Annotated in this window: 109 protein-coding genes, 3 pseudogenes and 1 riboswitch (2 of these 113 cut by a window edge); of the genes and pseudogenes, 52 read left to right on the forward strand and 60 right to left on the reverse strand. The window is 72.4% G+C overall.

Annotated elements, in window-relative coordinates:
• The 7 genes from BLW14_RS13525 to BLW14_RS13555 all read right to left on the reverse strand — a co-directional run.
• Window positions 1-683: the 5' portion of an acyl-CoA dehydrogenase family protein gene (locus tag BLW14_RS13525; protein WP_093707454.1), read on the reverse strand. The gene continues 478 nt to the left of window position 1, outside the view; 683 of the gene's 1,161 nt are visible here — the first part of the coding sequence; the start codon lies at window positions 681-683; the stop codon falls past the left edge of the window.
• A complete protein-coding gene (locus BLW14_RS13530; protein WP_093707456.1) occupies window positions 680-2,647 on the reverse strand; it encodes an ATP-binding protein in 1,968 nt (655 codons plus the stop codon). Before BLW14_RS13530 ends, BLW14_RS13525 begins: the two co-directional genes overlap by 4 nt.
• Before the next feature lie 8 nt (window positions 2,648-2,655).
• Window positions 2,656-4,254 carry an acyl-CoA carboxylase subunit beta gene (locus BLW14_RS13535; RefSeq protein ID WP_093707458.1) on the reverse strand — a complete coding sequence of 533 codons (1,599 nt, stop codon included), beginning with the start codon at window positions 4,252-4,254 and terminating at the stop codon, window positions 2,656-2,658.
• A complete protein-coding gene (locus tag BLW14_RS13540; RefSeq protein WP_093710718.1) occupies window positions 4,251-5,945 on the reverse strand; it encodes an acyclic terpene utilization AtuA family protein in 1,695 nt (564 codons plus the stop codon). The genes BLW14_RS13535 and BLW14_RS13540 overlap by 4 nt, the downstream gene beginning before the upstream one ends.
• Window positions 5,946-5,959: 14 nt before the next feature.
• Window positions 5,960-6,754 (reverse strand): TIGR03084 family metal-binding protein, encoded by a 795-nt coding sequence (locus BLW14_RS13545; protein WP_093707460.1) that lies wholly within the window; start codon window positions 6,752-6,754, stop codon window positions 5,960-5,962.
• A gap of 121 nt (window positions 6,755-6,875) precedes the next feature.
• On the reverse strand, window positions 6,876-7,832 hold the full coding sequence (locus tag BLW14_RS13550) for an EamA family transporter (RefSeq protein ID WP_093707462.1): 957 nt from the start codon (window positions 7,830-7,832) through the stop codon (window positions 6,876-6,878).
• Window positions 7,833-7,975: 143 nt separating this feature from the next.
• Window positions 7,976-10,816 carry an FAD-binding and (Fe-S)-binding domain-containing protein gene (locus tag BLW14_RS13555; RefSeq protein ID WP_093707464.1) on the reverse strand — a complete coding sequence of 947 codons (2,841 nt, stop codon included), beginning with the start codon at window positions 10,814-10,816 and terminating at the stop codon, window positions 7,976-7,978.
• Window positions 10,817-11,061: 245 nt separating this feature from the next.
• Here BLW14_RS13555 and BLW14_RS13560 point away from each other — a divergent pair, with 245 nt between their 5' ends.
• The 7 genes from BLW14_RS13560 (at window position 11,062) to serC (ending at window position 17,599) form a co-directional block, all read left to right on the forward strand.
• Window positions 11,062-12,528: a sensor histidine kinase gene (locus BLW14_RS13560; RefSeq protein ID WP_093707466.1), complete on the forward strand. Its 1,467-nt coding sequence runs from the start codon at window positions 11,062-11,064 to the stop codon at window positions 12,526-12,528.
• Window positions 12,525-12,956, forward strand: coding sequence for a roadblock/LC7 domain-containing protein (locus BLW14_RS13565; RefSeq protein WP_018519492.1), 432 nt, complete (start codon window positions 12,525-12,527; stop codon window positions 12,954-12,956). Before BLW14_RS13560 ends, BLW14_RS13565 begins: the two co-directional genes overlap by 4 nt.
• Window positions 12,953-13,318: a DUF742 domain-containing protein gene (locus BLW14_RS13570; RefSeq protein WP_018519493.1), complete on the forward strand. Its 366-nt coding sequence runs from the start codon at window positions 12,953-12,955 to the stop codon at window positions 13,316-13,318. Before BLW14_RS13565 ends, BLW14_RS13570 begins: the two co-directional genes overlap by 4 nt.
• The gene (locus tag BLW14_RS13575; RefSeq protein WP_093707468.1) at window positions 13,299-13,946 is read left to right on the forward strand and encodes a GTP-binding protein; all 648 of its coding nucleotides are present in this window, start codon (window positions 13,299-13,301) and stop codon (window positions 13,944-13,946) included. Before BLW14_RS13570 ends, BLW14_RS13575 begins: the two co-directional genes overlap by 20 nt.
• Window positions 13,943-15,181: a cytochrome P450 gene (locus BLW14_RS13580; protein WP_093707470.1), complete on the forward strand. Its 1,239-nt coding sequence runs from the start codon at window positions 13,943-13,945 to the stop codon at window positions 15,179-15,181. The genes BLW14_RS13575 and BLW14_RS13580 overlap by 4 nt, the downstream gene beginning before the upstream one ends.
• On the forward strand, window positions 15,178-16,386 hold the full coding sequence (locus BLW14_RS13585; RefSeq protein WP_093707472.1) for a cytochrome P450 family protein: 1,209 nt from the start codon (window positions 15,178-15,180) through the stop codon (window positions 16,384-16,386). The genes BLW14_RS13580 and BLW14_RS13585 overlap by 4 nt, the downstream gene beginning before the upstream one ends.
• A 94-nt stretch (window positions 16,387-16,480) precedes the next feature.
• The gene (gene serC, locus BLW14_RS13590) at window positions 16,481-17,599 is read left to right on the forward strand and encodes a phosphoserine transaminase (RefSeq protein ID WP_093707474.1); all 1,119 of its coding nucleotides are present in this window, start codon (window positions 16,481-16,483) and stop codon (window positions 17,597-17,599) included.
• Window positions 17,600-17,654: 55 nt separating this feature from the next.
• On the opposite strand, the gene BLW14_RS13595 is transcribed toward serC, so the two are convergent.
• Complete coding sequence (locus tag BLW14_RS13595) at window positions 17,655-18,155, reverse strand: GNAT family N-acetyltransferase (protein ID WP_093707476.1); 501 nt, start codon at window positions 18,153-18,155, stop codon at window positions 17,655-17,657.
• A gap of 81 nt (window positions 18,156-18,236) precedes the next feature.
• Between BLW14_RS13595 and BLW14_RS13600 the strand changes: the two genes are divergently transcribed.
• Entirely contained in the window at window positions 18,237-18,632 is a 396-nt protein-coding gene (locus tag BLW14_RS13600; protein WP_093707478.1) for a PPOX class F420-dependent oxidoreductase, read from the forward strand.
• A gap of 4 nt (window positions 18,633-18,636) precedes the next feature.
• Here BLW14_RS13600 and BLW14_RS13605 read toward each other — a convergent pair whose 3' ends face one another.
• A complete protein-coding gene (locus tag BLW14_RS13605; RefSeq protein ID WP_093707480.1) occupies window positions 18,637-19,626 on the reverse strand; it encodes an esterase-like activity of phytase family protein in 990 nt (329 codons plus the stop codon).
• Window positions 19,627-19,684: 58 nt separating this feature from the next.
• Between BLW14_RS13605 and BLW14_RS13610 the strand changes: the two genes are divergently transcribed.
• Window positions 19,685-20,386, forward strand: coding sequence for a GDSL-type esterase/lipase family protein (locus BLW14_RS13610; RefSeq protein ID WP_093707482.1), 702 nt, complete (start codon window positions 19,685-19,687; stop codon window positions 20,384-20,386).
• Between the two features lie 19 nt (window positions 20,387-20,405).
• Here the strand turns inward: BLW14_RS13610 and BLW14_RS13615 are convergent, their stop codons facing one another.
• From BLW14_RS13615 to BLW14_RS13630, 4 genes are all read right to left on the reverse strand, one after another.
• Window positions 20,406-20,999, reverse strand: a complete 594-nt coding sequence (locus BLW14_RS13615) for a helix-turn-helix domain-containing protein (protein ID WP_093707484.1) — start codon at window positions 20,997-20,999, stop codon at window positions 20,406-20,408.
• Between the two features lie 44 nt (window positions 21,000-21,043).
• Window positions 21,044-21,706, reverse strand: a complete 663-nt coding sequence (locus tag BLW14_RS13620) for a TetR/AcrR family transcriptional regulator (protein ID WP_093707486.1) — start codon at window positions 21,704-21,706, stop codon at window positions 21,044-21,046.
• Window positions 21,707-22,078: 372 nt separating this feature from the next.
• Complete coding sequence (locus BLW14_RS34475) at window positions 22,079-22,234, reverse strand: hypothetical protein (protein WP_177153845.1); 156 nt, start codon at window positions 22,232-22,234, stop codon at window positions 22,079-22,081.
• Window positions 22,235-22,460: 226 nt separating this feature from the next.
• Window positions 22,461-22,886 (reverse strand): hypothetical protein, encoded by a 426-nt coding sequence (locus tag BLW14_RS13630; protein ID WP_256332767.1) that lies wholly within the window; start codon window positions 22,884-22,886, stop codon window positions 22,461-22,463.
• Between the two features lie 81 nt (window positions 22,887-22,967).
• Between BLW14_RS13630 and BLW14_RS13635 the strand changes: the two genes are divergently transcribed.
• From BLW14_RS13635 to BLW14_RS13645, 3 genes are read left to right on the forward strand one after another with little or no spacing between them, the layout of a single operon-like run.
• On the forward strand, window positions 22,968-23,780 hold the full coding sequence (locus BLW14_RS13635) for a helix-turn-helix domain-containing protein (protein WP_371128069.1): 813 nt from the start codon (window positions 22,968-22,970) through the stop codon (window positions 23,778-23,780).
• On the forward strand, window positions 23,777-23,956 hold the full coding sequence (locus BLW14_RS13640; protein WP_093707492.1) for a DUF397 domain-containing protein: 180 nt from the start codon (window positions 23,777-23,779) through the stop codon (window positions 23,954-23,956). Before BLW14_RS13635 ends, BLW14_RS13640 begins: the two co-directional genes overlap by 4 nt.
• A gap of 39 nt (window positions 23,957-23,995) precedes the next feature.
• A complete protein-coding gene (locus BLW14_RS13645; protein WP_093707494.1) occupies window positions 23,996-24,454 on the forward strand; it encodes a hypothetical protein in 459 nt (152 codons plus the stop codon).
• A gap of 24 nt (window positions 24,455-24,478) precedes the next feature.
• Here BLW14_RS13645 and BLW14_RS13650 read toward each other — a convergent pair whose 3' ends face one another.
• Window positions 24,479-25,279 carry a carboxymuconolactone decarboxylase family protein gene (locus BLW14_RS13650; RefSeq protein WP_093707496.1) on the reverse strand — a complete coding sequence of 267 codons (801 nt, stop codon included), beginning with the start codon at window positions 25,277-25,279 and terminating at the stop codon, window positions 24,479-24,481.
• Window positions 25,280-25,373: 94 nt separating this feature from the next.
• On the opposite strand from BLW14_RS13650, the gene catA reads away from it, so the two are divergent.
• From catA to BLW14_RS13670, 4 genes and pseudogenes are all read left to right on the forward strand, one after another.
• Window positions 25,374-26,042, forward strand: a complete 669-nt coding sequence (gene catA, locus BLW14_RS13655) for a type A chloramphenicol O-acetyltransferase (RefSeq protein ID WP_093707498.1) — start codon at window positions 25,374-25,376, stop codon at window positions 26,040-26,042.
• Between the two features lie 46 nt (window positions 26,043-26,088).
• Window positions 26,089-26,557: pseudogene (locus tag BLW14_RS13660) on the forward strand (DinB family protein).
• Between the two features lie 80 nt (window positions 26,558-26,637).
• Window positions 26,638-27,876, forward strand: coding sequence for an AAA family ATPase (locus BLW14_RS13665; protein ID WP_093707500.1), 1,239 nt, complete (start codon window positions 26,638-26,640; stop codon window positions 27,874-27,876).
• 59 nt (window positions 27,877-27,935) lie between these two features.
• Window positions 27,936-28,544, forward strand: coding sequence for a hypothetical protein (locus BLW14_RS13670; RefSeq protein ID WP_093707502.1), 609 nt, complete (start codon window positions 27,936-27,938; stop codon window positions 28,542-28,544).
• Between the two features lie 4 nt (window positions 28,545-28,548).
• On the opposite strand, the gene BLW14_RS13675 is transcribed toward BLW14_RS13670, so the two are convergent.
• Together BLW14_RS13675 and BLW14_RS13680 are read right to left on the reverse strand one after the other, a co-directional pair.
• Window positions 28,549-29,544 carry a hypothetical protein gene (locus tag BLW14_RS13675; RefSeq protein ID WP_143052008.1) on the reverse strand — a complete coding sequence of 332 codons (996 nt, stop codon included), beginning with the start codon at window positions 29,542-29,544 and terminating at the stop codon, window positions 28,549-28,551.
• A 76-nt stretch (window positions 29,545-29,620) separates the two neighbouring features.
• A complete protein-coding gene (locus BLW14_RS13680) occupies window positions 29,621-30,463 on the reverse strand; it encodes an oxidoreductase (RefSeq protein WP_018519525.1) in 843 nt (280 codons plus the stop codon).
• A gap of 92 nt (window positions 30,464-30,555) precedes the next feature.
• On the opposite strand from BLW14_RS13680, the gene BLW14_RS13685 reads away from it, so the two are divergent.
• On the forward strand, window positions 30,556-31,200 hold the full coding sequence (locus BLW14_RS13685; RefSeq protein ID WP_093707506.1) for a helix-turn-helix domain-containing protein: 645 nt from the start codon (window positions 30,556-30,558) through the stop codon (window positions 31,198-31,200).
• A 44-nt stretch (window positions 31,201-31,244) separates the two neighbouring features.
• Here BLW14_RS13685 and BLW14_RS13690 read toward each other — a convergent pair whose 3' ends face one another.
• A complete protein-coding gene (locus BLW14_RS13690) occupies window positions 31,245-31,613 on the reverse strand; it encodes a VOC family protein (RefSeq protein ID WP_093707508.1) in 369 nt (122 codons plus the stop codon).
• 140 nt (window positions 31,614-31,753) lie between these two features.
• Between BLW14_RS13690 and BLW14_RS13695 the strand changes: the two genes are divergently transcribed.
• Window positions 31,754-32,851 carry a protein kinase family protein gene (locus BLW14_RS13695; RefSeq protein WP_256332768.1) on the forward strand — a complete coding sequence of 366 codons (1,098 nt, stop codon included), beginning with the start codon at window positions 31,754-31,756 and terminating at the stop codon, window positions 32,849-32,851.
• 4 nt (window positions 32,852-32,855) lie between these two features.
• The gene (locus BLW14_RS13700; RefSeq protein ID WP_093707512.1) at window positions 32,856-33,608 is read left to right on the forward strand and encodes a class I SAM-dependent methyltransferase; all 753 of its coding nucleotides are present in this window, start codon (window positions 32,856-32,858) and stop codon (window positions 33,606-33,608) included.
• A 78-nt stretch (window positions 33,609-33,686) separates the two neighbouring features.
• Here BLW14_RS13700 and BLW14_RS13705 read toward each other — a convergent pair whose 3' ends face one another.
• Window positions 33,687-33,860, reverse strand: coding sequence for a CsbD family protein (locus tag BLW14_RS13705; RefSeq protein WP_093707514.1), 174 nt, complete (start codon window positions 33,858-33,860; stop codon window positions 33,687-33,689).
• A 151-nt stretch (window positions 33,861-34,011) separates the two neighbouring features.
• On the opposite strand from BLW14_RS13705, the gene BLW14_RS13710 reads away from it, so the two are divergent.
• Window positions 34,012-34,182: a DUF5670 family protein gene (locus tag BLW14_RS13710; protein ID WP_018519530.1), complete on the forward strand. Its 171-nt coding sequence runs from the start codon at window positions 34,012-34,014 to the stop codon at window positions 34,180-34,182.
• A 235-nt stretch (window positions 34,183-34,417) separates the two neighbouring features.
• Here the strand turns inward: BLW14_RS13710 and BLW14_RS13715 are convergent, their stop codons facing one another.
• Window positions 34,418-35,113, reverse strand: coding sequence for a VOC family protein (locus tag BLW14_RS13715; protein ID WP_093707516.1), 696 nt, complete (start codon window positions 35,111-35,113; stop codon window positions 34,418-34,420).
• A gap of 175 nt (window positions 35,114-35,288) precedes the next feature.
• Here BLW14_RS13715 and BLW14_RS13720 point away from each other — a divergent pair, with 175 nt between their 5' ends.
• Window positions 35,289-35,576: a DUF1905 domain-containing protein gene (locus tag BLW14_RS13720; RefSeq protein WP_177153967.1), complete on the forward strand. Its 288-nt coding sequence runs from the start codon at window positions 35,289-35,291 to the stop codon at window positions 35,574-35,576.
• 12 nt (window positions 35,577-35,588) lie between these two features.
• Here the strand turns inward: BLW14_RS13720 and BLW14_RS13725 are convergent, their stop codons facing one another.
• Genes BLW14_RS13725 through BLW14_RS13740 form a run of 4 tightly spaced genes read right to left on the reverse strand, consistent with a single transcriptional unit; the run spans window position 35,589 to window position 38,630 of the window.
• Window positions 35,589-36,545: an endonuclease/exonuclease/phosphatase family protein gene (locus tag BLW14_RS13725; RefSeq protein WP_177154216.1), complete on the reverse strand. Its 957-nt coding sequence runs from the start codon at window positions 36,543-36,545 to the stop codon at window positions 35,589-35,591.
• Window positions 36,546-36,574: 29 nt separating this feature from the next.
• Complete coding sequence (locus BLW14_RS13730) at window positions 36,575-37,285, reverse strand: TetR/AcrR family transcriptional regulator (RefSeq protein WP_093707520.1); 711 nt, start codon at window positions 37,283-37,285, stop codon at window positions 36,575-36,577.
• Window positions 37,282-37,956 (reverse strand): DUF4166 domain-containing protein, encoded by a 675-nt coding sequence (locus BLW14_RS13735; RefSeq protein WP_093707522.1) that lies wholly within the window; start codon window positions 37,954-37,956, stop codon window positions 37,282-37,284. Before BLW14_RS13735 ends, BLW14_RS13730 begins: the two co-directional genes overlap by 4 nt.
• Window positions 37,953-38,630, reverse strand: coding sequence for a hypothetical protein (locus BLW14_RS13740; protein ID WP_093710720.1), 678 nt, complete (start codon window positions 38,628-38,630; stop codon window positions 37,953-37,955). Before BLW14_RS13740 ends, BLW14_RS13735 begins: the two co-directional genes overlap by 4 nt.
• A gap of 224 nt (window positions 38,631-38,854) precedes the next feature.
• On the opposite strand from BLW14_RS13740, the gene BLW14_RS13745 reads away from it, so the two are divergent.
• On the forward strand, window positions 38,855-40,309 hold the full coding sequence (locus BLW14_RS13745; protein ID WP_093707524.1) for a choice-of-anchor A family protein: 1,455 nt from the start codon (window positions 38,855-38,857) through the stop codon (window positions 40,307-40,309).
• Window positions 40,310-40,340: 31 nt separating this feature from the next.
• Here BLW14_RS13745 and BLW14_RS13750 read toward each other — a convergent pair whose 3' ends face one another.
• Window positions 40,341-40,832 carry a hypothetical protein gene (locus BLW14_RS13750; RefSeq protein WP_093707526.1) on the reverse strand — a complete coding sequence of 164 codons (492 nt, stop codon included), beginning with the start codon at window positions 40,830-40,832 and terminating at the stop codon, window positions 40,341-40,343.
• 43 nt (window positions 40,833-40,875) lie between these two features.
• Window positions 40,876-41,907 (reverse strand): ArsR/SmtB family transcription factor, encoded by a 1,032-nt coding sequence (locus BLW14_RS13755; protein ID WP_177153968.1) that lies wholly within the window; start codon window positions 41,905-41,907, stop codon window positions 40,876-40,878.
• Between the two features lie 36 nt (window positions 41,908-41,943).
• On the opposite strand from BLW14_RS13755, the gene BLW14_RS13760 reads away from it, so the two are divergent.
• The 3 genes from BLW14_RS13760 to BLW14_RS13770 all read left to right on the forward strand — a co-directional run bounded on the left by BLW14_RS13760 (window position 41,944) and on the right by BLW14_RS13770 (window position 44,974).
• On the forward strand, window positions 41,944-42,840 hold the full coding sequence (locus BLW14_RS13760; protein ID WP_093707528.1) for an aldo/keto reductase: 897 nt from the start codon (window positions 41,944-41,946) through the stop codon (window positions 42,838-42,840).
• Window positions 42,841-42,946: 106 nt separating this feature from the next.
• Window positions 42,947-43,915 (forward strand): prolyl aminopeptidase, encoded by a 969-nt coding sequence (gene pip, locus BLW14_RS13765; RefSeq protein WP_093707529.1) that lies wholly within the window; start codon window positions 42,947-42,949, stop codon window positions 43,913-43,915.
• Between the two features lie 63 nt (window positions 43,916-43,978).
• Window positions 43,979-44,974 (forward strand): aldo/keto reductase, encoded by a 996-nt coding sequence (locus BLW14_RS13770; protein ID WP_093707531.1) that lies wholly within the window; start codon window positions 43,979-43,981, stop codon window positions 44,972-44,974.
• Between the two features lie 202 nt (window positions 44,975-45,176).
• Here the strand turns inward: BLW14_RS13770 and BLW14_RS13775 are convergent, their stop codons facing one another.
• Both BLW14_RS13775 and BLW14_RS13780 read right to left on the reverse strand, forming a co-directional pair.
• Window positions 45,177-46,511 (reverse strand): MFS transporter, encoded by a 1,335-nt coding sequence (locus BLW14_RS13775; RefSeq protein ID WP_093707533.1) that lies wholly within the window; start codon window positions 46,509-46,511, stop codon window positions 45,177-45,179.
• 59 nt (window positions 46,512-46,570) lie between these two features.
• Window positions 46,571-47,011 (reverse strand): MarR family winged helix-turn-helix transcriptional regulator, encoded by a 441-nt coding sequence (locus BLW14_RS13780; protein WP_018519548.1) that lies wholly within the window; start codon window positions 47,009-47,011, stop codon window positions 46,571-46,573.
• Window positions 47,012-47,178: 167 nt separating this feature from the next.
• Between BLW14_RS13780 and BLW14_RS13785 the strand changes: the two genes are divergently transcribed.
• The gene (locus tag BLW14_RS13785; RefSeq protein WP_177153969.1) at window positions 47,179-47,403 is read left to right on the forward strand and encodes a hypothetical protein; all 225 of its coding nucleotides are present in this window, start codon (window positions 47,179-47,181) and stop codon (window positions 47,401-47,403) included.
• Between the two features lie 27 nt (window positions 47,404-47,430).
• Here the strand turns inward: BLW14_RS13785 and BLW14_RS13790 are convergent, their stop codons facing one another.
• The gene (locus BLW14_RS13790) at window positions 47,431-48,876 is read right to left on the reverse strand and encodes an NCS2 family permease (protein WP_093707536.1); all 1,446 of its coding nucleotides are present in this window, start codon (window positions 48,874-48,876) and stop codon (window positions 47,431-47,433) included.
• A 186-nt stretch (window positions 48,877-49,062) separates the two neighbouring features.
• On the opposite strand from BLW14_RS13790, the gene BLW14_RS13795 reads away from it, so the two are divergent.
• Entirely contained in the window at window positions 49,063-49,329 is a 267-nt protein-coding gene (locus tag BLW14_RS13795) for a DUF2530 domain-containing protein (RefSeq protein WP_093707538.1), read from the forward strand.
• Window positions 49,330-49,426: 97 nt separating this feature from the next.
• Window positions 49,427-51,820 carry an HAD-IC family P-type ATPase gene (locus BLW14_RS13800; RefSeq protein WP_093707540.1) on the forward strand — a complete coding sequence of 798 codons (2,394 nt, stop codon included), beginning with the start codon at window positions 49,427-49,429 and terminating at the stop codon, window positions 51,818-51,820.
• Window positions 51,821-51,854: 34 nt separating this feature from the next.
• Here BLW14_RS13800 and BLW14_RS13805 read toward each other — a convergent pair whose 3' ends face one another.
• From BLW14_RS13805 to BLW14_RS13820, 4 genes are all read right to left on the reverse strand, one after another.
• Window positions 51,855-52,793 (reverse strand): hypothetical protein, encoded by a 939-nt coding sequence (locus BLW14_RS13805; protein WP_093707542.1) that lies wholly within the window; start codon window positions 52,791-52,793, stop codon window positions 51,855-51,857.
• Between the two features lie 371 nt (window positions 52,794-53,164).
• Window positions 53,165-53,905 (reverse strand): calcium-binding protein, encoded by a 741-nt coding sequence (locus BLW14_RS13810; protein ID WP_093707544.1) that lies wholly within the window; start codon window positions 53,903-53,905, stop codon window positions 53,165-53,167.
• Window positions 53,906-54,131: 226 nt separating this feature from the next.
• Window positions 54,132-57,434 (reverse strand): sacsin N-terminal ATP-binding-like domain-containing protein, encoded by a 3,303-nt coding sequence (locus BLW14_RS13815; RefSeq protein ID WP_093707546.1) that lies wholly within the window; start codon window positions 57,432-57,434, stop codon window positions 54,132-54,134.
• Between the two features lie 341 nt (window positions 57,435-57,775).
• Entirely contained in the window at window positions 57,776-58,678 is a 903-nt protein-coding gene (locus BLW14_RS13820) for a DUF3027 domain-containing protein (protein WP_177153970.1), read from the reverse strand.
• Window positions 58,679-59,089: 411 nt separating this feature from the next.
• Here BLW14_RS13820 and BLW14_RS13830 point away from each other — a divergent pair, with 411 nt between their 5' ends.
• From BLW14_RS13830 to BLW14_RS13845, 4 genes are read left to right on the forward strand one after another with little or no spacing between them, the layout of a single operon-like run.
• A complete protein-coding gene (locus tag BLW14_RS13830; RefSeq protein ID WP_093707548.1) occupies window positions 59,090-60,529 on the forward strand; it encodes an MFS transporter in 1,440 nt (479 codons plus the stop codon).
• Between the two features lie 27 nt (window positions 60,530-60,556).
• A complete protein-coding gene (locus BLW14_RS13835) occupies window positions 60,557-61,039 on the forward strand; it encodes a DUF2771 domain-containing protein (RefSeq protein ID WP_093707550.1) in 483 nt (160 codons plus the stop codon).
• Window position 61,040: 1 nt separating this feature from the next.
• Window positions 61,041-61,745: a futalosine hydrolase gene (locus BLW14_RS13840; protein ID WP_093707552.1), complete on the forward strand. Its 705-nt coding sequence runs from the start codon at window positions 61,041-61,043 to the stop codon at window positions 61,743-61,745.
• Window positions 61,720-62,583, forward strand: coding sequence for a 1,4-dihydroxy-6-naphtoate synthase (locus BLW14_RS13845; protein ID WP_093707554.1), 864 nt, complete (start codon window positions 61,720-61,722; stop codon window positions 62,581-62,583). Before BLW14_RS13840 ends, BLW14_RS13845 begins: the two co-directional genes overlap by 26 nt.
• A gap of 53 nt (window positions 62,584-62,636) precedes the next feature.
• On the opposite strand, the gene BLW14_RS35625 is transcribed toward BLW14_RS13845, so the two are convergent.
• The gene (locus tag BLW14_RS35625; protein WP_018101528.1) at window positions 62,637-63,020 is read right to left on the reverse strand and encodes a cold-shock protein; all 384 of its coding nucleotides are present in this window, start codon (window positions 63,018-63,020) and stop codon (window positions 62,637-62,639) included.
• 201 nt (window positions 63,021-63,221) lie between these two features.
• On the opposite strand from BLW14_RS35625, the gene BLW14_RS13855 reads away from it, so the two are divergent.
• On the forward strand, window positions 63,222-63,446 hold the full coding sequence (locus BLW14_RS13855; RefSeq protein ID WP_093707556.1) for a hypothetical protein: 225 nt from the start codon (window positions 63,222-63,224) through the stop codon (window positions 63,444-63,446).
• On the opposite strand, the gene BLW14_RS13860 is transcribed toward BLW14_RS13855, so the two are convergent.
• Together BLW14_RS13860 and BLW14_RS13865 are read right to left on the reverse strand one after the other, a co-directional pair.
• Complete coding sequence (locus BLW14_RS13860) at window positions 63,443-64,066, reverse strand: HAD family hydrolase (protein ID WP_177153971.1); 624 nt, start codon at window positions 64,064-64,066, stop codon at window positions 63,443-63,445. The two genes, BLW14_RS13855 and BLW14_RS13860, sit on opposite strands and share 4 nt — an antisense overlap.
• Before the next feature lie 43 nt (window positions 64,067-64,109).
• The gene (locus BLW14_RS13865; protein ID WP_093707560.1) at window positions 64,110-65,126 is read right to left on the reverse strand and encodes a hypothetical protein; all 1,017 of its coding nucleotides are present in this window, start codon (window positions 65,124-65,126) and stop codon (window positions 64,110-64,112) included.
• Between the two features lie 84 nt (window positions 65,127-65,210).
• Between BLW14_RS13865 and BLW14_RS13870 the strand changes: the two genes are divergently transcribed.
• Together BLW14_RS13870 and BLW14_RS13875 are read left to right on the forward strand one after the other, a co-directional pair.
• On the forward strand, window positions 65,211-67,652 hold the full coding sequence (locus BLW14_RS13870; RefSeq protein ID WP_093707562.1) for a helicase C-terminal domain-containing protein: 2,442 nt from the start codon (window positions 65,211-65,213) through the stop codon (window positions 67,650-67,652).
• A 94-nt stretch (window positions 67,653-67,746) separates the two neighbouring features.
• Window positions 67,747-69,390 carry a DNA repair helicase XPB gene (locus BLW14_RS13875; protein WP_093707564.1) on the forward strand — a complete coding sequence of 548 codons (1,644 nt, stop codon included), beginning with the start codon at window positions 67,747-67,749 and terminating at the stop codon, window positions 69,388-69,390.
• 19 nt (window positions 69,391-69,409) lie between these two features.
• Here the strand turns inward: BLW14_RS13875 and BLW14_RS34480 are convergent, their stop codons facing one another.
• Window positions 69,410-69,580: a hypothetical protein gene (locus BLW14_RS34480; protein ID WP_177153972.1), complete on the reverse strand. Its 171-nt coding sequence runs from the start codon at window positions 69,578-69,580 to the stop codon at window positions 69,410-69,412.
• 357 nt (window positions 69,581-69,937) lie between these two features.
• On the opposite strand from BLW14_RS34480, the gene BLW14_RS13880 reads away from it, so the two are divergent.
• On the forward strand, window positions 69,938-72,001 hold the full coding sequence (locus tag BLW14_RS13880; protein WP_093707566.1) for a HelD family protein: 2,064 nt from the start codon (window positions 69,938-69,940) through the stop codon (window positions 71,999-72,001).
• Between the two features lie 53 nt (window positions 72,002-72,054).
• Here BLW14_RS13880 and BLW14_RS13885 read toward each other — a convergent pair whose 3' ends face one another.
• Both BLW14_RS13885 and BLW14_RS13890 read right to left on the reverse strand, forming a co-directional pair.
• The gene (locus BLW14_RS13885; RefSeq protein WP_093707568.1) at window positions 72,055-74,691 is read right to left on the reverse strand and encodes a glycoside hydrolase family 9 protein; all 2,637 of its coding nucleotides are present in this window, start codon (window positions 74,689-74,691) and stop codon (window positions 72,055-72,057) included.
• Window positions 74,692-74,998: 307 nt separating this feature from the next.
• Entirely contained in the window at window positions 74,999-75,688 is a 690-nt protein-coding gene (locus BLW14_RS13890; protein ID WP_093707570.1) for a copper homeostasis protein CutC, read from the reverse strand.
• A gap of 253 nt (window positions 75,689-75,941) precedes the next feature.
• On the opposite strand from BLW14_RS13890, the gene BLW14_RS13895 reads away from it, so the two are divergent.
• The gene (locus BLW14_RS13895; RefSeq protein ID WP_093707573.1) at window positions 75,942-78,203 is read left to right on the forward strand and encodes a heavy metal translocating P-type ATPase; all 2,262 of its coding nucleotides are present in this window, start codon (window positions 75,942-75,944) and stop codon (window positions 78,201-78,203) included.
• A gap of 161 nt (window positions 78,204-78,364) precedes the next feature.
• Here the strand turns inward: BLW14_RS13895 and BLW14_RS13900 are convergent, their stop codons facing one another.
• The 6 genes from BLW14_RS13900 to BLW14_RS13925 all read right to left on the reverse strand — a co-directional run bounded on the left by BLW14_RS13900 (window position 78,365) and on the right by BLW14_RS13925 (window position 82,398).
• Window positions 78,365-78,916, reverse strand: a complete 552-nt coding sequence (locus tag BLW14_RS13900) for a GNAT family N-acetyltransferase (RefSeq protein ID WP_093707575.1) — start codon at window positions 78,914-78,916, stop codon at window positions 78,365-78,367.
• 42 nt (window positions 78,917-78,958) lie between these two features.
• On the reverse strand, window positions 78,959-79,573 hold the full coding sequence (locus BLW14_RS13905; RefSeq protein WP_093707577.1) for a GNAT family N-acetyltransferase: 615 nt from the start codon (window positions 79,571-79,573) through the stop codon (window positions 78,959-78,961).
• A 106-nt stretch (window positions 79,574-79,679) separates the two neighbouring features.
• Entirely contained in the window at window positions 79,680-79,907 is a 228-nt protein-coding gene (locus BLW14_RS13910; protein ID WP_256332770.1) for a hypothetical protein, read from the reverse strand.
• A 96-nt stretch (window positions 79,908-80,003) separates the two neighbouring features.
• Window positions 80,004-80,870, reverse strand: coding sequence for a 5-oxoprolinase subunit C family protein (locus BLW14_RS13915; protein ID WP_093707579.1), 867 nt, complete (start codon window positions 80,868-80,870; stop codon window positions 80,004-80,006).
• On the reverse strand, window positions 80,867-81,505 hold the full coding sequence (locus tag BLW14_RS13920) for a 5-oxoprolinase subunit B family protein (protein WP_093710723.1): 639 nt from the start codon (window positions 81,503-81,505) through the stop codon (window positions 80,867-80,869). The genes BLW14_RS13915 and BLW14_RS13920 overlap by 4 nt, the downstream gene beginning before the upstream one ends.
• Before the next feature lie 143 nt (window positions 81,506-81,648).
• The gene (locus BLW14_RS13925) at window positions 81,649-82,398 is read right to left on the reverse strand and encodes a LamB/YcsF family protein (protein WP_093710724.1); all 750 of its coding nucleotides are present in this window, start codon (window positions 82,396-82,398) and stop codon (window positions 81,649-81,651) included.
• Between the two features lie 174 nt (window positions 82,399-82,572).
• On the opposite strand from BLW14_RS13925, the gene BLW14_RS13930 reads away from it, so the two are divergent.
• From BLW14_RS13930 to BLW14_RS13955, 6 genes are all read left to right on the forward strand, one after another.
• Window positions 82,573-83,322 (forward strand): GntR family transcriptional regulator, encoded by a 750-nt coding sequence (locus tag BLW14_RS13930; RefSeq protein ID WP_093707581.1) that lies wholly within the window; start codon window positions 82,573-82,575, stop codon window positions 83,320-83,322.
• A gap of 259 nt (window positions 83,323-83,581) precedes the next feature.
• The gene (locus BLW14_RS13935) at window positions 83,582-84,313 is read left to right on the forward strand and encodes a DUF969 domain-containing protein (RefSeq protein ID WP_093707583.1); all 732 of its coding nucleotides are present in this window, start codon (window positions 83,582-83,584) and stop codon (window positions 84,311-84,313) included.
• Complete coding sequence (locus BLW14_RS13940; protein WP_093707586.1) at window positions 84,310-85,278, forward strand: DUF979 domain-containing protein; 969 nt, start codon at window positions 84,310-84,312, stop codon at window positions 85,276-85,278. Before BLW14_RS13935 ends, BLW14_RS13940 begins: the two co-directional genes overlap by 4 nt.
• Before the next feature lie 65 nt (window positions 85,279-85,343).
• Window positions 85,344-86,372, forward strand: coding sequence for a DUF2891 domain-containing protein (locus tag BLW14_RS13945; RefSeq protein WP_093707588.1), 1,029 nt, complete (start codon window positions 85,344-85,346; stop codon window positions 86,370-86,372).
• 29 nt (window positions 86,373-86,401) lie between these two features.
• Window positions 86,402-87,049 carry an HD domain-containing protein gene (locus BLW14_RS13950; protein WP_093707589.1) on the forward strand — a complete coding sequence of 216 codons (648 nt, stop codon included), beginning with the start codon at window positions 86,402-86,404 and terminating at the stop codon, window positions 87,047-87,049.
• A 73-nt stretch (window positions 87,050-87,122) separates the two neighbouring features.
• Window positions 87,123-88,349: a Cmx/CmrA family chloramphenicol efflux MFS transporter gene (locus tag BLW14_RS13955; RefSeq protein ID WP_093707591.1), complete on the forward strand. Its 1,227-nt coding sequence runs from the start codon at window positions 87,123-87,125 to the stop codon at window positions 88,347-88,349.
• A gap of 73 nt (window positions 88,350-88,422) precedes the next feature.
• Here BLW14_RS13955 and BLW14_RS13960 read toward each other — a convergent pair whose 3' ends face one another.
• Both BLW14_RS13960 and BLW14_RS13965 read right to left on the reverse strand, forming a co-directional pair.
• A complete protein-coding gene (locus tag BLW14_RS13960; protein ID WP_093707593.1) occupies window positions 88,423-88,722 on the reverse strand; it encodes a DUF4031 domain-containing protein in 300 nt (99 codons plus the stop codon).
• Between the two features lie 12 nt (window positions 88,723-88,734).
• Window positions 88,735-89,118 carry a hypothetical protein gene (locus BLW14_RS13965; RefSeq protein ID WP_093707595.1) on the reverse strand — a complete coding sequence of 128 codons (384 nt, stop codon included), beginning with the start codon at window positions 89,116-89,118 and terminating at the stop codon, window positions 88,735-88,737.
• A 115-nt stretch (window positions 89,119-89,233) separates the two neighbouring features.
• Between BLW14_RS13965 and BLW14_RS13970 the strand changes: the two genes are divergently transcribed.
• From BLW14_RS13970 to BLW14_RS13980, 3 genes are all read left to right on the forward strand, one after another.
• Window positions 89,234-90,151, forward strand: a complete 918-nt coding sequence (locus tag BLW14_RS13970; protein ID WP_018519584.1) for a MurR/RpiR family transcriptional regulator — start codon at window positions 89,234-89,236, stop codon at window positions 90,149-90,151.
• Between the two features lie 82 nt (window positions 90,152-90,233).
• A complete protein-coding gene (murQ, locus tag BLW14_RS13975; RefSeq protein ID WP_093707597.1) occupies window positions 90,234-91,196 on the forward strand; it encodes an N-acetylmuramic acid 6-phosphate etherase in 963 nt (320 codons plus the stop codon).
• Between the two features lie 45 nt (window positions 91,197-91,241).
• On the forward strand, window positions 91,242-92,762 hold the full coding sequence (locus tag BLW14_RS13980) for a PTS transporter subunit EIIC (protein ID WP_093707598.1): 1,521 nt from the start codon (window positions 91,242-91,244) through the stop codon (window positions 92,760-92,762).
• Window positions 92,763-92,833: 71 nt separating this feature from the next.
• Here BLW14_RS13980 and BLW14_RS13985 read toward each other — a convergent pair.
• The 4 genes and pseudogenes from BLW14_RS13985 to BLW14_RS14000 all read right to left on the reverse strand — a co-directional run.
• Window positions 92,834-93,433, reverse strand: a pseudogene (locus tag BLW14_RS13985) (Uma2 family endonuclease); the annotation flags it as partial.
• A 119-nt stretch (window positions 93,434-93,552) separates the two neighbouring features.
• A complete protein-coding gene (locus BLW14_RS13990) occupies window positions 93,553-94,380 on the reverse strand; it encodes an inositol monophosphatase family protein (protein WP_093707600.1) in 828 nt (275 codons plus the stop codon).
• Between the two features lie 46 nt (window positions 94,381-94,426).
• Complete coding sequence (locus BLW14_RS13995; RefSeq protein ID WP_093707602.1) at window positions 94,427-94,672, reverse strand: hypothetical protein; 246 nt, start codon at window positions 94,670-94,672, stop codon at window positions 94,427-94,429.
• Entirely contained in the window at window positions 94,669-94,905 is a 237-nt protein-coding gene (locus tag BLW14_RS14000) for a hypothetical protein (RefSeq protein ID WP_093707604.1), read from the reverse strand. The genes BLW14_RS13995 and BLW14_RS14000 overlap by 4 nt, the downstream gene beginning before the upstream one ends.
• A 113-nt stretch (window positions 94,906-95,018) precedes the next feature.
• Here BLW14_RS14000 and BLW14_RS14005 point away from each other — a divergent pair, with 113 nt between their 5' ends.
• The 4 genes from BLW14_RS14005 to BLW14_RS14020 all read left to right on the forward strand — a co-directional run bounded on the left by BLW14_RS14005 (window position 95,019) and on the right by BLW14_RS14020 (window position 98,317).
• The gene (locus BLW14_RS14005) at window positions 95,019-95,861 is read left to right on the forward strand and encodes a helix-turn-helix domain-containing protein (RefSeq protein ID WP_093707606.1); all 843 of its coding nucleotides are present in this window, start codon (window positions 95,019-95,021) and stop codon (window positions 95,859-95,861) included.
• Window positions 95,842-96,108, forward strand: a complete 267-nt coding sequence (locus BLW14_RS14010) for a DUF397 domain-containing protein (RefSeq protein WP_093707608.1) — start codon at window positions 95,842-95,844, stop codon at window positions 96,106-96,108. Before BLW14_RS14005 ends, BLW14_RS14010 begins: the two co-directional genes overlap by 20 nt.
• Before the next feature lie 147 nt (window positions 96,109-96,255).
• On the forward strand, window positions 96,256-97,206 hold the full coding sequence (locus BLW14_RS14015) for an erythromycin esterase family protein (RefSeq protein WP_093707610.1): 951 nt from the start codon (window positions 96,256-96,258) through the stop codon (window positions 97,204-97,206).
• A gap of 271 nt (window positions 97,207-97,477) precedes the next feature.
• Complete coding sequence (locus tag BLW14_RS14020; RefSeq protein ID WP_256332772.1) at window positions 97,478-98,317, forward strand: hypothetical protein; 840 nt, start codon at window positions 97,478-97,480, stop codon at window positions 98,315-98,317.
• Between the two features lie 6 nt (window positions 98,318-98,323).
• Here BLW14_RS14020 and BLW14_RS14025 read toward each other — a convergent pair whose 3' ends face one another.
• Window positions 98,324-98,908, reverse strand: a complete 585-nt coding sequence (locus BLW14_RS14025) for a DinB family protein (RefSeq protein ID WP_093707614.1) — start codon at window positions 98,906-98,908, stop codon at window positions 98,324-98,326.
• A 122-nt stretch (window positions 98,909-99,030) separates the two neighbouring features.
• Here BLW14_RS14025 and BLW14_RS14030 point away from each other — a divergent pair.
• Window positions 99,031-99,243: pseudogene (locus BLW14_RS14030) on the forward strand (PIN domain-containing protein); the annotation flags it as partial.
• Window positions 99,244-99,261: 18 nt separating this feature from the next.
• Here the strand turns inward: BLW14_RS14030 and BLW14_RS14035 are convergent.
• The 9 genes from BLW14_RS14035 to thrC all read right to left on the reverse strand — a co-directional run bounded on the left by BLW14_RS14035 (window position 99,262) and on the right by thrC (window position 111,364).
• Window positions 99,262-99,903 carry a maltokinase N-terminal cap-like domain-containing protein gene (locus tag BLW14_RS14035; RefSeq protein WP_093707615.1) on the reverse strand — a complete coding sequence of 214 codons (642 nt, stop codon included), beginning with the start codon at window positions 99,901-99,903 and terminating at the stop codon, window positions 99,262-99,264.
• A gap of 104 nt (window positions 99,904-100,007) precedes the next feature.
• Window positions 100,008-102,059 (reverse strand): glycosyl hydrolase family 28-related protein, encoded by a 2,052-nt coding sequence (locus BLW14_RS14040; protein WP_093707617.1) that lies wholly within the window; start codon window positions 102,057-102,059, stop codon window positions 100,008-100,010.
• A gap of 288 nt (window positions 102,060-102,347) precedes the next feature.
• Window positions 102,348-104,654, reverse strand: coding sequence for a hypothetical protein (locus BLW14_RS14045; RefSeq protein ID WP_093707619.1), 2,307 nt, complete (start codon window positions 104,652-104,654; stop codon window positions 102,348-102,350).
• Between the two features lie 220 nt (window positions 104,655-104,874).
• Window positions 104,875-105,603: a DUF6333 family protein gene (locus BLW14_RS14050; protein ID WP_093707621.1), complete on the reverse strand. Its 729-nt coding sequence runs from the start codon at window positions 105,601-105,603 to the stop codon at window positions 104,875-104,877.
• Between the two features lie 95 nt (window positions 105,604-105,698).
• On the reverse strand, window positions 105,699-107,063 hold the full coding sequence (locus tag BLW14_RS14055; protein ID WP_093707623.1) for a hypothetical protein: 1,365 nt from the start codon (window positions 107,061-107,063) through the stop codon (window positions 105,699-105,701).
• Window positions 107,064-107,248: 185 nt separating this feature from the next.
• Entirely contained in the window at window positions 107,249-108,874 is a 1,626-nt protein-coding gene (groL, locus tag BLW14_RS14060) for a chaperonin GroEL (RefSeq protein WP_093707625.1), read from the reverse strand.
• 316 nt (window positions 108,875-109,190) lie between these two features.
• Entirely contained in the window at window positions 109,191-109,397 is a 207-nt protein-coding gene (locus BLW14_RS14065) for a cold-shock protein (RefSeq protein ID WP_003967346.1), read from the reverse strand.
• A 354-nt stretch (window positions 109,398-109,751) separates the two neighbouring features.
• Entirely contained in the window at window positions 109,752-110,030 is a 279-nt protein-coding gene (locus BLW14_RS14070; protein ID WP_018101573.1) for a MoaD/ThiS family protein, read from the reverse strand.
• 41 nt (window positions 110,031-110,071) lie between these two features.
• Window positions 110,072-111,364 (reverse strand): threonine synthase, encoded by a 1,293-nt coding sequence (gene thrC / locus BLW14_RS14075; protein ID WP_093707627.1) that lies wholly within the window; start codon window positions 111,362-111,364, stop codon window positions 110,072-110,074.
• A 17-nt stretch (window positions 111,365-111,381) separates the two neighbouring features.
• Window positions 111,382-111,508, reverse strand: a riboswitch (SAM riboswitch).
• A 154-nt stretch (window positions 111,509-111,662) separates the two neighbouring features.
• Here thrC and BLW14_RS14080 point away from each other — a divergent pair.
• Window positions 111,663-111,672, forward strand: partial view of a glucosyl-3-phosphoglycerate synthase gene (locus BLW14_RS14080; RefSeq protein ID WP_093707629.1) — the beginning only. It continues 938 nt past the right edge of the window; 10 of the gene's 948 nt are visible here — the first part of the coding sequence; its start codon is at window positions 111,663-111,665; the stop codon falls past the right edge of the window.

Genomic DNA, 111,672 nt, shown 5'->3' on the forward strand with positions numbered 1-111,672 from the left:
TCATCGCCCACCAGCGCATCAGCGGGCAGCCGCACGTCGTCCAGCACGAGTTCGAACTGCTTCTCCGGGGCGTGGACCTCCATGTCGATCCGGTTCCGCCGGAAGCCGGGCGTCTCGCGCGGGACGATGAACAGGCAGGCCTTGAGCTTGCCGGTCCTCGCGTCCTCCGTGCGGCCGACGATAAGCGTGGCGTCCGCGATGTCGACGCCGGAGACGAAGACCTTGCGGCCGGTGAGCAGCCAGTCCCCGCCGTCGCGGCGAGCCGTGGTCGTGATGCGGTGCGAGTTGGAGCCGGCGTCCGGCTCGGTGATGCCGAACGCCATGGTGAGGGAGCCGTCGGCGAGGCCCGGGAGCCACTGCCGCTTCTGCTCCTGAGTGCCGAAGCGGGCGATCACCGTGCCGCAGATCGCAGGCGACACGATCATCATGAGGAGCGGGGAGCCGGACGCGCCCAACTCCTCAAGGACGATGGAGAGTTCCGCCATCCCGGCGCCCCCGCCGCCGTACTCCTCGGGGAGGTTGACGCCGAGGAAGCCCGCCTTCGCGGCCTCCGCCCACAGCTCGCGGGGGTGGGCGCCCTCGCTGACGAGGGACTGCATGTACTCGCGTCCGTACCGCTTCCCGAGGGCGGCGACGGCGGCGCGCAGGGCCTGGTGCTCTTCGGTTTCGAGGACGGTGCTCATGCGGGCTGCTCCTCAGAAGGGTCCGTGGTGGGTTCGGTGACTACGGCGAGCAGGGCGCCGACCTCCACCTGGAGGCCGGGCGCGACGTGCAGGGCGGTGAGCGTGCCGGAGGCGGGGGCGAGGATGCGGTGCTCCATCTTCATCGCCTCCAGCCAGATCAGCGGCTGTCCGGCCTCGACGGCGGCCCCCTCCGCGAGGCCGTCCGCGAGGCGGACGACCGTGCCGGGCATGGGGGCGAGCAGGGAGCCGGGTTCGGTGCGGTCGGCGGGGTCGGTGAAGCGGGGCAGGGCGGTGAAGGTGTACGCGCCGGAGGCGGTGTCCACGTACGCCTTGCCGTCGTGGACGGCCACGTGGAAGGGGGCCGTCACGCCCTCGGTGTCGAGGGTGGCGCGGACGCGCCCGGCGGAGACCACGCGGACACCCTCCGTGCCGACCACCAGGCCGTCGCGGGTGGGGCGGTAGCTGATCTCGTACTCGCGGCCGTCCGGTTCGCTGCGGTACCGGCGGATCTGGGGCTGCGAGGGCAGGTTGCGCCAGGCGCCGAAGCGGGCGAACCCGCCGGCGGTCTTCCCGACGGTGTTACGGGCCGCCTCCACGACGGCCGCCGCGGTGGCCGCGATCCGGACCGCCGCTTCGTCCGCCGGGGCCGTCAGCTCCGCCAGGTGCCGCTCGTAGAACCCGGTGTCCAGGCGGGCGCCCAAGAAGTCCGGGTGCCGCAACGACCGGACGAGGAGGTCCCGGTTGGTCACCGGGCCGTGGACGCGCGCCCGCTCCAGGGCGCGGGCGAGGAGCCGCACCGCCTCGGTCCGGGTCGGGGCGTGGGCGATGACCTTGGCGAGCATCGGGTCGTAGTGGACGCCGATCGTGTCCCCGCCCGTGTACCCGGTGTCCAGGCGGACGCCCGGCTCGTCCGGCACCTCCAGCGAGAGCAGTGCTCCGGTCTGCGGCTGCCAGTCACGCGCCGGGTCCTCCGCGTACAGCCGGGCCTCCACGGCGTGCCCGGCCGGGGCCGGGGGCTCGGCGGACGGCAGTGGCTCGCCCTCCGCGGTCCGGAGCTGGAGCGCGACCAAATCGAGCCCGAACACCGCCTCGGTGACGGGGTGTTCGACCTGGAGGCGGGTGTTCATCTCCAGGAAGTACGGCCGCCCGTCGGCCGCGACCAGGAACTCGACGGTCCCCGCGCCCCGGTAGCCCACGGCGCGCGCGGCGGCCACCGCCGCCTCGTGCAGCCGCTCCCGCAGCCCGTCGGGCAGGCCGGGCGCGGGCGCCTCCTCGATGACCTTCTGGTGGCGCCGCTGGAGCGAGCAGTCGCGGGTCCCGAGCGCCCAGACCCCGTCGTGCTCGTCGGCCATGATCTGGACCTCGACGTGCCGGCCGCGCTCCACGTACGGCTCGGCGAACACCTCGCCGTCCCCGAACGCGGACAGCGCCTCGGCCGCGGCGGCGGTCAACTCACCGGCCAGGTCGCCTAGTTCCCGTACGATCCGCATCCCGCGCCCGCCGCCCCCGGCCGCCGCCTTCAGGAGCAGCGGCAGGTCGTCGGCGGTCGCGGCGGCCGGGTCCACGGGCGCGAGGAGCGGCACCCCGGCGGCGGCCATCAGCTCCTTGGCGCGGGTCTTGGACGCCATCAGCTCGATGGCCTTGACCGGCGGCCCGATCCACCGCAGCCCGGCGTCCTGCACGGCTGTGGCGAAGTCCGCGTTCTCGGAGAGGAAGCCGTAACCGGGGTGCACGGCGTCCGCCCCGGCCGCTAGCGCGGCGGCCACGACGCGGTCGCCGCGCAGATACGTGTCGGCGGGGGCCGCGCCCGGCAGCCGGACGGCGGTGTCGGCCTCCCGGACGTGCAGCGCGCCGGCGTCCGCGTCCGAGTACACGGCGACGGTGGCGATGCCGAGGGCCCGGCAGGTGCGGAAGATCCGGCAGGCGATCTCGCCCCGGTTGGCGACGAGCAGGCTGGTGATCACTTCACTCCTCACATCCGGAAGACGCCGAAGCCGCCGCGGGCGCCCTCGACCGGTGCGGTGTGGATGGCGGACAGGCACATGCCGAGGACGGTCCGGGTGTCGCGCGGGTCGATGACCCCGTCGTCGTACAGCCGCCCGGACAGGAACATCGGCAGGGACTCGGATTCGATCTGCTGCTCGACCATGGCGCGCAGGGCGGCGTCCGCCTCGTCGTCGTACGGGCGCCCCTTCGCGGCGGCGGAGGCGCGGGCGACGATGGAGAGCACCCCTGCGAGCTGCTGCGGGCCCATGACGGCGGACTTGCTGCCGGGCCAGGCGAAGAGGAAGCGCGGGTCGTACGCCCTGCCGCACATCCCGTAGTGCCCGGCCCCGTACGAGGCGCCCATCAGGACCGAGAGGTGCGGGACCCTGGAGTTCGACACCGCGTTGATCATCATCGCGCCGTGCTTGATGATTCCGCCCTGCTCGTACTCCTTGCCGACCATGTAACCGGTGGTGTTGTGGAGGAAGAGCAGCGGGATGTCGCGCTGGTTGGCGAGCTGGATGAACTGGGCGGCCTTCTGCGACTCCTCGCTGAACAGCACGCCCTGCGCGTTGGCGAGGATGCCGACCGGGTAGCCGTGCAGCCGCGCCCAGCCGGTGACCAGACTCGTCCCGTACAGCGGTTTGAAGGCGTCGAAGTCCGAGCCGTCGACCAGCCGTGCGATCACCTCGCGCGGGTCGAAGGGGACCTTGAGGTCGCCGGGCACGATCCCGATCAGCTCGTCCTCGTCGTACTTCGGCGGCTCGGCGGGGGCCGGATCGGCGTGCGCCTTGCGCCAGTTGAGGCGGGCGACGATGCGGCGGGCCTGACGCAGGGCGTCGTGCTCGTCGACGGCGAAGTGGTCGGCGAGCCCGGACGTACGGGCGTGCATCGCGGCGCCGCCGAGCGATTCGTCGTCGCTCTCCTCGCCGGTCGCCATCTTCACCAGCGGCGGTCCGCCGAGGAAGACCTTGGACCGTTCCTGGATCATGACCGTGTGGTCGGACATGCCGGGGACGTACGCGCCTCCGGCGGTCGAGTTGCCGAAGACCACGGCCACGGTCGGGATGCCGGCGGCGGAGAGCCGGGTGATGTCCCGGAAGAGCGCCCCGCCCGGGATGAAGATCTCCTTCTGGGACGGCAGGTCGGCGCCCCCGGACTCCACGAGGCTGATGCACGGCAGCCGGTTGGCGAAGGCGATCTCGTTGGCCCGCAGCGCCTTCTTCAGCGTCCACGGGTTGGAGGCGCCGCCGCGCACGGTCGGGTCGTTGGCGGTGATCAGGCACTCGACGCCCTCCACCACCCCGATTCCGGTGACGAGCGAAGCGCCGACCGCGTACTCGCTGCCCCAGGCGGCCAGCGGCGACAGCTCCAGGAACGGCGTGTCCGGGTCGACCAGCAGCTCGATGCGCTCGCGGGCGAGCAGCTTGCCGCGCCCCCGGTGCCGCTCGGTGTACTTCTCGCCGCCGCCCTCCAGCGCCTTGGCGTGCGCGGCCTCCAGCTCGGCGAGCTTGTCCAGCATGGCGGTCCGGTTGGCCGCGTAGTCGGGGCTCGCGGTGTCGAGCCCGGTGGGCAGGACGGTCATGCGGGCACCTCCAGAAGGGTGACGGGTATCTCCAGGTGGCGGGAGCGCAGCCACTCCCCCAGCGCCTTGGCCTGCGGGTCGAAGCGGTGCTGCGCGGCGACGCCCTCGCCGAGCAGCCCGTGGACGATGAAGTTCAACGCCCGCAGGTTCGGCAGGACATGGCGTACGACGGTGAGGTCGGCGGTCTCCGGGAGGAGTGCGCGCAACCGCTCGACGGTCAGCTCGTGCGCCAGCCACCGCCACGCGTCCTCGTCCCGGACCCAGACGCCGACGTTGGCGTCCCCACCCTTGTCGCCGCTGCGTGCGCCGGCGATACGGCCGAGGGGGGCGCGGCGGGTCGGTCCCGGCTCCAACGGCTGGGGCAAGGGCGGCTGTTCGACGTCGTGCAGCTCCTGTGTCCGTGCGGGGTGCGCGACGGGCTGCCGCGTCCCGTCGGGGAGTACGGCCACGTGCTCCACGTCCCGCGCCGGTACGTACCGCGCCTCGAACACCCCGTAGGGGGCGCCCTTTCCGGGCGGGGCGGTGACGTGGAAGCCGGGGTAGCTGCCGAGCGCCAGCTCGATCGCCGCACCGGACAACGCCCGTCCCACGGCGTCCTGTTCGCGGTCGCGTACAACCAGACGGAGCAGCGCGCTCGCGGTCTCCTCGGTCTCGGCGTCGGGTTTGTCCGTACGGGCCAGCTCCCAGCGGACCTCCTCCGGCCGGCGCCCGGCGCGCTCGAAGGCGTCCGCGAACTGGTCCCGGACGAGAGCCGCCTTGGCCTCGACGTCGAGCCCGGTGAGGACGAAGACGACCTCGTTGCGCCAGCCGCCGAGCCGGGTGAGCCCGGCCTTGAGGGCGGGCGGCGGGGCCTCGCCGCGTACGCCGGAGATCCGGACCCGGTCCGGCCCGTCCTGCGTCAGCGTCGCGGTGTCGAGCCGGGCGGTGACGTCGGGGCCCGCGTACCGGGCGCCGCCGGTCTCGTACAGGAGCTGGGCGGTGACCGTGCCGAGGTCGACGACGCCGCCGGTGCCGTCGTGCTTGGTGATGACGGAGCTGCCGTCGGCGTGGATCTCCGCCACCGGGAAGCCGGGGCGGCGGACGTCGTGGTCGCGGAAGAAGGCGTAGTTGCCGCCGGTGGCCTGTGTCCCGCACTCCAGGACGTGCCCGGCGACCACGGCCCCGGCGAGCGCGTCGCGGTCATCGGGGCCCCAGCCGAAGTGGGCGGCGGCTGGGCCGGTGACGAGGGCGGCGTCCGTCACCCGGCCGGTGACGACGACCCCGGCACCGGCCCGCAGGCACGCCGCGATGCCTGCTCCGCCAAGATACGCGTTTGCCGTGAGGAAACCCTCCGGTACGGAAATGCTGTCGCCCTCCACATGGGCGACCCGTACGGGAACCCCGACCTTCGCGGCCAGTTCGCGTATCGCGTCGGCGAGCCCTGCGGGGTTGAGGCCGCCCGCGTTGGCGACGATCCTCACCCCCCGCTCGTGGGCAAGCCCGAGGCCCTCCTCCAGCTGCCTCAGGAACGTGGAGGCGTACCCGCGCGCCGGGTCCTTGAGGCGGCTGCGGCCGAGGATGAGCATGGTCAGCTCGGCGAGGTAGTCCCCGGTGAGGACGTCGAGCGGGCCGCCGGTGAGCATCTCGCGCAGGGCGTCGAAACGGTCGCCGTAGAAACCGGAGGCGTTGCCGATCCGCAGGGGCGCGGGCACCCCGGCCGCCCCCGTCACCGCTGCCCCTTCGGCGCCCGCCCCGCCCCCGCCGGACCGGCGAAGGCCTGCGCGATGTCGAGCCAGACCTCCGCGTCCGCCCCCTCCGCGCGGACCGCCAGGTCGTCGCGGTGGGCGCGCTGCGTGACCAGCAGGCAGAAGTCGTGCAGCGGCCCGGTGACCCGCTGCGCCGCGCCCTCGGGGCCGTACGTGATCAGTTCGCCGCCCGGCGCCTCCAGTTCCACCCGGAACTCCTCGGCGGGCGCCTGCTTCCCCCGTACGAGGAAGGCGTAGTCGCGGGCCCGGACACCGATGCGGGCGACGTGCCGGAGGCGGGCGGTGGGGGTGCGGGCGGCCCCGAGGGCGTCGGCGACGTCCTGGCCGTGGGCCCAGGTCTCCATGAGCCGCCCGGTCGCCATGGAGGCCACGCTCATCGGCGGCCCGTACCAGGGGAACTTCGTCCCGGCCGGGGCCGCGCGCAGGGCCTCCTGCAACCGCTCGCGCCCCTCGCGCCAGCGGACGAGCAGCGCGTCCGGCGGATACGCGGTGACGATCTCGTCGGCGGCCCGGTCCACGAAGCCCTCGGGGTCCTCCATCGCCTTCGCGACCTCGCCGCCGAAGCGCTCCGGGTCGGTGACGGAGATCAGCGCGACGTCGTCGGTCCAGCTCAGATGGGCGATCTGGTGGGCGAGGGTCCACCCCTCGGCGGGGGTCGGCCCCGCCCACTGTCTCGCGGTCGCCCCGGCGACGAGCAGGTCGAGCTCCAGGCTCTCGCTGCGCAGGTCGTCGAGCACGGCTGAGGCATCGGACACGGTGCGCTCCCCTCGGGGCGTGACGGCGTGCCCGGGAGCCTGCCAGCGGAACTCAAAACAATCAAGCATGCTTGCATGATTTTTATCCCCGCCGGCGCCGTGACGGGCGACGGCCTGCCCCTCAGCGCTTCGAGACGCCCCGCACCTGGCTGCGCACCGCGCCCATGCTCGCGCCGATGACCAGCGCGATGGCCAGGGCGTCCGTCGTGGACAGCGCCTGGTCGAGGACGAGGAAGCCGGCCATGGCGGCGATCGCGGGCTCCAGGCTCATCAGGATCGCGAAGGTCGGCGCCGGCAGGCGGCGCAGGGCGATGAGTTCGAGGGTGTACGGGAGGACGGAGCTGAGCAGCGCGACGGCCGCGCCGAGCCCGAGCGTGCTGGGGACGAGGAGCTTGGAGCCGGCGTCCACGATGCCGAGCGGCAGCGAGAGGAGGGCGGCGACGACCATGGCCAGGGCGAGGCCGTCGGCCTGTGGGAAGCGGCGGCCGGTGCGGGCGCTGAAGACGATGTACGCCGCCCACATCGCCCCGGCGCCCAGGGCGTAGGCGGCGCCCACGGGGTCGAGCCGGTCGAAGCCCCCGCCGCTGAGCAGGACGACGCCGCCGAGCGCGAGGGCCGCCCAGACCAGGTTGACCAGGCGGCGCGAGGCGATCACGGACAGGGCGAGCGGGCCGAGCACCTCCAGGGTGACGGCGGCGCCGAGCGGGATGCGGTCGGCGGCCTGGTAGAACAGCGTGTTCATGCCGCCCATGGCGATGCCGAAGGCGACCACGGTGCCCCAGTCGGCGCGCGAGTGGCCGCGCAGCTTCGGCCGGCAGACCACGAGCAGGACGAGCGCGGCTGCGGCCAGTCGCAACGTGACGACGCCGAGCGCCCCGGCCCGGGGCATCAGCAGCACCGCGATGGCGGCGCCGAACTGCACGGAGAGCCCGCCCGCGACGACCAGTGCGACCGGGGCGAGCGCGGCCCGCCGCGCGCCGGACCGGGCGCCGGGTTCACCGAGGGCAGGGGTGGCGACCGCCTCCGGCACGGTGACGGCGGCTGCGGCCGGTTCTGCGGCGGTGGTCTGGTCGTTCACCCGGGGCCTGTCTCTCCTGGATCCATGAACAGCGGCAGTCCATCACACTGAACTACCCGATATACGGTACTGCACTTCTGTGAGGCGGCCCGTCCCTCCACGGTAAGGACTCGCGCAAACGTCGTGAAACGCCGGGACACCTGCTAGGGCGCGCCCTCCGCCAGTCCCTCCGCCAGCAGCTCCGCCAGGTGCCGGGCCCGTACGCCGCCCAGCTGGGCCAGCTGGGTGCGGCAGGAGAAGCCGTCGGCCAGGATCTCCGTGCCGGGGGCCGCGTCCCGGACCGCCGGGAGCAGCTGGTCCCCCGCGCAGGCCACCGAGACGTCCCAGTGGCCCCGCTCGTAGCCGAAGTTCCCGGCCAGCCCGCAGCAGCCGCCCGCCAGCTCACCGGTCAGGCCCGCCCGTTCGCGCAGCCGGCGCTCCGCCGCGTCGCCGAGGACCGCGTGCTGGTGGCAGTGGGTCTGGCCGGCGACCGGGCGGTCCAGGCGCGGGGGCGCCCAGTCGGGGGCGTACGCCTCCAGGTACTGGGCGAGGGTGTGGACGGAGGCGGCGAGGCGGGCGGCGCGCGGGTCGTCCGGGAGGAGCTCGGGCAGGTCGGTGCGCAGGGTCGCCGCGCAGCTCGGCTCCAGCACGACCACCGGGTCGCCCGGCGCGCCGCCCAGCCGGTCCAGCGTGCGTCGCATCACCCCGCGCGCCCGGTCGAGCTGTCCGGTGGAGACGTACGTGAGGCCGCAGCACAGCCCCCGCCCGGCGGGGAGCACCTGGCGGCCCGCCGCCTCCAGCACCGTCACCGCCGCCCGCCCCACCTCGGGCGTCAGGTACTCGGTGAAGGTGTCGGGCCACAGGAGGGCCGGCCCCTCGCCGGAGAGCGGCCGGGCGCCGCGGTGCCGGTCGAACCACCGCGTGAACGTCTCCCGCGCCAGCGGCGGAATCCCGCGTTCCGGTGCGATGCCCGCCAGCCGCTTGGCGAGGGCGGCGAGCGGGCGGACCCGGGCGAGGGCGTTCAGCGGGCCCGCGAGGGGCGCGGCGAGGCGGAGCCACAGCGGCAGCCGGCCCAGCGCGTAGTGGGAGGCGGGGCGCGGCCGCCGGCGGTAGTGGTGGTGCAGGAACTCCGCCTTGTACGTGGCCATGTCGACGCCCACCGGGCAGTCGCTGCGGCAGCCCTTGCAGGACAGGCACAGGTCGAGCGCGTCCCGTACCTCCGTGGAGCGCCAGCCGTCCGTGATCAGGCCGCCCGCGTCCCCGGCGAGCATCTCGTGCAGCAGCCGGGCCCGGCCGCGCGTGGAGTGGGCCTCCTCGCCGGTCGCCCGGAAGGAGGGGCACATCACGGACGGTCCTGCGGCCTTCTCCGTACGGCACTTGGCGACGCCGACGCAGCGGCGGACGGCGGCGGAGAAGTCGCCGCCGTCGTGCGGGTAGCCGAAGGCCACGTCGACGGGTTCGCGGGGCAGGACGTCGAAGCGGAGGTTCTCGTCGAGGCGGGCCGGGCGGGCGAGGATGCCCGGGTTCATGGCGCCGTCGGGGTCCCAGAGGTCCTTGTAGCGGGTGAAGAGCGCGACGAGTTCGTCCCCGTACATCTTCGGGAGCAGTTCGGCGCGGGCCTGGCCGTCGCCGTGCTCGCCGGAGAGCGAGCCGCCGTGCGCGACGACGAGCGCGGCCAGGTCCTCGGAGAAGCGGCGGAAGCGGGCGACGCCGTCGCCGGTCAGCAGGTCGAAGTCGATCCGGACGTGGATGCAGCCGTCGCCGAAGTGCCCGTACGGGGTGCCGCGCAGCCCGTGCTCGGCGAGCAGGGCGCGGAAGTCGCGGAGGTAGCCGCCGAGCCGGGCGGGCGGCACCGCGCAGTCCTCCCAGCCGGGCCACGCCTCACCGCCGCCCGGCATCCGGGTCGCCGTGCCGGCCGCGTCCTCGCGGATGCGCCACAGGGCCCGCTGCCCGGCCGGGTCGGTGACGACGGCGGTGTCCACGGCGTCGGCGGACGCGGCCCGCACGAGGCGTTCGGCGTGCGCCCGGGCCTCCGCCGGGGTGGCCCCGCCCGTCTCGGCGAACAGCCAGGCCGCGCCGCGCGGCAGCCCGGCCGGTTCGCGTACGAGGTCGGCGGCCATGCCCTCCACGGTCAGCGGGTGGTACGGCAGCAGGCCGGGGGCCGCGTCGGCGGCGGCGGACTCGTCGGCGTATCCGAGGACGGCGAGGGCGCGGGCGGCGGGCACCTCGACGAGCCGCACGGTCGCCTCCGTGATCACGCCGAGGGTGCCCTCGCTGCCGCAGAACGCGCGCACGGGGTCGGGGCCGTTCTCGGGCAGCAGGGCGTCCAGCGCGTAGCCGGAGATGCGGCGCGGGAGGGCGGGGAAGCCGGTACGCAGGAGGGCGAGGTGGCCGGCGGCCAGGTCGCGGACGCCGGGCGGGCCGGGTGCGCCGGGCTCCAGGCGCAGGGTGTCGCCGCCGTAGCGGGCGACGGTCAGGGCGTGGACGTTGTCGGCAGTGGTGCCCCAGGCGACGGAGTGGGAGCCGCAGGAGTTGTTGCCGATCATGCCGCCGAGGGTGCAGCGGCTGTGGGTGGAGGGGTCGGGGCCGAAGGTGAGGCCGTGCGGGGCGGCGGCCGCCCGGAGGTCGTCGAGGACGAGTCCGGGCTGCACGACGGCCGTGCGGGAGGCGGGGTCGAGTGCGAGGACGGACCGCAGGTGGCGGGTGAGGTCGAGCACGACGCCGGTGCCGGTGGCCTGCCCGGCGATGGACGTACCGCCGCCGCGCGGCACGACGGGCACCCCGTGCGCGCGGCACACGGCGAGCGCGGCGGTGATGTCGGCGGCGTCGCGCGGGGCGACGACGGCGAGCGGCACCCGCCGGTAGTTGGACGCGTCCATCGTCGTCAGCGCCCGTGCGGTGGCGTCGGACGCCACCTCGCCGCGCACGGCCGCCCGCAGGTCGCGGACCAGGGCGGCGGGGGCGGTGGACGCGCTGCTGCCGCTCTGGGCGGTGCCGGATGCCATCGGTCCAGGATGCCGCCGAAGATCGCCGCACGCCGGTCAACACGACATTATTCAGTCGTAAATTGACAGGTTGAAAACACAAACAGAACAGAGGCCACCACAAGTTCTTCCCAAAGGGATCGTCAATTCTCATATAGTGACGGGGACTTACCTGGGAACCTCCTGTTCCAGTTGTCACGCTTGTCTCCCGTGTCACCCTCGCCCGAATCGCCCCGTCCGCCGCCGTCCGCCCCAAGGACTCCGCTTTGCGCCCCTCAACCCGGCCGACCGCACTGGCCCTCCTGGTCACGGTGGCCCTCACCGCACCTCTGTGCGCGTGGGCGACCCTCGCCGCTCCCGAATCGGCAAGGACCGCGGTGGCCTGGGGCTCCGGCGCCGCCGCCCTGCTGCTCGCCACCGCCGTCGCCACGGCCGTCCACGCCCGCGCCACCGTGCGCCGGCTCCGCGATGCGCACGCCGCCGAGAGCGGGCGGTTCACCGCGGAGGTCTCCCGCCTGGTGTCCGCCTCCGCCGCCGACGCCCAGCGGTTCACCGCCGAGAGCGCCCGCGTGAAGGCCGCCGCCGCGGCCGAGGCCGCGAAGGCCAAGGAGGAGGCCGAGGCCGGGACCGCCCGCCTCACCGCCGAGAACGCCCGGCTGAAGGTCCGCGCCTCGCGCGCCGAGACCGAGCGCTCCGCCGCCCTCACCGCCTGTGCCAACGCGGCCGGCCGGATGCAGGCCCTGGCCACGAGCATGCTCGCCGACCTGCGCGAGATGGAGCACCGGCACACCTCCGAGGACGTCCTCGCCGACCTCCTCCACCTGGACCACCGCACCGCCCAGGCCGGCCGCCTCGCCGACTCCATCGCCGTGCTCACCGGCGCCCGCTCCGGCCGGCGCTGGGCCAAGCCCATCGTCATGGAGTCCGTGCTGCGCGGCGCGATGGGCCGGATCAGCGGCTACCAGCGCGTCCGGCTCCACTCCACCAGCGACGTCGCCGTCGCGGGCCACGCCGCCGAGGGCGTCATGCACGCCCTCGCCGAACTCCTCGACAACGCGGCGAACTTCTCGCCGCCCACCGCCGAGGTCCACGTGTACGTGGAGGAGGTCCCGGCCGGGATCGTCGTCACCGTCGAGGACAGCGGCCTCGTCATGAGCGAGGTGCAGCAGCGCCGGGCGGAGCGCGCGGTCGCCGCCGAGGACGCCGACCTCACCGGCCTGTCCGGCACCCGGCTCGGGCTCGCCGTCGTCGGCCGGCTGGCCCGCAAGCACGGGCTGACCGTCTCCTTCCGGCCCTCCGCGCGCGGCGGCACGGGCGCCCTGATCATGCTCCCGCAGGAGATCATCACCCGCACCCCGGCCCGCACCGCCCCGGACACCACGCCCGACGAGCCGGAGCCCCAGCACACCTCGGTCGCCGAACCGGCGGACCAGAGCGCCCCGGCCGGCCGGCCCGCCGCCCCCGAGCCCATGCGCTCCGACTCCGCGTCGGACACCACCGGCAGCCTCCCGAAGTTCGGCGACAGCGGCCTGCCCAGGCGTTCGCGCGGCCGCACCCTCGCCGCCGCCGAGGCCAGGGCACGGTCCACCGCCGAAGCCGCACGCGACACCGACGCCGCGTCGGACAGCTCTCCCGACACCGCATCCGACCCCAAGGCCCGTGCGGCCCGCTTCAGCAGCTTCCGCAACGCCGTACGGCCCGACTCCCCACACCCGGAAGGCAACTCCCGATGACCGCGACCACCGACGAGAAGCTCAACTGGCTGCTGGAGGGGCTCCTCGAACGGACCCCCGGCGCCCGTCACGCCCTCGTGCTGTCCAGGGACGGCCTCAAGCTGTGCCGCACCCCCGAGCTCTCCGTCGACCAGGCGGACCAGCTGGCCGCGATCTCCGCCGGCATCCAGAGCCTGTCCCACGGCGCGTCCGTGGAGTTCGGCAACGGAACCGGCGGTGTCCGCTCCGCCATGGCCGAGTTCTACGGCGGCATCCTGTTCATCGTCGAGGCGGGCGCGGGCGCCCACCTCGCGGTCGTCGCCGCCGAGAGCGCGGACGTGGGCCTCGTCGGCCACAACATGAGCGAGCTCGTCGAACAGCTCGGCGAGCACCTGGTGGCCCCGCCCCGCGAACCGGCGGAGGCGGCCGCCGGGGGCACGGCAGTATGACGCCGCGCCCCCGCCCCGGCAGGGACGACGACCCCGACCGGCTCTACACCCTCACAGGTGGCCGCACCCGGTCCGACTCCGCCGCCTTCGACCTGGTCACGCTGGTGGTCTCCGAGTGCGAGCCGTCCGTCGGCATGCAGTCGGAGCACGTGGCGATCCTGCGGATGTGCGAACGGCCCACCGCCGTCGTCGAGATCGCCGCCACCCTGGACCTGCCCGTCAGCATCGTGCGCATCCTGCTCTGCGACCTGCTCGACACCGGCCGGATCAGCGCCCGCCACCCGCGTACCGCACGTGTATCGGACCGGCTTCCGGCCCCCGACATCCTGGAACAGGTGCTCGTTGGACTCCGCAACCTCTGACCGTGCCGCCCTGCAGGCCACGGCCGACAACGGACTGAAGATAGTCGTCGTCGGCGGCTTCGGGGTCGGCAAGACCACCATGGTCCGATCCGTGAGCGAGATCCGTCCGCTCAACACGGAGGAGACGATGACCCGCGCGGGCGAGGCGGTCGACCGCCTCGACGGCGTGCGGTCCAAGAACTCCACCACGGTCGCCTTCGACTTCGGGCGGATCAGCCTCGACGAACGCTCGGTGCTGTACCTGTTCGGCGCGCCCGGCCAGGAGCGCTTCTGGTTCCTGTGGGACCGGCTGTTCTCCGGCACCCTGGGCGCCGTCGTCCTCGTCGACACCCGCCGGCTCGCCGACTCCTGGTACGCCATCGACCGGCTGGAGCACCACGGCACGCCGTTCATCGTCGCCTGCAACGACTTCGGCGGCCCGCTCCACACCGAGCAGCAGATCCGGGAGGCGCTCGACATCTCCGCGGACGTCCCGCTCGTGGAGTGCGACGCGCGCGACCGGTCCTCCAGCAAATACGTGCTGATCACCCTGGTCGAGCACCTGCACCGCCTGTCGGCAGCCCGTACGGAGGACGCCCCCGCGCCCGCCGGAGGCGCCCCCGCCCTGACCCCGGAGCCCACCCCGTGACCCAGTGCCCCCACGCGGCGGGCGGTTCCGTACCGCTGTCCGGCCCCCGGTTCCAGACCGAACCGGCGCAGCTGTACCGGGAGATCCGGCGCGACCACGGCGCCGTGGCACCCGTCGTCCTGGACGGCGGCCTGCCCGCCTGGCTGGTCCTCGACTACCGCGAACTGCACCAGGTCACCAGCGACCCCCTGCTGTTCAGCCGCGACTCGGACCTCTGGAACCAGTGGGAGAACGTCCCCGCCGACTGGCCCCTGCTGCCCATGATCGGCCGGAAGCAGCCGTCGATCCTCTACACCGTCGGCCCCCGGCACGCCGAGCGCGCCGCGATGATCGGGAACGCCCTGGAGGCGATCGACCCGTTCGCCCTCAGGCGCTTCGCCGAGGAGTTCGCCGACGAACTGATCGACCGGTTCTGCTCCAAGGGCTCGACCGACATCATCGCCGACTACGCCATGCTGCTCCCGGCCCGCGTACTGGCCAGGATGTACGGCGTGAGCGACGAGGACGGCGACGCGCTCGTCGGCTCCATCAACGACATGATCGACGGCCGGGAACGCGCCCTGGCCGGTCAGCAGCACCTCGGCGCGACGATGCTGAAGCTGCTGGCGGACAAGCACGCCGAGCCGGGCGACGACGTCGCGACCAGGATGCTGGCCGACCCCGGCGGCTTCACGGACGAGGAGGTCATGCAGGACCTCATGGTCATGATGGCGGCGGGGCACCAGCCGACCGCGGACTGGATGGGCAACTCCCTGCGGCTGATGCTCACCGACGACCGCTTCGCCGCCTCGCTCTCCGGTGGTCGGCACAGCGTCGCCGAGGCCATGAACGAGGTGCTGTGGGAGGACACCCCGACGCAGAACGTCGCCGGCCGCTGGGCCGCGCGCGACACGCACCTCGGGGGCCGCCACATCCGGGCGGGCGACCTGCTCCTCCTGGGCATCGCCGCCGCCAACTCCGACCCCCAGGTCCGCGTCGACGGCTCCGCCCTGACCGGCGGCAACAGCGCGTTCCTGTCCTTCGGCCACGGCGAGCACCGCTGCCCGTTCCCGGCCCAGGAGACCGCCGAGGTCATCGCCCGTACCGGCATCGAGGTACTGCTCGACCGGCTCCCGGACATCGACCTGGCCGTCGCCGCCGAGCGGCTCACCCGACGCCCCTCCCCCTGGCTGCGGGGACTGACCAACCTGCCCGTCGTCTTCACACCCACCCCCGCCATCGGAGGCCGGACATGACCCGCATCGCCCTCGACCCCTTCGTCGCCGACCTGAACGGCGAGAGCGCCGCCCTGCGCGCCGCGGGCCCGCTCGCCGAGGTCGAACTCCCCGGCGGGGTGAACTGTTACGCCGTGACGCACCACGCCGAGGCGAGACAGCTGCTCACCGACTCCCGGATCGTGAAGGACATCAACGTCTGGGGCGCCTGGCAGCGCGGCGAGATCCCCATGGACTGGCCGCTGATCGGCCTGGCCAACCCGGGCCGCTCGATGCTGACCGTCGACGGCGCCGACCACCGCCGCCTGCGCACCCTCGTCGCGCAGGCCCTCACGGTGAAGCGGGTGGAGCGGCTGCGCGCGGGCATCGAGGCGCTGACGACCGCGAGCCTGGACCGCCTCGCGGCCCTGCCCGAGGGCGAGCGGGTCGACCTGAAGGCGGAGTTCGCCTACCCGCTGCCGATGAACGTGATCAGCGAGCTGATGGGGGTCGACGCCGCCGACCACCCCCGGCTCAAGGAGCTGTTCGAGAAGTTCTTCTCGACGCAGACACCGCCCGAGGAGGTCCCGCAGATGATGGCGGACCTCGGCGCGCTCTTCACGAAGATCGTGGACGCGAAGCGGGCGGAGCCGGGCGACGACCTGACCAGCGCCCTGATCGAGGCGTCCGAGGACGGCGACCACCTCAGCAACGAGGAGATCGTCAACACGCTGCAGCTGATCATCGCGGCGGGCCACGAGACGACGATCAGCCTCATCGTGAACGCGGTCGTCGCGCTCGAGACCCACCCCGAGCAGCGCAAGCAGGTGCTGTCCGGCGAGGTGCCGTGGGAGAACGTGATCGAGGAGACGCTGCGCTGGAACACCCCGACCTCGCACGTCCTGATCCGCTTCGCGACGGAGGACGTACAGGTCGGCGACAAGGTCCTGCCCAAGGGCGAGGCCCTGATCGTCTCCTTCGGCGCGCTGGGCCGCGACGAGCGCCAGCACGGCCCGACCGCCGGTGAGTTCGACGTCACGCGCTCGCCGAACCGGCACATCGCCTTCGGCCACGGCCCGCACGTCTGCCCGGGCGCGGCCCTCTCCCGGCTGGAGGCGGGGGTCGCCCTGCCCGCCCTCTACGAGCGCTTCCCGGACCTGGAGCTGGCCGTACCCGCCGGCGAACTGCGCAACAAGCCGATCGTGACGCAGAACGACCTCTTCGAACTGCCGGTCGAGCTGGGCTGAGCCGGACCCCGGTCCCTGGCCACGAGTCGGAATCCCCGTCTCATCCGACGGACAGGGTGCGTGGCCGCCGCACCGAGCGGCTACGCTCCGACTCGTGGCCGAAATCCAGATTCCCGCTGACATCAAGCCCGCCGACGGGCGCTTCGGCGCCGGTCCCTCCAAGGTGCGGACGGAGGCGCTCGACGCGCTGGCCGCCACCGGCACCTCTCTGCTCGGTACGTCCCACCGCCAGGCTCCGGTGAAGAACCTGGTCGGCGCGGTGCGCGACGGTGTACGCGACCTCTTCTCCCTCCCCGAGGGCTACGAGGTGATCCTCGGCAACGGCGGCTCCACCGCCTTCTGGGACATCGCGACGCACGGTCTGATCGAGTCGAAGTCCCAGCACCTCAACTTCGGCGAGTTCTCCTCGAAGTTCGCGAAGGCCGCCAAGCTCGCCCCGTGGCTGGCCGACCCGACCGTCATCGCCTCCGACCCGGGCACGCACCCGGACCCGAAGGCCGAGGCGGGCGTCGACGTCTACGCCTTCACGCACAACGAGACCTCGACGGGTGTCGCGGCCCCGGTCAAGCGCGTCGCGGGCGCCGACGAGGGCTCCCTCGTCCTGGTGGACGCCACCTCCGGCGCGGGCGGCCTGCCGGTCGACATCGCCGAGACCGACGTCTACTACTTCGCCCCCCAGAAGTCCTTCGCCTCGGACGGCGGCCTCTGGATCGGCGTGTTCTCGCCGGCCGCCCTGGAGCGCGCGGCCCGCGTCCACGCCTCGGGCCGGCACATCCCGGAGTTCTTCTCGCTGCCCACGGCGATCGACAACTCGCTGAAGAACCAGACGTACAACACCCCGGCGCTCGCCACGCTCTTCCTGCTGAACGAGCAGCTGACGTGGATGAACACCCAGGGCGGCCTGGACTTCACGACCGGCCGCACCGCCGCCTCCTCCGGTCACCTCTACGGCTGGGCCGACGAGTCGAAGTACGCGACCCCGTTCGTCACCGACCCGGCCAAGCGCTCGCAGGTCATCGGCACGATCGACTTCGCCGACGAGATCGACGCCGCCGCGGTCGCCAAGGTCCTCCGTGCCAACGGCATCGTCGACACCGAGCCGTACCGCAAGCTGGGCCGCAACCAGCTCCGCGTGGCGATGTTCCCGGCGATCGACCCGTCGGACGTGCAGGCCCTGACGGCGTGCATCGACTACGTGATCGAGAAGCTGTAGCCCGTACGCGTCCGAGGGCCCCGCACACCCGGTGTGCGGGGCCCTCGCCGTACGCTCACCCCTCGCCCAGCCGCCACCGCTCCTCCCCGTCCTCCCACTCCCCGGTCCGCGTCAGGCCCGCCCCGGCCGCCACCGCCGCCGACGCGGCGTGTTCGGGGTGGATGTGGGCGACGACGGTCGTGACGCCCACCTCCCGCAGATGTCCGACCAGGCCCCGGGCCGCCTCTCCGGCATAGCCCCGTCCCTGCCACGGGACGCCCACCACCCAGGCGATCTCGGCGCGGTCGCCGCGCACGGTGGCCTGCGCGTACCCCACGAGGCCGTCACCGGCCCGCAGCACCCAGTTCCACCACAGCTCGCCGGGGTCCGGCGACCCGGCGGTCTGCCGTGCGTACCGCGCCCGCAGGCCCTCCGGGGACTCCGGGGCGCCCCCGGTGAAGGTGTGCAGCGCGGGGTCGGCCAGGACGGCGGCCATCTCGTCCGCGTACTCCACCCGCAGCGGCAGGGCGTCGAGACGGGGGGTGGCGAAGGGCTCGGGGCGGCGGTCGGTCGTCATGATCCGGGAACCTTACGCGAATCGCGGCCGTCCGTCCCCTGCCCGGATGAGCACGGCGCCGTACCGGCGGACCATGGAGGCATGGATACGGTCCCGCAGCTCAAGCCCTTCGTGAAGCAGTACACCGTCCTGCTGAGCACGCGGCGGCAGGACGGGACGCACGCCGACACCCCGGTGCACATCGCGGTCGAGGGCGACCACGCCTACATCCGTACGTTCTCCTCGGCGTGGAAGGTGGAGCGGATGCGCAACCACCCGGTGGTGCGCCTCGGCCCGTGCACCGTGCGCGGCCGCCCGACGGGCCCGCAGATCGAGGCCCACGCCCGCCTCCTGCCGGCCGGTTCGAGGGAGAACACGCACGCGTCCCGGATGCTGTCCCGGAAGTACCCGGCGTCGCAGGGGGTGCTCGTCCCGCTGACGCACCGGCTGAAACGGGACCGGACGCTGCACTACGAGATCCGGCCGATGGAGTCCTGAGCGCTCAGCCCTTGCGGCGCTTCCGGCCGAGGAAGAGCAGGAGGGCCAACGCGGCGAGCACGACGCCCCCGGTGAGCGTGGTGCCCTTCCCCGGTGCGCCGTCCCCGTCGGCGGTGTCCTTCGTCCCGCCCGCCCGGTGCGCGGCTCCTCCGCCGCCCCCGTCGCCGCTCTCCTTCAGGTCGATCCGCACGACACTGCTCCGCTCGCCCTCGGAGCCGTACATCAGGGCGGAGCCGTCCGCCGTGAACGTCACGGACTCGGACTGCGGCAGCAGCGGCGACTCGACGGCGTAGTCCTTGCCGAGGCGGCCGCCGGCGAAGGTGTAGCCGCGGGCGCTGAAGTAGGAGCGCAGGACCAGCTCCTTGCCATCCGGGGAGAAGGCGCCGTCGGTCACCCAGGGGACTTCCCCGACCCGCCGGAAGACGTTGTCGCCGCCGGTGGTGAGCTTCGCGGGACCCTCGTACAGGCCGCCGCCGTCCTCGTTCTTGGAGGCGATGTACACGCGCCCGGTCTTGGGGTGGACCATCAGCGCCTCCGCGTTGCGCGGCCCGTCGGCGTACTTCACGTCGAACTGGGTGGCCCGGACCGTCGCGTCCTTGAGCACCTTCGGCTCGGGGAAGCGGTAGATCCAGACGTGGTCCCAGCTGCCGTCGAGGTTGTCGCCGATGTCGCCGACGTACAGGTTGCCGTCGGGGCCGAGCGAGATGGCCTCTACGTCGCGCGGCTGCCCGACGCCCTTCATGGTGATCCGCGCGACGGTCTTCCCCGTACGGGAGTCGACGGCGAACACGTAGGGGCCGTCGTCGCTGTCGTTGTGCGTCCAGTAGATCCCCGGGTGGGCGCGGCTGGCGGCGAGGCCGCTGGACTCGGTGATCCGGGGGTCCTCGATCGTGAAGCCCTGATCGGCCCCGTCGTCGGCGGCGAGCGCGGGGGCCGCGGCGAGGGCGAGGAGGACGGCGGCGCCGAGGCAGGACGTCAGTCGGTACGAACGCATGGGACAAGTGTCCATCGTCACCTACCGGCGCGTAGCCGGGATCCGCCATGATGGCGCCATGCGTTTCATGTGTGTCGGCGATTCCATGACCATCGGGCGCGCCGGCGACTTCACGTGGCGCTACCGCATGTGGCAGCACCTAAAGGCGGCACCGGACGGCCCGCACGAGCTGGTGGGCCCGCGCACGGAGCTGTACGACACGGAGACGGGCACCGCCTCCTCGTCCGCGTACGCCGCCGACCTCCCGCCGGCCGCGCGCCGCCACCTGGCGGGCTGGGGCGAGGGCTGGCTGCACATGGCCCCGGTGATCGCGGAGACGGTGACCGCGCACCGCCCGGACGTGCTCCTGGTCTCGCTTGGCCTGATAGACCTCGGCTTCTACACGGACAGCGCGCAGACGGCGGAGAACGCCCGCGCCTTCCTGACCGCCGCCCGCGGGGCGAACCCGCACATCCGCTGCGTGCTGCTCCCGGTCATCCCGAACATACGCGCCGAGACGGACGCACCCTTCGCCGCGGAGTGCGCCCGTTTCAACGAACTGCTCGCCAAGGCGGTGGCGGACCTGGACGCCCCCACGTCCCCGCTGCTCCTGGCCTCCCACCCCGCGGCGTACGACATCCACACCGACACGTACGACGGCACCCACCCGGGCCCCACGGGCGAACACCGCCTGGCCGCCGCCTTCGCGGACGCGATGCACCAGGCCTGGGGGGTGGGCGGGGCGTACGCGGGGGCGGCGGGACGCCCGGTCGCCGCGTAGCGCGGCCCCACGGGCCCCCTCACTCCCGCCCCGTCGGCTTCGCCCGTACGTGCATCCGTTCCCCCTGCGGTCCGAACAGGCTCAGGAACTCCACCGGGTCCGGCCCCGCCGGTCCCCACCAGTGCGGGGTGTGGGTGTCGAACTCGGCCGCCTCCCCCGCCGTCAGGACCAGGTCGTGGTCGCCCAGGACCAGGCGCAGCCGGCCGGAGAGGACGTAGAGCCACTCGTAGCCCTCGTGGACGCGTTGCTCGACCGGGCCCGAAGGGCCCGTCGCGCCCGGCATGACCTGCTTGTACGCGTTTACGCCGCCGAGATGCCGGGTGAGCGGTACGAAGGTCATGCCGTGGCGCTTGAAGGGGCGGAAGGTGACCCTCGGGTCACCCGTGTCCGGGGCGCCGACGAGTTCGTCCAGCTGGACGCCGTACGCCTTCGCCAGCGGCAGCAGCAGTTCCAGGGTCGGTTTGCGGCCGCCCGACTCCAGGCGGGAGAGCGTGCTGATCGAGATGCCGGTCGTCTCGCTCAGCTGCGTCAGCGTCGTCCCGCGCTCGGTGCGCAGCGCGCGGAGGCGGGGGCCGACGCCGGTCAGGACGGCGGCCAGGTCGTCGTCATCCATCGGGTCTGCCATGGCTCCATTTGCCGCCCCGGCAACGCACCTTGTCAATCGGAGGCGCCCGGAGGGGCCCCCTCCGCCGGGCCGATCATGGCCATGGTCAACCTGGTGAACTCACTCGTGAGCCACGCGGGCGGCACCTGGCGCGGCCGCCGCCCGTGGTGGGCCAGCAGCTCGTCCACCGACCGCGTCAGCACCTTCACGACCACCTCCAGGTCGCCGTCCACCCCGTGCCCGCGCCGCCGGGCCCGCTCGGACTCGGCGGTCAGGAACTCCACCCACACCGAACGCCACATCGTCAGGTGCTCGTCCATCGCCCGGCTGACGCCCAGCACTTCGACGAACGCCACCCGCGCCGCCTGGGGGTCCCGCGTGACGGCCCGGACATACGCCTCGAAGAGCCTGCGCACCCGCTCCTCCGTCGGGCAGGTGTCCATGCCCTCGGCCGCCAGCTCCGCCTGGGCGGCCTGCATGCCGGCCATCGCGACCTCGTCGTACAGGTCGGTGAGCAGCGCCTCGCGCGACGCGAACTCGCGATGGAAGTCCCGAACTTCCACCTGCGCCGCCGCGCACAGGTCTTCGACGGACGTATGGGCGTACCCGTACACCGCGAACAACGTGCGCCCCGCCGCCATGAGTTGCGCGCGGCGTCGCGCGGGGTCGCGCACCGCCCGTACGCCGTTCCAAAGTTCCACCACGGCATCCACCACGGGCCCTCCTTTGTCCGCCCCGGCCCCCGGTCGAGCGTGAGCGGTACCGCCGAGGCCACATAAGCGCAGAAACACACAGAGCGTGACAGTTCGCTCACGGTACCGCACGCCCGAGGCGCCCTCTACGGCCAAAAGCTGCCCGAACGGCAGTTCCGTTTCCACCGAGCCCGACCCGGGCACGCCCGGTCGGCACTCATTCGCATACACGTGCGGGCCTGAACGCCCGGCGATGATCCAATGATCGTTCGGATCGCATCCGCGGAGGGGCGCCATGGCCACGGCCACCGATCCCTGTCAGGGGCACGAATTCGCGATCCTGTTCCCCGTGATCATCGCCGGTTCGCTCGCCTGCGGCACCGTCCCCGTCCTGCTTCAACTCGGGCGGCGCAGGGCCTCCGCGTCCCGCTGAGCGTCCCGCGCGCCCGCGTGCGCGGCGTCCTCGCCCAGCACCTCCTTGAAACGCTCCCGCCGACGCACCGGTCCCTGGAATTCGCCGTCCGGGTCGGGGGCATACAGCGGCCATTTCATGCAGTGGGTCTCCCCCGCCGCCTGTTGGGCGCACGGGCGGCACAGCGTCTCGTCCGCCCTGGGGCGGAACACATGCTTGCCATAGGCGCGGGACGGCGAGACGGCACGCCAAAGCACCTTCGGTGGACCTCGTGAATCCATCTCGGGTGAAGACCCTCGGACCAGGTGTTGTCAGCACTCCCGGGGGCCGCCCCGTACGCAAAGCGCACGGAGCGTAACGACGCGATCACCGCACAGCAGGCTTTTCGTCCGACACCACCTTGATCAACAGCTCGAACAGCAGTGCCGTTTCCACGTACGGATCTTGAGCCGTCGGCCGCGAACGCCAGTCCAGCGGGTACGTCAGCCCGTGCAGCGCGGGTACGCCCACGAAGTCCGACCCCCTGCGCACAAGCGCGTCCGCCCCCGCCGGCCAGCGATGGGCACTCGCCGTGCCGGGCGGGACGAGGAAGTACATGCTCCGCATCCCGATCCGGGACCGGATGATCGGACCGGCCTGGAAGTCCGTGAACTGCATGATCTCGTACGCCACTTGGTCGCCCAGGATGCCGGGGGCGCGGATCGCGTCGAAGTGGATGCCCGCGTGCCGCAGGGCGTGACCGCTCGCGGGAATCCACGAGTGCACCAGGTCCGGGGAAGTTTTCGGTTCCATACGGAAAGCGTCGGTGCCCGCACGTACGGTGACCAGGGACACAAGGCATCTGTGCACTGCTGTGCACTTGGAGGTGGGGCCGTGCACTCCAGTAATACCGGCGGCGGTACGGCTCTCATGTTCGGAGCGCTGTTGCGGCACTACCGCGAACTGGCGGGCCTGTCGCAGGAGGCGTTGGGGGTGAAGATCGGCTTCTCCAAGTCACAGGTGGCGATGGTGGAGCGGGGACAGAGGCCCCCGAAGGGGGACTTCGTACCGAAGGCCGACGCAGCGCTGGAGGCGAACGGAGGGCTGATCAAGGCCGCAACGCAACTCCAGTTCAGCCACTTGGCTGCCTGGTTCGAGCCGTTCGCCGAGGAAGAGGCGAAGTGCGTGGCGCGGCACGAATACGAGTCCAGCACCGTGCCTGGCCTGTTGCAGACAGAGGCACACGCGCTCGCCCTGCACCGGGTCGCATGTCCGCCCCTCGATGACGACGAGATCGAGAGGCTGGTCGCCGGTCGTCTCGCGCGGCAGACCCTGTTGACACGCAAGCCACCGGTGGACATCAGCTTCATCCTGGAAATCAGCGCGATCACGCGCCCTATCGGGGGACGGGACGTGCACCGCGCGCAGCTGCAACACCTACTCGAAGTGAGCGAGCTGCGGAACGTGAACATCCAGGTGATGTCGCCCCATCAGGAGGCGCACGTCGGGCTGAACGGCCCCTTCGTCCTGCTGGAGACCGACGACCGACGGCGGCTGGCATACCTGGAGGTGCAGGGCCGTAACTTCGTTGTCAGTGAGCAACCTCAACTGGGAGACTTGTTTGCCACGCATGGCATGCTCCGGACCCAGGCTCACGGGCTGGAAGAGTCGCGCGGGCTGATCAAGCAGATGGCAGAAGGACTATGAGCACCGACCTGAAGTGGTTCAAGAGCAGCTACAGCGGCACGAACGGCGGCAACTGTGTCGAGGTCGCCACCTGCCCCCACGCCATCCACGTACGCGACTCCAAGGACACCACCGTCCCGGCCCTCACCGTCTCCCCCGACGCCTGGGCAGTATTCATCCAGCGCACCGTCGCCTGACCCGCTCCGAACGGGCGCGGCTCAAAGGAGTACGGACACGTGCAGGGAATCTCCTCCCAGGAATTGGTCCGGCAGCTCGTCCGGGCGCTGCCGGAAGTGGAGCCGTACCTGGAGACGGCGGCCCGGCGCCACGGCAGGCGGGCCGCGCAGGTGACCCACTGGGAGCAGGTCAACACCCACCCCGGGACGCTGCTTTCCGAAGTCCTCGCTCATCCGCTGTTCCAGCCCGGGATGGAGTCCGCCGAGATGGACGCGGATGACGAGGAGTTCCTCGCGCGCTGTTTCGACTTCATCGAGGGCCTGGAGGAGAGTCCGGGCGGCGAGCTGGTGGACACGGCGTACTTCACCTTCGTGGAGCCCCTCCTGGAGAGCAGGGAAGTGCTCGACCGCGCCTTCCGGTTCGCCGGCCCAAGGACGCGGGCGGAGATCCTGGCCATGCTGCGAGGCTGGAACGTCCCCGTGGACCCCTCATGGGAGCAGGAGCGGTCGCGGCGGTGACCGGCCGCGTGTCGTCCCCGTAGGTCACTCCCCGCGCGCCGCGAACACCTCACGCGCGGCCGTCAGGCCGTTCAGCGCGGCCGGGAAACCGGCGTAACCGGCCATCTGCGTGATGATCTCGACGGCCTCCTCCCGCGTACCGCCGACGTTGAGCAGGCCGTGGAGGTGTACGCGGAGCTGCGGGCCGACCGTGCCGAGGGCGGTGCACAGGGCGACGGTGACCAGTTCGCGGGTCCTGAGGTCGAGGCCCGTACGGGAGTACACGTCGCCGAAGGAGAACTCCAGCACGTAGCGCGCGAGGTCGGGGGCAATGTCCTTGAGGGAGTCGATGACCTGCTGACCGGCGTCCCCGTCGATGTCGGCGAGGGCCTGCCGGCCGCGTTCGAGGCGGTCGCCGTCCTGGTCGCCGGAGGTGTCGGCGGGGACGAGGGCGGGCTCGTCGGGGCGGGACTCGAAGACCTCGCGGGCGGCGGTGAGGCCGTTGAGCGCGGCCGGGAAACCGGCGTACACGCTGACGTGGATCAGGACCTCGACGATCTCCTCGCGGGTGCAGCCGACGTTGAGCGCGCCGCCGATGTGGAAGCGGAGCTGCGGCGCGGCGTTGCCCATCGCGGCGAGGGCGGCGACGGTGCCCAACTGGCGCTGTCGGCGGGTGAGTCCGGGGCGGGTCCAGATGTCGCCGAAGCCGAATTCGACGATGTACCGGCCCATGTCGGGGGCGATGTCGGCGAGGCCGTCGATGACGTCGTCCTGGGTGCCTCCGGCGACCTCGCGGAGGGCCGCGTAGCCACGCTCGTACCGTTCGTTGCGCTGTTCGATGCTCATGCGGATGACGGTAGGAGTTGGAGTGCACTCCAACGCAAGCGCGCCCCGCGAAAACCGTTCGGGCGGACGCCCGGGTGACTGCCATGATGCCCGGATGGACACCTCCGCTCCCACCCCCGCCCCCATCGACCTGGACACCTGGCCGCGCAGGGAGCACTTCGCACATTACCGGCGCCGGGTGCCGTGCACGTACTCGATGACGGTGGAGGTGGACGTCACGGAGTTCGCCGCCGCGCTGAGCCGTTCGGAGCGCAAGTCGTACGTGGCGCAGGTGTGGGCGCTGGCGACGGTGGTGAACCGGCACGAGGAATTCCGGATGTGCCTGACGGAGTCGGGCGATCCGGCGGTGTGGCCGGTGGTGCACCCCGCGTTCACGGTGTTCAACACGGAGCGGGAGACGTTCGCGTGCGTGTGGGCGCCGTACGACGCGGACTTCGGGGCGTTCCACGACGCGGCGGCCCCGCTGCTGGCGGAGCACGCGCGCACCACGTCCTTCTTCCCGCAGGGGCCGCCGCCGCCGAACGCCTTCGACGTGTCGAGCCTGCCGTGGCGGTCGTTCACGGGGTTCAACCTCAACATCCGTGACGGGTACGACCACTTGGCCCCGATCTTCACGCTGGGCCGGTACGTCCCACGCGGCGGCCGGGTGTTCCTCCCGCTCGCCGTACAGGTGCACCACGCGGCGGCGGACGGCTTCCACACGGCGCGCCTGGTGGGCGAGATGGAGGAGCTGGTGGCGGAGGCGGCGGGGTGGCTCTGCTAGACGTATCCCCGCCGCGCTTGTCAGTGGCCCCCGGCACCATGCGCGTATGACAACAGATGCCACGGATGCCAAGGAGAAAGAGACTCTGTCGGCGTTCCTGGCGGCGCAGCGGGCCGGCGTCCTGGCCATCGTCGACGGGCTCGACGCACAGGCACTCACCACACCGGTCCTGCCGTCCGGCTGGACGCCTCTCGGGCTCATGGAACACCTGGGTCACGCGGAGAGGCACTGGTTCCAGGAGGTCTTCACCGGGGCGGCCGAACGGCCTGCCCTGGTCCGACGACCACGCCCCGCTGACGACACCCCGAGAGCCGGAGGTGGTCTTCGCCTTCTACGCGGACCAGTGCCGCCGCTCCGACGCCGTGATCGCCCGCACGCCGCTGACGGCACCCCCGCGGGGCCGCCACCCGGAACCCCTGGGCGACGAGTTCGCCGACCTGCGCGGGATCATCCTGCACCTCGTCGAGGAAACCGCCCGGCACGCCGGCCGACGGCAGTCGGCCCGGATATTCTGAGCCACGATGTTCCGCTCACGGGCCGACGTGATCGTCTCGTGGACGGGAGCCGTCCGTCGCACCCACTCGATAGGTTTCCCATGCCCGGCCGTCTCCTCGAACTGCATGTCGAGAACTTCCGCAGCCTGCGCGATGTGACCGTGCCGCTCGGCCCGCTCACCGTGCTGGTGGGTCCGAACGGCGCGGGCAAATCCAATGTGCTGAAGGTGTTCGACTTCCTCGCCGACATCATCCGTACCGATCTCCAGCCGGCCCTCGACGCGCGTGGTGGTTTCGACGAGGTGGCCTTCTGGGGTGGAAACAAACCACCGACCTCCATGCGTGTCCACCTCAAGGCGACGTGGACGACCAACTCCACCCGCAACGCACCGGACGAGTACGACCTCACCATTCGCCGGCGCTCACTGCGCTCGAAGGTGTCAGGTGAGCCTTCCCCCTACTACGCGCTCTCCCGCGAGGAGAGCTTCGCCTTCAAGCGCAGGCAGGGGCGCGGGCGGCGTATCACCATCAAGGGTGAGGAGGCGCGGATCCAGGACGAGCGGGCGGGCAAGAGCAAGGACAGCGGCAACTTCAGCATTCGCAGGCTGAGCAGCGGGCTGTCCACACTCCCGCGGCTGGGGCCCGCCGACGGTGGAGACGAGGTGACGCGGGTCGCCGACCGGCTCTCCTCGTTTCGTCTCTTTGATGTGGACGTGGCCGCCGCGCGGCAACCGACCCGCCTGCGTGGCGCGGACTTCAGCACGCTCTCGCCGCACGCCGAGAATCTGGCCGGCTTCCTGATCCACCTGAGTGGTCGCGAGGAAACCTGGGACAATCTGGTCACCGATGCCCGCGAGGTGCTGCCCCAGCTGGAGAACATCGAGTTCGAGGAGGTCGGCGGGGCGACCGACCAGCTGACCGTCGTACTGCGCGAGCGCGGCCTGCGCCGTCTGACCCCGCTCGCCGACGCGTCGTACGGGACGGTCCGGCTTCTGGGGCTGCTCGCCCTGCTGTACGACCCGAATCCCCCGGCGTTCACGTGCATCGAGGAGATCGATCACGGGCTGCATCCGCAGGCACTCGAACTCGTTGTGCAGCGGTTGCGCGAGGCTGCCGAGCGGACCCAGTTCATCGTCGCCACCCATTCCCCCGCCCTGGTGAACCGGCTGCATCCGGACGAGTTCGTCGTATGCGACCGTTTCGACGACGGGGCCTCCGTCATTCCGGCGCTCACTGTTGACGAGGTGAGGGACATCGTGGAGGAGTCAGGTGAACAACCGCTCGGGGAACTCTGGTTCTCCGGGGTACTGGGTGGAGACCTGACCGGCGGTGAGCTTTGACCCCGAAGCGGAGGCCGAGCGGCGGGCGTGCGCCCCGGGCGCGGGAACGGGGAGTCGTCGTGTTCGCCGGCGAGGACCGGAACGACTGCGACATCCTTGCCGCGCTCATACGTGCGCACCGGCCCGATATCGCTGACGCGGCCAAACTCGTCCGCATCAACGACCCGGTACGGCTGCGCCGAAAGTCCGGCCCGAAGCTCGCTGCTGCCGTGGAGGTCCTGGTCGGCAAGGCGCGCGCCAAGGCGCGCCAGCAGCGGGCCGAACTGCACGGCTTCGTCGTCCACGAGGATTTGGACGGTTACACCAACGCCGACTACAAGCAGGTTCGCGGAACTCTGGCCGCCGAACTCGCACGCCAGTGCCCCGGTTTCCGGACCGCATTCGCGCTCGCCGCCTGGGAGACCGAGGGCTGGTTGCTGCTCTTCCCGGAAGCCTTCCCTCACGTCCACCCACGCTGGAAGGTCCCCGCTCACCTGCTCGACAAGGACACCGGGCGCGTCAAGAACGCCAAGGAGGAACTGAGGCGAGGGCTTGGCCTGCCGCTCTTCCGTGAGAGCGACGGTCCCTCGGTGGCCCGCGAGGCACAGCGGCACGGGCTGATTCCCTCCCCACGCGGCACCAACCGCTCGTACGAAGACTTCGTCGGAGATCTCGCCGACTGGAGCTGACAGGTCAGTGTCTGCCCGGGGCGGTGGCTCCTCCAGCCCGCTGGTCGCGGTGCAGCACGTACCGATTGAGCGAATCCGGGTCGCCGATCCAGTAAAAGAGGGTGGGTCGGTCCTCGGTGCCGCCGTACTGCCAGCCGGGGCCCTCCAGGCAGCCGCTGACGCTGAGCTCGAACTCCGTGGTTCCGGACGGAGACGGCCCCTGGGTCCACGTACCGGAGCCCTCGCACTGCTCCCATGGGACGTCCCCGGCGTACGTCTCGTCCGTCTTGCGGGGGCCCAGGCCGTGGGCGACCGCGGTGCCGTCGGCGCGGACGGCGAGGGTGCCGCCGTGCCCGTCGGTCCAGGTGCCGACGAGCTGGGCGTCGGTGAGCCGGGGCGGCTCGTACTCCTGGAGCAGGCCGGTCCCGTAGGCCAGGAGGCCGCCGACGAAGGTCACCGCCGACAGCGCCGCCCCGCCGACCAGCACCAGCGCGGCGAGCCCGAAACGGGCCCCGTTGCGGCGTACTACGGTCACGGCCCGGGTGCACAGGACGGCGGGGGCCAGACCGAGGAAGGTTGCGAGGAGAACGAGCGGGGGTACGGTCCAGCTGCCGCCGAGCAGCAGCGTCGGCACCCCGGCGCACACGGCGGCCGCCGCGGCGACCGCGCCGCAGACGGCCAGACACCAGCGCATGGTCTCCGCCCGCCCGGTCCGGCGGGCGGAGAGGCGCGAGAGCTGCAGGCTTGGCAGTACGAGCGCCGCCGAGCCGATCGCGCCGCCCAGGCCGAGCACGACCGTGACGACCACGATCAGGAACAGGTACCCGACGTAGGCACCGATGCCGGCGGCGAAGTAGTGCTCGTCGCGCAGACCGGCCAGGAAGTACACGACGAACGCGAGCCCGCCTTCCCCCACCAGCGCCACGGCCCCCGTCAGCCACGCGGCCGTCCAGCCCACACCGCCGACGCGCTCCGGTTCCCCGGGGGCCTCCGCCTGTCTTTCGACCGTCCAGCGCGTCATGCCCCGCCCCTTCCCCCACGGCCAGACCTTCATCATGCACCTGACCAGCGGTACGGCCGCCGCGGGGGTGGGGGCGTCAGCCGCGCAGTTCGGCCAGGTCCTCGTCCGTGAGGGTGAGGTCGCGGGCGGCCATGTTCTCCTCCAGGTGGGCGAGGTTGCCCGTGCCGGGGATGGCGAGCATGACGGGGGACGAGGCGAGGAGGAGGGCGAGCTGCACCTGGGAGACGGTCGCGTCCAGGCGGGCCGCGACCTTCTCAAGGCGCCGGGTGTCGAGCGGCTCGCGGCCGCCGCCGAGCAGGAAGAACGGCACGTACGCGATCCCGGCGGCCTCGCACTCCGCGAGGAGCGCCAGGTCGTCGGCGTACGGATTCTGCACGCACACCACGGGCGCGACGGACCGCGCCTCCGCGAGCTGCGCGGCGTCGATGTTGCTGACGCCGAGGTGCCGGATGAGGCCCTCCTGCTGGAGCCCGGCGAGCACGGCGAACCGTTCGGCGACGGACTCGCCGCCGGGGCCGCTCATGCCGCCGACGCGGAGGTTGACCACGTCGAGCCGGTCGACGCCGAGGGAGCGCAGGTCCGCCTCGACGAGGCCGCGCAGCTGGTCGGGGGTGGCCTGGCCGCTGGGGACGCCGTCGGGGCCGGGGAGGGGGCCGACCTTGGTGGCGATGACCAGGTCGTCGGGGTAGGGGGCGAGGGCCTCGCGGATCAGCTCGTTGGACCGGACGCCGCCCCGGGCGTAGAAGGCGGCGGTGTCGATGTGGTTCACGCCGAGCTCGACGGCCCGGCGGAGGACCGCGATGCCGTTCTCGGGGGTGCGGGCGGGGCCGTCGAGCGTGCCCATGGGCAGCCGCATGGCTCCGAAGCCGAGACGGTTGACGGGGAGGTCGCCGCCGAGGGCGAAGGTGGTGGTGGTCATGGCTACATGCTCTCCGGGGGTGCGGGGGCGGCCCAGCGCGTGGCAGCTTGCTGCCAGTCTCGCGGGATCCGGGGTGCTGCGAGACTGGCGGTATGCGGAACGAACAGATCTTCTCGGTCCACGGCGACGCGGAGCTGCTGGCACGCGCGGGGCACCTCCTCGAATCGGCCCGCACCGAGTTCCTCTGCGCCGCCCGCACCCTGACGACGTGGCCCCGGCCGGCGACCTGGACGACCCCGGGCCCCGACTTCACGACCCGCAAGCTGCTCACCCCGGCCGCTCTGGCGGACGAGGCGACCCGGGACCACCTGCGGCTGGTGCTGAACGCGGGCGCCCAGGTGCGCATCACGGACGCGGAGCTCCCGCACGAGACGATCATCATCGACCGCCGCGTCATGATCCTGGCCGGCCGCGAGGCGCCCGCCGGCCGTGAGTACTCCGTGACGACGTCGAGGACGATGATCGACGGCGTCCACTCGCTGTTCGACGCGATGTGGAACCGCTCGGCCGCCTACACCACGTACCTGGCGACGGACACCCCGCACCTCACCCCGGAGTCCCGCCAGATCCTGGAAGCCCTGAGCACCGGCCTCACCGACGCCTCCGCCGCCCGCCACCTGAACCTCTCCCTGCGCACGTACCGCCGCCGTGTCGCCGACCTGATGACGACCCTCCAGGCCGCGTCCCGCTTCCAGGCGGGGCTACGGGCGGGCGAGCTGGGGCTGCCGGGGCGGTGAGGCCGGAGGTGAGGCCACCCGGCGGACGTGTGTCGTACGCGCCCTCACTCCGCCGGGATCGGCTGCGTGAGGTTGACCGCGTTGCCGTCGGGGTCGCGGATGTGGGCGACGCGTTGGCCCCACGGCATGTTCTTGGGGCCGCCGCTGACCGAGCCGCCCAGGGCCTCCACGCGGCCGAGCGTCTCGTCGACGTCGTCGACCTCGATGCCGAGCAGGATCCGGGGCGCCGCGGCGTCCGCCGGGTCCGGCTTGGTCACCAGGCCCAGGTCGGTGTCGCCGATGCGCAGGCCGAGGTAGAAGTCCGGGCCCTTCGCGGGGACCCGGAAGATCTCCTCGGCGCCGAACAGGTCCGTGTAGAACCGGCGCAGCACGTCCTGGTCGGCGGTGAGGATCACGGGCTGGATGGTGGACATGGCACTCCTGTCGAGGACGGTCGGGTCACTGGGTGGACCGTCCGCGACCGGAGAACTCATCGGTCGCCCCACGTGGGAGGGTGGCCGTCCGTACGAAGCCGCTGGAGGCGCGTGTGAAAGGCCCCGACATACCCCGGGACATGTCCCGCAGTGCCCGGCTCGCCGCACACGGTGCCGCGTCCACGGCGCTGGCCCTGCGCAGCGACCGCGGTCTGCGGGACCTGCTGGACGCCGGCACGCCGCTGGGCGCGGGCATCGGCGGCCGGACCGTGCTGCTGGACGTCGAGGGCACCCCGGTCTTCGTCAAGCAGGTGCGGCTCACGGACCTGGAGCGGGAACCGGAGCACCTGCGCTCCACCGCGAACCTCTTCGGCCTCCCCGCGTACTGCCACTACGGCATCGGCGCCATCGGCAGCCCGGGGTTCGGCGCCTGGCGGGAGCTCGCCGCGCACACCACGACGACGGACTGGGTGGTCGCCGGGGCGTACGAGGGCTTCCCGCTGATGCACCACTGGCGGGTGCTCACGGACTCCGGCGCCCCGCTTCCCGAGGAACTCGCGGATGTGGACCGGGCCGTCGCGTACTGGGGCGACGGGTCGGCCGTACGCGGACGGATCGAGGGGCTGCGGGACTCCACGGCGAGCCTCGTGCTGTTCCTGGAGTACATCCCGGACAACCTGCACGACTGGCTGGACGCGCGGATCGGGGCGGGCGGGGACGCGGCGGAGCGGGCCTGCGCGATGGTGGAGGACGAGCTGCGGGCCGGCATCGCGTTCATGAACGCCCACGGGCTCCTGCACTTCGACGCCCACTTCCAGAACATCCTCACGGACGGCCACCGCCTCTACTTCGCCGACTACGGCCTCGCGATCTCCTCCCGCTTCGACCTGTCCCCGGACGAGGCCGCCTTCGTCGTGGAGCACGGGGCGTACGACGAGTGCTACGCCGTGAACCACCTGGTCAACTGGCTTGCCGTCGCGCTGTACGGCCACCCCCCGGCGGACCGCAGGGCCTTCGTGGACGCCTGCGCGCAGGGGGCGCTCCCGGAGGGGGTTCCGGCGTCGATCGCGGCGCTCCTGCTCCGGCACGGACCGGTGGCCTCGGCGATGGGCGGCTTCTGCCGCGCGTTCCAGCGGGAGAGCCGGACGGTGCCGCACCCGCTGGGGACGATCGGCCCGGTCGCGTGGCCGGGAGCCACATACTCGGTGGACAACTCGGCGGCCGACAGGGACCGTTGACCGAATGCAGCAGCAGAAGATCTGGGGCGCCGACACCGCCCGACGCTACGACACCCCCGGTTCCGGGATGTTCGCGCCCGAGGTCCTGGAGCCGGCCGTGGACAGCCTCGCCCGGCTCGCCGATGGCGGAGGAGCACTGGAGTTCGCCATCGGGACGGGCCGCGTAGCCGTACCGCTCGCGGGGCGCGGGGTGCCCGTCACCGGCATCGAGCTGTCGCGCCCGATGGTCGAGCAATTGCGTACGAAGGCCGACGAGGCGGCGATTCCCGTGATCGTCGGTGACATGGCGACCGCGGTCGCCCCCGGGGAGTACTCGCTCGTCTACCTCGTGTACAACACGATCTCCAACCTGCTCACGCAGGACGAGCAGGTGCGGTGCTTCCGCAACGCGGCCCGCCACCTCCCACCCGGCGGCCGGTTCGTGGTCGAACTCTGGGTACCCGAGCTGCGCACGCTGCCGCCGGGCCGGACGGCCACGGTCTGGCAGTCCGAAGCCGACTACATCGGGCTGGACACGTACGACGTGCTCAACCAGCACGTCGTGTCGCACCACTTCCGCTTCGACGAGACCGAGGAGGCGCAGCTGTTCCGCAGTCCGCACCGCTACATCTGGCCGGCCGAGCTCGACCTCATGGCCCAGTTGGCCGGCTTCGAGCTGGAGAGCAGGCACGCGGACTGGACCGGCGCCGAATTCACGGCCGAGTCGGGTTCCCACGTCTCCGTGTACCGGCTCCCGGTCTCGGGGGACCTCCCCTAGCGCTCTGCCATGACGGCACGCGCAGGGCCCCGCGGACCGGTCGGGTCGTCCGCGGGGCCTGCGTGCGGGAGGAGCGCGTCAGTCGGTGAGGGCGTCCTTGGCCTTCTCCTTGGCCTGGCGGGCGTCGCCCTTGGCCTGCTCGGCCCGGCCCTCGGCGGTGAGCCGCTCGTTGCCGACGGTCCGGCCGGCGACTTCCTTGATCTTGCCCTTGGCCTGCTCGGTCTTGGCCTCGGTCTTCTCGTCAGCAGCCATGTCACTCACCCTTAGCTGTACTCGGTATCGGGATGTCCTCCGCCTGACCGAACTTTCCGGTTCCAAACGCGGCAGTCGCGGAATCAGCCCGCCATAAAAATTTCCTCACCGCGGATGGATTAACGCGCCAACCGGGGGCAACAGGCCGAACATGCTTCCTATCATTCTGGTTCTCCTCCTCGCCCTGCTCCTCTTCGGCGCCGGTTTCGCCCTCAAGGCACTCTGGTGGATCGCCGTCATCGTTCTCGTCGTCTGGCTGCTCGGCTTCTTCATCCGCCCCGCAGGTCACGGCGGCAAGCGTGGCCGCTGGTACCGCTGGTAACCGTCCCCCGACCATCCTTTTCGCGAGATCCGGCAGCTTTTGCTGCCGGATCTCGCCTTCATGTTCCGGGGCGGGAAACCGGGCCGCGCGCCGCTCGCGAACGAGAAACGGGAAATGCGACGCGCGGAGCGCCTTTCGGCGCCGTAACCCCCCTCATTGACCGGTCAGCCGCCGCGGCCGCGCAAGTGCCGCCCGCGTGGACGCGATCAACTCGCCGTCCGGCCGCGCCCGGGCGCTACGGCGTCGGTGTGCGCAGTACGCGGAACTCGTTGCCGTCCGGGTCGAGCAGCATGCCGTCCGGTCCGGGGCGGGCGCCCAGGGACCTCAGGCGGGCGGTCTCCGTCGCCTCGTCGGCGTCGGCCGGGAGGGCCAGCTCGAAGTACAGGCGGTTGACGTCCGGCTTCGGCGGGACCGGCGGGCCGCCCCAGGTGAGCTTCGTGCCGCCCTGCGGGGACTGGATCGCGGTCTCCTCGTCCTGGTCCCAGACGAGCGGCCAGCCCAGCGCCTCGCTCCAGAAGTAGCCGACCGCCCGGGTGCCGTCGCACGCGACCGCGCCGATGACCCCGGTGTCCGCGAGAAACTTGTTGCCCGCCTCGATCACACAGAACTCATTGCCGTCCGGGTCGGCGAGGACGATGTGGCCCTCCTCCGGCGTCTGGCCGATGTCGATGTGCCGGGCACTGAGGGCCAGCGCCCGGGCCACGGTCTCCCGCTGGGCCTCCGGCGTGGCGCTGGTCAGGTCGAAGTGGGCCTGGTTCTGCCGGGTCTTGGGCTGCCGGCTCTCGGTGAAGCGGAGGCCGAAGCCCTTGCCGTCCGGGGGCAGCACCGTGACGGCGTCCGCCCGCTCCCGGTTCAGGAGCTCGGCCCAGAAGCGGGCCAGGGCCGCCGGGTCGGTGGCGTGGAAGCCGATCGCTGAGAGCTGGGGCGTCATGTTCCGTACTTCTCCGATTCGTTGGCGGCGCGCCCGCGCAGCATAGGGAGGGGGCGCGGGCGGCGCACCCCGATTTCGCGCGCCCCCGCCGCCGGATACGCTGACCGGCTCGGCCCCCGCCCCGACAAAAACCCCACCAAAACCCCGACAAAGACCCCGACGAACGGACACCGCCGTGCGAGTCGTGTTCAGCAGCCGCGTCATCGAGTGGCGCGGCCCCGCGCCGTACTACTTCGCCCCCGTGCCCGCCGAGCAGGCCGACGACATCCGCGAGGTCGCCGCGCTCAGCTCGTACGGCTGGGGCGTGGTCCCGGTCGAGGCCGAGATCGGCGGGACCGCCTTCACCACGTCGCTCTTCCCGAAGGACGGCGGCTATCTGCTGCCGCTGAAGAACGCGGTCCGCGCGCCGCAGGACCTCACGGCGGGCGACGACGTGACCGTGGCGATGACGGTCCGCCTCTGACGCGCGCGTCCCTCAGTCCGGCGTCACCCGCGCCGTCACCGGCAAGTGGTCGCTGCCCGTGCCGGGAAGGGTGCGGACGCGGCCGACGGTCGCCCCGCGGGCCATCACCTGGTCGATCCTGGCCAGCGGGAAGGACGCCGGGAAGCTGAACGCGAAGCCGCGCTTCGAGACGTTCAACCGCGAGGTCAGGGGCGCAAGGCCCCGGTCGTCCACCGTGCCGTTCAGGTCGCCCAGCACGATCACCGGACCCGTCGCCTCCGCGTCCAGCGCCCGCCCCAGCAGCCGGGCGCTCTCGTCGCGCCGGGCGGTGCCCAGCCCGCCCGCGCCGAGCCGGAACGACGGCAGGTGGGCCACGTACACCGCGACCTCGCCGTGCGGGGTGCGGGCCACCGTACGCAGGCCCCGGCTCCAGCCCTCCGTGATGTCCGCCGGCTTGATGTCCACGGTCCGGGTACCGGAGAGGGGGTGCCGGGACCAGAGGCCCACGGTGCCCCGGACCTCGTGGAAGGGGTACGCCGCCGCGAGGGTCTTCTCGTACGCAGGCAGCGCAGCGGGCACCAGTTCCTCCAGCGCGATCAGGTCGGCGCCCTCGGCGGCCAGCGCGCGGGCCGTGCCCGCCGGGTCGGCGTTCACATCGCTGACGTTGTGCTGGACGACGACCAGGTCACGCGGGCCCGGGTCCCCCGCCGGCAGGAGCAGCCCGCCGAACGCGTACCCCCACGCCACCACCGGCAGGACCACCGCCACCAGCGCGAGCGCCGACCGGCGCAGTACGGCCAGGGTCAGCAGGGGCACGACGGCGAGACCGAGCCACGGGAGGAACGCCTCCAGGAGGCTGCCGAGGCGGCCGGGGGTGTTGGGCACGACACCGGGGGCGGTGAGCAGGAGCGCGGTCAGGGCGGCGAGCGCGGCCGGGACCCTCCCCCGCCGCCACCGGCCGGCGGGCGGCGCATCGGAGGACCGGGGCACGCGGGGGCGCCACACCGTCCGGACCCTGGTCACGCGCGCCCCCGGTTCCCCGACCTGCGCAGCCGCGACCGCACCGCGCGCTGCGCCACCGGGCCCAGATCCTCCAAAGCGGCGGCCAGTTCGGCGAGCTGGTCCAGTGCGGCCAGGGCGCGTTCGGCGCCGTCCGGGTCGACGCCCTCGTACAGTTCGAGGCCGACGAAGGCCGCCGACGCCGCCTTCGCCAGGCCCCCGACGTCCACGAACCCGCTGAGCGGCGTGTCCGCCAGGACGCGGGCGAGGACCCGCTCGATCTCGTCGGTCCAGAGGGTGAGGCCCGCCGCCGTGGCCGCCGCGAGGCGCGGCTGCGTCTGGCCTCCGGCGAGCAGCTGGCCCAGTACGGCGACGTGGCCGCCCGCCCGCTCCGAGGCGTTCAGTTCGCGTGCCACGGCGAGGAGTTCGCCCAGCGAGCGCACGCCGTCCAGCCGCTCCCGGTAGGTCGCGAGGCGCTGCTCGGCACCGTGGCGGCAGGCGGCGGCGAGCAGGTCGTCGACGGTGCCGAAGTGGTAGAAGACCAGCGCCTGGTTGACCCCGGCGGTCGCGGCGATGCTCCGCGCGGAGGTCTTCGCGATGCCCTGCTCGGTGAGCGTGGCGAGGGCCCCGGTGAGGAGTCTGGTGCGGGTGTCCTCGGCGGAGGACGCGCGCCCGGAACTCCCCCGCCGCGCCCCGGAACCGCCACCCCCGGCCGGGGGAACTCCGCTCATGCCCGTGCCTCCTCGCGTACCGGCCGCAGATCCTGCCGTATCCCGTGCGCCCGTGCGTACTCCGCGGTGAACGAGCCCTCGTAGCCGAAGAGGGGGCCGAAGCGCCGGTTGGTGACGCGGACCTGGATGCGGAAGCGGCCCGCCGCCTCGTCGTACGACTCGCGGACCACCGCGTCGCCCCCGACGAAGTGCGGCACCCGGATGTCCACCGGCCCCTCCCGGAAGCGGTGCTCACCGGAGCGGATGACCAGGGCGCCCGCCCCGTCCACCGTGAGGTGCAGGTCGGTCGCGAGGTGCTGGTGGGTGCCCAGGTAGTCCACCACGCAGTTGCGTTCCGGGCTGTGGACCATCGTCGCGTCGAACCGCCGGGGCCCGTCCGCAAAGGCGAACGTCCGCACGAAGGTGACCGTTTCGCGGCCGAAGGAGTCCGTGAAGGGCACGTTCTCGATGGTGAACGGGATGTCGCGGCCGGCGCGCGGGAGCAGGATGTTGCGCGTGCCGCCCACCGCGAGGAAGGGCCGCACCCACGGGCCGCCGTGCCAGACGCGGTCCATCACCCCGCGCCCCGTGCAGGACTCGCCGCTGTCGAGGCCGACGGAGAAGCGGCGCCGGATGCGCGGGTGGAGGCGGTCGAAGTCGGCCCCCAGGGCCTGCTGGAAGATCGAGGTCACGGGCGCTCCAAGCGGTCGAGCAGGGCGGGCGGGGTGGCGGTCGCGGTGGCGGCGGGGCCGCGACCGGGCGGGCGGCGCAGGCAGCGGCGGGCGGCCGGGGTGCCGGGCAGCGGCGGCAGCAGGACGGCGGCGAGCAGGACCGGCACGGCGGCCGGCAGTGCGGCCCAGGCCGCCAGCGCCACCGCCGCCAGCCGGACCGCAGCCTCCCCCAGGCCCCGCCACAGGGCGCGCTCGGGCGTGATCCCGCGCTCGCACCACAGCCGCAGCCGGTCGAACGACCAGGCGGTGGCCCAGCCCATCAGCGGCCGGAAGAGAAGGCGGTCCGCGAGCCGGCCCGGGCGGCCCCAGCGCGGCTCGTAGTCATACCCCGTCAGGAAGCGGAGGCCGCCCTCCGCGCAGGGCACGTAACGCCAGTAGCCCCGGCCCTCCGTGAGGAACGACAGCGGATGCCCGCACGCGAAGCGCAGCGCCGACGTCCGCGTCCCGTCCGGCCGGTGGCGCTCACCGGCGGAGATCCCGGTGCCCGCGACGAGGAGCCCGGGCAGCACCCGCACCCCGTACGTGAACCGCTGCGGCTCCCCCTCCGCGCCCGGCAGATACGCGATCCGCGTGAACCGCAGGTCCCAGCGCTGATGCCGCGCCGGGTCCTGGGTGCGCTCCCAGACCCGGTCCATGCCGTCCCGTATCCGGGCCTCGACGTACAGGCCACCGCCCACTGTTTTCCCCACCCCCGGACCGTTTGAGCAGTCGCTCAAATCGCAACGGTGCAGACGGTAGACGACTTTGAGCGACTGCTCAAGCGGGCGGCGGCCAGTCGTGGGGACGTCGGGGTCCGTGCGGGTGGTCCACGGCCTCGCCGCCCCCGGAAGGCCACGCGCGCGGGCTTACGTTTCCCGGCATGAAACGCACCAGTGCCGTCGCCACGACCGCCTGCCTCCTGTGCCTGGCCGCCGCCGTCCCCGCCACGGCCGACTACTCCGGCAACCCGCTGACCGGGGACAACGGATTCGGGGTGCTCGTCCAGGACGACGCTGTGCTGGGCAGCACGGAGACCGAGGGCTCGGTGGCCATCGGCGGGAACCTCACCTACGGGCCGGGGTACAACGTCGCGCTGCACACCCCCGGCACGTTCACCGCGCCCGGCGACGACCGCCCGACCGCGCTGCTCGTGGGCGGCAGAATCGATCATGCGGCCAGCTCGCCGCAGGGCGTGCTCCAGGTCCTCAGCCAGGGGTACGTGAAGGTCGGCGACCCGACCGGCTCCTCGATCCTGGACCAGGACTCCAACAACGCCGAGGTCAACACCCACATCGTCCCCGAGGGCTCCGGATACGACTCCGCGCCCCGCATTCAGGAAACGATTCACCAGCCCGTCGCCTCCGTCACGGACACCACCGGACTGCCCGACCTCGACGCGCTCTTCTCGACCTTCCGCGACCGCTCGGACGCCATCGACACCTGCTCCGCCAACGTGGTCCTGCGCGACGCCGCTGGCGACCCGCTCCCCGACCAGACGGGCTTCCCCGCCGGTACGAGCGCACACGTCAGGCTCACCGAGGGCGAGACGAACGTGCTCCGGCTGACCGGTGAGCAGCTGAACAACCTCTCCGAGATCACCTTCGACAGCCGGCCGACGGCGACGACCCCGTTCGTGGTCGACGTCGACACGACGGGCACGGGCGGTACGTACAGCTGGCACATCCCGAACCTCGCGGGCGTCTCGGGCGACCAGGCCCCGTACATGCTGTGGAACTTCCCCGACGCCACCGACATCACGATCGCGGACGGCGACTCGCTGGAGGGCACGATCTACGCGCCCCGCGCCCACCTCACCGACCTGGACGCCTCGAACATCGAGGGCACGATCGTCGTACGGGAACTCACGGCCGGGCCGCTCGGCGACGACGGCACCGCGGTCAACGCAGGCGAGATCCACCAGTTCCCGTTCGCCGCCGACATCGAGTGCAGCGGGGAGGGCCCGTCGCCGTCCCCCACCCCGAGCCCCACGGACCCGACCCCCACGCCCACGCCGTCCCCGACGGACTCGACCCCCACCCCGAGCCCCACGGACCCGACCCCCACGCCCACGCCATCCCCGACGGACTCCACCCCCACCCCGACCCCGTCGGACTCCACCCCTGTCCCGACGCCCACGGACTCCACTCCCTGGCCCAACCCGACGCACAGCCACCCCGTACCGCCCCCGGACCACGGCGGCCACCACCACCGGCCTCCGCACGGCGGGCTCGCGGACACCGGCACGGCCACCACCCTCTACGCGGCGGGCGGGGCCTTCGCGCTGGCCACGGCGGGGATCTTCCTGCTGGGGCGGCGTCGCCGGCCGAGGCACTGACGTACCGAATCCGCGTCTTCCCGAGCCGGGCTCACCGCCCCGGGAACCGCTCCCCGCACGCGCTGCAGAAGACCGGCGCCGACTCCGGGGACATCCGCCCGCACTCCGGGCAGACCCGGTCCAGCGCGCACGGGGCCTCGCCGCCCTGCCCGGCGTAGACCGTGGGCTTGAGGGCGAGGCCGGGGCGGCGGCGGTGGACCGTCAGGTAGGCGAGGCCGTCCGGGCCCGCCGTCAGGGAGCGGCGGGAGGTGCGCGGCAGCCACGTCGCCGTCGTCGGGGTCAGGGTCAGGGGATCCGCGCCGCCGCCGGGGGTCAGGCGGCCGCTGCCCGCGAGGACGACCAGGAGCACGTCGAGCACGTCCTCCTGGTGCTCCCCGACCTCCGCGCCCGGGGGCAGCCGCACCAGGTTCGCGTCCAGCTCCCTCCCCTGCCGGTCGAGCTGCCACAGGGCGCCCCGGTCGTCGGGGGCCGCCGCGGCGAGCAGTTCGTCCAGTACGGCGAGTACCTCGGGAGTCGCGTTCACGCCGACCAGGCTACGACCGGGTGCGCCGCGGAAGGGGGCCGGATCAGGCGGAGGCCGCCCGGAGGAGGGTTTCGGCCGCGGCGGTGCGGGCGTAGAGAACGGAGCGGCCGGCCCGGTGGGCGCTCACCAGGCCCGCGTCGCGCAGTGCGGTGAGGTACTGGGACACCCCGGCCGCCGAGAGGCCGGTGCGATGGGCCAGTTGCGTGGTGGAGGCCGGGATCTCCAGCTCGGTCAGGAGCAGGGTGCGTGAACGGCCCAGCACCGCGGACAGGGTGTCGGCCCCCACGGCGGGCCGCGCCTCCCACAGTGAGCCGACACCGCGTGCCTGATAGGCGAGTTGGGGCGGGTCCGGTGGCGTCGTCCGGGTGCGCAGCCCCGGTCCGCCGAAGGCCGACGGGATCAGCAGGAGGCCCGTGCCCGCCGTCGTCCGGGTCAGTGGCTGCTTGCGGTGGGCCATCCGCAGGGCATTGCCGTCCCAGCTCACCGACGGGTGCAGGCCGCCCAGGAGGTGGCCGGTGCCGTGCTCGGCGGCCAGGCGTGCCCGGTGGAGGATGTCGGCGTCCAGGACTGCCCGGATGCGGGCCCAGTAGGGGGCGAGGGCCAGTTCCCAGTACGTTTCGAGCTCCGACGTGAGCTCGGCGAGAAGCGGCCCGTACGGGTCGTCGCGCAGGGCCCGCAGCCGGGGTCCGAGGGTCCCCTGGTGGCGGGCCAGGTGGTCGAGGTCGTGGCGTACCCGGGCGCCCGGCGTGGCCCGGATCGCCTCCCACTCCGCCGCCGGCGCGGGGGCCGGTCCGGTGGGGGCCGGGTTGAGGAAGTCGGGGACGTAGCCACCGGTGTGGGGGATCAGCTCGCCGAGCCAGCCCCGCTCCAGTCTGCCGGCCACCCAGCGCGGACGTACCTGCCCGGCCCAGGCGCGGTGGACCGGATGCGCGGAGTCCGATCTCAGCAGCCGGAAGCTGGGCGTGACCTCCCACATCGGTGAGACCGAGAACCGCACCCGCGCGAGATCACTCGTCGAGAACGCCAGCTCCGCCAAGACACCCGCCCCCTGTGGATTCAGGTATGCCTGAATCATTGGCGGGGCAGCCTACCGCGCGGCGATCATCCCGCCATGACCTCACAGACCATCAATGCGGCGGCATCGGGCACCTGGAAGATCGGTGACCTGCCGGTCCACCGGATCGGCTTCGGCGCGATGCGCCTGCCGCAGCACGGCGAGGCGCTCGACGCCGATGCCGTACCGCGCGGCCGCGATCAGGCGATCCGCGTACTGCGCCGCGCCGTCGAGCTCGGCGTGAACCACATCGACACCGCCGCGTTCTACTTCTCGCCGCTGCGCTCGGCCAACGAGCTGATCAACCGGGCCCTGGGCCCGTACCCGGACGACCTCGTCATCGCCACCAAGGTCGGGCCGGGCCGCGACGCCTCCGGCCAGTGGCAGGCACACGCCACCCCGGCCCAACTGCGCGGCCAGGTCGAGGAGAACCTGCGCCAGCTCGGCCGCGACCACCTCGACGTGGTGAACCTGCGCATCGTCGGAACCGACTCGATCGCCGAGCGCTTCGGCGCACTCGCCGAACTGCGCGAGGCCGGGCTCATCCGCCACCTGGGCCTGTCGAACATCCGCCCCCACCACCTGGCCGAGGCCCAGGCCATCGCGCCGGTGGCCTGCGTCCAGAACATGTACGGCATCGGCGCGACGCCCGAGCAGAAGCAGCTGCTGGACATCTGCGGCGACCAGGGCATCGCGTTCGTGCCGTTCTACTCGATCGCCGGCACCGGACGCACCGCCGGCGCGACCAACGGCCACAGCCCGGAGGTGTCCGCCCTCGCGCGCGCCCACGGCGTCAGCCCGGCCCAGATCCGACTGGCGTGGACCCTGCACCAGGGTCCGCACATCCTGGCCATCCCCGGCACCGGCGACCCCGACCACCTCGTCCAGAACATCGCCACCGGCTCCCTGCACCTGTCGGAGGAGGACCTCTCCACCCTGCGCAAGGCGGCATGAGCGGGCCCTCCCGCGCCGAATCGGCCTAGGGCCCGTATCGGCCCCGGGCCTGTATCGGCCCTAAGCTGACGCTCTTTGCCGTACGCCGCGCGAGGAGGCACACGTCATGACCGACGAGAGGTACCCGCCGATCGAGCCGTACGAGCACGGCATGCTCGACGTCGGCGACGGCGACCACGTGTACTGGGAGGTCTGCGGCAACCCCGCCGGAAAGCCCGCCGCCGTCGTCCACGGCGGGCCGGGGTCCGGCTGCTCCGAGGGCGCCCGGCGGTACTTCGACCCTGAGCGCTACCGCGTCGTCCTCTTCGACCAGCGCAACTGCGGCCGCTCCACGCCGCACGCGAGCGACCCGGCCGTCGACCTGCGGCGCAACACCACGGACCGCCTGATCGCCGACATGGAACGCCTCCGCGCACACCTCGGGATCGACCGCTGGCTGCTGTACGGGGGCTCCTGGGGCTCCACGCTGATCCTTGCGTACGCCGAGCGGCACCCGGAGCGGGTCACCGAGGTAGTGATCCCGGCGGTGACCACGACCCGGCGCTCCGAGATCGACTGGCTGTACCGGGGGGCCGGGCTCTTCCACCCCGAGGCGTGGGACCGCTTCCGGGCGCACGTCCCGGAGGCCGCGAGCGACGCGACCCCGGACGTGCTCGCCGCGTACGCCCGGCGGACCGTCGACCCCGACCCGGAGGTGCGGGCGCGGGCGACGGCCGAGTGGTGCGCCTGGGAGGACGCGGTGCTCTCGGGCGAGGCGTACGCGGGACCGCCCCCGTACAGCGGGCGGCCGGGGCGGGCGCGGGCGGCGCTGGTGCGGATCTGCTCGCACTACTTCTCGCACGGGGCCTGGCTGGAGGAGGGGCAGCTGATCCGGGACGCGGGGCGGCTGGCCGGGATTCCCGGGGTGCTGGTGCACGGACGGCTGGACATGGGCGGGCCGCTGGGCACGGCGTGGGAGCTGGCCAAGGCGTGGCCGGACGCGGAGCTGACGGTGATCGAGGACGCGGGCCACTTGGGCGGGGCGGCGACGAGCCGGGCGGTCCTCGCGGCGCTGGACCGGTTCGCCCGGGCGTGAATCCGCGCCGATGTAAGGGGCACGCTTGCTTCGAGCGCGCTCGAAGGAGTTGGCTTGGGGGTCATGAAGTACACGCAGCTCGGACGCACCGGACTCAAGGTAAGCCGCCTCGTCCTGGGGACGATGAACTTCGGCCCCCAGACCAACGAGAGCGACAGCCACGCCCTCATGGACGCCGCGCTGGACGCCGGCGTCAACTTCTTCGACACCGCGAACGTCTACGGCTGGGGCGAGAACAAGGGCCGCACCGAGGAGATCCTCGGCACCTGGTTCGCGCAGGGCGGCGACCGCCGCGACAAGGTCGTGCTCGCCACCAAGGTCTACGGCAACATGGGCGCCGACGGCGAGGCGTGGCCCAACCACGACAAGCTGTCCGCCGTCAACATCCGCCGGGCCGTCGACGCCAGCCTGAAGCGGCTCCAGACGGACCACATCGACCTCTACCAGTTCCACCACGTCGACCGGGACACCCCGATCGATGAGATCTGGCAGGCCATCGACGTACTGATCCAGCAGGGCAAGATCCTGTACGCCGGTTCCTCGAACTTCTCCGGCTACAAGATCGCCCAGGCCAACGAGCGCGCCCGCCAGCGCGGCAGCTACGGCCTGGTCAGCGAGCAGTGCATCTACAACCTGATGGAGCGCGGCGCCGAGATGGAGGTCATCCCGGCCTCCCAGGAGTACGGCCTCGGGGTCATCCCGTGGTCCCCGCTGCACGGCGGCCTGCTCGGCGGGGCGATCCGCAAGGAGCGCGAGGGCGGCGGCGCCCGCTCCACCTCCGGCCGTTCCGGGGACGCGCTGGCCGACCCGAAGGTCCGGGCGCAGATCCAGGCGTACGAGGACCTGCTGGACAAGCACGGTCTGGAGCCCGGTGAGGTGGGCCTCGCCTGGCTGCTGACGCGTCCCGGGATCACCGGCCCGATCTCCGGCCCGCGCACGCGGGAGCAGCTCGACTCGGCGCTGCGCGCGGTGGAGCTGGAGCTGTCGGCGGAGGTGCTGGACGCGCTGGAGGAGATCTTCCCCGGTCCGGGTCCGTCGCCGGAGAACTTCGCCTGGTAGGTCCGTAACGAAGGGCCTAGCCGAGGGCAGCCGCCACGGCGACGACGGCGAACATCAATACGAGCACGGCCGCCATGATGCGGTTTCTGGTCTTCGGGTCCACCCGACGAGCGTAACCGGACCCGTATGCGTGAACGCGACGCGGCCCCGCCCCGGAGAACCGGGAGCGGGGCCGCGTAGTCGCGTACGGAGGGGGGAACCCCTACGCCGCGGTCGCCAGCTGCTCGCGCTGCACGAACCGTACGTGCGGACGGCCCGGGCGCAGGTCGACCTTGAGGCGCAGGCCGCCCAGGCGGGCCAGGACGACGCCGATGCCGACCGCCGCCGCCAGGGACAGCGCACCGCCGACCACCATGCCGGTGCGGGCACCGTAGGCGTCGCTGATCCAGCCGACGATCGGGGCGCCCACCGGCGTACCGCCGGCGAAGACCATCATGTACAGGCTCATCACCCGGCCGCGCATGGCCGGGTCGGCCGCCATCTGCACGCTGGTGTTGGCACTGATGTTGGTCGTCAGGCCGATCATGCCGATCGGGACGAGCAGGACCGCGAAGATCCAGACGTTCGGCGCGAGCGCCGCGACGATCTCCAGCAGGCCGAACGCCGTACCGGCGGCGACCAGCATCCGCAGCCGCGAGGAGCGGCGGCGGGCGGCGAGCAGGGCTCCGGCGAGCGAGCCGGCCGCCATGAGGATGTTGAAGAACGAGTACATCCCGGCGCCGCCGTGGAAGATCTCGTCCGCGAAGGCCGTCAGCCAGATCGGGAAGTTGAAGCCGAACGTGCCGACGAAGCCGACCAGGACGATCGGCCAGATCAACTCGGGGCGGCCCGATACGTACCGCAGCCCCTCGCGGAGCTGGCCCTTGGCGCGCGGCACGACGACGGACTTGTGGAGCTCGCTCGTCCGCATCATCGTCAGGCCGACGAGCGGCGCGAGGAACGACAGGCCGTTGAACATGAAGGCCCAGCCGCTGCCGACCGTGGTGATCAGCACACCCGCGACGGCGGGACCGATGAGCCGGGCGGACTGGAAGTTCGCCGAGTTCAGGCTGACCGCGTTGCGCAGCTGGGCGGGGCCGACCATCTCGGACACGAAGGCCTGGCGGGCCGGGTTGTCCACGACGGTGACCATGCCGAGCAGGAACGCGATCAGATAGACGTGCCAGACCTGCACCACGCCGGAGAGCGTGAGCACGGCGAGCACGACACCGCAGGCGCCGAGGGCGGCCTGGCTGACGAGCAGGAGCTTGCGCTTCGGCAGCCGGTCGGCGATGACGCCGCCGTACAGGCCGAAGAGGAGCATGGGGAGGAACTGGAGTGCCGTGGTGATACCGACGGCGGCGGCGGACCCGGTGAGGCTCAGGACGAGCCAGTCCTGCGTGATGCGGGACATCCAGGTACCGGTGTTGGAGATCACGGCGCCCGTGGCGAACAGGCGGTAGTTGCGGATCTTCAGCGACGAGAAGGTCCCGCCGGGCTTGCTCTCGTGGGTGGAAGTCGGTGCGGGGGCGGAGTCTGCTCCGGATCCCGTACTCAAAAGGGTTCGCCTCCTCGGCGTGGGCATTGTGCTGACTGACGGGGACGGAGACGCGTCTCCTACAGGTGGGCGAGCTTCTCCAGCACGGGCGCCGCGTTGCGCAGCGTCTCCCACTCGTCCTCGTCCAGGCCTTCGGCGAGGGTGGTCAGCCAGGCGTTCCGCTTCTTGCGGCTCTCGGCGAGCATGGCCTCGGCCTGCTCGGTCTGGCTGACCATCTTCTGACGACGGTCATCGGGGTGCGGTTCCAGCCTGACCAGGCCCTTGGATTCCAGCAACGCGACGATGCGGGTCATCGACGGCGGCTGGACGTGCTCCCGCCGGGCCAGCTCACCCGGAGTGGCGGAGCCGCAACGGGCGAGAGTCCCGAGCACCGACATCTCGGTCGGGCTCAGCGACTCGTCGACGCGCTGGTGCTTGAGGCGCCGGCCGAGCAGCATGACGGCGGAACGAAGGGAGCTCACGGCGGCGGCACTGTCGCTGTCGTGGATCAGGTCAGGCATGTTCGTTAGCGTAACTCATTACCTACTCTAAAGACCACTTGTGTTACACGCGCGTAAGCGGGATCACCTCCCGCGGTTGGACCGGATCACCAATCGATCACCCAAACGAGTGAGTCGGTGGCGGAAAATCACGCGCGTCGGGGCCGCGGGACGTAACCCTGCTTGGCATGGGATCGACAGTGCTCAGCCTGCGCATAGACGGTGAGCTGCTCGACCGGCTCAAGCAGCACGCCGCAAAACGCGGAATGAGCGTCCAGGACTATGTGGTCCGGACGCTCATTCGCGACGACTTCGACGAGCGCTTCCAGGCGGCCGTCGAGGAGACGGAGAAGTTCTACGGGCCGGAGAAGCTCTGCCCCGCGGACGGCGTGCCGGCCGAGGAGGTCACCTGACCCCCGGGGCCGGCCCGCTCACCGCCCTTACGTGAGGCCGAGCGCCGGCATCATGTAGTAGAAGACGAAGACCGCCGACACGGCGTACATGGCCACCGGCACCTCGCGGCCGCGCCCGGAGGCCAGCCGCAGCACGCTGAACGCGATGAAACCGATGCCGATGCCGTTGGTGATCGAGTACGTGAACGGCATCATGACCATGGCGAGGAACGCCGGGATCGCGAGCGTGAAGTCGCTCCAGTCGATGTCCCGCACCGAGCCCGCGATGATCAGGAAGCCCACCGCCAGCAGCGCGGGGGTGGCCGCCTGCGAGGGGACCATGGTCGCCAGCGGCGTGAGGAACAGCGCCACCGTGAACAGCAGACCCGTGACGACGCTGGCCAGCCCCGTACGGGCACCCTCGCCGACGCCCGCCGTGGACTCCACGAAGCAGGTCGAGGCGGAGGAGGAGCTCGCACCGCCCGCGGCGACCGCGACACCGTCGACGAAGAGCACCCGGTTGATGCCGGGGAAGTTGCCCTTGGAGTCCGTCAGCTTCGCCTCGTCACCGACACCGAGGATGGTGCCCATCGCGTCGAAGAAGCAGGACAGCAGCACGGTGAAGACGAACAGGATGCCGGTGAGGACGCCGACCTTGTGGAAGCCGCCGAACAGGCTGAAGTGACCCAGCAGCCCGAAGTCCGGCGTGGCGACGGGATTGCCCGGCCACTCCGGCACGGTCAGCCCCCACGCCTTGCCCGGCAGGTCCGCGACGGCGTTGATGATCAGCGCGACGACGGTCATCGTCACGATGGAGATCAGGATCGCGCCCGGCACCTTGCGGACGATCAGGATCAGCGTCAGCAGCGCGCCGAGGACGAAGATCAGGACCGGCCAGCCGTTGAGGTGGCCGTCGCCGCCGAGCTGGAGCGGGACGGTGGTCATCGCCTTGTCGGGCATGCGCGAGACGAAGCCGGAGTCGACGAGGCCGATCAGCAGGATGAACAGGCCGATACCGATCGCGATGCCCTTGCGCAGCGAGCCCGGTACGGCGTTCATCACGCGTTCCCGCAGCCCGGTCGCGACCAGCAGCATGACGACGATGCCCGCGAGGACCACCATGCCCATGGCGTCGGGCCAGGTCATCCGGGGGGCGAGCTGGAGGGCGACGACGGTGTTGACGCCGAGGCCCGCGGCCAGCGCGATCGGCACATTGCCGATGACGCCCATGAGCAGGGTGGAGAACGCGGCGGTGATGACGGTCGCGGTGACCAGCTGTCCGTGGTCGAGGAAGTGCTGGTTCACGTCCTTCGCGCTGCCGAGGATGATCGGGTTCAGCACGATGATGTAGGCCATCGCGAAGAAGGTCGCGAATCCGCCGCGGATCTCGCGGGCGACCGACGACTTCCGCTCGGAGATCTTGAAGAAGCGGTCCAGCCCGTTGGTGGGCTGCGGAGTCGGGGCGTCGACCGGAGCGGTGGCCGAGGGGGACATGTATGACCTCAGTACGTGCCTAGAGGGATCAAAAGTGGTCAGCTTTGGACTTTCACACGAATAATTCGAGCCAGCCGTAAGCAGATTCAGTATGAATACATAAGGCGAAGATCGCTATCTCCGCGCGTAGACCCTTGGGCCGACTGGCCCGAACGCACTTACATACGCGCCGCATACACTGACCGCATGGCGAAGTGGACACCGAAGCACGAGGCACCGGAGCCCCTGGAGGGGCCGGTCGTCGCGACCATCACCGGCGGCACGATCCTCTGGTTCGTCCTCTTCCTGGTCCAGATCCCGTTCTACGGCTGGTTCGACGACCACGGCCACCTGTGGTGGGTGTGGACCTGCCTGGCCGGCGCGGGCCTGGGCCTGATCGGCATCTGGTACGTACGCGGACGGGACGCGGCCCTCAAGCGCGCGGCGGCGGCAGCGGCGGCTCGGGGCGACTGACCCTCGTACGACCACGGGACCATTTCGCTCCTCCCCCGGTCTGATCTTCGTACGCTCCAGCGGGTGCCCCGCGCGTTCCGCCCGTACGGTCGGAACCATGACGCAGCGGGCATCCGAACTTTCCGGGGAGCGGCACACCGGCGCTTCAGGACGCGGGCTCACCTCGGCCGAGGTGGCCGAGCGGATCGCGCGGGGCGAGGTCAACGACGTACCGGTGCGGTCCTCGCGGTCGCTGACCGAGATCGTCCGGGCCAACGTCTTCACGCGGTTCAACCTGATCATCGGCGTGCTCTGGGTGATCATGCTGTTCGTCGCGCCGATCCAGGACAGCCTCTTCGGCTTCGTGATCGTCGCCAACACCGGCATCGGCATCGTGCAGGAGTGGCGGGCCAAGAAGACCCTCGACAGCCTCGCGGTCATCGGTGAGTCGAAACCGGTCGTCCGGCGCGACGGCAGGGCCGCCGAGATCCACACCTCGGAGATCGTCCTCGGCGACCTGGTCGAGCTGGGGCCCGGGGACAAGGCCGTCGTGGACGGCACGGTCGCCGAGGCGGACGGCCTGGAGATCGACGAGTCCCTGCTCACCGGCGAGGCCGACCCGGTCATCAAGAAGCCCGGCGACACGGTGATGTCCGGCAGCTTCGTCGTCGCCGGCGGCGGCGCGTTCACCGCGACGAAGGTCGGCCGCGAGGCGTACGCGGCGCAGCTCGCCGAGGAGGCGTCCCGCTTCACGCTCGTCCGGTCCGAGCTGCGCAGCGGCATCTCGACGATCCTGAAGTACATCACCTGGATGATGGTGCCGACCGCTACCGCCCTGGTGATCAGCCAACTGGTGGTCAAGGAGCACAACTTCAAGGACTCCGTCGCCCGCACGGTGGGCGGGATCGTCCCGATGATCCCGGAGGGCCTGGTCCTGCTGACCTCGGTGGCGTTCGCGATCGGTGTCGTACGGCTGGGACGCAAGCAGTGCCTCGTGCAGGAACTGCCCGCCATCGAGGGGCTGGCCCGGGTCGACGTCGTCTGCCTGGACAAGACCGGCACGCTCACCGAGGGCGGCATGGACGTCACCGAGGTCCGCGCCCTGAACGGCACCGCGGAACCGTATCTGCACCGCGTCCTGGCTGCCTTCGGCGCGTCCGAGCCCCGGCCCAACGCGAGCCTCCAGGCGATCATCGACGCCTACCCGGCACCGGAGGAGGGCGGCTGGCGGACCACCGGCACCCTGCCGTTCTCCTCCGCCCGCAAGTACAGCGGCGCCGCGTTCGACGAGGACGGCGGCGCGTCCTCCGCCTGGCTGCTCGGCGCGCCCGACGTGCTGCTGGCCGAGGACGACCCGGCGCTCAAGGAGATCGAGCAGCTCAACGAGCAGGGACTGCGGGTGCTGCTGCTCGGCCGGGCGCGGGGCGAGCTGGACGCCCCGGACGCGGCCAAGGGCGCCGAACCGGCCGCGCTCGTCGTCCTGGAGCAGCGGCTGCGGCCCGACGCGGGGCAGACGCTCGCGTACTTCGGGGAGCAGCGGGTCGCCACGAAGGTGATCTCCGGCGACAACGCGGTCTCGGTCGGCGCGGTCGCCGCGAAGCTCGGGATGGAGGGCGCGGACCACCCCCAGGACGCGCGCAGGCTCCCGGAGGACGCGGACGAGATGGCGACCGCGATGGAGCGGAACGCGGTGTTCGGCCGCGTCACCCCGCAGCAGAAGCGGGAGATGGTCGCGGCCCTCCAGTCGCGCGGTCACACCGTGGCGATGACGGGCGACGGCGTCAACGACGTCCTCGCGCTGAAGGACGCCGACATCGGCGTCTCCATGGGCTCCGGCTCCGAGGCGACGCGCGCGGTGGCCCAGATCGTGCTGCTGAACAACAGCTTCGCGACCCTGCCGTCGGTGGTCGCCGAGGGCCGCCGCGTGATCGGCAACATCACCCGCGTCGCGACCCTGTTCCTGACGAAGACCGTGTACTCGGTGCTGCTGGCCGTCCTGGTGGTCTGCTTCCAGGTCGAGTACCCGTTCCTGCCGCGCCATCTGACCCTGCTGTCGACGCTGACGATCGGCGTCCCGGCGTTCTTCCTGGCCCTGGCCCCGAACAAGGAGCGCGCACACCCGCACTTCGTGCGCCGCGTCATGCGGTACGCGATCCCCTCGGGCGTCATCTGCGCCGCCGCGACCTTCGTGACGTACCTGGTCGCCCGGCACCATTACTCCGGTACGGGGGCGCTGGACGCGGAGACGAGCGCGGCGACGCTGACGCTGTTCCTGGTCTCGATGTGGGTCCTGGCGATCATCGCCCGCCCGTACACCTGGTGGCGGATCTGTCTGGTGGCCGCGATGGGTCTCGCGTTCCTGGTGGTGCTGGCGGTGCCGTGGCTCCAGGACTTCTTCGCGCTGAAGCTGGTGGGGACGCAGATGCCGTGGATGGCGGTGGGCATCGCGGTGGTGGCGTCGGCCGCGCTGGAGTACGCGTGGCGGCTGGTGGGCCGCCGCTTCCCGGTGTAGTCCCCGTACGGGGGGAAGCGGCGGCCCGGCCGGGCTACTTCACGTCGACGAAGTCACCCGTGGACTTGGTGGCCGGGGTGGAGGCCGTACCGGCGAAGTAGAAGCGCCAGTAGCCGTCGACCGAGGCCTTCACCGTGGTCTTCAGGGTGCCGAGGCTGCTCGTCGTGGCGGTCTTCACCGTCGACCAGGCCTTGCCGCCCTTCTTCAGGAACTGCAGCTTGACCGGCTGCACGGTGTAGCCGTGGTACTGGTAGTCCTCCCAGTTGGCCCGCGACAGCTTGCCGGTGACCGTGATGGTCTTGCCCTTCTTCACCGGCTCCGGGGCGGCGTTGACCGTCACCTTCGAGGCACGCTGAAGGCTGGAGGACCCCACCTTCTCCTGCAGGGCGAAGCCGATCTTGGTCGGGTCGGGGTCCTGCGGGTCCTCGCCGTTGTAGTCGACGGCGAAACCGCCCGCCAGCCACTTCGTCGCGTCGCTGTTGCCGAGCAGGTCGATCCGGGGCCAGACGGAGATCTCGCCCTTGCAGGTGGCGACCGTGGCGGACACGGCCTTGCACACGGCCGGCTTGTCGCCGTACAGCTCGTTCGTCGGGTTGTCGAACGACCCGCGGTAGAGCGCGACGTCGATCACGAAGTCCGGGGCCTGGATGTTCACGCCGGCGCCGTGCGTCACGGTGAACGTGGTCGCCACGGTCTTCGTCAGGGTGGTGCCCACGACGATCGGCTTGCCGCCGTTGACGACGAGCTTGGAGAAGCTGAGGTTGAGCTCGCCCGGTTCCGAGGCGGGCGAGACCGAGCGGGCGCCGAACTTCGTCGCGGAGCCCGTCACGGGGGCGGACTGAGCCGCGCGCGCGACGGCGGCGACGCTCCTGGTCGAGCCCTGCGCGCCGTCGGCCTGGGCGGCCGCCGGGAGAGCGAGGGCGGAAAGGGCCAGGGCACCGCTGACAGCGGCAGCGGTGGCACGAATGCGCATATGCGTTCCCCAAGTGGAGATGGAGTCCGCGGGCGACTGCACGCTCGCGGACCACACGTGTCTGTGGAGCCTGATGGCTCCGCAGACAAGACCACCACCGGAGGGGAACGGTTGTGCGGACTTCGGAAACGACTGGTGAAATCTCCCCGCGATCCGCCGGCCGCCGTCTCCGCTGTCGATCGAACCAGCGGTCCCGGGCCGGTTCGGCCGTCCGGGACGGGTCCTCCAGGAGGGCCGCCACCTCGAAGCGGCGGGCCTGGACTCGATGTGGGTCCTGGCGACCATCGCCCGCGCTGGAATACGCGTGGCGGCTGGTGGGCCGCCGCTTCCCGGCGTAGTCGCCGTACAGGGGAAGCGGCGGCCCGGCCGGGCTACTTCACGTCGACGAAGTCAGCCGTGGAGTTGACCGCCGGGGTGGAGGACGTACCGGCGAAGCTGTAGCGCCAGTAACCGTCGACCGAGGCCTTCACGGTCGTCTTCAGGGCGCCCTTGCTGTCCGTCTTGACGGTCTTCACCGTCGACCAGGCCTTGCCGCCCTTCTTCAGGAACTGGAGCTTCACGGGCTGGGCGGTGTAGCCGTGGTACTTGAAGTCGTCCCAGTTGGCCCGGGCCAGCTTGCCGGTGACGGTGATCGTCTTGCCCTTCTTGACCGGCTCGGGCGCGGCGTTGGCGGTCAGCGTCGACGCGCGCTGGAACTTGAAGGAGCGCGCCTTCTCGGTCCAGATGTAGTCGCCGTCCTTGGCGTCCACCCAGGCGTCCACGTACCAGGTGCCGGCGTAGTCGTTGGAGTACGGCAGGTCGACCTTGGGGTCGACGGCGAACGACGCCGTGCAGGTGCTGCCGGAGCAGCGGGTCTTGCCCGTCAGGTAGCCGAACCCGGGGCCGTGCAGGGCGATGTCGGCTTCCTTGATGCCGGAATTGTCCTTCGCCGTCACGGAGACGGTGAACTTCTTGACCGCGCTGGTACCGAGAACCACGTTCTTGCCGCCGTTGACCGTGACCTTGGTGATCGCGGTGTCGCCGTAGTGCCCGTCGGCCTGGGCGGCCGGTACGGCGAGGGCGGACAGGGCGAGGGCGCCGGTGAGGACGGCGACGGATGTGCGCATGCGCATGTGTGCTTCCCCGTGGGAAAGGGCCCGAGGAGAGTCCGCGCGAGCGGACCCCTCGTGCCGATCGGTCGGTCGAGTCGGGGTGACTCAACAGACCAGACAACCAACGGATGTGAAGGGTTGCGCAGGATTTGAAGATTCTGCGAAGGTCACATGAACGGTGTAGTTGCCACGGACGCCGCACCCTTCGCCGAGCGCTTTCGCCCTTCCCGCGCGCCGCGCCCCCGCCTCAGTCGAACCAGCGGTCCCGGGCCAGTTCCGCCGTCCGGGACGGGTCCTCCAGGAGGGCCGCGACCTCGAAGCGGCGGGGCCACTGACCGGCGGCCCAGGCCAGGCCGGCCGCGACGCCCTCCATCGTCGAGGCGTGCACCACGCCGTCCGGGGTGCGCCGCCAGTCCAGTTCCACGCCGCCCGCGCGCAGTTCGCCGTGCTCGATGTACGTGGCGGGGGTGGCGGGCCCCAGCAGGACGCGGACGGACTCGGGCACCGCGTGCTCCTCGCCGTCGCTCGTGACCTCGGCCTCGACGCTCTCGCCGAGCCGCCGCACCTGGAACAGTTCGGCCAGCTCCGCCGCGTGCGCCGGGGCGACGGGCAGCAGCGGCAGCCCCTCGGTGAGCGGCAGCAGGTCCGGCGCGTCCGCGATCACCGCGTCCGCCGCGTCGACCACCCGCACCTCGCCGTCCACGACCGCCCGCAGCTCGTCCGGCAACGTGACCTGTTCCGGGTCGAGCGCGGACAACGCGGTGTACAGGGCGTGCAGTTGTACGCCGGTGACCGGGCGGTCCTCGTCCGCGAGCCGGTCCAGCAGCTCGGCGGCCCCGCCCGGCTCGTCCAGCAGGGCGTCGACCGAGGTCCGTACGCCGAGGGCGCGCAGCACCTCGGCGTCGTCGAAGCCGGTCGCGTCGGCGGAGTCGTACAGGCCCGCGAGCCGGGCGTCGCCGCCGTGGGCGCGCAGTCCGGCGGGGCGGCGGCCGTCCAGCACCGGGTGCCCGCGCAGCCACCACGCGGTGTACGGGCGGACGGACTGCGTGGTGCCGTCCGGGAGCAGCACCCGGACCGGCTGGGTGAGCGCGTCCCGCAGCGGCGGCCGGGCCAGGAGCGCGAGCGCCTGCGGCCAGGCGTCGTCGTCGACGAGGTCGAGGTCCCGTACGGCGACGAGCTCCGTGGCGACCGGCGGCACCGGGCTGTCCGGGAACCGGTCGAGGATGTCCTCGCACCACACGTCCACGGCGTCGAGCAGCCCGGCGTCGTCCGGCTCCGCGAAGTCGCCGTCCCGCGGCTCCAGTTCGTCCGGGTACAGGACGACGTCGGTGGCCCGTACGAGGGCGAAGGTGGCGAGCACCCCGCAGGCGGTGAGCGGCTGCTCGCCCCAGCGGTCGGCCAGCTCCGCGTCGCACAGGGCGAGTTCGCCCTCGCGCATGACCGCCGCGAACGCGCTCCCGGGCATCACGAGCTCCCCGGCCGGGGCGAGTTCGCCGTCCTCGTCGGTCAGCGCGAGCGCCCCCAGCCAGGGCTCGTCTCCCGGCTCCAGGGCCGCGTCCCGGACCAGCGTGAGCACGGTCTCCACCAGCTCGTCCCCGTCGAGCGCGTCCTCGTCCCAGATCTCCCCCGCGTCCAGCGAACCGGCGACGGCGGCCCGCACCTGCGGGGTCGTCAGCACGGCCCGGGGCGTGGCGGGCAGGGCACCCAGCTTCTCCAGGAGCGGATGCGCGGCGTCCGGGTGCGCGACCTTGAGCCCGAGCCGGCCGAGGCGGTCCAGGACCGGGCCGGGGAGGGCGTCGGGGAGCGGGAGGAGGACCTGGCGGGGACCGATGGTGGTGCGGGGAAGCGCGGGCGCTTCCGGCTCGCCGGAGGGGGTGCCCGGGCCGGGTCCCACGGACGCGGCGTCCCAGTCGGTGCCGGCGGACAGGACGTCCGGGCCGCCGAATCCGCCGCGGCCGCCCCCGGCCGAGCTCGAACCGGCCAACGGCACCGGCAGCCCCGACAGCCGGTCCGGGTCGACTCCGGTCAGGCTGTCGTAGAGCCGCCGCCACCAGGCGGGTTCGCGCTCAAGGCCGGCCAGCCGGTCGATCGCCTCGGTCAGCGGGACCCGGGCGACGCCCAGCGTGCGCAGTTCGACGCGGCGCTCAAGGCCGGCGGGCAGCAGGCACGGCAGCACCTCGGCGAGCACGGCGACGGTCTGCGCGCCGACGCCCTCGACCACTTCGGCCTCGACCGGCCGCAGGGCGACGGTGTCCTCGCGGACGCCCTCGTCCCCGTCCCAGCCGTCCCAGCCGTGCGGCTCGGCGGCCGGGTCGCGCGGGGCGGCCGGCTCCAGGAACGCCACGCGCGGCAGCCGCTCCAGGATCGCGCCGCGCAGCGCGCCGTCCAGCCCGCCCTGCCCGAGCGGGCCCGGGACCAGGGAGATCGTCGCGACGGACACCGGCTCCCAATCGCCGAGCAGCTCCGCGTACGCGTCGGCCGCGCGCTCCACCAGGAAGTCGGTGAGCGGTCCGGGGGCGGGGTGCCTGCGGGTGGTGTCCAGCGGCAGCGAGGCGATGAGCAGCGCGGGCAGGCCGAGCGGTTCGTCGGTGGGCGTCGGCGCGTGCACGACGGGGGCGGTACGGGGGCGGACCGGGGCGCCGTCCGCGTCGACCGGGACGGCCCAGGTCACCGACCAGTGCGGGCGCAGCCGTTCCTCCAACGGCCGGTCGGCGAGCAGGGCGGGCTCGATCGGGCCGTGGTGGACGGCGGTGCGCCAGCGGTTCGTGCCGTGCGCGGAGTCCTCGATGTGCGTGTACGGGCCGTGCTGGGTGCGGCGCAGAGTGCGTACGCCCTCCAGGGTCTCGACGACGACCTCGTCGAGCCCGGTCAGCGTGAGGAGCAGCGCGTCGTCCACGGCGGCGAGGAGCCGGCCCACCAGGTCCTCGGCGACGCCGTCGCGCAGCGGCAGCACCACGACGGTGTCGTAGCCCTCGGGCGCGGCGCCCTCGGCGGGCAGCGGGAGGCGCAGCAGCGGTACGTGGCCGTCGCGGCGGCGCAGCTCGTCACCCAGGCCGGGGCTGCCGACTGCGGCCTGCCGGGCGAGTTCGCGGGCCTCCGCGAGGGACCAGCGGACGCCGCCGTGCCGGCCGACGACCGCCGGCTCGTCGCTGACCGCGAGGACGGCGGCGAACCCGACGCCGAACCGGCCCACGGCGCCCTCGTGGCCCTCGCGCTTCGCGGACGCGCGCAGCGTGGACAGCGATTCGACGCCGGTGGCGTCGAGGGGGGCGCCGGTGTTCGCGGCGGCGAGGACGGCCGGGGTGCCGTCCGTCGCCGGGTGCAGGGTGAGCCGCAGGCGGCCCGGGGTTCCGGCGCGGGCGGCGGCGTCGGCGGCGTTCTGGGCCAGCTCGACGACGAGGCGGTCGCGGTAGCCGCCGAGCGCGAGGTCCTCCTCGGCGTTGGCGTCCTCCCGGAACCGCGCCGGGCCCGCGCCCCAGGCGTCGAGCACGCCGCGCCGCAGCCGCGCGGTGCCGAACGGGTCTGCGCCCTCGGTCGCGTTGATGCCCATGGGCGTACTCCCTCTGCCGATTCCGCTGACGCGTACCCCGCGAAGCTACCGGGTACGGCTGTAGCCCCCGAACTCCCCCGGCCCCGGGGCACCGCTTCCGTCCTCAAACGCCGGACGGGCTGGGTCGGCCGGGTGAGGGCGGCCAGGCGAGGCCCGCAGCCAAAAGTCCGCACCGGCCCGAACCAAGCCCGTCCGGCGATTGAGGACGGAACCGGTGCGCCGGGGGGCGGCGCACCACTCCGGACCGGGGCCGCATCTCGAGCCCGTCCGGCGCTTGAGGACGGAACCGGTGCGCCGGGGCACCCGAGGCCACAGGACCGGGACCCCGGGCGCACGCCCGGCTACGCCTCGCCCCGGTCCTCCGGGGACCGCTCGCCGTGCAACGGATACTCATCCACCCGCACCGTGTCCAGCCGATGCGCAACCGCCGCAGGCGGCTTCGGCATGACCGCCGCCTCCGAGTGCCCCCCGCACCCGTACGACAGCGACACCACGTGCCCGTCCGCAGGGCCGAACTCGTTCGCGCAGACTCCGAACGCCTGCCGCAGCGACCCCGACAACGGCATCAGGAAGGCGCAGGACGCGCACGAGGCCGGCGCGGCCTGGGCCATCGGGGTCTTCGGGCCGAACTCCTCCTCCCAGCGGTCCGCCGCCGAGTGCAGCCCGTACCGGGACAGCACCCGCGCACGCCGCATGCCCAGCTCGTCCGCGACCGCCGCGATCGTCCCGCGCGCGGCCGGGGCCGGGCGCGTCGTCAGCTCCGCGTCCTCCACGTCGACGAGGTCCGCCAGCTCGCCGGTGACCGGGGAGTTCGGCGGCGGCTCCTCCGCGCCGGTGTAGCCGGGCTCCAGGCGCAGGTCGTCCGCCTCGGTGGGCAGCAGGTCGCCCGGGCCCATGTCGCCCGGCCGCAGCCGCTCGCTCCACGGCACCCACTCCGGCGCGAGGATCGCGTCGCTGCCGGGCAGCAGCACGGTCTCGTCCAGCGTGACGTTCTTCGCGCGGGAGGCCCGCGCGACCGTCACCGCCCAGCGCCAGCCCCGGTAGCCGGGGTCCTCGCACTCGAAGTAGTGCGTGACGACCCGGTCCCCCTCGGAGACCACGCCCGCATGCTCACCCACGACCCCTGGCGCGGCAGCCTCCTCGGCCGCGGCGCGGGCGAGGTCCACGGCCTCGGCGCACAGACGGTCGGGAGCGGGGGTACGGGCGGTACGGGCCGTACGGCCTCGCGTCGTCGCAGCACTCACAGGTCTCGCTTCTCTCCTACGCCAGTCTCACGAGCGCGCCAGCACATCGACCATCGATTCCGGCCATACGGTCGCGGACGGAGCGGACCTGAGGGCCGCGTCGACGTCCACACCCGTTGAGCCAACCTCGGGCACGCCTTCCGCTATCCATTCTGCGGGATCGCGGAGAGGCGCGCGGCCGAGAACAACCGCCGGTGGCGCGCTACGCACGCTACCCTCTCCGCCGCTCCCCGCCCACCTGCCGTCCCAAACGACGCCGTATCGGCACCGCGCCGGCCTCCGCCCACCAGCCCCGGCGGGCCGCCCCGCACCCCCCGCCACCTGGCCGATCGCTGACCCGACGGGGCGGTCCCGGCCGTGCCCCGGAGCGATGCCGGTTCGCATCGCCCGGTCCTGGGGCAGTATGACCAAGTGGCTTCTGCCAGGTCGCACGACGGGCCCGGCCCCTTCCGCAGGACGGGCCGGTCGATCGGCCATGCCCTGAAAATGCCGTTCACCAGCACCGCCCGGGGCATCCGGAAGGCGACACACGCGCACGGCGCCGGCGAGAGCGGTCTCGGCAAACTGATCGAGCTGCACGCGGTGAACGGCGCGGGCGACGTGATGATCACCGTCGCGCTCGCCTCCACCGTGTTCTTCTCCGTACCGACGGACCAGGCCCGCGGCCGTGTCGCGCTGTACCTCGCCGTGACGATGGCGCCGTTCATCCTGCTCGCCCCGGTCGTCGGCCCGCTCCTGGACCGCCTGCCGCACGGCCGCCGCGCCGCGATGGCCGGTTCCATGCTCGCGCGGGCGCTGCTGGCGCTCACCATGTCGGGCGCGGTCGCCACCGGCGGCCTGGAGCTGTACCCGGCGGCGCTCGGCGTGCTGGTCTGCTCGAAGGCGTACGGGGTGGTGCGCAGCGCCGTCGTACCGCGCCTGCTGCCACCGAAGTTCTCCCTGGTGAAGGCCAACTCGCGGGTCACGCTCGCCGGGTTGCTGGCCACCGGGGCCGCCGCGCCGATCGGGGCGGGGCTCCAGATGATCGGCCCGCCCTGGCCGCTGTACGGGGCGTGCGCGGTGTTCGCCGGCGGCGCGGCCCTGGCGTTCACGCTGCCGCCCAAGGTCGACTCGGCGAAGGGCGAACGCCGGGCGCAGCTCGTACCGCCGCACGGCGAGGGCGCGCCCCGCCCGGAGCCGCAGCGGTGCGCCGCCACGAAGGCCGGGTCCAAGGGGCGCAAGGGGCGCAAGGGGCGGGAGAACGGCGAGCGGCGGCCGGGCCTGCGGTCGGTCGGCCCGTCCGTGCTGCACGGTCTCCAGGCCAACGCCGCGCACCGGGCGCTCTCCGGGTTCCTGATCTTCTTCCTGGCGTTCCTGCTGCGCGAGCACCCGCTCGCCGGGCAGAGCGCCGCGATCTCGCTGGGCATCGTCGGCGTGGCGGCGGGCGTGGGCAACGCGCTGGGCACGGCGGTGGGCTCCTGGCTGCGGGCGCGCGGCCCGGAGATCATCGTCGCCTCGGTGCTGGCCCTGGCGCTCGGCGTGGCGGTCCTCGCGGCCGTCTTCTTCTCCACGGTCATGGTCGCCGCGCTCGCCGCGACGGCGGGCCTCACGCAGGCCCTGTCGAAGCTGTCGCTGGACGCGATGATCCAGCGCGACGTGCCGGAGGAGGTGCGGACGTCGGCGTTCGCCCGCTCCGAGACGGCGCTCCAGATGGCCTGGGTGGTGGGCGGCGCGATCGGCATCGCCCTCCCCCTCAACGGCGTACTCGGCATGTCCGTCGCCGCCGGACTGCTCGCACTCGGCGCGGCCGCCTCCGTACGGGGGCTGCTGGGCGCCGCGCGGCGCGGCTCGCCGCACCCCCGCGTGGCGTGAGCGGGAGCGACCGATAGCCTTCGGCCCATGACCGTTGCGTTCTTCTCCGGTAAGGGCCGTCGAATCGGCGTCGCTCTTGGTGCCGTGTCCGCGGGACTCCTTGTCCTCTCCGCCTGCGACAAGCCGACGCCGCTCGCCACCGTGACGGTCGGCGACGACTCGGTGAGTTCCGAGGCCGCCTGCTACAACGACGGCAAGGCCCTCAAGAGGTCCGAGGCCGAGAAGTGCCTCAACAAGGAGGCGGAGAAGACCGTCAAGGTCGGGATGACCGACACGGTCCACTTCGGGGTCGACCCCGAGATCGCGGACAACGGCTGGACGCTCTTCATCGACGGCCGCAACGCCGAGCAGGAGCCGTTCAAGAAGACCTACCGCTCGATCTCGGGCAGTGCCTTCTTCTCCAGCCAGACCGGCGAGGCCGCCGCGAAGAACACGCAGATCAGCGTGGTGGAGACCAAGGGCAACGACGTGATCGGCATCTGGCACTTCAAGCTGGAGAAGACCGACTGACGTGCGTGTACTCGTCGTGACCGCGGTCCCGGTGGAACGGGACGCGGTCACGCGTGCGTACGGGGACGAGCCGGAGGTCCACCGGGTGCGCGGCGCGGAGATCCACCGCGCCGGCCCGCTGGACGTGCTCGCCGGCGGCGCTGGCCCGGCCGCGTCGGCGGCTTCGGCGGCATTCGCGCTGGCGGCGGACCGCTACGACCTGGTGATCTCGGCGGGCATCGGCGGCGGCTTCGCACCGGTGGCGCCGGTCGGCTCGCTGGTCGTTTCCAGCCGCATCGGCGCGGCCGACCTGGGCGCCGACACCCCGGCCGGCTTCGTGCCGGTCACCGAACTCGGCTTCGGCCGGACCTGGCACCTCCCGCCCCGCTCCCTCGTCCGCGCCGCCGCCGGGGCGACCGGGGCGGCCACCGGCGACATCCTCACCGTCTCCACCGTCACCGGCACGGCGGAGCGCACCGCCGCACTCCTGACCGCCCACCCGCACGCGGTCGCCGAGGCCATGGAGGGCTTCGGGGTCGCGGAGGCGGCGGACCTCGCCGGCGTACCGGTCCTGGAGATCAGGGCCGTGTCGAACACCGTCGGCCCGCGCGACCGCGACGCCTGGCGCATCGGCGACGCGCTGACCGCGCTGACCGGGGCGTTCGGGAAGCTCATACCCGTACTGGAAGGCTGGACCCGCCATGACCGAGACGACACCGCAGGCTGACGCGCTGCGCATCGCCTTCTCGCCCTGCCCGAACGACACGTTCGTCTTCGACGCCTGGGCGCACGGCAGGGTCCCCGGCGCGCCGGCGCTGGACGTCACCTTCGCGGACATCGACATCACCAACGGCATGGCCGAGCGCGGCGAACTGGACGTGCTCAAGGTGTCGTACGCGGTGCTGCCCTGGGTCCTGGAGGAGTACGCGCTGCTGCCGTGCGGCGGCGCGCTGGGCCGGGGCTGCGGCCCTCTCGTCCTCACCCGTGAGGCGGGCACCGACCTGACGGGGAGGACCGTCGCCGTACCGAGCGAGCGCTCCACCGCCTACCTGCTGTTCCGCCTCTGGGCGGCCGAGGTCGTCCCGGGCGGGGTCGGCGAGATCGTCGTCATGCCGTTCGACGAGATCATGCCGGCGGTCCGGGACGGCAAGGTGGACGCGGGCCTGGTCATCCACGAGGCGCGCTTCACGTACCAGAACTACGGCCTGCACAACCTGGCCGACATGGGCCGGCACTGGGAGGACACCACCGGCCTGCCCATCCCGCTCGGCGCGATCATCGCGAAGCGCTCGCTGGGCGCGGACACGCTGAAGCTGCTCGCCGAGTCGGCCCGCGCGTCGGTCCGCATGGCCTGGGACGACCCGGAGGCGACGCGCCCGTACGTCCTCGCGCACGCCCAGGAGATGGACCCGTCCGTCGCGGACCAGCACATCGGCCTGTACGTGAACGAGTTCACCGCCGACCTGGGCGAGGACGGCTACGCGGCGGTCCGCGGCCTGCTGACCCGGGCTGCGGCAGAGGGCCTGGTCCCGGCGCTCGCCCCGGACGCGCTGTCGTTCGTCTGAGAGCCGGGTGCCGGGGACCAGGGCCCGTCCGGCCCTGGTCCGCCGAACAGGCCCTACACGTCGAGCTGGTCCGCGACCGCTCTCAGCAGGCCGGCGATCTTGGCGCCCGCGGCCTTGTCGGGGTAGCGGCCGCGCTCCAGCATCGGGGTGATGTTCTCCAGGACGGTCGTCAGGTCCTGGACGATCGACGCCAGTTCGTCCGGCTTGCGGCGCTGGGCGGCGGCGACGGACGGGGTCGGGTCGAGGATCGACACGGAGAGCGCCTGGTCGCCGCGCTGGCCGGCGACCACGCCGAACTCGACGCGCTGGCCGGGCTTGAGAGCGTCGACCCCGGCCGGGAGCACGGACGAGTGCACGAAGACGTCGCTGCCGTCGTCGCGGGAGAGGAAGCCGAAGCCCTTCTCGCTGTTGAACCACTTGACCTTGCCAGTCGGCAAAGCACGCACCCCATCTCAACCCGTATGCCGGAACGAATGCCCTCAGCAGGTCAGGCCGTCCTGTGGTCGTGCTCCCCTGCTGGCTGAAGCCTCCACAGGTGAAGTACCCCTCGTCAAGCCTGGTCATCCGGACTGTGTCCGGAAACGGCACCTGCTTCACCCGGACACGGATTCACCGCCCCCGGCAACTACCCTGACGGGGTGAGTACCTCTACTTCCGGCGCGGGCGACCGGCTGGTCCGGATCGGCGCCATCGTCTTCTTCGTCGGCGCCCTCGCCACCATGGCGACCATGGCACCCCTCTTCCTGGGCACCCACCCGCTCCCCTCGATCGCCTGGTCCCTCTGCATGCTGATGGGCGTCGGCTTCCTCATCGCGGCGGCGGGCGTGATCCGCTCGGCCCGCGCGGGGTCGCGTGAGCGCTAGAACCGGGACTTCGCGTACGCCTCCAGCCAGGCGGGCAGCTCCGTGAGCGAGGCGAGGACCACGTCCGCGCCCGCCCCACGCAGTTCGTCCGCGTCGCACGGGCCCGTCGTGACGCCCACCGAGACGGCGTTCGCCGCCTGGGCGCCGCGCACGTCGCCGACGTGGTCGCCCACGTAGACCGTGGCGCCGTGCTCCTTCAGCGCCACCGCCTTCTGCTCGGCCCAGAGGTCGCCCGCGACGACGTCCGGCTCGATGCCGAGGTGCGCCAGGTGCAGCTTGGCGTTCGGTTCGTACTTGGCGGTGACCACCATCGTCCGGCCGCCGAGCGCGCGGATCGCCTCGACCGACTCCCGCGCGCCCGGCATGGCGAGCGTCGGCGTGATCGCGTACGAGGGGTATATCTCGCGGTACCGAGCCGCCGTCGCGGCCACCTGGTCGGCCGGGAACCAGTGCGCGATCTCCTGCTCCAGCGGCGGGCCCAGGCGGCTCACCACCAGGTCGGTGTCGATCGTGGCACCGGTCTCGGCGGCGAGGACCAGGAAGGCGGCCCTGATGCCGGGGCGGGAGTCGATGAGCGTCATGTCCAGGTCGAAGCCGACCATCAGCGGTGAGGGAGTCATGCCTCCATTCTGAACGCCGTACGAGCCCGGCCGGCGGGCCCCTCTACCGACGCCTCGCCCGCCACACCAGGAACAGCGCCGAGGCCACCGCCGCCGCGCGCACCGTGACCGGCCACACGTCACCCAGCGCGTCCCGCATGCCGTGCTCCGGGATCGGGGTGCCCCAGCGGCCGTCCATGCGGCCCCACAGCCAGACCAGGGCCGCCGCCGCGACCACCCCGGGCAGGCCCATCGCCGCCCACTTCGCCTCCGCGCGGGTCAGTTTCCGGGAGCTGTACGCGAGCAGCCAGCCGCCCCCCAGGGCCAGCAGCGAGCCCATCACCGCGCCCGTCACCAGGAGCGCCGCCGCCAGCAGCAGTACGGGGTTGCCGAAGCCGCGGCGCGGGGCGGCGGCCTGGACCGGGGCCGGGGCGGGGCGGGTGCGAGGGAGCTTCGGCAGCCGGCGGCGGCTCTTCCCGGGGGCCTCCGCCTGCGGCTCCTCGTCCGGTTCCGCCTCTTCCTGGGCGTCCGCCGCCTTCCCCTTGGCCTTCTCCTTGGCCTTCTCCTTCTCCTTCTCCGGCACCGGCGGCCGCAGCAGTTCCGGGATCTCCACGCCGCCCCGGAAGCCCAGCACCTCCGTACCGGGGCCGAACTCACCGAACGCGCCCGGGCCCGACTCGCCGAACGGACCGGGCTCGTCCAGCCACCACTCCTCGTCGCCGCCGTCGCCCAGCTCGTCAGTGCCCGCCCGGTGCGGGCCGGCGGCGCCCGGGTCCGGCGGGACGTCCTCCTCCGGCGCGTCGGCCGGGGGACGCGCGCGGCGCGGTCCGGGAATTTCCGGCGCCTGCGGTGCCCTGCGGCCCGCCGCCGCGACCAGTTCGTCCGGGGTGCCGAGCGTCCCGATGATGCGGCGCACCTGGCCGGGCGTGTGCGCCGCCTGGGCCTTGCGCTGCCGCTCGATCTCTTCCCGCAGCTCCGACACGAGCCGCATCCGGGCGCCGGAAGGCATCTGTTGCTGCTGGGCCAGGTCGCCGACCCGGCTCAGATAGTCGTAGACCAGCTGGTCGCTCTCGATCCCCACGCGATGGTCCCCTCGGTTCCCCTCTACCGGCCTGCACCGACGGTAGCGCCCTCGCGGCTGTCCGGAGCGACTACCGTGGGGCGGATGGGGACGACCACACCACCGCGGACGCTCGCCGAGGCTCTGCGCGCCCGGGACGACGAGTCACTGGCCGGGCTGCTGCGGGCGCGGCCCGATCTCCTCTCCCCCGTGCCGGGCGACATCACCCAGCTCGCCACGCGCGCGGGCACCCGTGCGTCCGTGGTCCGGGCGCTGGAGCACCTCGACCGGTTCGCCCTCCAGACCGCCGAGGCGCTGGCGGTGGCGCCCGACCCGGCCCCGTACGGGACGCTGCTCGGCCTGCTGACCGGTGACGGGCAGGACGACGGCGAGCAGCTCGAGGACGCGGGCGCCGCGATCACCGAGGCGCTGCCCGGCGCACTCGGGACCCTGCGCGAGCAGGCCCTCGTGTGGGGCGACGACGACCGGCTGCGGCTCGTGCGCACGGCGCGGGAGCTGCTGTCGCCGTCCCCGCAGCACCCCTCCCCCACCGGCCTCGGCCCGACCGTCGCGGAGGCCACCGCCGGGATGTCGCCCGGCCGACTCCAGGAGATCCTGACCGCCGCCGGGCTGCCCGCCACGCACGACCCGGTGTCCGCGGTGACGGCCCTGACCGCGCTGTTCACCGACCGCACCCGGATGGGCGAGCTGCTGGACACCGCGCCCATGGAGGCGCTGGCGGTCCTGGACCGGCTCGTGTGGGGGCCGCCGTACGGCGAGGTCACGCCGAACCCGACGCCGCCCGTGAAGTGGCTGCGCGACCGGGGGCTCCTCCTGCCCGTCTCGACCCGGACCGTCGTGCTGCCGCGCGAGGCCGCGCTGCATCTGCGGGCCGGGCGCGCGCACCGGGTGCCCGAGCCGCGGCCGCCGGTCGTGGCGGCGGTGGCCGAACGCGATCCACAGGCTGTGGACAGCGCGGCGGCCGGCCAGGCGTTCCTGGCGGTGTCCACCGTCGAGGAGCTGCTGAAGCTGTGGAACGGCGGCGGGCCCGTCGTCCTGCGCGCCGGCGGGCTCAGCGTCCGCGAACTGCGGAAGACCGCGACCGCGCTGGACGTCCAGGAGCCCGTCGCCGCGTTCTGGGTGGAACTCGCCTACGCGGCCGGGCTGCTGGCCTCCGACGGCGAGGCGGACGAGCGGTACGCGCCGACGCCGGCGTACGACGAGTGGCTGGAGCGGTCCGCGCAGGAGCGCTGGGTCGCCCTCGCCACCGCCTGGCTCACCGCCACCCGCACCTCGGGGCTGGTCGGCGGCCAGGACGCCAAGGGGCGGGCCCTGTCCGCGCTCGGCCCCGACCTGGACCGCTCCGCCGCGCCCGAGGTACGCCACCGGGTCCTCGCCCTCCTCGGCGCGCTGCCGGCCGGCACCGCGCCCGACCCGGAGACCGTGCTCGCCCGCCTCCGCTGGGAGCGGCCCCTGCGCGGCACCGCCGCCGGGGACGGGATGGACCTGCGGTCCCGGATCGCCCTGTGGACGCTCAACGAGTCCGAACTCCTCGGCATCACCGGGCGCGGCGCCCTCGCCTCGCAGACCCGCGCCCTGCTCACCGGCGGGCCCGCCGAGGCGGCCGGCCTGCTCGCGCCGCTGCTGCCCGAGCCGCTGGACCACGTCCTGCTCCAGGCCGACCTGACCGCCGTCGCGCCCGGGCCGCTGGAACGGCCGCTCGCGGAGATGCTCGGGGCGCTCGCGGACATCGAGTCCAAGGGCGGGGCGACGGTGTACCGGTTCACGCCCGGGTCGGTGCGCCGGGCGCTCGACGCCGGGCAGACCGCCGCCGACCTGCACGCCTTCCTCGCCACGCACAGCCGTACGCCGGTGCCGCAGCCGCTGAGCTACCTCATCGACGACGTGGCCCGCCGCCACGGCCATCTCCGGATCGGCGCGGCCTCCTCGTACGTGCGCTGCGACGACGAGGCGGTCCTCGGGGAGATCCTCGCCGACAAGCGGTCCGCCGCGCTGCGGCTGCGCCGGATCGCGCCGACGGTGCTGGCGGCCCTCGCCGATCCGGCGTCCCTCCTCGACGGGCTCCGCGAGATGGGGTACGCGCCCGCCGCGGAGTCCGCCGACGGCGACGTCCTGATCACCCGGGCCGGCGCCCACCGCACCCCGCCCCGCTCGGCGCCCGCCCCCGTCCCCGAGGGCCCGCCCGTGCCGGACACCACGCTGCTCGGGGCGGCGGTCCGGGCGATCCGGGCCGGGGACAACGCGGCGACGGTGGTGAAGGCCCAGCCGGACGCCGGGCCCGCCGTGCCGCCCGGCACCCTCCCGCGCACCACCCCGGCGGAGACCCTGGTCACCGTCCAGGCCGCCGCGATGACCGGCTCCACGGTCTGGATCGGCTACGTCAACGCGGAGGGCGCCGCCAGCCAGCGCGTCATCGCCCCGGTCCGGGTGGAGGGCGGCTTCGTCACGGCGTACGACCACACGGCGGACGAGGTCCGCACGTACCCGCTCCACCGCATCACGGGCGTGGCGGAACTGGCGGAGTAACCCGCGCGGAACCCAGCTCGTCCGGGGCCAACGACACACCGCCCCCGCATGCGGCACACTGGAGGTTTCCCCCGAGCCGAAAGGGCCAACGCGCGTGAGCGGACCCCTCATCGTCCAGAGCGACAAAACGCTCCTCCTCGAAGTCGACCACGAGCAGGCCGACGCCTGCCGTCGGGCCATCGCGCCGTTCGCCGAGCTGGAGCGGGCGCCCGAGCACATCCACACGTACCGGCTGACCCCGCTCGGCCTGTGGAACGCCCGCGCGGCCGGGCACGACGCCGAGCAGGTCGTGGACGCGCTCGTGACGTACTCGCGCTACCCCGTACCGCACGCGCTGCTCGTCGACATCGCCGAGACGATGGACCGCTACGGCCGCCTCACCCTGTCCAAGCACCCCGTGCACGGGCTCGTCCTGACGACGACGGACCGGCCGGTCCTTGAGGAGATCCTCCGGTCGAAGAAGGTCCAGCCCCTGGTCGGGGCCAGGATCGACCCGGACACCGTCGCCGTGCACCCCTCCGAGCGCGGCCAGGTCAAGCAGACGCTGCTCAAGCTCGGCTGGCCCGCCGAGGACCTCGCGGGGTACGTGGACGGCGAGGCGCACCCGATCGAGCTGGACGAGGACGGCTGGGCGCTGCGCCCGTACCAGCAGCAGGCCGTGGACGGGTTCTGGCACGGCGGGTCCGGGGTCGTCGTGCTGCCCTGCGGCGCCGGCAAGACCCTCGTCGGGGCGGGCGCCATGGCGCAGGCCAAGGCGACGACGCTGATCCTCGTGACGAACACCGTCTCCGCCCGCCAGTGGAAGCACGAGCTGGTGAAGCGGACCTCGCTGACCGAGGAGGAGATCGGCGAGTACAGCGGGACGCGGAAGGAGATCCGGCCGGTCACGATCGCCACGTACCAGGTGCTGACGACCCGCCGGAAGGGCGTCTACCCGCACCTGGAGCTGTTCGACTCCCGCGACTGGGGGCTCGTGATCTACGACGAGGTGCACCTGCTCCCCGCGCCCGTCTTCAAGTTCACCGCCGACCTCCAGGCCCGCCGCCGCCTCGGACTGACCGCGACGCTGGTCCGAGAGGACGGCCGCGAGTCGGACGTCTTCTCGCTCATCGGGCCCAAGCGGTTCGACGCGCCGTGGAAGGAGATCGAGGCACAGGGCTACATCGCCCCGGCGGACTGCGTCGAGGTCCGGGTCAACCTCACGGACTCCGAGCGCCTCGCGTACGCGACCGCCGAGGCCGAGGAGAAGTACCGGTTCTGCGCGACCACGGCGACGAAGCGGAAGGTCACCGAGGCCCTGGTGCGCAAGCACAAGGGGGAGCAGACCCTGGTCATCGGGCAGTACATCGACCAGCTCGACGAGCTGGGGGAGCATCTGGACGCGCCGGTGATCAAGGGCGAGACGAGCAACGCGCAGCGCGAGAAGCTGTTCGAGGCGTTCCGGCAGGGCGAGCTGAACGTGCTGGTGGTGTCGAAGGTCGCGAACTTCTCCATCGACCTGCCCGAGGCGACGGTCGCCATCCAGGTGTCCGGGACGTTCGGTTCGCGCCAGGAGGAAGCGCAGCGCCTGGGCCGGGTGCTGCGGCCGAAGGCGGACGGGCACGAGGCGCGGTTCTACTCGGTCGTCGCGCGCGACACGATCGACCAGGACTTCGCGGCGCACCGCCAGCGCTTCCTGGCCGAGCAGGGCTACGCGTACCGCATCGTCGACGCGGACGAGCTGCTGTCGGAGAGCTGAGGGGAGGGCGCGGGTGCGGTCAGCGGCGCCGCACCCCCGCCTCCTCCGCGTACTCGCCGAGCACGACGACGCCGAACGCGGCCTGCGCGAACACCTTCACGGCGCGCAGGGCGCCGGAGGTGCGGTTGTGGGGGTGACCGGGGGCCGCGGTGGCGCCGGTCCTTCGCGGGTCAAGGGTGACGGTACTCATGTATCCATGGTGCTCCGGGCGGGTGCGCCGGGGCGTCGGCCCGGAGTCGGAAGCGGGGCGCGGCGCGCGTACGCCTCCGGTCGCACGGCATCCCCTACGGGATGTACGGGACTGCCCCGGCCCCGCCCCCGTAAACCGTTCGCGCCCCGCACCGCCCCCCGGTACACTCTCCGGTCTGCCCGCCTCCCGCACCGTGGTACCGGCGGCCCCGGAGGGGCCCTGCCGGCAGCCGGGGGAGCGCCGCCGACCGGACGGAAACCGGCCGACAACCGTACGCACGATCGATCCCCGAGCGGACCGCACACCCCCAGGGTGGGAGCGGTCCGCCGTCCTGCGTTGAATGCCGGAGGCAACACCGTGCCCGCGCACGAATTCGAGAGCGACACCACCACCGACCCACTCGCCCGTGAGCGCGCCCATCTCGCGGCGTCCCGCGCCGCGTTGCGCGCCATGCGGGAGGACGCCCAGAACCTCGACATCCGCGATGTCACCGCGAACTGGGTGAACGCGGCGGTGCTCCAGGCCCAGATCGACGAGCGGATCAAGTCGCTCGCGGACCTCGCGCACACCCCGCTGTTCTTCGGGCGCCTGGACTACCTGCACGTGGTCGGTGCCGAGGAGGCCGAGGGCGCGGAGGGCGAGCAGTTCTACATCGGGCGCCGCCATGTGCACGACGCGGTCGGCGACCCGATGGTGATCGACTGGCGGGCCCCGGTCTCCCAGCCGTTCTACCGGGCCTCCCGCAAGGACCCGCTGGACGTGGGCCGCAGGCGCCGCTTCGGCTACACGGGCGGCGACCTCACCGCGTACGAGGACGAGCACCTGACCGACCCGGCGGAGGCCGAGCAGACGAGCAAGCTGCTCCAGGCGGAGATCGAGCGCCCGCGCGTCGGGCCGATGCGCGACATCGTCGCGACGATCCAGCCGGAGCAGGACGAGATCGTCCGCAGCGAGCTGGGCGGCACGGTCTGCGTGCAGGGAGGGCCCGGCACCGGGAAGACGGCCGTGGGCCTGCACCGGGTGGCGTACCTGCTGTACGCGCACCGCGAGCGCCTGGCCCGCACGGGCACTCTGGTCGTCGGGCCGAACCGCTCGTTCCTGCACTACATCGAGCAGGTGCTCCCCGCACTCGGCGAGCTGGAGGTCAAGCAGGCGACCGTCGAGGACCTGGTGACCGCGCAGATCGAGGTCCGGGGGACGGACGAGGCGACGGCCGCCGTCGTGAAGGGCGACGCGCGGATGGCGGAGGTGCTGCGCCGGGCGCTCCGCTCGCACGTCACGCTGCCGACCGAGCCCGTGATGGTGGTGCGCGGCTCGCGGCGCTGGCGCGTTCCGGCGTACGAGATCGAGGAGATGGTCCAGGAGCTGCTGGCCCGCGACATGCGGTACGGCGCCGCGCACGAGGCCCTCCCGCAGCGCATCGCGCACGCCGTCCTGGTGCGGATGGAGCAGTCGGGCGAGGCCCCCGACGACCGGGTGCAGAACTCGGTGGCCCGCAACCCAGCCGTGAAGGCGGCCGTCAAGGCGATCTGGCCGGCGGTCGACCCGGCGAAGCTGGTGCTGCGGCTGCTGGCCGAGCCGGAGTTCCTGGCGGAGCACGCGGAGGGGCTGCTCTCCGACGACGAGCAGAAGGCCATCCTCTGGAGCAAGCCGGCCCGCAGTGTGAAGACCGCCAAGTGGTCTGCGGCGGACGCGGTGTTGATCGACGAGGCCGCCGACCTGGTGTCGCGTACGCACTCGCTCGGCCACGTCGTGATCGACGAGGCGCAGGACCTGTCCCCCATGCAGTACCGCGCGGTCGGCCGCCGCTGCTCGACCGGTTCCGCGACCGTCCTCGGCGACCTGGCGCAGGGCACGACGCCCTGGTCCACGCAGAGCTGGGAGCAGGCGCTGCACCACCTGGGCAAGGCGGACGCGCTGGTGGAGGAGCTGACGGCCGGCTTCCGCGTGCCGCGCGACGTCATCGCGTACGCCTCGCGGCTGCTCCCGGTGATCTCGCCGGGGCTGACGCCGGTGGAGTCGGTGCGTGAGTCGCCCGGCTCACTGTCCGTGCGCGAAGTCACGGAACTGGACGCGGCGGTCGTCGCGGCCTGCGAGGAGTCCCTGACGCACGAGGGGTCGATCGGCCTGATCGCCGCCGACGCCCGCATCCCCGCGCTGGCCGACGCGCTCGCGGCGGCCGGTCACAGCTGCCTCTCCCCCGGCCAGGAGACGACCGCCGAGTCCCGGCTCACCCTGGTCCCGGCCTCGCTGGCGAAGGGCCTGGAGTACGACTACGTGGTGCTGGACGAACCGGCCGCCGTGGTCGACGGCGAACCGGACGAACGCACGGGCCTGCGCCGCCTCTACGTGGCGCTGACCCGTGCCGTATCCGGCCTGACGGTGCTTCACTCGGCGCCGCTGCCGGCGGAGTTGGCGTAGGAAAGAGCGGGGGCGGGAGGACCCTCGCGTCCACTCCCGCCCCCGCCCGGTCATCATCCGGCCGTGCAGGCCCGTCCGTTGAGCTTGACCGTGCCCGGGTCGGCCGCCGGGCCCGTGCGGCTGCTGTTGAACCCGAAGTCGATCGAGGCGCCGGGCGCCAGCGTCCGGTTCCAGGACAGCGGCGTGGCCGTCGCCGTCCGCCCGTACTGGGCGAGTTCGGCGCTCCAGGTGTGGCTGAGCCTCTGGTCGCCGGGGAGCAGCCAGGTCAGGGACCACGGGGTGACGGCCTCGCTGCCGGTGTTCTTCACCGTGACCGTGGTGGTCGAGCCGGTGTTCCACGGGTGCGAGGAGTACGTCACCTGGCAGGCGCGCTGCGGTCCGGCGCCGTCGCCCGCGTCGTCCAGGTAGGAGGCGACGAAGGCCAGCGGCGCGTTCCAGTTGATGGCGACCTCGTTGGTGGCGTACGAGCCGTTGTCGTCGAGGTAGCACATCGCGGCGGCGCACCCCTTGAGCTTGGCGGCGGCCTCCGGGTCGCCCGAGGTCGGCGCGGTCAGGTTCGGTCCGCCCGCGAGGGACCCGGCCGGCGGGTGCGGCAGGGACGGGTCCGACTCGTGCGCCCAGAACCGGTGGTGCTGGTTCTCCGAGAACCGCTCGCCGTAGCCGGTGACGTACGACTGGTTGAGCGGGTTGCGTCCGAACAGGTAGTCCGCGCCGCGCAGGACGGCGTCCCGGTAGCCGGTCTCGCCGGTGAGGTCGGCGGCGGTGGCCAGCACGATCATGTTGTTGAGGACCTGGCTGTTGGAGCCCCAGGCGTAGTTCTGGTCCTTCGGCGCGTACGGCACGCCGTACAGCTGGTCCTCGGTCTGCCGCTCGTACCGGTCGGCGGCCGTTGTGACCACGGACCGTACGTCGGCGAGCTGCGCTGAGGTCAGGTCGTTCGGGACCGTGGCCAGGGTCAGCACGCCGAGCCCGGCGGTGCCGCCCCACCACATGCCGCCGTCGGCGGGGAACGCCGCGTCCACGTCACCGTGCAGCGGCGAGTCGAGCAGCGCCTGCCGGTAGGTGTCCTTGCCGGTGGTGGTGAACAGCTCGGCGGCGGCCCAGTAGAACTCGTCGCGCACGTCGTTGTCCTCGTACGTCCCGCCCCCGACCCCGTCGGCCGGGCTGGCGTACACCGCCGGGTGCGCCTTCGCGGCGGCCCACGCCGTCTCGGCGGCGGTACGGCACTTCGCGGCGAAGTCCGCGTCGTACGGGGCGTACAGCCGGGCGCACTGGGCGGCGGTCGCGGCGAGGTTCAGGGTCGCGGCGGTCGTCGGCGGGTGCAGTTCGCGCCGCTCCGGGTCGAGTTCGGGCCGCATCGGGATGCCGGTCCAGTTGGCGTCGTGCACCTTGTGGTGGACCATGCCCGCGAGCGGCTGCCCGGCCGGAACCTGCATGCGCAGCAGGAAGTCCAGCTCCCAGCGCGCCTCGTCGAGGATGTCCGGCACGTCGTTGCCGTGCTCGGGCACCCGCAGCGCGCCGTCGCCCAGCTCGGCGGATTCCGCGCCGTCGGCGGTCAGCGTCCGCTCGTAGGTGTCCATCAGCTCGGCGACCGCGATGCCGCCGTTGACGACGTACTTGCCGTGGTCCCCGGCGTCGTACCAGCCGCCGCGCACGTCGAGCCGGTAGTCGCAGACGCCCGCCTGGCACGGCACGTCCGTGTCGCCCTTGTTGGGCGCCACGCCGAGGTGTCCGGCCGGGCGCGCGTACTCCGCACCGACGAGGTCCGCGTCGATCGCGATGCCGCTGCGGTTCTGGTAGAAGTACGCGAGCGAGTCGGACCGGAGGCTGTCATAGAGGTCCGCGCGGATCGAGAAGGGCTCGCTGACCTGCCCGTCCGCCTCGACCGTGAAGCCGTCGCCGGTCGCGGTGGCGTCGCTGAAGTCGAAGGTGTGCACGTTCTGCCGCGAGGTCGGGTCCTCGCCGCCGGGCACGGTCGTCCCGCTCGCGACGGTCTCCCCGTCGGCCGCCTTCAGCTTCCACGGCAGCGGGCCGGCCGCGTCGGAGACCAGGGTGCCGGTCTTGGGGCCCTCGGGGAGGTAGCCGACCTGGTTGACGCGTACGGGCGAGCCGGTGTCGGGCACGTAAACGGGCGGCTCGGCGCCCCCGCGCAGCGACACGTCGTCCACGCAGAACGTGGCCGCCGCCGCGCCCCCGCCGACCTGGAACGCGACCTGCGCGGCGTCCTGGTCCGCGCTCGCGGTGAAGACGTGGGTGAACGGGGCCGCCTCGGCGCCGATGTGGTCCGTCGCGGAGAGGTCGGCGGTGTACGGGTCGGTCGCCATCTGCACGTTGGTGTGGATGGAGAGCGGCGCGCTCGAACTCGCCGTGTACGTCAGCGTGTACGTCTCCCCCGCGACGAGCGGGATGTCGTTCTGCCCGATGATCGCGTCCCACGGGTTGGCGGTCCCGGCCGGCACGTCGGCGCACAGGCGCCCGTCGGCCACGGCGATCGGCGCGTTGGCCGTCGACCACCAGGGCGCGGTCCCGGCGGAGAAGTCACCGTTGGTGATCTGCTCCGGCGCGGGATCGTCGTCGGCGGCCGCGGCACCGGGCGCGGCGAGGATGCCGCCGCACAGGGCGGCGACAGCCAGCACGCCGAACACGCGACGTCTGCGCCGGACTGAGGACGGGGGCGAGAAGGCGTTCACCGGGAGCCTTTCGACGTGGGGGCTGAAGCGATGGGAGCGCTCCCACAACTGATGGGCATGCCGGGGAGGCGCACCATGGGAGCGGTCCCATCGCGCGCATCCATTGTGGGGCGGGGGGCGCCTGATGCGCCAGGGTCATGACAGGACGAGGTTTCCCAGCAGCGGGGCCCCGGGCAGGGCCCCGAGCGGGCAACGCACGGAACCAGCCCCTCCGGCGCTTGAGGAGCGGGGGTCCGGGGGCAGCGCCCCCGCGCAGGCAGCCCGCGCCGGACGGGGCGGGCCACACCACCGCACCCCGCCCCCGCGGCTACGCGTCCAGCACGTCCCGCCACTCCCGTACCGCCGCCGCGTCGACCGGCCCGGACCAGCCCTGCGGCCGGGCGGCGCCACCGATGTGGACGGCGTCGATGCCCGCGGCGAGCAGCTCCGGAAGGTGCTCCAGCCGAAGCCCGCCCCCGACGAGGATCCGCGGCTCGTACCCCGGTTCCCCCGCCCGTCCCGCCTCGGCCACCAGCGTGGGAATCCCCGCGTCCACGCCCGCGGCCGAGCCGGCCGTCAGGTACGTGTCGAGCCCCGGCAGGTCCGCGAGGGCCTTGCGCAGCGCATCCCGGTCCGCCGCCCGGTCGATCGCGCGGTGGAACGTCCAGCGGCACCCTTCCAGCTCGGCGACCAGCCGCTCGACCGCGACCAGGTCCGGGTTCCCGTCCGGGTCCAGGAACCCGAGCACGAACTCGTCCGCCCCCTCCGCCCGCAGCTCGTGCGCCTTGCCTACGAGCACGTCGATGTCACCGGCCGCGAATCCGTCGGCGACCCTGAGCATCACGCGCAGCGGAATGTCCACCGCGGCGCGGATCGCCGCGAAGGTCGCGCAGGACGGGGTGAGGCCGTCCGCCGCCATGTCGGTGACCAGCTCAAGCCGGTCCGCACCACCCGCCTGGGCAGCGACCGCGTCCTCCGCGTCGAGAGCGATCACCTCCAGGACTGCACGGTTGCTCATGGGAACCCAATCCTCCAGGAAGCAGCTATAGGTCTAGTCCAATGACCCAGCCTACGGGGCGGTAGGCCCGGGGCGCAGCCCCACCGTGAACGTGAACATACGCGAGGTCAAACGCACGCCCGGCGATCACCGGCGGCGAACCGCGCGCCCCTCGGAGACCGTCCTTGCAACCACATAGGGGGCGGGGGTATACATGGGGGCAGAGAAAGATACCCCCAGGGGGTACCGTTCACCGTCCAGCCGAGGAGGGCCCGTGTCCACGCACACCGCAGCCACCGCAGACACCGCCGAGGTCGAGCTGGCCATCGGAGGCATGACGTGCGCCTCCTGCGCGGCCCGCATCGAGAAGAAGCTCAACCGGATGGACGGCGTCACCGCGACGGTCAACTACGCCACGGAGAAGGCCCGGGTCAGCTACGACGACGGCGCCGGCGTCTCCGTACAGGACCTCATCGCCACGGTGGAGAGGACCGGCTACACCGCGCGGGAGCCCGCGCCCCCGGCGCGTACGCCCGAGGAGACGGCCGCACCACCGGTCCGGGAGACGGACTCGTTGCGGCAGCGGCTGATCACGGCGGTCCTCCTCGCCGTGCCGGTGATCCTGATGTCGATGATCCCCGCGCTCCAGTTCGACAACTGGCAGTGGCTCGCGCTGACGCTGACCGCGCCCGTCGTCACGTACGCCGCCTGGCCCTTCCACCGCGCCGCGTGGACCAACGCGCGGCACGGCGCGGCGACCATGGACACGCTGATCTCCGTCGGCACGTCCGCCGCGTTCCTGTGGTCGGTGTGGGCGCTGTTCTTCGGCACCGCCGGCATGACCGGCATGACGCACCCCTTCGAGCTGACCATCGGCCGCAGCGACGGCGCCGGGAACATCTACCTCGAAGCGGCCTCGGGCGTCACGGCGTTCATCCTCGCCGGGCGGTACTTCGAGGCCCGCTCCAAGCGGAAGGCGGGCGCCGCGCTGCGGGCCCTCCTCGAACTGGGCGCCAAGGAGGTCACCGTCCTGCGCGACGGCCGCGAGGTCACCGTGGACACGGCGGAACTCCGGGCCGGCGACCGCTTCCTGGTCCGGCCGGGCGAGAAGATCGCGACGGACGGCGTGGTCGTCGAGGGCTCGTCCGCCGTGGACGCGTCCATGCTCACCGGCGAGTCCGTCCCCGTGGAGGTCTCCACCGGCGACCCGGTGACCGGCGCGACGCTCAACGCGGGCGGCCGGCTCGTCGTCGAGGCGACCCGGGTCGGCGCGGACACCCAGCTGTCCAGGATGGCGAAGCTCGTCGAGGACGCGCAGAACGGCAAGGCGGCGGCGCAGCGGCTGGCGGACCGGATCTCGGCGGTGTTCGTCCCCGTGGTCATCGCGCTCGCGCTGGGCACCCTGGCCTTCTGGCTGATCGACGGGGCCGGGCTGACGGCCGCGTTCACGGCGGCGGTGGCCGTCCTGATCATCGCCTGCCCGTGCGCGCTGGGCCTCGCGACGCCGACCGCGCTCATGGTCGGCACGGGGCGCGGCGCGCAGCTCGGCATCCTGATCAAGGGCCCCGAGGTCCTGGAGTCCACCCGCCGGGCCGACACGATCCTGCTGGACAAGACGGGCACGGTGACGACGGGCCGCATGACGCTCCGGGCCGTCCACACGGCCGCCGGAACCACCGAGTCCGACGCCCTCCGCCTCGCCGGAGCGCTGGAGCACGCCTCCGAACACCCCATCGCCCAGGCGGTGGCGACGGCCGCCGCCGACCGCACCGGCCCCCTCCCCACCCCGGAGGACTTCACCAACGTGCCCGGCCTCGGCGTCCAGGGCGTCGTCGACGGCCACGCCGTCCTCGTGGGCCGCGAGCAGCTGCTCGCCGAGTGGGAGATCCGCCTCCCGGCCGGCCTGGCCGGCCGCAAGGCCGAGGCGGAGGCCGCCGGACGCACGGCCGTCGCGGTCGCCTGGGACGGCGAGGCGCGCGCGGTCCTGGAGGTCGCGGACGCGGTCAAGGACACCAGCGCGGAGGCCATCACCCGGCTCCGCCGCCTCGGCCTCACCCCGATCCTGCTGACCGGCGACAACCGCGCCGTCGCGGAGTCGGTCGCGGCCGAGGTCGGGATCGACGAGGTGTACGCGGAGGTCCTGCCGCAGGACAAGGTGGACGTCGTCAAGCGCCTCCAGGCGGAGGGGCGTTCGGTCGCGATGGTCGGTGACGGGGTCAACGACGCCGCCGCCCTCGCCCAGGCCGACCTGGGCCTCGCGATGGGCACCGGCACGGACGCGGCGATCGAGGCGGGCGACCTCACCCTGGTCCGCGGCGACCTCCGGGCGGCCCCGGACGCGATCCGCCTGGCCCGCCGGACGCTCGGCACGATCCGGACGAACCTCTTCTGGGCCTTCGCGTACAACGTGGCCGCGATCCCGCTGGCCGCGGCCGGCCTGCTGAGCCCGATGATCGCGGGCGCGGCGATGGCCTTCTCCTCGGTCTTCGTGGTCGGCAACTCGCTGCGGCTGCGCGGGTTCCGGGGGGAGGCGTAGGCGCGGCCCGTCCGGCGTTCGAGGACGGAACCGTTCACGGGGTGGCCCCGAACCTCAGGCGCACCGCCCACCAGGGGGCCCCGGTTCCGTCCTCGGACGCCGGACGGCTGGGATCGCCGCCGGGGCCGGGTGGAGGTGCAGGGCTCAGGCCCCTTCCGCCGTCAGCCCCGGCGCTCCGCCCACTCCTCGTACAGCAGGCCGTAGACCACCCGGTCGTACCAGCGGTCGCCCACGCGGACGGCGGAGCGCCGGCGCCCTTCCTCCACGAACCCGGCGCGCCGGAAGGTCCGCATGGCGCGCTCGTTGCCGCTCCAGGTGTCGAGTTCGACGCGCCGGATCCCGCACGCGCCGAAGAGGTGTTCAAGAAGCAGCCCCAGGGCCTCGGAGCCGTATCCGCCTCCCCAGTGGCTGCGTTCGCCGATGGTGATGCCCACCGTCGCCTGCCGGGTGAACGCTTCGACGTCGCGGTAGTCGACGGTGCCGATCACCCGCCCGTCGGCCAGGTCCTCCACGGTGAGCGAGGCCTCCGCACGCGGGTCCTGCCGGAGGCGCGCGTCGTGGAACCCCTCCAGGGCCTCGCGGGTGACGGGCCCGAAGTGCGGGTCGCCACCGGTGGCCCAGTGCACGACCTCGGGGTCGTTGCGCCATCGCAGGTGGGCGTCCAGGTCGGAGGCGCGCAGGGCGCGGATTCGAACGAGCTTTCCCTCAATCATGCGGTGATCGTAAAGGAGCCGGTACGGCGTACGAGCCGGCCCTCAGCGCGCGATCCGCGCCTCCAGGCGCTCCCGTACGCCGGGCCACTCCTCGGCCGTGACGGAGAAGATCGCCGAGTCCCGCAGCTTCCCCTCCTCGCCGGGCGCCCAGGAGCGGGACCAGTTCCGCAGGACGCCCTCGAAGCGCGCGCCCACCGACTCGATCGCGGCCCGCGAACGCCGGTTGCGCGCATCGGTCTTGAGGTCCACCCGCGCCACGCCCCACACCTCGAACGCGTGCCGGAAGAGCAGGTACTTGGACTCGGTGTTCACCCCGGTGCCCTGCGCGGACGCGGCGAGCCAGGTGAAGCCGACCTCGATCGCGCTCAGCCTGTCCTCGCCCAGCCAGTGGCGCGGCTCCCAGAAGGCGGTGGCCCCGACGACCTGCCCGGAGGCCCGGTCCACCTGCGCGTACGGCGCGAGCTTCCCGTCGGCGGCCCGCCCCAACTGGGCGTCGATGTACCCCTCGACCTCCCCGGGCCCCGGCACCCAGGTGAACCCGTACGAGTCCCGGTTCTCCCGCCCCGCCCGCAACAGCCCTTCCGCGTGCCGGTGTTCGAGCGGTTCGAGCCGCACCCGGGAACCCTCCAGAACAGGCCCTGCCAGCACGAAAGCCATCGGTCCCCCATCCAGTCACCGGGCCCGCCCTCCGCGCGCCCGTGCGTAGGTTTCCAGAGCCGTCGCACGTGTGTCGCGCGAATATGGCCTCGCGGGGGGGGGAGCATCAGAGCCGGCCGGCCGGCCCACCGGCCGTCCGCCCCCGCCACCAGCTCCACGCCGTATGCCCCACGAGCCACGCGGCGACCACACAGGCGGCGGCGCGGCTCGCGGCCCAGGTGAGACCGAGCACCGGATGCTGCGCGTCCGCCTCCCCGCGCAGGCGCTGGTTCGTCTCGACGTAGGCCGCGACAAGCGCATGGATGCGGTCCCCCTTGGCCGTCCCCGGGCCCACCGGCCCCCACCGGACGCATCCTCCCCCTCACCCCCGGGCGCGCACGACCTCACCCCCGGCGCGCACGCACGACCTCACCCCACAGCACGCACGGACTCACCCTCCGGCGCGCACGAACCGCACCGGCGTCCCCGCCCCCGCCTGGGCCGCCGCCGCGAGCGCGGATTCGGCCACGACGCCCACCACGGGGTAACCGCCCGTCGTCGGATGGTCGTTGAGGAAGACCACCGGCCGGCCGTCCGGGGGGACCTGGACGGCGCCGAACACCATGCCCTCGCTGGGCAGTTCGTCCGTACGGGCGCGCTCCAGGGCCGGGCCCTCGGTGCGCAGGCCGATGCGGTTGCTCTGCGGCGAGACCCGGTACGCGGCCGTCGTCAGCGTCCGCAGCGCCGCGTCGGTGAACCAGTCGTGGCGGGGCCCGAGATGGACGGGCAGGACGACCACGTCCGGCGCGGCCGGCCACGGCACGGCGTCCGCGACGGGAGGCGGCGCCCCGGTCGCGTACCCGAGCGGCAGCACGTCCCCGTCCCGCAGCGGCGGCGGGCCGAGGCCGGAGAGCAGGTCCGCGGAACGGCTGCCGAGCACCGGTTCCGGCAGCAGGCCGCCGCCGAACGCGAGATAGCTGCGCAGGCCCCGCGCCGCGGGACCGGCGTCGAGCACCGCGCCCGCCGGTACGCGCACGGGCGCCCCCCAGGCGGCAGGTCGCCCGTCGACCGTGACCCGGCAGGGCGCACCGCCGACGACCGCGACGACCGGCCGGTCCGGGCGGACCGCACAGCCGGTGACGGTCGTCTCCAGGACCGCCGCCGTGCCGGGGTTCCCGGCCAGCCGGTTGGCGAGCCGGTGGGCGGGGGCGTCCAGGGCGCCGGACCGGGGCACCCCGAGGTGCGCCCAGCCGCCGCGCCCCGCGTCCTGGACGGTGGTCAGGGCCCCGGCCCTGACCACCTCGACGCGCCCGGTCACGACCGCGCCTCCGTAGCGACGAACCGCACCCGCGTCCCGGGGCTCAGCAGCGCGGCCGGCTCCCGGCCCGGATTCCACAGCTCCTGCGGTCCGGGCATCCGCCCGATGATCTGCCAGCCGCCGGGCGAAGTACGGGGGTAGACCCCGGTGTAAGGGCCGGCGAGGGCCAGCGCCCCGGCCGGGACACGGGTGCGCGGGGTCGCACGGCGCGGCGTACGCAGGTGTGCGGGGAGGCCCGTGAGGTAGCCGAAGCCGGGGGCGAACCCGCAGAAGGCCACCCGGAATTCGGTCCCGGCGTGAATGCCGGGCACCTCGTCGGCGGTGACGCCCCAGGCGGCGGCGACGTCCGCGAGGTCCGGCCCGTCGTAGACCACGGGGATCTCGACGGCGTCCACGGCGTCGCGCCGCAGCGGCGGTATCTCCCAGGAGACGAGCGCGCGGGCGAACGCGGCGCGGCCGTCCGGGGTGCGGTCCGCGATGCCGTCGAGCAGGACGGTCCGGGCGCCGGGCACGATCTCGCGCACGGCGGGCAGCTCACCGCGTGCGCGCCGCCGCAGCAACTCGGCGTGGAGGGCCTCGGCGTGCTCGCCGCGGTCCAGCTCGACCAGCAGCGCGCCGGGCCCGGCGGGCAGCACGCGGAGGCCGCCGGAAGCGGTCTCGGGTACGCCGGGCCCGGCGTCCGCAGCAGCGATCCCCCCACGGCCGCGCTCGGGCATTCCCCCGACGGTTCCGGCTGCCTCGGGTGCCCCCGGGGCCCCGGCCGCCCCCGCCTCCCCGCTCACGTGAACGCCCGCACGGTGACGCCCGCCGCTTCCAGCGCGCCGCGAATCCTGCGCGCCAGCGCCGCCGCGCCCGGGGTGTCCCCGTGGACGCAGAGCGAGCGGGCCGCGACCGGTATGCGGCTGCCGTCCCCGGCGGTGACGGCCCGGTCCACCGCGATCCCGACGCTGCGGCGCACGACCTCGTCCTCGTCGTGCAGCACCGCACCGGGCTCGCTCCGGGGGACGAGGGTGCCCCCCGGGGTGTACGCGCGGTCGGCGAACGCCTCCTCCACGGTGGCGAGGCCCGCCGCCGCCGCGTGGGCGAGGAGGCGCGAACCGGGGAGTCCGAGGACCGCGAGGTCCCCGCCCGCCAGCGCGACGCCCTCGACCACGGCCGCGGCCTGGCCGTCGTCCCAGACGGCGCGGTTGTACAGGGCGCCGTGCGGTTTCACGTACGCGACCGCGGAACCGGCCGCCTCGGCGAAGACCCGCAGCGCGCCGATCTGGTACGCGATCTCGGCGGTGAGTTCGGCCGGGGGCACGTCCATGGAGCGGCGCCCGAAGCCGGCCAGGTCGCGGTACGAGACCTGGGCCCCGATCCGGACGCCCCGGGCCGCCGCCGCGTCGCAGACCCGCCGCATCACGGACGCGTCGCCCGCGTGGAAGCCGCAGGCGACGTTCGCGCTGGTCACGCAGTCGAGCAACGCCTCGTCGTCGGTGAGGGTCCAGCGCCCGAACCCTTCACCGAGATCGGCGTTGAGATCCATCGGATGGGCGCGGTCCGCCTCGGTCACCGGGTTCGTCAGATCCATCACGGGCGCACGCTAGCGATTGTTCAACAATCTGACAAGACCCGGATTGGAGGCCGGGACGCCCGTACGGTTCACTGATCACAGGGTGCGCACCCGCACGACGTGCGCCGGGAAGGCAGGGGACGGGGCATGGCGGAGACTGCGAACGGCCGGACCGTTCCGGACCTCTCGGATCTTTCGGACCCCGCGCCGGACCCCGCATCGGCCCCCGCGTCGGACGGCGCGCCCCTCGCCCGGTCCGGCACCGCCGAGCGGGTCGCGGTCGTCCTCCGGGACCGCATCGCCGCGGGCTACTTCCCGCCGGGCAGCCGGCTCTCCGAGGAGAGCATCAGCGGCGCCCTCGCGGTGTCCCGGAACACCCTGCGCGAGGCGTTCCGCCTGCTCTCGCACGAACGCCTCCTGGAACACCGGCTCAACAAGGGCGTCTTCGTCCGCGTCCTCGCCGTCGACGACCTGATCGACATCTACCGGGTCCGGCTCCTCGTCGAGTGCGCCGCCCTGCGGAACCTGGGCGAGCCGCCGTACGACCTGACGGACGTCGAGGCGGCCGTGTCCACGGGCGAGCAGGCGGCGCAGGCGGGCGACTGGGCGGTCTGCTCGACCGCGAACATCCGCTTTCACCAGGCCCTGGCCGGACTCGCGAACAGTCCCCGCACCGACGAGCTGATGCGCAGCGTCCTCGCGGAACTCCGGCTGGCGTTCCACGTGATGGCCGACCCGCGCAGGTTCCACGAGCCCTACCTCTCCCGCAACAGGGAGATCACCAACCGGCTCACCGAGGGCGACGCGGCGGGCGCGGAGCGGATGCTCGCCTTCTACCTGGAGGACTCACGGCGCCAGCTGGCGGAGGCGTACGCGGAGCGCCTGACCGCGCGCTAGCCGGGTCCGGCACCGCCCGGCCGACGGGCGCCCCGGCGCTCCCGCACACCGAACGTTCCACGATCCTTCCGGCCCCAGGACGGGGCGCCTCCTACGGAGACAAGGCTCGCGACGCCCTTCGCCGGACCGTCGACACATTCGTGTACCCCACACCCTTGTGTGTTTGTTGAACAATCGCCTAGGGTCTCGCGAAATACCCCCGTCCTGTCAGGACCGCGCAGCCTCGCCTGCACGTCCATGCGCGGAAGAAGGCCGACGCGTGATCGTTCTCCTCGGCGTGCTCGTGGTGATCCTCGGATTCGCCACCCGCCGCAATCCCCTCCTCGTGGTGGGCGTCGCCGGCATCGTCACCGGGCTGCTCGGCAAGCTCTCCCCGCAGGAAGTGCTCGCCTCGTTCGGCAACAGCTTCGCCTCCGCGCGTTCGGTGACCGTCTTCGTCATCACCCTGCCCGTCATCGGACTGCTGGAGCGGTACGGACTCCAGGAGCAGGCCCGTACGCTCATCGGGAAGCTGGGCAAGCTCACCACCGGCCGCTTCCTGGCGCTCTACCTGCTGATCCGGCAGCTCACCGCCTCCGTCGGCCTCACCAGCATCGGCGGACCCGCACAGAGCGTCCGACCGCTGATCGCCCCCATGGCCGAGGCCGCGGCCGAGGCGAAGGCCGGGCGCCCGCTGCCGCAGAAGCTGCGCGAGAAGGTCCGCTCGCACGCGTCCGGCGCCGACACCATCGGCGTGTTCTTCGGCGAGGACTGCTTCATCGCCATCGGATCGATCCTGCTGATCACCGGCTTCGTGAACTCCACCTACGACCAGCACCTCGAACCCCTGCACCTCGCCCTGTGGGCCATCCCCTCCGCGATCTGCGCCTTCCTGATCCACGGGGCCCGACTGCTCCACCTCGACCGGCAGCTGGAGCGCGAACTCGCCGTCGCCGCCGCCGAGAACGACCTGACGGGCCTCGCCGAGGTCCGGACGGAGGACGCCAAGTGATCAAGTCCGAGTACTTCTTCTGGCTCGTGGGCGCGGTGTTCCTCGTCATGGCCGCGCAGATGGCCATGGACCGCACCAACCCGAAGCGCTTCGGCTCGGCCGGCTTCTGGGGCCTGCTGGGCGCCGCGTTCTTCTACTCGACCGGGGTCGTCGACAAGTCCCTCCCCGCCGAACCCCTGGGCGTCGCCGTCCTCGTCCTGATCGTCCTGGGCGGCTTCGGCCTCACCGGCAAGGGCGCGTCGCACACGCCGTCCCGGGAGAAGCGCGCCGCCTCCGCCGCCCTCCTCGGCAACAAGCTGTTCCTGCCGGCGCTCACCATCCCCGTCGTCGCGATGATCTGCGCGACGCTCGTGAAGAACTGGAAGATCGACGGCGAACCCGTCCTGGAGCCGGGTTACGAGACCATCCTCGGCCTGGGCGTCGGCGCCGTCGCCGCGCTGGCCGTGGGCATGCTGCTGCTGCGCGAGCGCAAGATCTCCGTACCGCTGCACGCCGGCCGCAACATGCTCGAATCGATGGGCTGGGCGCTGCTCCTGCCGCAGCTGCTCTCCGTGCTCGGCTCGATCTTCCAGTCCGCGGGCGTCGGCGAGCAGGTCGGCAGGATCACCGAGGCGGTCCTGCCGGACGGCCAGAAGTTCGTCGCCGTCGCCGTGTACTGCTGCGGCATGGCGCTGTTCACCATCGTCATGGGCAACGCCTTCGCGGCGTTCCCGGTGATGACCGCCGCGATCGGCTGGCCGGTCCTCATCCAGCAGATGCACGGCAACACCCCGGCGATCCTCGCCATCGGAATGCTCTGCGGCTTCTGCGGCACCCTCGTCACGCCGATGGCCGCCAACTTCAACCTGGTCCCCGCGGCCCTGCTCGAACTCAAGGACCAGTACGGCCCGATCAAGGCCCAGCTCCCCACGGCCGCGGCCCTGCTGGTCTGCAACATCGCGATCATGGCCCTGTTCGCCTTCTGAACCACCGCGCCCGTCCCCGTACGGCTCCGACCCGAGCACCCCGCCCACCCTCTGGAGTGACCCCGATGTCCCCCGCGCTCCCCGCCGCGTACGCCGTCCCCTTCGCCGAACTGGCCCTCGCCAACGTCGTACGCGAATACCCCAACGCCCCGGCCCACCTGTACGCCGGGCCCGAGGAGCTGGTCGAGCCCCGCGTACTGCACCCCGCGTTCTACGGCGGGTACGACTGGCACTCCACGGTGCACATGCACTGGCTGCTCGTCCGGCTGTTGCGCCGCTTCGCGCCCACCGGCGACCTCCCCGCCACCCTCACCACCCGCGTCCGGGAGGTGCTGGACACGCACCTCACCCCGGAGAACCTCGCCGTCGAGGCGGCCTACCTGCGCGGACGCCCGCACTTCGAGCGCCCCTACGGCTGGGCGTGGCTGGTGGCGCTGGCGGCCGAGTGCCGCGCGTCCGGCACCCCGGAGGGCGACCGCTGGGCCGACGCGCTCGCCCCCGCCGTCGGGGCGGTCGGCGACCTCCTCACCGGCTGGCTGCCCCGGGCCACGTACCCGATCCGGCACGGCGTCCACCCCAACAGCGCCTTCGGCCTGGGGCTCGTCCTGGACGCGGGCGAGCGCGCCGGGCTGTCCGGGGCGGTCCTGGAGGCGGTGGCGGACCGGCTCCGCGACTGGTTCTCCGGGGACCACGACGCCCCCGTCCACTGGGAACCGTCCGGGCAGGACTTCCTCTCCCCGGCCCTGACCGAGGCGGACGCGATGCGCCGCGTGCTGCCCGCCGACGCGTTCCGGAGCTGGCTGGCCGGGTTCCTGCCGGAGCTGACCACGTCCCCGCTGCTCACCCCGCCCGTCGTCTCCGACCACGCCGACCCGCAGATCGGCCACCTGCTCGGCCTCACGCTCAGCCGGGCGGCGGCGCTCCGCACGATCGGCGACGCGCTGGGCGAGGGGCCCGCCCGCGACGCCCTGGCCGCCGCCGCCGAGGCGCACCTCGCCGCGGGGCTGCCTACGGTCTCCTCCGGCGACTTCAGCTCGGACCACTGGCTGGCCACCTACGCCGCCCTGGCCCTGGACACCCCGCCCGGCCACTGACCGCCCGGGGCACCCCCTACCCTCGGGGCATGGACGACATGGCCCAGGCCCTCCGCACCCGCTGGCAGGACGCACTCCTCGCGGCCCGGGCCGGTGCGGAGGGGCCCGACCCGCTTCCGTACGCCGACAATCTCCTCGCCCGCTGGGCCGAGCCGCAGCGCAAGTACCACACGACCGCGCACCTGGCGGCGGTGCTCGACCGGATCGACACGCTCGCCGGGCACGCCGCCGACGCGGACGCCGTACGCCTCGCGGCCTGGTTCCACGACGCGGTCTACCGCCCCGACCGGTCGGAGAACGAGGAGCGCAGCGCGGTCCTCGCCGAGCGGGCGCTGCCGGAGGCGGGGGTGTCCGAGGCGGTCACCGGGGAGGTCGCCCGGCTGGTCCGGCTCACCGTCACGCACGACCCGGCCGTCGGCGACACCAACGGCGAGGTGCTGTGCGACGCGGATCTGGCGATCCTGGCGGCGCCGCCGAAGGAGTACGCGGAATACGCGGCGCAGGTCCGCGAAGAGTACGGCTTCGTGCCGGAGGAGGCGTTCCGGGAGGGCCGGGCGGCGGTCCTGCGGCAGCTCCTCGGGCTGCCGAGGCTGTTCCGTACGCCGTTCGGGACGGCCGAGTGGGAGCCGAAGGCGCGGCAGAACCTGCTGACGGAGCTGGAGCTGCTCACGCGCTGAGGCGGGAATTCCCGGGTCCCGGCCCGTGTTGGGTGCTGTTATGCCTGACTCAGCCGCGCGCGGCCGCTCCCCTATGCCCCTGGCCGTCTACATCCTCGGCCTCTCGGTCTTCGCCCTGGGCACGAGCGAGTTCATGCTCTCCGGGCTGCTGCCGCCGATCGCCGATGACATGGACGTGTCGATTCCGCGCGCCGGACTCCTCATATCCGCGTTCGCGATCGGCATGGTGGTCGGCGCCCCGCTGCTCGCCGTGGCCACGCTGCGGCTGCCGCGCCGGACGACGCTGATCGCGCTGATCTCGGTCTTCGGCCTCGGCCAGGTCGCGGGCGCGCTGGCGCCGACGTACGAGGTGCTGTTCGCGTCCCGCGTGGTCAGCGCGTTCGCGTGCGCCGGTTTCTGGGCCGTCGGGGCGGCCGTCGCCATCGCGATGGTGCCGGTGAACGCGCGGGCGCGGGCCATGGCCGTGATGATCGGCGGGCTGTCCATCGCGAACGTGCTGGGCGTCCCGCTCGGGGCGTTCCTCGGCGAGAACCTGGGCTGGCGGTCCGCGTTCTGGGCGGTCGGCGCGGCGTCGGCGGTGGCTCTGGTCGGGGTGGTGACGCTGATTCCGCGTATCCCGCTCCCGGACGAGAAGCCGCAGCTCAAGCGCGAGATGGGCATCTACCGCGACCGGCAGGTGTGGTTGTCGATCGTGATCACCGCGCTCGCGGCGGGCGGCGTCTTCTGCGCGTTCAGCTACCTCGCGCCGCTGCTGACGGACGTGGCCGGGCTCGACTCCGGCTGGGTGCCGACCGTGCTGGCGCTGTTCGGGGTGGGCGCGCTGGTCGGTACGACGATCGGCGGCCGGGTCGCTGACGCGCACCTCTTCGGGGTGCTGCTGAGCGGGATCGCGGCGTCGACGGTGTTCCTGGCGGCACTGGCGCTGTTCGCGTCGAACCAGGCGGCCGTGATCACGCTGTCGTTCCTGCTGGGCCTGTCGGCGTTCTACACCGCCCCGGCGCTCAACGCCCGGATGTTCAACGTGGCGGGTGCCGCCCCGACGCTGGCGGGCGCGACCACGACGGCCGCGTTCAACCTGGGCAACACGGGCGGCCCCTGGCTGGGCGGCACGGTGATCGACGCGGACTTCGGCTTCGCGGCGACGGCCTGGGCGGGCGCCGCGATGACGGTGGCGGCGCTGGTGGCCGTGGTGTTCTCGCTGCGCCTCCAGCGCTCGCGCGCCTCGGCGTCCTCCCGGCTGGTGGCGCAGGGTTCGCCCAAGGCGGCGCCGGTGGAGTCTTCGGAGTGCGCCACGGGCTGAGAGGTCTCATGGGCTGAGCCGGGCGGTCCGGGGGCAGGCCGGTCAGGGGCCGGGCGTATAGGGGGCAGGCCGGTCAGGGGCCGGGCGTATAGGGGACAGGCCGGTCAGGGGCCGGGCGTCCCTTGGGCCGCCGCAGGCCCGCCGCCGTGAGCCGCCGGACCAGCTCCTTCGAGCCGATCTCCCGCGCCCCGGCCCGTACCGCGTCCTCGTAGCGCGCGGACGGGATGTCGTAGTGGTCGCGCTCGAAGGCGCGCGCCGGGGCGCCGATGGAAGCGGCGAAGGCGTGCAGTTCCTCGAAGGAGACGTCGCTGACCAGGTGCGACCAGAGCCGCCCGTGTCCGGGCCAGGTCGGCGGGTCGATGTAGAGCGTCATCGGTTCACCGCGTCATCGCCGGAGTATGCCGCTGAGCGCGCCGACCGGCGCGACCGCCACCGCGGCCTTGGTGCAGACCCAGTGCGGGTGCGGCCCGAGCTCCGGCTCGACGTCCAGCGCGTGCGGGTCGCCCGCGTCGCAGACCGGGCACAGCGGCCAGCGGCCGTACTTCTCCAGGAGCGCGTCCTGCACGTCCTGGGCGACCAGGCCCACGACGAACTCGGCGCCCTGCGGCCACTGCTCGACCCACCAGCGGCGGTGCGTCACGGCGTCCTCGACCATCGAGACGATCTGCGCCTCGGCGACGTCACCGGCGGCGAGGTCGGCCATGACGAGGGCGCGGGCGGTGTGCAGCGCCTGCTCCAGGCGGTCGGGCTCCGGTGGGTTCTGCTCCATGGACCCATTGTCCACCCGCCCCGTTCCGGGTCCCAGGGTGCGGTGTCAACGGTTTCTTTCAGAGGTCACACCAAAGGGGGTTGACGGGCCCGGGGCTTGAAAATATCTTTCAAAGGTGACCAATGACCTGAAGGAAAGTTTCAGTACGGACTCGCCGCCCGCCCCGGCGGCCCTGGCCGCCAAGGTGCGGACGCTGTCGCCGTCGATGACCCGCTCCATGCAGCGCGTCGCCGAGGCCGTCGCCGGCGACCCGGCGGGCTGCGCCGCCCTGACGGTCACCGGTCTCGCGGAGCTGACCGGCACCAGCGAGGCGACGGTGGTCCGCACCGCCCGCCTCCTGGGCTACCCCGGCTACCGCGACCTGCGCCTCGCGCTCGCCGGTCTCGCCGCCCACCAGGAGTCCGGCCGCGCCCCCGCCGTCACCGCGGACATAGCGGTGGACGACCCGATCGCCGACGTGGTCGCGAAGCTGGCCTACGACGAGCAGCAGACCCTCGCCGACACGGCCGCCGGGCTCGACACGGTGCAGCTGGGCGCCGCGGTCGCCGCCGCCGCCACGGCCCGCCGGATCGACATCTACGGGGTCGGCGCGTCCTCCCTCGTCGGCCAGGACCTGGCCCAGAAGCTGTCCCGGATCGGCCTGATCGCCCACTCCCACACGGACCCGCACCTCGCGGTGACCAACGCCGTGCAGCTCCGCTCCGGCGACATGGCCATCGCGATCACGCACTCCGGCTCGACGGGCGACGTCATAGAGCCACTGCGCGTCGCCTTCGACCGGGGCGCGACGACCGTCGCGATCACCGGCCGCCCCGACGGCCCCGTCTCGCAGTACGCCGACCACGTCCTGACGACGTCCACGGCCCGCGAGAGCGAGCTGCGCCCGGCCGCCATGTCGAGCCGCACCAGCCAGCTCCTGGTCGTGGACTGCCTCTTCATAGGGGTCGCCCAGCGTACGTACGAGACGGCCGCCCCGGCCCTCGCCGCCTCCTACGAGGCACTGGCCCACCGCCACACCCCGCGCACCCGCTGACCGTCACCCGGACCCCGTCCGGCAGCCCGCACCCCCGAAGCACCCGCACCCGCACCCGCACGAGAAAGCAGAGCCGCCCTCCATGACCTCCCTGACCGACGCCGACGCCACCCCCGACGGCTACGGCGAGCTGCGCGCCCAGCTCGCGACCCTCACCACCGAGGCGTTCCGCCCGGAGCTCGCTGATATCGACCGGCTGGGCACCGCGGAGATAGCCCGGATCATGAACGGCGAGGACCAGACGGTCCCGGCCGCCGTCGCCGAGCGGCTCCCCCAGATCGCCGCCGCGATCGACGGGACGGCCGAGCGCATGGCCCGGGGCGGCCGGCTGATCTACGCGGGCGCGGGCACCGCGGGCCGGCTCGGCATCCTGGACGCCAGCGAGTGCCCGCCCACCTTCAACACCGACCCGGCCGACGTGGTCGGCCTCATCGCGGGCGGCCCGTCCGCGATGGTCACCGCCGTCGAGGGCGCGGAGGACAGCAAGGAGCTGGCCGCCGCCGACCTGGAGGCGCTGAAGCTCACCGCCGACGACACGGTGGTCGGCATCTCCGCCTCCGGCCGCACGCCGTACGCGATCGGGGCCGTGGAGCACGCCCGCGCGAAGGGTGCCCTGACCCTCGGCCTGTCGTGCAACGCGGACTCCGCGCTGGGCGCCGCCGCCGAGCACCCGCTCGAGGTCGTCGTCGGCCCCGAGCTGCTGACCGGCTCCACCCGCCTCAAGGCCGGTACGGCGCAGAAGCTCGTGCTCAACATGATCTCGACGATCACGATGATCCGGCTCGGCAAGACGTACGGGAACCTCATGGTCGACGTGCGCGCCTCCAACGAGAAGCTGCAGGCCCGCTCCCGGCGCATCGTCGCGCTGGCCACCGGCGCCTCCGACGAGGAGATCGAGACGGCGCTCGCCGCCACGGGCGGCGAGGTGAAGAACGCCATCCTGACGATCCTCGGCCAGGTCGACGGCCCCACGGCCGCCGCGCTGCTGACCGAGTCGAACGGCCACCTCCGCGCCGCGCTCGCCGCCGCCCCCCGCACCACCTGACCCACCGCACCACCCCCTCCCCCGCACAGCAAGGCACCACGCACCATGGCTACAGAAGACAAGAACCGCGCCACTGCCGCCGCGATCCTTCCGCTCGTCGGTGGCGCCGCGAACGTCAGCTCCATCGCCCACTGCATGACCCGGCTCCGGCTCGGGCTGCACGACCGTTCGCTCGTCCAGGACGACGCGCTGAAGGCCGTCCCCGCGGTCATGGGCGTGGTCGAGGACGACACGTATCAGATCGTCCTCGGTCCCGGTACGGTCGCCCGCGTCACGCCGGAGTTCGAGAAGCTCGTCGAGGAGGGGAAGGCCGAGGCCCCCGCCCCGTCCGCCGCTACGTCCTCCGCCCCGCAGACCGCGGAGGAACTGGCCGCGCAGGGCGCCGAGATGAGGGCGGCCCGCAAGGCGAGGAACGCGACGCCGTTCAAGCTGTTCCTGCGCCGCATCGCGAACATCTTCGTGCCGCTGATCCCGGCCCTGATCGGCTGCGGCATCATCGCCGGGCTCAACGGCCTGCTGGTCAACCTCGGCTGGCTGACCTCGGTCACCCCGGCGCTCGCGGCGATGGCCTCCGGCTTCATGGCGCTCATCGCGGTCTTCGTCGGCTACAACACGGCGAAGGAGTTCGGCGGCACGCCGATCCTGGGCGGTGCGGTCGCGGCGATCATCGTCTTCCCGGGCGTCGCGAACATCGAGGCGTTCGGCCAGAAGCTCTCCCCCGGCCAGGGCGGCGTCCTCGGCGCGCTGGGCGCGGCGGTGCTCGCGGTGTACGTGGAGAAGTGGTGCCGCCGCTGGGTGCCGGAGGCGCTGGACGTGCTGGTCACGCCGACGCTGACGGTCCTCGTCTCCGGCCTGGTCACGATCTTCGGCCTGATGTACGTGGCGGGCGAGGTCTCCACCGCCATCGGCGACTTCGCCGACTGGCTGCTGTCCAACGGCGGCGCGGGCGCGGGCCTGATCCTGGGCGGCTTCTTCCTCCCGCTGGTCATGCTGGGCCTGCACCAGGCGCTGATCCCGATCCACACGACGCTGATCGAGCAGCAGGGCTACACGGTCCTGCTCCCGATCCTCGCCATGGCCGGGGCCGGCCAGGTCGGCGCGGCCATCGCGACGTACTTCCGCCTCCCGCGCAACGAGTCGATCCGCAAGACCATCAAGTCCGCCCTCCCGGCCGGCTTCCTGGGCGTCGGTGAGCCCCTGATCTACGGCGTCTCGCTTCCCCTCGGCCGCCCGTTCGTCACGGCGTGCGTGGGCGGTGCGTTCGGCGGCGCGTTCGTCGGCTTCTTCAACCAGCTGGGCGACGCGGTCGGCTCGACCGCGATCGGCCCGTCGGGCTGGGCCCTGTTCCCGCTGCTCGACGGCAACCACGGCCTGGGCGCGACGGTCGCGATCTACGCGGGCGGCCTGGTCGTCGGCTACCTCGCGGGCTTCCTGGCCACGTACTTCTTCGGCTTCAGCAAGGAACTCCTGGCGGAGTTCAACGTGCCCCAGGAGGAGGCGGCCCCCACGGCGACCCCGGACCCGGCCCCCGCCGCAGCGACGGCGAAGGCGCCGGCGTCGGTCTGACCCGTACGGCTACGGAGCGGCGGCCACCTCCCATACCGGGGAGGGCCGCCGCTTCGGCGTATCTCTCGGACCGGGAAGCCGTCCGTGGCCAGCGTGACGTCGAAGGGCGCGGGCAACGCGAGCGGCTTGCCGAACGGCACCGCGTCCGAGTGCTTGTACGTGCCGTGCTCGCTCGGCTCCGTGAAGAGGGTGGCCATGGCCGCCCGGGTATCGAACCGGTCGATCAGCAGGTACATCGGCACACCGGCGCGGGCATGGGCGCGGTACTTCTTCGTACGGTCCTCGCGGGCGTTCCCCTTCGAGGTGATCTCCACGACGAGGAGCGCTTCGGAGGCGTCCATCGGGGCGCTGGCGTCGGGGTCGGCGGCGTCGATCAGCTCGGACGGCATGACGACGAGATCGGGAACGTAGAGCTTGTCGAGAGGCGCGACGTGCACGCCCAGCGTCTGGTACACCCCCAACTCGTCAGGCAGATTCGCGTAGAGGCGGCGCTGCACCTTGGCGGCGATCCCATGGTGATGCGCGTGCGACGGCGGCACCAAGACGATCTGCCCTTCGTCGATCTCGGCACGCCATCCCTCGGGCACGTCCAGTTCCTACCAGGTGCGCAGGAGGTAGTCCCACTGGCGGCCTTCAGGGTCCTGCTGGCGTTCGACCATCGCAGCGGTCATCGCGGGTCCCTTCTTCCGAAGCCTGTCCGAGGAACGTAGATCGACGGTGCGGCGGCGCGGGGGCCGCTTTCCTCAGCGTCCCACGATCGTGTGAGCGACGCACCGAGCGCCGCTCACCTTCACTTCCCGGCAGTCGCCCCGCCCCGCGCCAACTCCAGCAGCGCCGCGTGCGTCTCGTGGTCCGCCGCGACGATCAGCCCGCCCTCGCCCTGGTCCACCGGCAGCCCGTCGATCCCCGTCACGACGCATCCGGCCGCCTCGCACAGCGCGATGCCCGCCGCGAAGTGGACGCTGTCCAGGCGCAGACCGGGCCCGCCGTCGGTGACGTACGCGGCCCGGCGCCCGGCTGCCACCCAGGCGACGGCCACCGTGCTGGAGACGACGCGCGGCCGGAACCCGGCGACGAACCCCGGGGCCGCCATGAGCGCCACCGCGCGGAAGCCGGGCGCGTGCGGGAAGGGCGGGTCCAGGTTGAGGTCGACGAGCCGGGAGCCCGCCGAGGGTATGAGCCGCTCGTCCCGCCCGTCCTCACGCCGCACCCACGCCCCCGCCCCGTCGGTCCAGAACACCTCGCCGCTGAACGGATCGGCGGAGGCAGCCGCCGCGATGCGGGAGCCGTCCCGCAGCGCGACGTTCACCGCGACGAGCATGTTGCCCACCGCGTAGTTCAACGTCCCGCACAACGGGTCGACCAGCCACCGCCGCCCCGCCCCTGCGGCCCCGGACTCCCCGCTCTCCTCCCCGGTCACCGCGTCATCGGGCCGTTCCGCGCGCAGCACCCCGAGGACGGCTTCCTCCGCCGCGATGTCGGCGGCCGTGGCGAAGTCACCCCCGCCCTTCTCGTGCCGCGTCAGCGAAGCCCCGTACATCTCCCGCACGACGGCCGCACCCGCCCGAGCGGCCCTGACGGCCAGTTCGGCGTCGCTTTCCATGCTCATGATCCCCATCGGGGCAGGCTAATTCCGGCCCCCGGCGTCCGGTGCCGAACGTCGCTCATCGCGGCAGTTGCCCTTCCCGGTTGATCTCCGTCACCCGCGCCCGCAGCACCGCTCCCGGCGGCGCCGGCCGTACGGACTCCGGTGGGCAGTCCCACACCGGCCCGCCACCCGGCGGCCGCAGCCGCACGTACGCCCCGACGCGGCCCATCACCCGGCCCACCCGTCCGTCCCGCACGTCCACGGCGAACGATCCCCGCTCCGGCGTACACCCCGCCTCCGGGCCGTCACCCCCGCCCGTCACGACGCCGCCGCCTTCTCGTCCAGCATCCGGCTCAGCCGCTGCGCCGCCTCCAGGTTGCAGCGCCCCAGGTCGATCAGGACCGCCGGATCGTCACCCGCGCACGAGGCCGCGTCGATCCGCAGCGACGGCAGCTTCACCCCGGCCCGCGCGAACCCTTCCCTCAGCAACGCCACCACCTCCTCGGCCTCGCGAATCTTCGCCACCGCTGCTCTGCGCCGTTCCGTAGTCGTCATGATCCATTCCTTCCACGCTGAGTAATGGGAATGCATACCCAGAGTGGTGATTCTCTCGCTAGCCTGGAAGAGGTTCCGACCCAACAACCACATGTGTGCGACCGGGAGTTGTCATGGCGCGACCCAGAAAACTCGACCCCTCCTCCTCCCCGAGGGCCCTGCTGGGCGCCGAACTCCGCCACCGAAGAGAGCGGGCCGGCCTCTCCCAGAACGACCTGGGCAAGCCCCTCTTCCTCAGCGGTTCGTTCATCGGCCAGCTCGAATCCGGCGTACGGCGCATGCAGATGGACCAGGCGGCCGAGTTCGACAGGGCGTTGAGCGCCGAGGGCTTCTTCGTACGGAACTGCGCGGCGCTGGGGAAGTCCAAGTACCCCGATCACTTCGCGGAGGCCGCCGAGGCGGAGGCGCGGGCGACGGAGATCAAGGAGTACGCACCGCAGCTCATCCCGGGATTGCTACAGACGGAGGCGTACGCGCGGGCGGTGTTCAGGAGTGGGCTTCCCACCGCCGCCGAAGGCGCGATTGACGATCTAGTTGCGGCTCGACTCGAACGTGCGCAGATCCTCGCGGATCCAACAGAGCCGTTGTTGTGGTTCGTGCTGGACGAGGCAGTGCTACGTAGGCAAGTGGGCACCCCGAGGACCATGGCGGAGGCACTTCGCCACATCTCCACTCTGACCCATCGGCGCCGCATCATCATTCAGGTACTGCCGTTCGACGCGGGCGGCCACGCGGCTATGGGCGGTGGCCTCAAGCTCATGGCATTCAAGGACGCCCCACCCCTGGCCTACCTGGACGGCCTCGGAGCAGGCCAACTCCTCGACGACCCAGGAACTGTGAGGAGTTACGAACTGACCTACGATCTGGTCGTGGCCAGCGCGCTCTCACCGGCAGCGTCCCTGGCCTTGATCGAGTCGGTGGCGGAGGATTACGAGCATGAAGCGCAGGAGCACTGACTACGACCTGTCCAAGGCCACCTGGCACAAGTCCAGCTACAGCGGGGGCGACGGCGGCAACTGCGTGGAGGTCGCCACCTGGCGCAAGTCCACCTACAGCGACGCCAGCGGCGGCAACTGCCTCGAAGTCCTCGACGGCGCCCCCGAGGTCGTCCCCGTCCGGGACTCAAAGATGACCGACGGCCCGGCCATCGTGTTCGCGGCCACCGCCTGGCACCCCTTCATCACCGACCTCAAGCAGGCCTGACACAGAGGGAGCCGGGAGCCGATACACCGAACCGCGTGGCGGGGCCGGCTTCCGGCCTGCCCCGACCCTTGACCTCAACCATGCTTGAGGCCAAACGATCTCCTGAGTGGCCCGCACAAGCGGAGCTCGGAGACGAAGGGCAGGTCCATGCAGACGGCTACGGAATGGATCGGGAAGAACTCCCACGCGTTCACCGCAGGCAAGCCCGACGAGCCGTTGGACGATCTGCGACCTCTCGCCCCACTGGTGCGCGACGCCAGGATCGTGGCGCTGGGGGCCGCCGCCCGGCTGACACACGAACTGTCGGAAGTCGCCCACCGCGTGGTGCGCCTGCTGGTGGAGGAGGAGGGGTTCCGGAGCATCGCCCTGGAGGGTGACGACCCCGGCCGACTCGGCCTGGACGCCTACGTCGCTACCGGCGAGGGGGACCCGCGGGCCATGCTCGCAGAGGCACGGACGTTCTGGCAGACCGCGGAGATCCTGGAACTCATCCGCTGGATGCGGTCCTACAACAAGCGCCACCCGGAAGACCCGGTCCGTTTCGCGCAATCACCTGCTGAACCGATCCGCCACGCCTCGCCGCTCAGCGGCCTGGCCGCAGCGGAACGCACACTGGCCGACGGTGCGGCCTGGTGGCAGCAGCGCTCCGGGGACAAGGTCGTCTACTGGGGCGGCATGGCCCACACGGCCATCGGCACCCCGCGTACCGTGTCCGTCTCCTCTTCCAAGCCCCCCGAAACGCACCGGAACATGGGTGGGTACCTGCGTGAGCGCCTGGGTCCTGACTTCCGGTCCGTCGGCCTCACCCTGGCCCACGGTTCAATCGGCCAGCCCTTGCCGACTCCGGGCCCGGGCTTCGTGGACGCCATGCTGAGCGAGGCCGCGGGGAACAGGACCGGCTACCTCCTCGACCTGAGCCTCCCGCGCCCCGAGCAGGTGCGCCGTTTTCTGGACACCTCGACTCGTACGCGGCTGATAGGCCCGTCGTACGACCCGCACGATGATGAGGGCCATCACATGTCCGGCGGGTCACTCGCAAGCTGGTTCGATGCCGTCGTCCACACCCAGAAGGTGACGCCTGCCCGCCCGCTGCCCTGAGGGCCGCCGGGCGGAGAGCGGGGAGCGCGGCCAGGCGCTCCCCGGCGCTCAAGTCGCGAGGTCCGAGCGCTCTTTCAGCGGAATGGTTGGGAGGGGCTTGTACCCACCCGCCCACCCTCGTGACCCGCAAGGGTTCACTTTTCGCGATCGAGTTGCGACGGACCGTAGGCACGTTCTAGCTTCAGCGAGGACACAGACCTGAAGACGGCCCCCGCCGGTGCGGAAACACCGCCAGGGGCCTGACCACCTCGATCGCCCGGAGCGCGACCTCATGGCTGACAGCCAGTTTAGTAGTGCACCCTCGCCCGAACACCCGATGGCGAACCCCGGTTACGGAAAGCGCTCCGCGCCCGACCAACGGCCGCATACGGGTGCGGACTTCGCCCACCTGCTCCCCCGTGACGCCGCCGTCGCCGCCTACGTCGACGGGCTGTGCGACGGGGCCGACATCTCCGTGAAGGCGCTCGCGAAGGCACTCCCGTACGGGCAGTGCGCGATCCGGACCACGCTGAACCGCCTCCAGGAGGCGGGCCACCTGCGGCGGGGCAGCGAGTGCGTGGCGAGCGGGGAGAACCTGCTGTGGGTGACGCGCACGTTCTTCTCGCGGACGGCGCGGGACAACGCGTGGTGGGCGGCGTTCAGCCGGGGCGACGTACCGAAGGAGCCCCAGCGGGCGACGCGCTCGAAGGCGTTCATTCTGCTGGCGGCTCTGGGCCGTACGGCCCCCGCCCTGTCGCTGTCGGACCGCGACTGCGTCGCCCTGGAACCCGGGGTGACCGAGTGGCTGAACCGGGGCGCCACGCCCCCGGAGATCCTCCAGGCCCTGACCACGGGCCTCCCGAGCCGCATCCACCACCCGGCCGCGTTCGTGGCCACCCGCCTCCAGAACAAGCTGCCCCCGGCCCGGGAACCGCAGACGGTTCTGCGCAGCCTGGAATGCAGCGAATGCCGGGCCCCCGGAACGGCCGACGCGCTACCGGGCGGCAAGTGTGGCCCCTGCCGGGGCAAACCCACCCGCCCCGCCCCCACGCTCCCCGCCCAACAGGTCCGGGCCCACGCCCGAGCCGCACGAGCGGGCCTGATCCCGAAGTCGGACCGGCCGAGGCGCTGAAGGGCTCTACGGTCCGACGGGTGCGCCCGGCCCGGCCGCCCGCTCGACCTTCGCGCGGTAGGCCGCCCGGGCCTCCTCGTCGATCTCCCGCTCGTGTTCGGGCCGCAGGCCGGTCCGGCCGTCGAGGCCCTCGCGGAGGATGTCGGCGTGCCCGGCGTGACGGACGGTCTCACCGAGTACGTGGACCAGGACGGCGAACAGGTTCGTGTCGGCGTACGGCTCCGGCCACCACGGGATGCGGCCGGGGGCGTCGATCGAGAGCACGTCGATCGTCGCGTCGGAGTGCTCCCACGTACGCCGGTAGAACCCGGTGATCTGGTCGCGGGTCTCGCCCTCCGCCGCCCACAGATCGCTGCCGTCGGCGTCCTGCCACAGGGGCAGCGGCTCCGGGGACGGGCGGCCGAAGACCTCGCCGAAGTACCTGGCCTCGACGGTGGCCACGTGCTTGACCAGCCCGAGGAGATTGGTCCCGGTCGCCGTCAGCGGCCGGCGTGCGTCGTACTCGGACAGGCCGTCGAGCTTCCACAGCAGCGCCTCACGGTCCCGCCGCAGCCGCCCGTGCAGGTGGTCCTTCGCAAATCCATCGATCATGCGACGCGACCCTGCCACGGGCATCCCACGCACTCAAGGCCGTGCGCCCGCGCCTTACGAAGGCCCCTCTGGATCCTCCGTATCCCAACCCGGCCTCCGGGGCGGGCGGCCACCCCGTCACGGAGGACATCTTCGCCCGCGCCCTGGAGGTGCAGCGGCACGCCCTCCGCGCCGGCTTCCACCGGGCCCTGTCGCTCCCGGACCTGCTGATCGCCGCGACTGCCGAGCTGAACCGGCTGACCGTCCTGCACTACGACGGCGACTTCGACATGATCGCCTCGCTCACCGGCCGGCCCGCCGAGTGGGTCGTCCCGCCGGGCAGCGCCGACCGGTGAGCGGGGGCCTCCAAGGCCCTACGCCGTACGCAGCACCGCGAACGTCCCCCGTACCTCCACGTCCTCCGGCGTGCGCCAGGGGCCGGAGACCTGGCCGGTCGCGCCCTCCGGCAGCGGGTCGCCGTCCCCGGCGGGACGCAGGACGCGGTTCAGGCGCAGGGTTGCGCCAGTGACGGAGAGGTCCGTGCCCTCGGGGCCGTCGGTCACCGTGGCGACGGCGGAGCCGAAGGGGACGCCGGTGGAGGAGTGGGTGATCGTGGGGTCCGGGGTGTCCGTCTCGCTCTGGGCCTGGGGCTCGGCGCGGCCGTCGAGGAGGGCGAACAGCCGCTCCGCCAGGACCGGGTCGTGGCCGCCGTCGTACACCCAGCGCTTCCCGAGCACCCCGTGCTCGGTCGTGCCGACGAGCGCGTCCTCGGCGCCCGCGAGCGGCGCGCCCCGGTAGGTGAGCGGCACGAAGTACGCCACCGGCTCGGCGCCCGAGGTGTCGGTGACCACCATGAACTCGATGCCCACCTCACCCTGCGGGTCGTCGAGCCGGAAGCCGCCGCTCCTGTCCAGGACCGGGGACGCGGAGCCCGCGTACCAGGGGCGGGTCGGGAGCCAGGGGGCGAGCAGTTCGAGCTTGGTCGGTGACAGCGTGGTGCGGTGGATGACGGCCATACCGGTGGTCTCTCCCGTGCGTCGGGCGGCGGCTGGTTGCCGTGTGCTGGTGTCGAGCGTATGCAACCAGCCGCACCCGTGGCCGTCGGGGCGTCAGGAACCGGTCACCACGCTCCCGGCGCCGGCGGCGGGACCGCCTCCGGGCGGTCGTCGCAGGTGATCGTGTTTGGCAGGAGCCACGGCGCGAACCAGCCGCCGTCGTTGCCGCCCAGGTCCGTCAGGCCGAACTCGGAGCCCGTGGCGGGGAAGTTGAACGAGCCGCAGTTGTTCACGCCCACCGCGCCCACGTTCCGCGCGTCCACGTTCTCGAAGGTCGCGCTGCCCGCCGCGCGGGCGCTCAGGACCGAGGTGCCGGTGCCGTCGACGCGGAGGTCCTTGAAGTGGATGTTCTCGATGACGTACTGGTCCTTCACCGCCCAGTCCGAGACCAGCATCAGCGCGTTGTAGGTGCTGTCGAGGAAGTCGTTGCCGGTGACCCGGATGTCCGCGCCGTCGATGCTGCGGTCCAGCGCGAAGACCCACAGCGCGCCGAGGCCGATCTTCCAGTTGAGTTCGTACGTGCCCGCGCGGACGGTGGTGTTGCGGGCCAGCTCCACCTTCCCCGCGAACGGCTCCGCGCCGAAGCGTGCGCCGAGGTGCAGGGCGCTGCCCTCGCGGACGGGGTCGGCGACCAGGTTGTCCGAGACCGTGATGTCGGTGCCGCCGTGGATCGCGATGCCGTTGGCGAGGACCGGAGTCTGGACGGTGTTGTGGTCGAAGGTGTTGCGTGCGTTGGTCGTCTTCTCGGCCCACATCGCGAGGCCGTCGTCGCCCGAGTTGCGTACGAAGGTGTTCGTCACGCGTGAATCGGTCACGCCGGTGTGGAAGTTGACGGCGTCCGCGATCTGGTCGGTGATCATCGTCTCCGAGACCCGGAGGTTCTTCATGGGGCCGTCGAACCACATGCCGACCTTGGTGTGGCTGATGTGCAGGCCGGTGATCGTCGAGTCGCTCATCGCGCCACCGATGGCGTTGACCTGGTCGGTGTCGATGCGCTCGCGCACGTCGCCCTCGATGGCGAAGCCGGAGAGGTGCACGTTGCGGCTGCCGCCCTCGGCAGCGGGCTTCCCGTAGAAGCCGACCCCGGTGTGCGTGGAGCCGTCGGCGGCCGGCTCGTCGAGCGCCACCTCGCGGCCCTTGATCTTCGTGTACCAGTTCCCCGCGCCGGTGATCGTGACGTCGTCGACGACGATGTGCCGGTCGACCCGGTACGTCCCCGGCGGGATGTACACCTTCAGGTGCGTGCGCCGGGCGAACGCGATGGCCTTCTCGATCGCGCCCGCCGCGTCCCGGCGCCCGGTCGGATCGGCCCCGAACGCGAGGACGTTGGCGGCGAGCAGCTCGACGTGCGGCAGCCCGACGCGCTCCGAATCCAGCAGGTCGATCGCCGTCCACGCGGCCCGGCTCCCGGCCGGCACGGTCAGCCGTACGGTGTCGCCCGCGCGGTACGTACGGCCGAGCAGGAGGCGCTGCTCGTCGTAGAAGTGGCTGGGCCGGAACGGCTTGTCGACGACCGGGGCGGGCGTCGTCTCCGCGGGTACGCAGGAGCACTCGGTGATCCACCAGTCGGGGTGGAGCAGCCCGGCGCCCGGGTCGTTGGAGAACGGGTACTGGTTGTACAGCCAGGAGTACTGCGAGGTCAGCGTCATCGTGGACCGCTTGGTGCCGTTCACCGAGACGTCCAGCGGGGCCGTGATCCCGCCGCCGCCCGGGGCGTCCGGGATGCTGTAGCGGACGGTGATCGCATTGGCCGCGGCGGGCAGCGTGAACTCCACGTGCTGGCCGGGCGCCAGCTTGACCGCCTTCCGGCCGGACGCCTCGGACGGCAGCGTGTACGCGGTCCGGTCCGGGCCGATGACCGTGCCGTTGGTGACCGCGTTCTCGGCCTCCTGCTCGGCGAAGGCCACCTTCGCGCCGCGCCCCCGCACCAGGGCGGGGTCGAGGGCGGCGCGGGTGACGACCGGCGCGGCGGGCCGGGGTGCGGCGGACGCGGGGGCGGCGGCCAGTGCGCCGAGGCCGACGGCGGCCGCGGTCACCGAGGCGACGGCGGTGGCGTACAGCCCTGTCCGGCGCGGTCTTCGCACCGGAGCCGCGGCGGCGGCGGTCTTCCGTGACATCGCATGCCCGTTTCTCTGAGGGGTCGACACGGGGTCGACGAGGCTCAACGGCCGTGCGCGCGTGGGAAGTCGCCGCCGTCGTGGACGAGGCGACAGTAGGGCGCGCACCTCGCCGCCCACAAGACTCCTGCGAATGGATTTCACAGGGATGTGTTTGAAGTGCGCGAGCGCATTTTATTTTTGCGCAAATGAACGCAAGTAGAGGTTCGGACACGGCTGTCCCCCGCACCCATGGAGCCAGCGGGTGCGGGGGACGACGGGTCGGGCGGTCAGGCCGTCAGGCGGGCGTCAGTGCCCCGGGGCCCTCCTCCGCCGCATCCACCACGTCAGCGCGCCGCCGACGACCGCGAGCGCTGCGGCCGCCCCGACGAACAGCCCGACGGGCAGGTCGTTGCCGGTGTGCGCCAGGTCGCCGTCCGGGTCCTTGGCCGGCGGGGTGGAGTGGCCGCCGCCCGGAGTGGACGACGAGCCGGGGGCCGGGGTCGACGGGCCGTCGGTCGGCTTCGGGTGGGACGAACCGGTCGGCGAGGGCGTCGGCTTCGGGTCCTCGGGGGTCGTCGCCCGGCCCTCCGTACTCCCGCCCAGGTACGCCGTGTCACCGTCCTGGTAGGTCACCTCGGTCTGCACGGACGTCTTCGTCGTCCTGTCCAGGCCCTTGTGCCGCGTCTTGAACTCGGTCCCGCTGATGTTCTTCCTGGGCGCCTTCGAGAAGTCGACCCCGCCCATCGACAGGATCCACACCTTGCCGTCGTAGACGCGCTCGAACTTGTAGTCGCCGTTCTTGAACGAGTCGACGTACTTGTCGTAGACGGTCTTCTTGTCCCAGTTCTTGTTCTCGTCCCGCAGCGGCCACCGCGACACGTCGTTGCTGTTGATGATCTTGCGGAAGTCGGTCGCCTCCACGGCGTCCTTGCGGCGGATGTACTCGGCCGCGACGCGCGAGGAGTAGACGCGGCGCAGGTCCGCGTAGGACGGGTCGTCGTTGACCCGGCGCTCCAGCTCCGGCTGGATCGTCGAGAGGATCAGCTGCTCGGCCTGCTCGGTCTGCGCCTTGGTCAGCTCGCAGCTGTTCTTCGGGACGTCGGGGCCGGTCGGGACCTCCATGTTGACCTTGAGCGGGGCGTCCAGGATGTAGATCCCGCCGTCCTGCTCACGGACCTTCGCCGGCTTCGGGGTGATCCACTGCCGGATGATCGGCAGGCAGGGCATCCCCTCCGGCGTACGCGGCGCCGCCTTCCAGAACTTCTCCCCGCGCTCGTACTTGTCGGGGTTCATCGCGTCCGCGTAGTCGTGCTTGAGGATCAGGTCGGACTCCAGCAGGACCCGCCCCGCGTCGGTCTTCGCGAAGTCCTTGTCCATGATCAGGTCCGGCCTGATCGGATTGAGGTTGACCCAGAACTTCTCCGGGCTCAGCGCCAGCCAGGTGAAGAAGGCGTCCGAGGCCAGCTGCAGCTTGGCGTCACCGCCGTACCCGGGGTTGGTGTCCGGGTCCGCGACGTAGTCGGCCTTCATCGAGTAGTCGAGGCCCTTGCCCCTGACGGGCGTACCGACGTAGTTGATCTCCAGGGTGGAGAAGTCGATGCCGCCGGGCCCCCGGCCGAAGTAGCCGCCGCCGTTGTTCCTGTTGTAGATGGCCTGGATCCTGCGGGCCTCCTCGGCGGTCTTCCCGGACCTCAGGGCCTGGTCGAAGAGCGGTCCCTGACTGCCGCCCTTGAGCGGATCGGGGTTGAAGCGCTTGTCGAACCTCGTGTACTGGTTCGGCTTCTGGGTGCGCTCGATCGCGTTCGAGCGCCGCTCGTTGACCCCGGCCTGGGTGCGGCCGGTGCCCCGGTCCCGCTTCAGGTCCGCGTCGAACTGCGCGATCTTCCTCTTCGTGGAGTCCTCCGTCTTCGCCCCGGTCAGGTACCGGAACGTCGACTTCGGCTTCTCCTTGGCGATCTGCCGGTCGGCCTTGAGCTGGTCGTCCTCGATCTTGCCGTTGGACTTCATCTCGACCTTGCGCTCGGTGCGCCGGTTGTGGGCGTCCACCACCCGCGTGCGCTTCTCGCCGGTCTCGGGGTCCTTGTACTCGATCGGGTCCTGGCACCACCAGTCCGGGCCGACCATGTTGTACTTCTTGACCATGCGCGCCTCGAAGGCCTCACCCCGGGGCGGATTGCCGTGGTTGCCGACGTACCGCACGTCCAGGAAGCGCTGGAACTCCTTGAACCCCGTCTTCTTGTCGTACTGGCTGTTGTAGCGGGCGTAGATCTCCATGACCTTGTCCGCCGGGCTCTTGGACTTGTTGTACGCCCGCTGCCACTTGCGGTAGTTCGTGCCCGCCTTCTCGCGCTGCGCGTCGGTCGGCGGCAGCACCCCGTCGTACGCCTTGGCCGGGTTGTCGTACGTGTAGTTCTCGTCGGTCGGCCAGGCGTCGTACGGCAGGCTGTCCGGCGGCCCCGAGTTGGCGGGCGTCGAGGGGAACTGCTTCCCCAGGAACTTCTCGTCGCACCGGACCGCCTTGGCCTTGGCGGCGTCCGCCTGCTCCAAGGCGGGCAGGCCGGTCAGGGTCAGGGCCCCGGCGGCGGTGAGGACGAGCGCGATACGCGTCCACACGGGCCGGCGGAGCGCAGGCTGAGGTATTCGGATGCTCACTGACTTCTCCCCGTTCGGCGGCGCCGTCGGCTCCGAAGCCAACTGGTCTGTGTGCGCCGCCCTTTGCATAATCTAGGAATCCGCTGTGAGACACCCGGGGTTGTTTCGGCATGTCCTCGCCGAATCTCCGCACGGCGGTCGCGCCGCGCGCGCATCCGGTACGCCGCCGGCCGGGGCCCGGTCAGAAGCCGTCCGGCTCCCCGATCCAGGTGTCCTCCAGGTCCCCGGCCGTCCCCTCGGACCGCCGCACCCGGAACACCGACAGCGTGCGGCCCGCCCGGTGCAGCGGGCTCGTCCGCCGCAGGACCAGCCGGGTCAGGCTCTCCCAGGCGAGGTCCCCGGGCTCGCCGTCCGGGTCGACGCCCGCGTCCCGCAGCGCGTCGGCGTCGATCCCGAACGCCCCGGCCACCTCCGCGACGCCGCCCTCCAGGTCCCAGTCACCCTCACCGGCCCACCCGGCCGCGAACAGCCGTACCCCGTCCGGGTGCTGGACGACGTGCGCGCTGTACGCCACCGGGTGGTCCACCCGCACCGAGCCGATGACGGCCGCCCCGGGAAAGCGCGCCGCGAGGGCGTCCGCCTGCTCGGCGAGCGCGGACCCGTCCCCGCCGGCCGCGAGAGCCGGGTCGTTCACCTCGGACACCGGGCCCCAGCACCCGACGGCGACCAGATCGAGGTCGGCGCGCGCCGCGAACGGCGGACGCTCCACCGCCTCGATCCGCCCGTCCTCCCCCACCACGTCGTCCACGGTCCCCAGCGCGGCGACCAGTCCGGTGGCGCGCGCGGGGTCGTGCGCGGGCAGTTCGCCGTCCCCGCCCGGGAACGGCGTCCCCACGACGGTGAGTCTGAACTCCCCGTCCTGCGCGAGCGCTTCGTCCGGCCCGTACTCCCACACGTCGTCGTAGGACACCGGCGATACCTCCGTGGACGGGTCGGGAAACGGCGAGCCCGATCCTAGGCGGTGGGGGTCGGGGGCCGCGTCAGCTCCCGGCCCCACCGCCGGCGTCAGCTCCGGGCCGCGCGGCGACGGACCAGCAGGACCGCGCCCGCACCGACGGCGAGCGTCGCGGCGGCCGCGCCCGCCAGGGGAAGGGTCGCACCGGAACCGGTGCTCGCCAGGTTCCCGCCGGTGGCCGAGGCACCCGAGGAACCGGTCGTCGCGCTTCCGCCGGTGGCGGAGCCGCCCGTGGAGCCGGAGCCCCCGGTGCCGGTGGAACCACCGGTGGACGACGTAGAGCCGTCACCGCCGGTCGAACCGCCGCCCGCGGAACTGCCGCCCGTGGTGTGACCGCCCGTGGTGCCGCCGTCCGTGGTGCCGCCGTCCGTGGTGCCGGTGCCGCCGGTCGAGCCGCCGTCCTTGTTGATCAGCAGCGTGGCGCTGTCATTCTTCTTGTTCTTGTCGTAGAAGCGCGGCTTGTTCTCGAGGGACGCCGAAGCCTTGGCCCCGGGGACCGCCTTGTCGACGCGCAGCGTCACGGCGAAGGAGTCGGTGGCACCCACCCACAGATAGGGATGCGTGTAGGGGACGCAGTTGTAGCTACCGGTGGTGACCTTCCGACAGCGGTTGTCGATCTTCGTCACCGTCGTACCGGCCGGAGCCTTGAACAGGAACTTGGTCAGGGAGGTCTCGCTGTCGTAGTGCTTCACTTCGCCCGGTCCCGCGTTGCTGAACGTCGCCTCCAGCGTGAGCGTCTTCCCGGCGCGGCTCTTCTCCCGCAACGCCATCTGCAAGTCGGCCGTGTTCACCGCGTCCACCGACATGTCGGTCGAGTCCCACTCCTGGTCACCGGACGGGGTCCGGGAGGGGTGGTCGCCGTCGCCCACCGGAGTGGTCGGGGGCAGCTCGGTCAGCTGCATCGCGGGGCCGGTCCCGGGCCAGGCCTTCTCGGAGCCCTCCTGAACGGGGTCGTAGGTGCTGACCATTACGGAGACATTCTCGTTCAGCGCCTCGCCGAGGACCTTCAGCGGCAGCGTCTCCGGGGGCGCGTAGATGCCGCCGGCCTTCACTGTCTGCTCCAGCTCGCAGAGCACGAGGCCGGCGTCGCTTTCGATGTCGCTGCCTCTGAGAGCGCAGTTGGAGGGCAAATCCGACAAAGTCCCCCCGAAGGCCAGCCCCTGGCTGAACCCATAGGTAAGAAAAATCTTTTCGAGCGCCTTGTCACCCTTGTTCGCGAAGAGGGCGGGCACCTCGACGACGCTACCGATCTTCGCTCCGGCGACGGACGTCAGCGGCCCCAGCACCAGGTCTCCGGGCACGCGGCCGTTGTCCGCGGAGGCGGGTGCCGCGGCCACGGCGATGAGGGCGACGGCCCCCACCGCGGCGGCGGCCCTGCGCAGCGGGCGGCTGTGGTCGGCGACAGTTCCGAGCATGGGCGATCCCTTGCAGTGAAGCGATGGATACGTATGGACGAACCGTGCGCGAACAACAGTTCTGCCCCATGAGACGGCCCACGACGTCGGACGGTTGTACGGCGCCGCCACAACGGCACCGGCCCCCGGGACGAATCCCCGGGGGCCGGTGCCGTTGGTACTGCTGAACTACCGATCCGTCGGGATCAGAAGTCCATGTCACCGCCCGGCATGCCGCCCGGAGCGCCGCCGGCAGCGGCCTTCTCCGGCTTGTCGGCGATGACGGCCTCGGTGGTGAGGAACAGCGCGGCGATCGACGCGGCGTTCTGCAGGGCGGAGCGCGTGACCTTCGCCGGGTCGAGAATGCCCTCGGCGATCATGTCGACGTACTCGCCGGTCGCGGCGTTGAGGCCGTGACCGATCGGCAGGTTGCGCACCTTCTCCACGACGACGCCACCCTCGAGACCACCGTTGACGGCGATCTGCTTGAGCGGGGCCTCCAGGGCGAGCTTCACGGCGTTGGCGCCGGTCGCCTCGTCACCCGAGAGCTCCAGCTTCTCGAAGACGGCCGAGGCCTGGAGCAGAGCCACGCCACCACCGGCGACGATGCCCTCCTCGACGGCGGCCTTGGCGTTGCGCACCGCGTCCTCGATGCGGTGCTTGCGCTCCTTGAGCTCGACCTCGGTGGCGGCACCGGCCTTGATGACGGCCACGCCGCCGGCCAGCTTCGCCAGACGCTCCTGGAGCTTCTCGCGGTCGTAGTCCGAGTCGGAGTTCTCGATCTCGGCACGGATCTGGTTGACGCGGCCCTGGACCTGGTCGCTGTCACCGGCGCCGTCGACGATCGTCGTCTCGTCCTTGGTGATGACGACCTTGCGGGCGCGGCCGAGCAGGTCGAGACCGGCGTTCTCCAGCTTGAGGCCGACCTCCTCGGAGATGACGGTGCCACCGGTGAGGATGGCGATGTCGCCGAGCATGGCCTTGCGGCGGTCACCGAAGCCCGGGGCCTTGACGGCGACGGACTTGAAGGTGCCACGGATCTTGTTGACGACCAGGGTCGACAGGGCCTCGCCCTCGACGTCCTCGGCGATGATCAGCAGCGGCTTGCCGGACTGCATGACCTTCTCCAGCAGCGGAAGGAGGTCCTTCACGTTGCTGACCTTGGAGTTGACGATCAGGATGTACGGGTCGTCGAGGGACGACTCCATGCGCTCCATGTCGGTGGCGAAGTACGCCGAGATGTAGCCCTTGTCGAAGCGCATACCCTCGGTGAGCTCCAGCTCCAGACCGAAGGTCTGGGACTCCTCGACGGTGATGACGCCTTCCTTGCCGACCTTGTCCATGGCCTCGGCGATGAGCTCGCCGATCTGGGTGTCGGCGGCGGAGATGGAGGCGGTCGAAGCGATCTGCTCCTTGGTCTCCACGTCCTTGGCCTGCTCCAGGAGGGCGGCGGAGACGGCCTCGACGGCCTTCTCGATGCCCCGCTTGAGAGCCATCGGGTTCGCACCCGCGGCCACGTTGCGCAGGCCCTCGCGGACGAGCGCCTGGGCGAGAACGGTGGCGGTGGTCGTACCGTCGCCGGCGACGTCGTCCGTCTTCTTGGCGACCTCCTTGACCAGCTCCGCACCGATCTTCTCGTACGGGTCCTCCAGCTCGATCTCCTTGGCGATGGAGACACCATCGTTGGTGATCGTGGGGGCGCCCCACTTCTTCTCGAGGACGACGTTGCGACCCTTGGGGCCAAGGGTGACCTTGACGGCGTCGGCGAGCTGGTTCATGCCGCGCTCGAGACCGCGCCGGGCCTCCTCGTCGAACGCGATGATCTTGGCCATGTGAAGTGGTCCTCCCGGACAGGGGTGGATTGCTCCGGACCGAGAGGCGCCCGCGACGGACGGCCTGCGTGCCTGGCGGTTCCTTGCCCCGCCACGCCTGCGGGCCTCACCGGCCCGGTCCAAAATTCTGTCACTCTCACCTGGAGAGTGCTAAGCCAATGATTAGCACTCGGCACCGTCGAGTGCAAGCGCCTCCGTCGGCATGTGGACGGGCCGGGGGGACACGGCATGGGGCCCGGGACGCGCGAAGGGCCCGTACCCCTAGGTACGGACCCCTCGTACGTGCGTAGCGTCGTGGCCGACGTGCGTGCCGGGCTCAGCCGACGGCGAGCTTGACCATGTCCGCCTGCGGCCCCTTCTGGCCCTGCGAGATCTCGAACTCGACCCGCTGACCTTCTTCGAGGGTGCGGTAACCGTCCATCTGGATCGCGCTGTAGTGGACGAATACATCCGCACCACCGTCGACCGCGATGAAGCCGTACCCCTTCTCCGCGTTGAACCACTTGACGGTGCCCTGAGCCATGCCTAACTCCCCTGTAACGTGTGTGCGCCGAAGCGCGTCGACCGCCGCTGAATGTATCTGCCCAACTGCCCTCTGCAACAGGTCAATCGGACGACAATTCTGCGCGGCACCGATCGCCCGAATATGGGGAATTCACGGGATTGCGGGGCAAGTCGGGCCCGGCAAAGGTGACTTATGGCGCAAGAGGCTCAAGCACTTTGGCTGCATCTGGTCGTGGGGCGGCGCATTCTCATATGCGGGCGGCACGCGCAGCGAAGGGGACTTCCCACACTCTACCGCGCTCAACCATGCAGAATTGCCCCCTCCGCTTCTCTCGCGGAGGGGGCAATTGCGTGAAGCTACGGAGCCGGGAACTCAGCAGCCGCCGGCGACGGCGGGGATGATCGAGACGCCGGCGCCGTCCGGGGTCGCCGCGTCGAGGCCGCCTTCGAAACGCACGTCGTCGTCGTTGACGTACACGTTGACGAAGCGGCGCAGCTTGCCCTGGTCGTCCAGGACGCGGGCGGCGATGCCCGGGTGGTCCTTCTCCAGCGACGCGATGACCTCGGAGAGGGTCGCGCCCTCGGCCGGAACCTCGGCCTGGCCGCCCGTGTAGGTGCGGAGGATGGTGGGGATGCGGACCTTGACGCTCATGGCGGGTGCCCTTCCTGAAGTCTCGGGTGGTCGGAGGCGTATCAGCTGGTGGCGAGACCGGCGGCGCGGAACGCGTCGAGGCTCGGGCGGATCGTGGCGGTCGCCTGCGAGGTCTCGGCCACCGCGTCCAGCGTCTTGAGGCCGTCACCGGTGTTCAGGACGACGGTGGTCAGCGCCGGGTCGAGCAGGCCGGCCTCGATCAGCTTCTTCGTCACGCCGACCGTCACCCCGCCCGCCGTCTCGGCGAAGATGCCCTCGGTCCGGGCCAGCAGCTTGATCGCGTCGACGACCTGCTCGTCGTTCACGTCCTCGACGGCGCCGCCGGTGCGGCGGGCGATGTCCAGGACGTACGGGCCGTCGGCCGGGTTGCCGATCGCCAGGGACTTGGCGATGGTGTTCGGCTTCTGCGGGCGGACCACGTCGTGGCCGGCCTTGAAGGCGGTGGAGACCGGGGAGCAGCCCTCGGCCTGGGCGCCGAAGATCTTGTACGGCTTGTCCTCGACCAGACCGAGCTTGATCAGCTCCTGGAGGCCCTTGTCGATCTTCGTGAGCTGTGAGCCGGACGCGATCGGAATGACGATCTGGTCGGGCAGCCGCCAGCCGAGCTGCTCGCAGATCTCGTACGCCAGCGTCTTGGAGCCCTCGCCGTAGTACGGGCGCAGGTTCACGTTGACGAAGCCCCAGCCCTCCCCCAGCGGGTCGCCGATGAGCTCGGAGCAGAAGCGGTTGACGTCGTCGTAGTTGCCCTCGATGCCGACCAGCTCACCGCCGTACACCGCGGCCATGACGACCTTGCCCTGCTCCAGGTCGTGCGGGATGAACACGCAGGAGCGCAGGCCCGCCCGGGCGGCGGCGGCGCCGACCGCGCCGGCCAGGTTGCCGGTGGAGGAGCAGGAGAGCGTGGTGAAGCCGAAGGCGCGGGCGGCCTCGACGGCGATCGCGACGACACGGTCCTTGAAGGAGTGCGTCGGGTTGCCGGAGTCGTCCTTCACGTACAGGCCGCCGGTCACGCCCAGCTCGCGGGCGAGGTTGTCGGCCTTGACCAGCTTGGTGAAGCCGGGGTTGAGATTGGGCTTGTCGGCGACATCGGCGGGCACCGGCAGCAGCGGCGCGTAACGCCAGATGTTGTCCGGACCGGCCTCGATGCGCTTCTTCAGCTCGTCGGGGGAGCCGCTCGGCAGGTCGTACGCCACTTCGAGCGGCCCGAAACAGGACGCGCAGGCGAAAATGGGACCGAGTGCGAACCGTTCACCGCATTCGCGGCAGGAAAGGGCCGCGGCGGGACCCAGGTCCACAGAGGATTCGGTGTTTGCTGCGACAGTCTCAACAGCCATGATGGCGAGGCCCTTTCTCCTCATCTTCCTCACGGCGCGTTTCGCCGCGAGACGGAATTGGCACCTTCCCCACCTGACCTCGCGGTCGGCAGGAGGGTTGCCGGGACTTCAACGGGCCGTTCCCTCTGTCCCTCTGGATGAGCGCTGTGGCACCGGATCTTGGATCCGGGCATTTGTCGGCGGACCGACCCCGGCATGCGATGGCCGTCCGCGTTGTTCAAGACTGTAACCGAAGGAGCGGACTGTCGAGATAGTCGTCCGTACCGCGAGATGGATCACATAACAGGGAGTATCGACCGTGCTCGAAG

It is taken from the genome of Streptomyces sp. 2131.1 (assembly GCF_900105515.1).
Classification (GTDB): domain Bacteria; phylum Actinomycetota; class Actinomycetes; order Streptomycetales; family Streptomycetaceae; genus Streptomyces; species Streptomyces drozdowiczii.

Bases quoted from the DNA above. Each gene is read 5' to 3' on its own strand.
- BLW14_RS13980 (WP_093707598.1), top strand. From the start codon at position 91,242: ATGGCTACAGAAGACAAGAACCGCGCCACTGCCGCCGCGATCCTTCCG.
- BLW14_RS14000 (WP_093707604.1), bottom strand. From the start codon at position 94,905: ATGACGACTACGGAACGGCGCAGAGCAGCGGTGGCGAAGATTCGCGAG.
- BLW14_RS13810 (WP_093707544.1), bottom strand. From the start codon at position 53,905: ATGCGCATGCGCACATCCGTCGCCGTCCTCACCGGCGCCCTCGCCCTG.
- BLW14_RS13790 (WP_093707536.1), bottom strand. From the start codon at position 48,876: ATGTCCCCCTCGGCCACCGCTCCGGTCGACGCCCCGACTCCGCAGCCC.
- BLW14_RS13805 (WP_093707542.1), bottom strand. From the start codon at position 52,793: ATGCGCATTCGTGCCACCGCTGCCGCTGTCAGCGGTGCCCTGGCCCTT.
- BLW14_RS13715 (WP_093707516.1), bottom strand. From the start codon at position 35,113: ATGACGCCCCAGCTCTCAGCGATCGGCTTCCACGCCACCGACCCGGCG.
- BLW14_RS13605 (WP_093707480.1), bottom strand. From the start codon at position 19,626: ATGCGTTCGTACCGACTGACGTCCTGCCTCGGCGCCGCCGTCCTCCTC.
- BLW14_RS13600 (WP_093707478.1), top strand. From the start codon at position 18,237: ATGGATACGGTCCCGCAGCTCAAGCCCTTCGTGAAGCAGTACACCGTC.
- BLW14_RS13900 (WP_093707575.1), bottom strand. From the start codon at position 78,916: ATGATTGAGGGAAAGCTCGTTCGAATCCGCGCCCTGCGCGCCTCCGAC.
- BLW14_RS14035 (WP_093707615.1), bottom strand. From the start codon at position 99,903: ATGGCCGTCATCCACCGCACCACGCTGTCACCGACCAAGCTCGAACTG.
- BLW14_RS13990 (WP_093707600.1), bottom strand. From the start codon at position 94,380: ATGGGGATCATGAGCATGGAAAGCGACGCCGAACTGGCCGTCAGGGCC.
- BLW14_RS13785 (WP_177153969.1), top strand. From the start codon at position 47,179: ATGGGATCGACAGTGCTCAGCCTGCGCATAGACGGTGAGCTGCTCGAC.
- BLW14_RS13860 (WP_177153971.1), bottom strand. From the start codon at position 64,066: ATGACTCCCTCACCGCTGATGGTCGGCTTCGACCTGGACATGACGCTC.
- BLW14_RS13555 (WP_093707464.1), bottom strand. From the start codon at position 10,816: ATGGCATCCGGCACCGCCCAGAGCGGCAGCAGCGCGTCCACCGCCCCC.
- BLW14_RS13890 (WP_093707570.1), bottom strand. From the start codon at position 75,688: ATGAGCAACCGTGCAGTCCTGGAGGTGATCGCTCTCGACGCGGAGGAC.
- BLW14_RS14055 (WP_093707623.1), bottom strand. From the start codon at position 107,063: ATGCTCGGAACTGTCGCCGACCACAGCCGCCCGCTGCGCAGGGCCGCC.
- BLW14_RS14070 (WP_018101573.1), bottom strand. From the start codon at position 110,030: ATGAGCGTCAAGGTCCGCATCCCCACCATCCTCCGCACCTACACGGGC.
- BLW14_RS13695 (WP_256332768.1), top strand. From the start codon at position 31,754: ATGTCCCGCAGTGCCCGGCTCGCCGCACACGGTGCCGCGTCCACGGCG.
- BLW14_RS13745 (WP_093707524.1), top strand. From the start codon at position 38,855: ATGAAACGCACCAGTGCCGTCGCCACGACCGCCTGCCTCCTGTGCCTG.
- catA (WP_093707498.1), top strand. From the start codon at position 25,374: ATGGACACCTCCGCTCCCACCCCCGCCCCCATCGACCTGGACACCTGG.
- BLW14_RS13950 (WP_093707589.1), top strand. From the start codon at position 86,402: ATGGACGACATGGCCCAGGCCCTCCGCACCCGCTGGCAGGACGCACTC.
- BLW14_RS14020 (WP_256332772.1), top strand. From the start codon at position 97,478: ATGGCTGACAGCCAGTTTAGTAGTGCACCCTCGCCCGAACACCCGATG.
- BLW14_RS13610 (WP_093707482.1), top strand. From the start codon at position 19,685: ATGCGTTTCATGTGTGTCGGCGATTCCATGACCATCGGGCGCGCCGGC.
- BLW14_RS13800 (WP_093707540.1), top strand. From the start codon at position 49,427: ATGACGCAGCGGGCATCCGAACTTTCCGGGGAGCGGCACACCGGCGCT.
- BLW14_RS13570 (WP_018519493.1), top strand. From the start codon at position 12,953: ATGACGCCGCGCCCCCGCCCCGGCAGGGACGACGACCCCGACCGGCTC.
- BLW14_RS13965 (WP_093707595.1), bottom strand. From the start codon at position 89,118: ATGGAGCAGAACCCACCGGAGCCCGACCGCCTGGAGCAGGCGCTGCAC.
- BLW14_RS13870 (WP_093707562.1), top strand. From the start codon at position 65,211: ATGGGGACGACCACACCACCGCGGACGCTCGCCGAGGCTCTGCGCGCC.
- BLW14_RS13925 (WP_093710724.1), bottom strand. From the start codon at position 82,398: ATGGATCTCAACGCCGATCTCGGTGAAGGGTTCGGGCGCTGGACCCTC.
- murQ (WP_093707597.1), top strand. From the start codon at position 90,234: ATGACCTCCCTGACCGACGCCGACGCCACCCCCGACGGCTACGGCGAG.
- BLW14_RS13795 (WP_093707538.1), top strand. From the start codon at position 49,063: ATGGCGAAGTGGACACCGAAGCACGAGGCACCGGAGCCCCTGGAGGGG.
- BLW14_RS13585 (WP_093707472.1), top strand. From the start codon at position 15,178: ATGACCCGCATCGCCCTCGACCCCTTCGTCGCCGACCTGAACGGCGAG.
- BLW14_RS13835 (WP_093707550.1), top strand. From the start codon at position 60,557: ATGACCGTTGCGTTCTTCTCCGGTAAGGGCCGTCGAATCGGCGTCGCT.
- BLW14_RS13960 (WP_093707593.1), bottom strand. From the start codon at position 88,722: ATGACGCTCTACATCGACCCGCCGACCTGGCCCGGACACGGGCGGCTC.
- BLW14_RS14065 (WP_003967346.1), bottom strand. From the start codon at position 109,397: ATGGCTCAGGGCACCGTCAAGTGGTTCAACGCGGAGAAGGGGTACGGC.
- BLW14_RS13955 (WP_093707591.1), top strand. From the start codon at position 87,123: ATGCCCCTGGCCGTCTACATCCTCGGCCTCTCGGTCTTCGCCCTGGGC.
- BLW14_RS13710 (WP_018519530.1), top strand. From the start codon at position 34,012: ATGCTTCCTATCATTCTGGTTCTCCTCCTCGCCCTGCTCCTCTTCGGC.
- BLW14_RS14005 (WP_093707606.1), top strand. From the start codon at position 95,019: ATGGCGCGACCCAGAAAACTCGACCCCTCCTCCTCCCCGAGGGCCCTG.
- BLW14_RS13680 (WP_018519525.1), bottom strand. From the start codon at position 30,463: ATGACCACCACCACCTTCGCCCTCGGCGGCGACCTCCCCGTCAACCGT.
- BLW14_RS13845 (WP_093707554.1), top strand. From the start codon at position 61,720: ATGACCGAGACGACACCGCAGGCTGACGCGCTGCGCATCGCCTTCTCG.
- BLW14_RS13595 (WP_093707476.1), bottom strand. From the start codon at position 18,155: ATGACGACCGACCGCCGCCCCGAGCCCTTCGCCACCCCCCGTCTCGAC.
- BLW14_RS13755 (WP_177153968.1), bottom strand. From the start codon at position 41,907: ATGATTCAGGCATACCTGAATCCACAGGGGGCGGGTGTCTTGGCGGAG.
- BLW14_RS13650 (WP_093707496.1), bottom strand. From the start codon at position 25,279: ATGAGCATCGAACAGCGCAACGAACGGTACGAGCGTGGCTACGCGGCC.
- BLW14_RS13700 (WP_093707512.1), top strand. From the start codon at position 32,856: ATGCAGCAGCAGAAGATCTGGGGCGCCGACACCGCCCGACGCTACGAC.
- thrC (WP_093707627.1), bottom strand. From the start codon at position 111,364: ATGGCTGTTGAGACTGTCGCAGCAAACACCGAATCCTCTGTGGACCTG.
- BLW14_RS13930 (WP_093707581.1), top strand. From the start codon at position 82,573: ATGGCGGAGACTGCGAACGGCCGGACCGTTCCGGACCTCTCGGATCTT.
- BLW14_RS13665 (WP_093707500.1), top strand. From the start codon at position 26,638: ATGCCCGGCCGTCTCCTCGAACTGCATGTCGAGAACTTCCGCAGCCTG.
- BLW14_RS13675 (WP_143052008.1), bottom strand. From the start codon at position 29,544: ATGACGCGCTGGACGGTCGAAAGACAGGCGGAGGCCCCCGGGGAACCG.
- BLW14_RS13685 (WP_093707506.1), top strand. From the start codon at position 30,556: ATGCGGAACGAACAGATCTTCTCGGTCCACGGCGACGCGGAGCTGCTG.
- BLW14_RS13905 (WP_093707577.1), bottom strand. From the start codon at position 79,573: ATGGCTTTCGTGCTGGCAGGGCCTGTTCTGGAGGGTTCCCGGGTGCGG.
- BLW14_RS13760 (WP_093707528.1), top strand. From the start codon at position 41,944: ATGACCTCACAGACCATCAATGCGGCGGCATCGGGCACCTGGAAGATC.
- BLW14_RS13705 (WP_093707514.1), bottom strand. From the start codon at position 33,860: ATGGCTGCTGACGAGAAGACCGAGGCCAAGACCGAGCAGGCCAAGGGC.
- BLW14_RS14025 (WP_093707614.1), bottom strand. From the start codon at position 98,908: ATGATCGATGGATTTGCGAAGGACCACCTGCACGGGCGGCTGCGGCGG.
- BLW14_RS13740 (WP_093710720.1), bottom strand. From the start codon at position 38,630: ATGGACCGGGTCTGGGAGCGCACCCAGGACCCGGCGCGGCATCAGCGC.
- BLW14_RS13770 (WP_093707531.1), top strand. From the start codon at position 43,979: ATGAAGTACACGCAGCTCGGACGCACCGGACTCAAGGTAAGCCGCCTC.
- BLW14_RS13780 (WP_018519548.1), bottom strand. From the start codon at position 47,011: ATGCCTGACCTGATCCACGACAGCGACAGTGCCGCCGCCGTGAGCTCC.
- BLW14_RS14010 (WP_093707608.1), top strand. From the start codon at position 95,842: ATGAAGCGCAGGAGCACTGACTACGACCTGTCCAAGGCCACCTGGCAC.
- pip (WP_093707529.1), top strand. From the start codon at position 42,947: ATGACCGACGAGAGGTACCCGCCGATCGAGCCGTACGAGCACGGCATG.
- BLW14_RS14015 (WP_093707610.1), top strand. From the start codon at position 96,256: ATGCAGACGGCTACGGAATGGATCGGGAAGAACTCCCACGCGTTCACC.
- BLW14_RS13535 (WP_093707458.1), bottom strand. From the start codon at position 4,254: ATGACCGTCCTGCCCACCGGGCTCGACACCGCGAGCCCCGACTACGCG.
- BLW14_RS14040 (WP_093707617.1), bottom strand. From the start codon at position 102,059: ATGTCACGGAAGACCGCCGCCGCCGCGGCTCCGGTGCGAAGACCGCGC.
- BLW14_RS13690 (WP_093707508.1), bottom strand. From the start codon at position 31,613: ATGTCCACCATCCAGCCCGTGATCCTCACCGCCGACCAGGACGTGCTG.
- BLW14_RS13640 (WP_093707492.1), top strand. From the start codon at position 23,777: ATGAGCACCGACCTGAAGTGGTTCAAGAGCAGCTACAGCGGCACGAAC.
- BLW14_RS13565 (WP_018519492.1), top strand. From the start codon at position 12,525: ATGACCGCGACCACCGACGAGAAGCTCAACTGGCTGCTGGAGGGGCTC.
- BLW14_RS13945 (WP_093707588.1), top strand. From the start codon at position 85,344: ATGTCCCCCGCGCTCCCCGCCGCGTACGCCGTCCCCTTCGCCGAACTG.
- BLW14_RS13815 (WP_093707546.1), bottom strand. From the start codon at position 57,434: ATGGGCATCAACGCGACCGAGGGCGCAGACCCGTTCGGCACCGCGCGG.
- BLW14_RS13615 (WP_093707484.1), bottom strand. From the start codon at position 20,999: ATGGATGACGACGACCTGGCCGCCGTCCTGACCGGCGTCGGCCCCCGC.
- groL (WP_093707625.1), bottom strand. From the start codon at position 108,874: ATGGCCAAGATCATCGCGTTCGACGAGGAGGCCCGGCGCGGTCTCGAG.
- BLW14_RS34475 (WP_177153845.1), bottom strand. From the start codon at position 22,234: ATGAAATGGCCGCTGTATGCCCCCGACCCGGACGGCGAATTCCAGGGA.
- BLW14_RS34480 (WP_177153972.1), bottom strand. From the start codon at position 69,580: ATGAGTACCGTCACCCTTGACCCGCGAAGGACCGGCGCCACCGCGGCC.
- BLW14_RS13730 (WP_093707520.1), bottom strand. From the start codon at position 37,285: ATGAGCGGAGTTCCCCCGGCCGGGGGTGGCGGTTCCGGGGCGCGGCGG.
- BLW14_RS13630 (WP_256332767.1), bottom strand. From the start codon at position 22,886: ATGGAACCGAAAACTTCCCCGGACCTGGTGCACTCGTGGATTCCCGCG.